117 protein-coding genes, 3 tRNA genes, 1 riboswitch and 2 other annotated features (1 of these 123 running past the window's edge) are annotated in these 115,343 nt (G+C 31.3%); of the genes, 94 read left to right on the forward strand and 26 right to left on the reverse strand.

The features are described 5' to 3' along the window. Nucleotides 1-40: 40 nt before the first annotated feature. From C7U55_RS04720 to C7U55_RS04730, 3 genes are all read left to right on the forward strand, one after another. Nucleotides 41-116 (forward strand) — tRNA-Lys (locus C7U55_RS04720). Nucleotides 117-129: 13 nt separating this feature from the next. Continuing rightward, nucleotides 130-218 (forward strand) — tRNA-Leu (locus tag C7U55_RS04725). A 6-nt stretch (nt 219-224) separates the two neighbouring features. Continuing rightward, nucleotides 225-298, forward strand: a tRNA-Gly gene (locus C7U55_RS04730). Nucleotides 299-333: 35 nt separating this feature from the next. Here the strand turns inward: C7U55_RS04730 and C7U55_RS04735 are convergent. The 4 genes from C7U55_RS04735 to C7U55_RS04750 all read right to left on the reverse strand — a co-directional run bounded on the left by C7U55_RS04735 (nt 334) and on the right by C7U55_RS04750 (nt 3,466). Next, a complete protein-coding gene (locus C7U55_RS04735; protein ID WP_106987568.1) occupies nt 334-1,122 on the reverse strand; it encodes a hypothetical protein in 789 nt (262 codons plus the stop codon). Next, nucleotides 1,107-1,745 carry a sporulation protein YunB gene (locus tag C7U55_RS04740; protein WP_106987569.1) on the reverse strand — a complete coding sequence of 213 codons (639 nt, stop codon included), beginning with the start codon at nt 1,743-1,745 and terminating at the stop codon, nt 1,107-1,109. Before C7U55_RS04740 ends, C7U55_RS04735 begins: the two co-directional genes overlap by 16 nt. A gap of 62 nt (nt 1,746-1,807) precedes the next feature. Further along, entirely contained in the window at nt 1,808-3,088 is a 1,281-nt protein-coding gene (locus C7U55_RS04745) for a glucose-6-phosphate isomerase (RefSeq protein WP_106987570.1), read from the reverse strand. After that, nucleotides 3,089-3,466, reverse strand: coding sequence for a S1 RNA-binding domain-containing protein (locus C7U55_RS04750; RefSeq protein ID WP_106987571.1), 378 nt, complete (start codon nt 3,464-3,466; stop codon nt 3,089-3,091). A gap of 132 nt (nt 3,467-3,598) precedes the next feature. Here C7U55_RS04750 and C7U55_RS04755 point away from each other — a divergent pair, with 132 nt between their 5' ends. The 4 genes from C7U55_RS04755 (at nt 3,599) to C7U55_RS13760 (ending at nt 7,168) form a co-directional block, all read left to right on the forward strand. Further along, entirely contained in the window at nt 3,599-3,838 is a 240-nt protein-coding gene (locus tag C7U55_RS04755; protein ID WP_106987572.1) for a NifU family protein, read from the forward strand. 229 nt (nt 3,839-4,067) lie between these two features. Beyond that, nucleotides 4,068-4,167, forward strand: a riboswitch (SAM riboswitch). 65 nt (nt 4,168-4,232) lie between these two features. After that, nucleotides 4,233-5,375 carry a methionine adenosyltransferase gene (metK, locus tag C7U55_RS04760; protein ID WP_106987573.1) on the forward strand — a complete coding sequence of 381 codons (1,143 nt, stop codon included), beginning with the start codon at nt 4,233-4,235 and terminating at the stop codon, nt 5,373-5,375. 123 nt (nt 5,376-5,498) lie between these two features. Then, on the forward strand, nt 5,499-6,029 hold the full coding sequence (hpf, locus tag C7U55_RS04765; RefSeq protein ID WP_106987574.1) for a ribosome hibernation-promoting factor, HPF/YfiA family: 531 nt from the start codon (nt 5,499-5,501) through the stop codon (nt 6,027-6,029). 158 nt (nt 6,030-6,187) lie between these two features. After that, the gene (locus C7U55_RS13760; protein ID WP_106987575.1) at nt 6,188-7,168 is read left to right on the forward strand and encodes a peptidoglycan recognition protein family protein; all 981 of its coding nucleotides are present in this window, start codon (nt 6,188-6,190) and stop codon (nt 7,166-7,168) included. Between the two features lie 472 nt (nt 7,169-7,640). On the opposite strand, the gene C7U55_RS04775 is transcribed toward C7U55_RS13760, so the two are convergent. Then, nucleotides 7,641-8,588, reverse strand: a complete 948-nt coding sequence (locus tag C7U55_RS04775; RefSeq protein ID WP_106987576.1) for a TIGR01212 family radical SAM protein — start codon at nt 8,586-8,588, stop codon at nt 7,641-7,643. A 38-nt stretch (nt 8,589-8,626) separates the two neighbouring features. Between C7U55_RS04775 and C7U55_RS04780 the strand changes: the two genes are divergently transcribed. From C7U55_RS04780 to C7U55_RS04845, 14 genes are all read left to right on the forward strand, one after another. Then, a complete protein-coding gene (locus C7U55_RS04780; RefSeq protein WP_106987577.1) occupies nt 8,627-10,378 on the forward strand; it encodes an ABC transporter ATP-binding protein/permease in 1,752 nt (583 codons plus the stop codon). A gap of 1 nt (nt 10,379) precedes the next feature. Next, on the forward strand, nt 10,380-12,203 hold the full coding sequence (locus tag C7U55_RS04785; protein ID WP_106987578.1) for an ATP-binding cassette domain-containing protein: 1,824 nt from the start codon (nt 10,380-10,382) through the stop codon (nt 12,201-12,203). 67 nt (nt 12,204-12,270) lie between these two features. Then, nucleotides 12,271-12,481, forward strand: a binding site (T-box leader). A 35-nt stretch (nt 12,482-12,516) separates the two neighbouring features. Then, nucleotides 12,517-14,913, forward strand: a complete 2,397-nt coding sequence (gene leuS, locus C7U55_RS04790) for a leucine--tRNA ligase (protein ID WP_106987579.1) — start codon at nt 12,517-12,519, stop codon at nt 14,911-14,913. A 292-nt stretch (nt 14,914-15,205) separates the two neighbouring features. Further along, nucleotides 15,206-15,706, forward strand: coding sequence for a hypothetical protein (locus C7U55_RS04795; RefSeq protein ID WP_162297408.1), 501 nt, complete (start codon nt 15,206-15,208; stop codon nt 15,704-15,706). 65 nt (nt 15,707-15,771) lie between these two features. Beyond that, nucleotides 15,772-16,584 carry a GNAT family N-acetyltransferase gene (locus C7U55_RS04800; RefSeq protein ID WP_204638400.1) on the forward strand — a complete coding sequence of 271 codons (813 nt, stop codon included), beginning with the start codon at nt 15,772-15,774 and terminating at the stop codon, nt 16,582-16,584. A 27-nt stretch (nt 16,585-16,611) separates the two neighbouring features. Further along, nucleotides 16,612-16,926 carry a TfoX/Sxy family protein gene (locus C7U55_RS04805; RefSeq protein ID WP_106987581.1) on the forward strand — a complete coding sequence of 105 codons (315 nt, stop codon included), beginning with the start codon at nt 16,612-16,614 and terminating at the stop codon, nt 16,924-16,926. A 382-nt stretch (nt 16,927-17,308) separates the two neighbouring features. Beyond that, nucleotides 17,309-18,496 carry a sensor domain-containing diguanylate cyclase gene (locus C7U55_RS04810; RefSeq protein ID WP_396129985.1) on the forward strand — a complete coding sequence of 396 codons (1,188 nt, stop codon included), beginning with the start codon at nt 17,309-17,311 and terminating at the stop codon, nt 18,494-18,496. Between the two features lie 95 nt (nt 18,497-18,591). Beyond that, nucleotides 18,592-19,479 (forward strand): DMT family transporter, encoded by an 888-nt coding sequence (locus C7U55_RS04815; RefSeq protein ID WP_106987583.1) that lies wholly within the window; start codon nt 18,592-18,594, stop codon nt 19,477-19,479. An 18-nt stretch (nt 19,480-19,497) separates the two neighbouring features. Further along, nucleotides 19,498-20,025, forward strand: coding sequence for a LysR family transcriptional regulator (locus tag C7U55_RS13660; RefSeq protein WP_106987584.1), 528 nt, complete (start codon nt 19,498-19,500; stop codon nt 20,023-20,025). After that, complete coding sequence (locus C7U55_RS04825) at nt 20,015-20,746, forward strand: MurR/RpiR family transcriptional regulator (RefSeq protein ID WP_106987585.1); 732 nt, start codon at nt 20,015-20,017, stop codon at nt 20,744-20,746. The genes C7U55_RS13660 and C7U55_RS04825 overlap by 11 nt, the downstream gene beginning before the upstream one ends. A gap of 77 nt (nt 20,747-20,823) precedes the next feature. Continuing rightward, nucleotides 20,824-22,251, forward strand: coding sequence for a 6-phospho-beta-glucosidase (locus C7U55_RS04830; protein ID WP_106987586.1), 1,428 nt, complete (start codon nt 20,824-20,826; stop codon nt 22,249-22,251). Between the two features lie 415 nt (nt 22,252-22,666). Next, nucleotides 22,667-22,852 (forward strand): hypothetical protein, encoded by a 186-nt coding sequence (locus C7U55_RS04835; RefSeq protein WP_146139607.1) that lies wholly within the window; start codon nt 22,667-22,669, stop codon nt 22,850-22,852. Next, entirely contained in the window at nt 22,853-22,984 is a 132-nt protein-coding gene (locus C7U55_RS04840; RefSeq protein WP_106987588.1) for an HAD hydrolase family protein, read from the forward strand. A gap of 82 nt (nt 22,985-23,066) precedes the next feature. Further along, complete coding sequence (locus tag C7U55_RS04845) at nt 23,067-23,819, forward strand: arginase family protein (protein WP_227213215.1); 753 nt, start codon at nt 23,067-23,069, stop codon at nt 23,817-23,819. A 27-nt stretch (nt 23,820-23,846) separates the two neighbouring features. On the opposite strand, the gene C7U55_RS04850 is transcribed toward C7U55_RS04845, so the two are convergent. After that, entirely contained in the window at nt 23,847-24,590 is a 744-nt protein-coding gene (locus C7U55_RS04850; protein ID WP_106987589.1) for a MurR/RpiR family transcriptional regulator, read from the reverse strand. Between the two features lie 141 nt (nt 24,591-24,731). On the opposite strand from C7U55_RS04850, the gene C7U55_RS04855 reads away from it, so the two are divergent. The 19 genes from C7U55_RS04855 (at nt 24,732) to C7U55_RS04945 (ending at nt 42,019) form a co-directional block, all read left to right on the forward strand. Beyond that, complete coding sequence (locus C7U55_RS04855) at nt 24,732-26,204, forward strand: glycoside hydrolase family 1 protein (RefSeq protein WP_193446927.1); 1,473 nt, start codon at nt 24,732-24,734, stop codon at nt 26,202-26,204. Between the two features lie 76 nt (nt 26,205-26,280). Continuing rightward, on the forward strand, nt 26,281-27,414 hold the full coding sequence (locus C7U55_RS04860; protein WP_106987591.1) for a cysteine desulfurase family protein: 1,134 nt from the start codon (nt 26,281-26,283) through the stop codon (nt 27,412-27,414). Further along, nucleotides 27,401-28,225: a tRNA lysidine(34) synthetase gene (locus tag C7U55_RS04865; RefSeq protein ID WP_106987592.1), complete on the forward strand. Its 825-nt coding sequence runs from the start codon at nt 27,401-27,403 to the stop codon at nt 28,223-28,225. The genes C7U55_RS04860 and C7U55_RS04865 overlap by 14 nt, the downstream gene beginning before the upstream one ends. Further along, nucleotides 28,215-28,889: an AzlC family ABC transporter permease gene (locus C7U55_RS04870; RefSeq protein WP_106987593.1), complete on the forward strand. Its 675-nt coding sequence runs from the start codon at nt 28,215-28,217 to the stop codon at nt 28,887-28,889. The genes C7U55_RS04865 and C7U55_RS04870 overlap by 11 nt, the downstream gene beginning before the upstream one ends. Beyond that, the gene (locus C7U55_RS04875) at nt 28,882-29,196 is read left to right on the forward strand and encodes a branched-chain amino acid transporter permease (RefSeq protein ID WP_106987594.1); all 315 of its coding nucleotides are present in this window, start codon (nt 28,882-28,884) and stop codon (nt 29,194-29,196) included. The genes C7U55_RS04870 and C7U55_RS04875 overlap by 8 nt, the downstream gene beginning before the upstream one ends. 93 nt (nt 29,197-29,289) lie before the next feature. Next, nucleotides 29,290-30,090, forward strand: coding sequence for an SDR family NAD(P)-dependent oxidoreductase (locus C7U55_RS04880; protein ID WP_106987595.1), 801 nt, complete (start codon nt 29,290-29,292; stop codon nt 30,088-30,090). Between the two features lie 74 nt (nt 30,091-30,164). After that, nucleotides 30,165-31,445, forward strand: a complete 1,281-nt coding sequence (locus tag C7U55_RS04885) for an amidohydrolase family protein (protein WP_106987596.1) — start codon at nt 30,165-30,167, stop codon at nt 31,443-31,445. A 10-nt stretch (nt 31,446-31,455) separates the two neighbouring features. Further along, nucleotides 31,456-31,938 carry an HAD hydrolase family protein gene (locus tag C7U55_RS13910; RefSeq protein WP_239985163.1) on the forward strand — a complete coding sequence of 161 codons (483 nt, stop codon included), beginning with the start codon at nt 31,456-31,458 and terminating at the stop codon, nt 31,936-31,938. After that, the gene (locus C7U55_RS13915; RefSeq protein ID WP_239985164.1) at nt 31,905-32,234 is read left to right on the forward strand and encodes an HAD hydrolase family protein; all 330 of its coding nucleotides are present in this window, start codon (nt 31,905-31,907) and stop codon (nt 32,232-32,234) included. Before C7U55_RS13910 ends, C7U55_RS13915 begins: the two co-directional genes overlap by 34 nt. A gap of 632 nt (nt 32,235-32,866) precedes the next feature. After that, nucleotides 32,867-33,472: a 30S ribosomal protein S4 gene (rpsD, locus tag C7U55_RS04900; protein ID WP_106987598.1), complete on the forward strand. Its 606-nt coding sequence runs from the start codon at nt 32,867-32,869 to the stop codon at nt 33,470-33,472. Between the two features lie 50 nt (nt 33,473-33,522). Then, the gene (locus C7U55_RS04905) at nt 33,523-33,873 is read left to right on the forward strand and encodes a DUF3783 domain-containing protein (protein ID WP_106987599.1); all 351 of its coding nucleotides are present in this window, start codon (nt 33,523-33,525) and stop codon (nt 33,871-33,873) included. Between the two features lie 61 nt (nt 33,874-33,934). Continuing rightward, entirely contained in the window at nt 33,935-34,645 is a 711-nt protein-coding gene (gene pyrF / locus C7U55_RS04910) for an orotidine-5'-phosphate decarboxylase (protein WP_106987600.1), read from the forward strand. Between the two features lie 2 nt (nt 34,646-34,647). Then, on the forward strand, nt 34,648-35,280 hold the full coding sequence (gene pyrE / locus C7U55_RS04915) for an orotate phosphoribosyltransferase (RefSeq protein WP_106987601.1): 633 nt from the start codon (nt 34,648-34,650) through the stop codon (nt 35,278-35,280). 114 nt (nt 35,281-35,394) lie between these two features. Next, nucleotides 35,395-36,213, forward strand: a complete 819-nt coding sequence (locus C7U55_RS04920; protein WP_106987602.1) for an ABC transporter permease — start codon at nt 35,395-35,397, stop codon at nt 36,211-36,213. Between the two features lie 9 nt (nt 36,214-36,222). Further along, nucleotides 36,223-37,050 carry an ABC transporter ATP-binding protein gene (locus C7U55_RS04925; RefSeq protein ID WP_048923098.1) on the forward strand — a complete coding sequence of 276 codons (828 nt, stop codon included), beginning with the start codon at nt 36,223-36,225 and terminating at the stop codon, nt 37,048-37,050. A gap of 10 nt (nt 37,051-37,060) precedes the next feature. Further along, the gene (tagD, locus tag C7U55_RS04930; RefSeq protein WP_048923097.1) at nt 37,061-37,453 is read left to right on the forward strand and encodes a glycerol-3-phosphate cytidylyltransferase; all 393 of its coding nucleotides are present in this window, start codon (nt 37,061-37,063) and stop codon (nt 37,451-37,453) included. A gap of 9 nt (nt 37,454-37,462) precedes the next feature. Then, on the forward strand, nt 37,463-39,694 hold the full coding sequence (locus tag C7U55_RS04935) for a bifunctional glycosyltransferase/CDP-glycerol:glycerophosphate glycerophosphotransferase (RefSeq protein ID WP_106987603.1): 2,232 nt from the start codon (nt 37,463-37,465) through the stop codon (nt 39,692-39,694). A 34-nt stretch (nt 39,695-39,728) separates the two neighbouring features. Next, nucleotides 39,729-40,907: a CDP-glycerol glycerophosphotransferase family protein gene (locus C7U55_RS04940; RefSeq protein WP_106987604.1), complete on the forward strand. Its 1,179-nt coding sequence runs from the start codon at nt 39,729-39,731 to the stop codon at nt 40,905-40,907. 8 nt (nt 40,908-40,915) lie between these two features. Beyond that, complete coding sequence (locus tag C7U55_RS04945) at nt 40,916-42,019, forward strand: CDP-glycerol glycerophosphotransferase family protein (protein WP_106987605.1); 1,104 nt, start codon at nt 40,916-40,918, stop codon at nt 42,017-42,019. Here C7U55_RS04945 and C7U55_RS04950 read toward each other — a convergent pair. Then, complete coding sequence (locus C7U55_RS04950) at nt 42,016-42,666, reverse strand: HAD family hydrolase (protein ID WP_106987606.1); 651 nt, start codon at nt 42,664-42,666, stop codon at nt 42,016-42,018. The genes C7U55_RS04945 and C7U55_RS04950 overlap by 4 nt on opposite strands. A gap of 109 nt (nt 42,667-42,775) precedes the next feature. On the opposite strand from C7U55_RS04950, the gene C7U55_RS04955 reads away from it, so the two are divergent. The 9 genes from C7U55_RS04955 to C7U55_RS04995 all read left to right on the forward strand — a co-directional run bounded on the left by C7U55_RS04955 (nt 42,776) and on the right by C7U55_RS04995 (nt 50,344). Further along, nucleotides 42,776-43,111, forward strand: coding sequence for a type II toxin-antitoxin system PemK/MazF family toxin (locus C7U55_RS04955; RefSeq protein ID WP_164488713.1), 336 nt, complete (start codon nt 42,776-42,778; stop codon nt 43,109-43,111). A gap of 52 nt (nt 43,112-43,163) precedes the next feature. Further along, a complete protein-coding gene (locus C7U55_RS04960; protein WP_162297410.1) occupies nt 43,164-44,054 on the forward strand; it encodes a DUF975 family protein in 891 nt (296 codons plus the stop codon). Nucleotides 44,055-44,056: 2 nt separating this feature from the next. Then, a complete protein-coding gene (locus tag C7U55_RS04965; RefSeq protein ID WP_106987608.1) occupies nt 44,057-44,788 on the forward strand; it encodes a CPBP family intramembrane glutamic endopeptidase in 732 nt (243 codons plus the stop codon). 86 nt (nt 44,789-44,874) lie between these two features. After that, entirely contained in the window at nt 44,875-46,359 is a 1,485-nt protein-coding gene (locus C7U55_RS04970; protein ID WP_106987609.1) for a family 1 glycosylhydrolase, read from the forward strand. Nucleotides 46,360-46,441: 82 nt separating this feature from the next. Then, on the forward strand, nt 46,442-46,951 hold the full coding sequence (locus C7U55_RS04975; RefSeq protein ID WP_106987610.1) for a nitroreductase family protein: 510 nt from the start codon (nt 46,442-46,444) through the stop codon (nt 46,949-46,951). 53 nt (nt 46,952-47,004) lie between these two features. Continuing rightward, nucleotides 47,005-47,478: an LURP-one-related/scramblase family protein gene (locus tag C7U55_RS04980; protein WP_106987611.1), complete on the forward strand. Its 474-nt coding sequence runs from the start codon at nt 47,005-47,007 to the stop codon at nt 47,476-47,478. 119 nt (nt 47,479-47,597) lie between these two features. Next, complete coding sequence (gene htpG / locus C7U55_RS04985) at nt 47,598-49,487, forward strand: molecular chaperone HtpG (protein ID WP_106987612.1); 1,890 nt, start codon at nt 47,598-47,600, stop codon at nt 49,485-49,487. Between the two features lie 54 nt (nt 49,488-49,541). After that, nucleotides 49,542-50,078, forward strand: coding sequence for a nitroreductase family protein (locus C7U55_RS04990; protein ID WP_106987613.1), 537 nt, complete (start codon nt 49,542-49,544; stop codon nt 50,076-50,078). Then, on the forward strand, nt 50,078-50,344 hold the full coding sequence (locus tag C7U55_RS04995) for a hypothetical protein (RefSeq protein ID WP_106987614.1): 267 nt from the start codon (nt 50,078-50,080) through the stop codon (nt 50,342-50,344). The genes C7U55_RS04990 and C7U55_RS04995 overlap by 1 nt, the downstream gene beginning before the upstream one ends. 26 nt (nt 50,345-50,370) lie before the next feature. On the opposite strand, the gene C7U55_RS05000 is transcribed toward C7U55_RS04995, so the two are convergent. The 3 genes from C7U55_RS05000 to C7U55_RS05010 all read right to left on the reverse strand — a co-directional run bounded on the left by C7U55_RS05000 (nt 50,371) and on the right by C7U55_RS05010 (nt 54,130). Continuing rightward, complete coding sequence (locus C7U55_RS05000; RefSeq protein ID WP_106987615.1) at nt 50,371-51,375, reverse strand: DUF2812 domain-containing protein; 1,005 nt, start codon at nt 51,373-51,375, stop codon at nt 50,371-50,373. 54 nt (nt 51,376-51,429) lie between these two features. After that, nucleotides 51,430-53,103 carry a Na/Pi cotransporter family protein gene (locus C7U55_RS05005; RefSeq protein ID WP_106987616.1) on the reverse strand — a complete coding sequence of 558 codons (1,674 nt, stop codon included), beginning with the start codon at nt 53,101-53,103 and terminating at the stop codon, nt 51,430-51,432. A 79-nt stretch (nt 53,104-53,182) separates the two neighbouring features. After that, entirely contained in the window at nt 53,183-54,130 is a 948-nt protein-coding gene (locus tag C7U55_RS05010) for a Na/Pi cotransporter family protein (protein ID WP_106987617.1), read from the reverse strand. 94 nt (nt 54,131-54,224) lie between these two features. Between C7U55_RS05010 and C7U55_RS05015 the strand changes: the two genes are divergently transcribed. The 7 genes from C7U55_RS05015 (at nt 54,225) to C7U55_RS05045 (ending at nt 60,621) form a co-directional block, all read left to right on the forward strand. Continuing rightward, nucleotides 54,225-55,961, forward strand: a complete 1,737-nt coding sequence (locus tag C7U55_RS05015; protein WP_106987618.1) for an ABC transporter ATP-binding protein — start codon at nt 54,225-54,227, stop codon at nt 55,959-55,961. A 1-nt stretch (nt 55,962) separates the two neighbouring features. After that, entirely contained in the window at nt 55,963-56,727 is a 765-nt protein-coding gene (locus C7U55_RS05020; RefSeq protein ID WP_106987619.1) for an HAD-IIB family hydrolase, read from the forward strand. A 33-nt stretch (nt 56,728-56,760) separates the two neighbouring features. Further along, on the forward strand, nt 56,761-57,015 hold the full coding sequence (locus C7U55_RS05025; RefSeq protein ID WP_106987620.1) for a hypothetical protein: 255 nt from the start codon (nt 56,761-56,763) through the stop codon (nt 57,013-57,015). A gap of 50 nt (nt 57,016-57,065) precedes the next feature. Continuing rightward, nucleotides 57,066-57,270: a binding site (T-box leader), on the forward strand. Between the two features lie 47 nt (nt 57,271-57,317). Continuing rightward, nucleotides 57,318-58,082, forward strand: coding sequence for a transporter substrate-binding domain-containing protein (locus C7U55_RS05030; RefSeq protein WP_106987710.1), 765 nt, complete (start codon nt 57,318-57,320; stop codon nt 58,080-58,082). A gap of 25 nt (nt 58,083-58,107) precedes the next feature. Then, a complete protein-coding gene (locus tag C7U55_RS05035) occupies nt 58,108-58,791 on the forward strand; it encodes an amino acid ABC transporter permease (protein ID WP_106987621.1) in 684 nt (227 codons plus the stop codon). Then, a complete protein-coding gene (locus C7U55_RS05040; RefSeq protein ID WP_106987622.1) occupies nt 58,784-59,509 on the forward strand; it encodes an amino acid ABC transporter ATP-binding protein in 726 nt (241 codons plus the stop codon). Before C7U55_RS05035 ends, C7U55_RS05040 begins: the two co-directional genes overlap by 8 nt. Further along, nucleotides 59,509-60,621: an aminotransferase class I/II-fold pyridoxal phosphate-dependent enzyme gene (locus C7U55_RS05045; RefSeq protein WP_106987623.1), complete on the forward strand. Its 1,113-nt coding sequence runs from the start codon at nt 59,509-59,511 to the stop codon at nt 60,619-60,621. Before C7U55_RS05040 ends, C7U55_RS05045 begins: the two co-directional genes overlap by 1 nt. Here the strand turns inward: C7U55_RS05045 and C7U55_RS05050 are convergent. Then, entirely contained in the window at nt 60,613-61,917 is a 1,305-nt protein-coding gene (locus C7U55_RS05050) for an oligosaccharide flippase family protein (RefSeq protein WP_106987624.1), read from the reverse strand. The genes C7U55_RS05045 and C7U55_RS05050 overlap by 9 nt on opposite strands. A gap of 60 nt (nt 61,918-61,977) precedes the next feature. Between C7U55_RS05050 and C7U55_RS05055 the strand changes: the two genes are divergently transcribed. The 4 genes from C7U55_RS05055 to C7U55_RS05070 are packed head-to-tail and all read left to right on the forward strand — an operon-like array spanning nt 61,978 to nt 66,774. Then, entirely contained in the window at nt 61,978-62,268 is a 291-nt protein-coding gene (locus tag C7U55_RS05055; protein WP_106987625.1) for a post-transcriptional regulator, read from the forward strand. Between the two features lie 34 nt (nt 62,269-62,302). Then, entirely contained in the window at nt 62,303-63,931 is a 1,629-nt protein-coding gene (gene recJ, locus C7U55_RS05060; RefSeq protein ID WP_106987626.1) for a single-stranded-DNA-specific exonuclease RecJ, read from the forward strand. 50 nt (nt 63,932-63,981) lie between these two features. After that, nucleotides 63,982-64,500 carry an adenine phosphoribosyltransferase gene (locus tag C7U55_RS05065; protein WP_106987627.1) on the forward strand — a complete coding sequence of 173 codons (519 nt, stop codon included), beginning with the start codon at nt 63,982-63,984 and terminating at the stop codon, nt 64,498-64,500. A gap of 45 nt (nt 64,501-64,545) precedes the next feature. Then, complete coding sequence (locus tag C7U55_RS05070; protein WP_106987628.1) at nt 64,546-66,774, forward strand: RelA/SpoT family protein; 2,229 nt, start codon at nt 64,546-64,548, stop codon at nt 66,772-66,774. 301 nt (nt 66,775-67,075) lie between these two features. Here the strand turns inward: C7U55_RS05070 and asnA are convergent, their stop codons facing one another. Beyond that, complete coding sequence (gene asnA / locus C7U55_RS05075) at nt 67,076-68,083, reverse strand: aspartate--ammonia ligase (protein ID WP_106987629.1); 1,008 nt, start codon at nt 68,081-68,083, stop codon at nt 67,076-67,078. A gap of 167 nt (nt 68,084-68,250) precedes the next feature. On the opposite strand from asnA, the gene proB reads away from it, so the two are divergent. The 6 genes from proB to C7U55_RS05115 all read left to right on the forward strand — a co-directional run bounded on the left by proB (nt 68,251) and on the right by C7U55_RS05115 (nt 73,922). Continuing rightward, complete coding sequence (proB, locus tag C7U55_RS05080) at nt 68,251-69,372, forward strand: glutamate 5-kinase (RefSeq protein ID WP_106987630.1); 1,122 nt, start codon at nt 68,251-68,253, stop codon at nt 69,370-69,372. A 5-nt stretch (nt 69,373-69,377) separates the two neighbouring features. Next, complete coding sequence (locus tag C7U55_RS05085) at nt 69,378-70,625, forward strand: glutamate-5-semialdehyde dehydrogenase (protein WP_106987631.1); 1,248 nt, start codon at nt 69,378-69,380, stop codon at nt 70,623-70,625. Nucleotides 70,626-70,779: 154 nt separating this feature from the next. Continuing rightward, nucleotides 70,780-70,959, forward strand: a complete 180-nt coding sequence (locus tag C7U55_RS05090) for a hypothetical protein (RefSeq protein ID WP_048923067.1) — start codon at nt 70,780-70,782, stop codon at nt 70,957-70,959. Nucleotides 70,960-71,543: 584 nt separating this feature from the next. Further along, entirely contained in the window at nt 71,544-72,374 is an 831-nt protein-coding gene (locus C7U55_RS05105) for a ParA family protein (protein WP_106987633.1), read from the forward strand. Next, nucleotides 72,325-73,155: a ParB N-terminal domain-containing protein gene (locus C7U55_RS05110; RefSeq protein ID WP_106987634.1), complete on the forward strand. Its 831-nt coding sequence runs from the start codon at nt 72,325-72,327 to the stop codon at nt 73,153-73,155. Before C7U55_RS05105 ends, C7U55_RS05110 begins: the two co-directional genes overlap by 50 nt. 146 nt (nt 73,156-73,301) lie before the next feature. Next, on the forward strand, nt 73,302-73,922 hold the full coding sequence (locus C7U55_RS05115; RefSeq protein WP_048923063.1) for a recombinase family protein: 621 nt from the start codon (nt 73,302-73,304) through the stop codon (nt 73,920-73,922). 92 nt (nt 73,923-74,014) lie between these two features. On the opposite strand, the gene C7U55_RS05120 is transcribed toward C7U55_RS05115, so the two are convergent. After that, nucleotides 74,015-75,277, reverse strand: a complete 1,263-nt coding sequence (locus C7U55_RS05120; RefSeq protein WP_162297411.1) for a DDE-type integrase/transposase/recombinase — start codon at nt 75,275-75,277, stop codon at nt 74,015-74,017. Between the two features lie 266 nt (nt 75,278-75,543). Between C7U55_RS05120 and C7U55_RS14105 the strand changes: the two genes are divergently transcribed. Next, complete coding sequence (locus C7U55_RS14105; protein WP_106987636.1) at nt 75,544-76,389, forward strand: DUF7601 domain-containing protein; 846 nt, start codon at nt 75,544-75,546, stop codon at nt 76,387-76,389. Nucleotides 76,390-76,465: 76 nt separating this feature from the next. Then, complete coding sequence (locus tag C7U55_RS05130) at nt 76,466-78,970, forward strand: DUF7601 domain-containing protein (RefSeq protein WP_106987637.1); 2,505 nt, start codon at nt 76,466-76,468, stop codon at nt 78,968-78,970. Nucleotides 78,971-79,302: 332 nt separating this feature from the next. On the opposite strand, the gene C7U55_RS05140 is transcribed toward C7U55_RS05130, so the two are convergent. Beyond that, nucleotides 79,303-79,827 carry an ImmA/IrrE family metallo-endopeptidase gene (locus C7U55_RS05140; protein WP_106987639.1) on the reverse strand — a complete coding sequence of 175 codons (525 nt, stop codon included), beginning with the start codon at nt 79,825-79,827 and terminating at the stop codon, nt 79,303-79,305. 67 nt (nt 79,828-79,894) lie between these two features. Beyond that, entirely contained in the window at nt 79,895-80,314 is a 420-nt protein-coding gene (locus tag C7U55_RS05145; protein WP_106987640.1) for a helix-turn-helix domain-containing protein, read from the reverse strand. 152 nt (nt 80,315-80,466) lie between these two features. On the opposite strand from C7U55_RS05145, the gene C7U55_RS13925 reads away from it, so the two are divergent. From C7U55_RS13925 to C7U55_RS05225, 17 genes are all read left to right on the forward strand, one after another. After that, on the forward strand, nt 80,467-80,880 hold the full coding sequence (locus C7U55_RS13925) for a DNA polymerase Y family protein (RefSeq protein WP_239985165.1): 414 nt from the start codon (nt 80,467-80,469) through the stop codon (nt 80,878-80,880). Further along, nucleotides 80,877-81,644, forward strand: coding sequence for a DNA polymerase Y family protein (locus C7U55_RS13930; RefSeq protein ID WP_239985166.1), 768 nt, complete (start codon nt 80,877-80,879; stop codon nt 81,642-81,644). The genes C7U55_RS13925 and C7U55_RS13930 overlap by 4 nt, the downstream gene beginning before the upstream one ends. Nucleotides 81,645-81,654: 10 nt before the next feature. After that, a complete protein-coding gene (locus tag C7U55_RS05155) occupies nt 81,655-81,987 on the forward strand; it encodes a hypothetical protein (protein WP_227213539.1) in 333 nt (110 codons plus the stop codon). A 2-nt stretch (nt 81,988-81,989) separates the two neighbouring features. Continuing rightward, nucleotides 81,990-82,253, forward strand: a complete 264-nt coding sequence (locus C7U55_RS05160) for a hypothetical protein (protein ID WP_106987641.1) — start codon at nt 81,990-81,992, stop codon at nt 82,251-82,253. Nucleotides 82,254-82,854: 601 nt separating this feature from the next. After that, the gene (locus C7U55_RS05165) at nt 82,855-83,433 is read left to right on the forward strand and encodes a hypothetical protein (RefSeq protein WP_106987642.1); all 579 of its coding nucleotides are present in this window, start codon (nt 82,855-82,857) and stop codon (nt 83,431-83,433) included. A gap of 68 nt (nt 83,434-83,501) precedes the next feature. After that, complete coding sequence (locus tag C7U55_RS05170) at nt 83,502-84,056, forward strand: type II toxin-antitoxin system PemK/MazF family toxin (RefSeq protein ID WP_106987643.1); 555 nt, start codon at nt 83,502-83,504, stop codon at nt 84,054-84,056. Then, on the forward strand, nt 84,056-84,274 hold the full coding sequence (locus C7U55_RS05175) for a hypothetical protein (protein ID WP_106987644.1): 219 nt from the start codon (nt 84,056-84,058) through the stop codon (nt 84,272-84,274). The genes C7U55_RS05170 and C7U55_RS05175 overlap by 1 nt, the downstream gene beginning before the upstream one ends. Before the next feature lie 48 nt (nt 84,275-84,322). Continuing rightward, complete coding sequence (locus C7U55_RS05180) at nt 84,323-84,955, forward strand: recombinase family protein (protein WP_162297412.1); 633 nt, start codon at nt 84,323-84,325, stop codon at nt 84,953-84,955. After that, complete coding sequence (locus tag C7U55_RS05185; protein WP_106987646.1) at nt 84,885-86,003, forward strand: DUF4368 domain-containing protein; 1,119 nt, start codon at nt 84,885-84,887, stop codon at nt 86,001-86,003. Before C7U55_RS05180 ends, C7U55_RS05185 begins: the two co-directional genes overlap by 71 nt. Before the next feature lie 212 nt (nt 86,004-86,215). Beyond that, complete coding sequence (locus C7U55_RS05190; RefSeq protein WP_106987647.1) at nt 86,216-86,905, forward strand: sensor domain-containing diguanylate cyclase; 690 nt, start codon at nt 86,216-86,218, stop codon at nt 86,903-86,905. 112 nt (nt 86,906-87,017) lie between these two features. Then, entirely contained in the window at nt 87,018-88,319 is a 1,302-nt protein-coding gene (locus tag C7U55_RS05195) for an amidohydrolase (RefSeq protein ID WP_106987648.1), read from the forward strand. Nucleotides 88,320-88,601: 282 nt separating this feature from the next. Further along, nucleotides 88,602-89,981: a Wadjet anti-phage system protein JetA family protein gene (locus C7U55_RS05200; RefSeq protein ID WP_106987649.1), complete on the forward strand. Its 1,380-nt coding sequence runs from the start codon at nt 88,602-88,604 to the stop codon at nt 89,979-89,981. Further along, nucleotides 89,974-90,612 carry a DUF4194 domain-containing protein gene (locus C7U55_RS05205; protein ID WP_106987650.1) on the forward strand — a complete coding sequence of 213 codons (639 nt, stop codon included), beginning with the start codon at nt 89,974-89,976 and terminating at the stop codon, nt 90,610-90,612. The genes C7U55_RS05200 and C7U55_RS05205 overlap by 8 nt, the downstream gene beginning before the upstream one ends. After that, entirely contained in the window at nt 90,581-93,823 is a 3,243-nt protein-coding gene (locus tag C7U55_RS05210) for an ATP-binding protein (RefSeq protein WP_106987651.1), read from the forward strand. The genes C7U55_RS05205 and C7U55_RS05210 overlap by 32 nt, the downstream gene beginning before the upstream one ends. Then, nucleotides 93,810-95,024 carry a Wadjet anti-phage system protein JetD domain-containing protein gene (locus C7U55_RS05215; RefSeq protein ID WP_162297413.1) on the forward strand — a complete coding sequence of 405 codons (1,215 nt, stop codon included), beginning with the start codon at nt 93,810-93,812 and terminating at the stop codon, nt 95,022-95,024. Before C7U55_RS05210 ends, C7U55_RS05215 begins: the two co-directional genes overlap by 14 nt. After that, nucleotides 94,996-95,139: a hypothetical protein gene (locus C7U55_RS05220; protein ID WP_455550092.1), complete on the forward strand. Its 144-nt coding sequence runs from the start codon at nt 94,996-94,998 to the stop codon at nt 95,137-95,139. Before C7U55_RS05215 ends, C7U55_RS05220 begins: the two co-directional genes overlap by 29 nt. 267 nt (nt 95,140-95,406) lie before the next feature. Further along, nucleotides 95,407-95,631, forward strand: coding sequence for a hypothetical protein (locus C7U55_RS05225; RefSeq protein WP_106987653.1), 225 nt, complete (start codon nt 95,407-95,409; stop codon nt 95,629-95,631). A 51-nt stretch (nt 95,632-95,682) separates the two neighbouring features. Here C7U55_RS05225 and C7U55_RS05230 read toward each other — a convergent pair whose 3' ends face one another. The 4 genes from C7U55_RS05230 to C7U55_RS05245 form a co-directional block, all read right to left on the reverse strand. Beyond that, a complete protein-coding gene (locus C7U55_RS05230) occupies nt 95,683-96,369 on the reverse strand; it encodes a DUF1566 domain-containing protein (RefSeq protein ID WP_146139608.1) in 687 nt (228 codons plus the stop codon). An 836-nt stretch (nt 96,370-97,205) separates the two neighbouring features. Beyond that, on the reverse strand, nt 97,206-98,120 hold the full coding sequence (locus C7U55_RS05235; protein ID WP_106987655.1) for a hypothetical protein: 915 nt from the start codon (nt 98,118-98,120) through the stop codon (nt 97,206-97,208). Next, a complete protein-coding gene (locus C7U55_RS05240; RefSeq protein ID WP_106987656.1) occupies nt 98,120-99,154 on the reverse strand; it encodes a hypothetical protein in 1,035 nt (344 codons plus the stop codon). The genes C7U55_RS05235 and C7U55_RS05240 overlap by 1 nt, the downstream gene beginning before the upstream one ends. A gap of 206 nt (nt 99,155-99,360) precedes the next feature. Continuing rightward, nucleotides 99,361-100,299, reverse strand: a complete 939-nt coding sequence (locus tag C7U55_RS05245; protein ID WP_106987657.1) for a hypothetical protein — start codon at nt 100,297-100,299, stop codon at nt 99,361-99,363. Nucleotides 100,300-100,661: 362 nt separating this feature from the next. Here C7U55_RS05245 and C7U55_RS05250 point away from each other — a divergent pair, with 362 nt between their 5' ends. Beyond that, the gene (locus C7U55_RS05250; protein WP_106987658.1) at nt 100,662-101,207 is read left to right on the forward strand and encodes a DUF4230 domain-containing protein; all 546 of its coding nucleotides are present in this window, start codon (nt 100,662-100,664) and stop codon (nt 101,205-101,207) included. Nucleotides 101,208-101,252: 45 nt separating this feature from the next. On the opposite strand, the gene C7U55_RS05255 is transcribed toward C7U55_RS05250, so the two are convergent. The 3 genes from C7U55_RS05255 to C7U55_RS05265 all read right to left on the reverse strand — a co-directional run bounded on the left by C7U55_RS05255 (nt 101,253) and on the right by C7U55_RS05265 (nt 103,824). Then, nucleotides 101,253-101,951, reverse strand: coding sequence for a hypothetical protein (locus C7U55_RS05255; protein ID WP_106987659.1), 699 nt, complete (start codon nt 101,949-101,951; stop codon nt 101,253-101,255). A gap of 156 nt (nt 101,952-102,107) precedes the next feature. Further along, entirely contained in the window at nt 102,108-103,043 is a 936-nt protein-coding gene (locus C7U55_RS05260; RefSeq protein ID WP_106987660.1) for a DUF4268 domain-containing protein, read from the reverse strand. A 226-nt stretch (nt 103,044-103,269) separates the two neighbouring features. Next, nucleotides 103,270-103,824, reverse strand: coding sequence for a hypothetical protein (locus tag C7U55_RS05265; protein ID WP_106987661.1), 555 nt, complete (start codon nt 103,822-103,824; stop codon nt 103,270-103,272). A gap of 240 nt (nt 103,825-104,064) precedes the next feature. On the opposite strand from C7U55_RS05265, the gene C7U55_RS13765 reads away from it, so the two are divergent. Genes C7U55_RS13765 through C7U55_RS05285 form a run of 5 tightly spaced genes read left to right on the forward strand, consistent with a single transcriptional unit; the run spans nt 104,065 to nt 110,448 of the window. Continuing rightward, nucleotides 104,065-104,409, forward strand: coding sequence for a hypothetical protein (locus C7U55_RS13765; protein WP_204638401.1), 345 nt, complete (start codon nt 104,065-104,067; stop codon nt 104,407-104,409). Between the two features lie 6 nt (nt 104,410-104,415). Further along, complete coding sequence (locus tag C7U55_RS05270) at nt 104,416-106,977, forward strand: type I restriction endonuclease subunit R (protein ID WP_204638402.1); 2,562 nt, start codon at nt 104,416-104,418, stop codon at nt 106,975-106,977. 3 nt (nt 106,978-106,980) lie between these two features. Further along, nucleotides 106,981-108,567, forward strand: a complete 1,587-nt coding sequence (locus tag C7U55_RS05275) for a type I restriction-modification system subunit M (RefSeq protein WP_106987662.1) — start codon at nt 106,981-106,983, stop codon at nt 108,565-108,567. A gap of 18 nt (nt 108,568-108,585) precedes the next feature. Next, nucleotides 108,586-109,209, forward strand: coding sequence for a hypothetical protein (locus tag C7U55_RS05280; RefSeq protein WP_106987663.1), 624 nt, complete (start codon nt 108,586-108,588; stop codon nt 109,207-109,209). 3 nt (nt 109,210-109,212) lie between these two features. Then, nucleotides 109,213-110,448: a restriction endonuclease subunit S gene (locus tag C7U55_RS05285; RefSeq protein WP_106987664.1), complete on the forward strand. Its 1,236-nt coding sequence runs from the start codon at nt 109,213-109,215 to the stop codon at nt 110,446-110,448. Nucleotides 110,449-110,529: 81 nt separating this feature from the next. On the opposite strand, the gene C7U55_RS05290 is transcribed toward C7U55_RS05285, so the two are convergent. Further along, complete coding sequence (locus tag C7U55_RS05290) at nt 110,530-111,222, reverse strand: hypothetical protein (protein ID WP_146139609.1); 693 nt, start codon at nt 111,220-111,222, stop codon at nt 110,530-110,532. 250 nt (nt 111,223-111,472) lie between these two features. Here C7U55_RS05290 and C7U55_RS05295 point away from each other — a divergent pair, with 250 nt between their 5' ends. Together C7U55_RS05295 and C7U55_RS05300 are read left to right on the forward strand one after the other, a co-directional pair. Further along, the gene (locus tag C7U55_RS05295) at nt 111,473-112,048 is read left to right on the forward strand and encodes a hypothetical protein (protein ID WP_106987666.1); all 576 of its coding nucleotides are present in this window, start codon (nt 111,473-111,475) and stop codon (nt 112,046-112,048) included. A gap of 132 nt (nt 112,049-112,180) precedes the next feature. Beyond that, nucleotides 112,181-113,008 (forward strand): hypothetical protein, encoded by an 828-nt coding sequence (locus tag C7U55_RS05300; RefSeq protein WP_106987667.1) that lies wholly within the window; start codon nt 112,181-112,183, stop codon nt 113,006-113,008. 82 nt (nt 113,009-113,090) lie between these two features. Here the strand turns inward: C7U55_RS05300 and C7U55_RS05305 are convergent, their stop codons facing one another. Together C7U55_RS05305 and C7U55_RS05310 are read right to left on the reverse strand one after the other, a co-directional pair. Continuing rightward, nucleotides 113,091-114,281, reverse strand: coding sequence for a HipA domain-containing protein (locus C7U55_RS05305; RefSeq protein ID WP_106987668.1), 1,191 nt, complete (start codon nt 114,279-114,281; stop codon nt 113,091-113,093). A gap of 384 nt (nt 114,282-114,665) precedes the next feature. Continuing rightward, nucleotides 114,666-114,851, reverse strand: coding sequence for a hypothetical protein (locus tag C7U55_RS05310; RefSeq protein ID WP_106987669.1), 186 nt, complete (start codon nt 114,849-114,851; stop codon nt 114,666-114,668). A gap of 164 nt (nt 114,852-115,015) precedes the next feature. On the opposite strand from C7U55_RS05310, the gene C7U55_RS05315 reads away from it, so the two are divergent. Further along, on the forward strand, nt 115,016-115,231 hold the full coding sequence (locus C7U55_RS05315; protein WP_106987670.1) for a hypothetical protein: 216 nt from the start codon (nt 115,016-115,018) through the stop codon (nt 115,229-115,231). A gap of 55 nt (nt 115,232-115,286) precedes the next feature. Here C7U55_RS05315 and C7U55_RS05320 read toward each other — a convergent pair whose 3' ends face one another. Continuing rightward, nucleotides 115,287-115,343, reverse strand: partial view of a hypothetical protein gene (locus C7U55_RS05320; RefSeq protein WP_106987671.1) — the 3' portion only. 522 nt of this gene lie beyond the right edge of the window; 57 of the gene's 579 nt are visible here — the last part of the coding sequence; its start codon lies off the right edge, out of view; it ends in the stop codon at nt 115,287-115,289.

Consider the following 115,343-nt stretch of genomic DNA (forward strand, 5'->3'; position numbering starts at 1 on the left):
GCGCTGGTTCGAATCCAGCTACCCCAGCCATAAAAGGTATGACCCGCTAGCTCAGTTGGTAGAGCATCTGACTTTTAATCAGAGGGTCAGGCGTTCGAGTCGCCTGCGGGTCACCATTTAACTGAATAAGCCCAGGTGGCGAAATTGGTAGACGCACAGGACTTAAAATCCTGCGGACCTTAAAATCCGTGCCGGTTCGACTCCGGCCCTGGGCACCATTCAATGCGGGTGTAGTTCAATGGTAGAACTTCAGCCTTCCAAGCTGACTACGTGGGTTCGATTCCCATCACCCGCTCCATGATGGAGCTGACACACTTACTTATTGAGTGTGTTTTATTTTATCCAGTTAAATAAAGGGATTTGAATATATTTTTGAAGGAGAAGGATGAGTGAGCTTAGTTTTTTATTATATTTCATTAATCTTTTTCTTTTTTGAATTAAATTATCTTTGTGGTAATAGAATAAACATGTTTTTGGGAAAATGGCATAACATAAAAGTAATTGTAATTCTTTTGAAGTGAGGTTGTTTTCATTAAAAATATGTTCTAATTGTTGAAGAGTAATAAAATCATTTAGATAAAGATTCAAGAGATCGTGTACAGTAAGATCTAAAATAATATTTTCTATCTTGTAGATATCTTCAAGGGATTGAATTGTTTGATGTTGCAAACTACAAGGTATTGTTGTAGAAGAAGAAAAATAATGATTTAAAAGTTCAATAGATAGCTGACAAAGGGTAAAAAGGGTATAATAGATGATTTGGTATTCTAAAGAATTTAAGGACGTATAGATTAGAATGGATTCGTAATATTGAATCCATTCTTTTTTTATAATGTTTATTGTTTTGGCTTCTAGAGGAATAAGAGAGATAGAAATGATTTTTTGGATATCGGTTGGAATGTTTAGTAATTGATAAAGAATAAACCCTTGAGATTGCTTTTGTTGGTAAATATTATCAATGATTTTAAAGGGATTGATTTGAAGTAAAGAAATGTATTTTTGAAAATAGAAGGGAAAGGGCTTATTTGTAAGATAATATTTATGAGAGTCATAAGTAAAAGTAAATTGGTCTTCTAAAGGAATATGATAATAATTTTGTAAGATATTTAATTTTGATACCATGAGGGCACCTCACCTTCAATTATTTCATAAACTAGAGGAATGGTATAATTTTCTTTAAAATGGTCATGATATAAAGGAACTAGAACTTGTAAAGTAATGGTTATATTTAAATCAATGGAGATTGCAAGATGATTAATGCCATAATTTTTTATCTTTTTATTAATATTTGACGATGTCAAAGAAAGTGTTTTATATTTAATAGAAAGACTTGGACCAACATTTTGTAAAAAAATATTATTAGTAAGAGAACCAAGAGGTACGCGAGCAATGATGCCTTGTTGTTTACTGATATGAAGAAGTTTTTTATTATAGGGAGAGGTGTCTTTCTTTTTATAGGTGCCATCTTCCAGCTTTAAAAGGGTTTCTTCAAGATTATTGATATAGTTTGTGGCGAGATCATTAATATAACTCATTTGAAAACTAATGGTATTATTTTCTTTTTTATAAAGCTTTTTCGTCTCTATTTTTTGAGTAAATGAAGTATGATTGATGAGTATTTGCATAAATTGATTGATTTCTTTGTGGGCGATATTTTCAATTTGAGGGGTGATACGAGATGAAAAAAAGTAAATTGTGAGAAAAAGTATAAGTATTATTATAAAAATATATTTTCCTCTTTTCATAATATCACCATTATAAATTATGTAAAAAAAAAGAAAGTAGAACAAATCTACTTTCTTCAATCTTAATAACCGGGTTTACCTAATAATTTGAACATGTTTTTCTTGTAAACTTCAACACCAGGTTGGTTGAATGGGTTTACTCCTAAGAAGTAAACTGACATAGCACATGACATTTCGAAGAAATAAACCATGTAACCAAATCCGTAAGCATCCATTTTATCTAATGAAATGATGATGTTTGGTACGTTACCAGTATTAACGTGAGCATCAATAGTACCTTCGCATGCTTTTTTGTTGACATAATCAACAGATTTACCAGCTAAGTAATTTAATCCATCTAAATCATCTGGATCACTTGGAATAATCATATCTTCTTGAGGATTTTTAACTTCGAAGATTGTTTCATATAAAACTTTAGAACCTTCTTGGATAAATTGTCCTAATGAATGTAAATCAGTTGAGAATACAGCGCTGTGAGGTAAAATACCTTTATTTTCTTTACCTTCAGATTCACCGTATAATTGTTTCCACCATTCAGCAACATTGTTTAATTGTAATTCATAAGTTACAAACATTTCTGCTGAATATCCAGCTTTATTTAATAATTGTCTTGCAACACCATAACGATAAGCATCGTTTGTTTCAATGTTTGAATCATTATATTTAACCATCGCATCTTTAGCACCTTTTAACATTTCATCAATGTCGATACCAGCCATAGCGATAGGAAATAAACCTACAGCAGTTAATACTGAATAACGTCCACCAATATCATCAGGGACAACGAATGTTACATAACCTTCATCAGTTGCTAATTTTTTAAGTGCACCTTTTTCTCTATCGGTAGTTGCTACGATTCTTTCACGAGCACCTTCTTTACCATATTTCTTTTCACACATTTCTTTGAAAATTCTAAAAGAAATAGAAGTTTCAGTAGTTGTTCCTGATTTAGAAATAACATTGATAGCGAAATCTTTACCTTCAATGTATTTAGCAACTTGATTAATATAAGTTGATGAGAAAGTATTACCAACATAGATGATTTCAACTTTGTCATCAGAATATAAACCGTTGATTGCTTCAATAGCAGCACGTGCTCCTAAATAAGATCCCCCGATACCGCATACTAATAATACGTCTACTTTTTCTCTTAATTTAGCAGCTGTTTCTTTCATTAATTGAACTTCTTCTTTGTCAAAATTTTCTGGTAATTCAACCCATCCAAGGAAATCGTTACCAGCACCTGTTTTGTTTTGAATCATATCATGAATTTCTGCTACTTTTTCTTTGTATGATCCTAAATCTTCAGCTAATTTTGCTTTTGATAAATCTAATGTGATCATTTAGTTTTCCTCCATTACACCTTGTTTTAACCATTCTTCCATTGCTTGAGCTAAAGGTGAAAAACCTTTAGGTGTTTCTACAATTGGTTTTCGCGGGTTTTTATAGACGAGTTTTTTGTCTTTCCTTCGAAAACGATTGTCAACAGCTTTCAAGCTTAATTTGGCGTGATTGCTAGAATGATCAAAATCAATGACTTTTACTTTAACAATATCATTAATATGAACATAACTGGCAATACTTTTAACAAATTTATCTGATATTTCTGAGATATGAATCAATCCTGTAGAACTATCAGGTAAAAGAGCAAAAGCACCGTAAGGTTGAATACCGGTTATTTTAACATCAATGATATCCCCTCGTTTGATAAGTTTTGTCACTTGATTTCACTCCTTGCGGCACTATTATAGCACAATTTAATCATATGTGTTGTATTTAATAAGGAAAAAATATAAAATATGGTGGGATTTATATGAAATAAGATCAAAGTTATAAAAAAGGAGTTTGCGAAAATGGAAAATATGGAAGAACAAATCAAAAATGTCATTCATAAATTAAGACCTTACCTTCAAAGAGATGGTGGAGATATTGAATACGTTGATTTTAAAGATGGAATCGTTTATGTAAGAATGCTTGGTGCTTGTGCAGGATGTACCATGATTGATGACACTTTAAAAGATGGTGTTGAACAAATTTTAATGGAAGAAGTTCCAGGTGTTTTAGAAGTACAAAATATTTCATCAGCATTATAGTACAAATTTCTTGCATTTATAGAGAGTTTGTAATATTATGTTTTAGTCGTTGGATTCATTATAAATTTCTTTTTACAAGTCACACTTATTTTAGGTGATGAAATTGGATGAAAAAAAGAAAAATCAAATCAAGATTGCTCATATTTTGAAAGATCTTGGTTTAGAAGATGAACTCATAGAAAAAATGACATCATTAAAAAAAGAAGAATATCAATAAAAATAAAAAGGACTCTTATTAAGAACCATGAGATGAAGATCGATGAAGTGGTGGCAACCCTATATGTTAGAAGGTGCCTTTACTGAGCAAGTTTATTCTTGAACAATAAGAGAAAGCTTCCTAACGGCTTTCTCTTTAGGAAGCTTTTTTATTTGATAAATGAAGGAGGAAGAAAAAATGAAAGAAAGAATTTTATTTACGTCAGAATCAGTATCAGAAGGACATCCTGATAAAGTTTGTGATCAAATCAGTGATGCAATTCTTGATGAATGTTTTAAACAAGATCCTAATTCACGTGTTGCTTGTGAATGTTTTGCAACAACAAATTTAGTCGTAATTGGTGGAGAAATTACTACAAATGCGAAAGTGGATTATGAAACTGTTGCAAGAAATGTTTTAAAAGAAATTGGTTATGATGATGAAGCTAAAGGTATGGATTATAAAACATGCAAAATCGAAGTTGTCATGGATAGTCAATCAAGTGATATTGCTCTTGGAACAAATGAAGAAGTTGGTGGTGCTGGAGATCAAGGAATTATGTTTGGTTATGCTACAAAAGAAACAGAAGGGTATATGCCTCTTGCTATTTCTATTGCTCATCATTTAGTTCGTTATGCTTCAACTTTAAGACATGAAGGAACTTTTAAATGGGCGAGACCTGATATGAAAGCACAAGTGACAATTGATTATACGGACGAAAAACCAGTGATTGATACAATTTTAATGTCTATTCAACATGACGATGATTTTAATGAAGAAGAATTTAAAAAATTCGTTAAAGAAAATATTATGGATGCCGTTGTAAAAAAATATGATATGAATACAGATTATCGTGTTTTAATCAATCCAACAGGACGTTTTGTTATTGGTGGTCCTCATGGAGATACTGGACTTACCGGAAGAAAAATTATTGTTGATACATATGGTGGATATGCACGTCATGGTGGGGGAGCTTTCTCTGGAAAAGATCCAACTAAAGTAGACCGTTCGGCTGCTTACATGGCACGTTATATTGCTAAAAACGTTGTTGCGGCTGATATGTGTGATGAACTTGAAATCCAATTATCTTATGCTATTGGTGTAAAAGAACCAACATCTATTTATATTGATACAAAAGGAACTGAAAAAGTACCTCATGATGTTATTCTTGAAGCAATCAAACAAGAATTTGATTTAACACCTGCAGGAATTATTCATACATTAAATTTAAGAACACCAATTTATAAAAAGACAGCTTCTTATGGGCATTTTGGTAGACCAGAAGCAAATTTACCTTGGGAACAGTTAGATAAGGTTGAAAATTTAAAAAAATATATGTAAAAAAGGCTCATGAATTGAGCTTTTTTTATTTTTAATATTTTTTCAAGAGATAAAAAGTTATATTAAAGTAGGAATTTAAGAAAGTTTATAGTATAATAAAGGTATCAAAAGGAGGAATTAATTATGAAAATTACATTAAGAGGAAAGAACATTGAAATCACAGAAGCAATTGAAGAAAAAGTTGGTGAAAAATTATCAAAATTAGATAAATACTTCATTGTCAGTGAAAATGTAGAAGCCAAAGTGCTTGTAAGAACTTATCCTTACGGACAAAAAATTGAAGTGACAATTCCTACTGAATATGTACTTTTAAGAGCTGAAGTTGTGGATCAAGATTTATACAATGCAATTGATTTAGTGATTGATAAACTAGAAGGTCAAATTAGAAAGTATAAAACAAGATTAAACAGAAAGTCAAAAGATAATAAACTTGCATTCAATTTAGCATCAATTGAACCACTAGATGACGAAGAAGAAGACGTATTGGTAAAAACAAAAACAATTACTCCAAAACCAATGGATATGGAAGAAGCAATTATGCAAATGGAATTAATTGGACATTCATTCTTCGTATATCGTGATACTGAAACAGATGCTATTAGTATTGTTTACCGTCGTAATGATGGCGATTATGGATTAATCGAAACTGAATAGTGCCATTTGGCTTAACAAAGAGGGTTTTGAGGATATGTTACTCCTATTTTACTCCCAAAAAATAATATTAAGAAAATCACTTATCTAAATGGGTAGGTGATTTTTATTTTAAAACAAAAAATATTTATGAGCATATACATAAAAAGGAGGTGCTTTTTATGGCATATGTAATCAAAAAACATCTCGCAAACCGTGCAAATTACGGTGGGAAAAGAGATACTTTGAAAATTAAATATTTAATTATTCATTATACAAGTAATGATGGTGATAGTGATGAGGCTAATGGGAGCTATTTTGCAAGAAGAATTGTTAAAGCATCAGCTCATTATTTCATAGATGATGATTCTGTGACATGCAGTGTTCCAGATGATTATGTTGCTTATAGTGTTGGAGGTAAGTGTCAATCAAATCATCATCCAATGTATCAAGTAATTACAAATACGAATTCTATTTCTATTGAAATGTGTGATACAAAAAAAGATGGGAAGGTAGAAATCACTAATCAAACTTTAGAAAATGTTTATGCTTTTTCACGATTATTAATGAAAAAATACAACATTAGTATTGATCGCGTTTATCGACACTTTGATGTTAATGGAAAATTATGTCCAAATTGTAATGGACTATTAGATGCTGCAATCTGGCAAAAATTTAAAAACAATATTGTTAATACTACAATGGAAAATCTAGAAAAATCTTCAACTATTCCTAAATCAGCAATAAATCCAAATAAAGATAGCGTAATTGCACGTGGACAACAACAATCAATAAATTTTACGAATCATTCTATTACTATTGATGGGATTTGTGGAAAGAATACTTTAAAAAATATGAGGCATTGTTTTCAAAAAGCGATAAATCTTGATTATGGAAAAAAATTATCCGTAGATGGTATTTTTGGTAAAAAGAGTAAAGCATCCTTGGGAAAACATTATGTAAAGAAAAATGACAAACAATATTTAGTAACGGCAGCAGAAATTGCTTTAATGTGTCGTGGTTATGAGGTTCATGGTGTTGAGTACCCTGGAATTTTTGGATCAGGTTTAGAAAAAGCTGTGAAACAATTTCAAAAAGATCGAGGATTGAAAGTGGATGGAATTGTAGGTAGAAAGACGATTTTAAAATTAATAGATGCTTAAAAAGAAGATTATGATTATTCAAGGAATTTTATATAGTGATAAAGCAAGTGGGTGGTATTATGAAACTTACAAATAATTTAGAGGATAAACCATTAAGGAGTTAGCTTTAAAATAGAATTAAAACAGGATATTATCCAATAGAGATGCTTCTTTCGCTTGAATTAAAATTATTGGAAGAATTTGATGTTTTGCGAATTACAGTAAAACAGTCAATGAATAAATTGATCTAATCAGGATATATTGTTAGAAAAAGGGTAAAAGAAATATTTGTTTTAAAGAAAAACGACAAGATTAAAACAGCTTTTCAATCTTCGTTCCATGGAATCTATGAAAAATAAAGAAATAATTAAGCTTATAAAGGCTTATGTAAAATAAAATCAATTTTTTAAGAAATTTGAAACAAATTTGAGACAAAAATACGCAAAAAGAGGTATATAATAGTAATAGAGGTTATATAAAAAATAGTCCATTTTTATTGGACTGTTTTTTTATAAAGATCTCCTTGATAAATATCACGTTCTTTCATTTGTTTATCAATATCATTTAAAATCGTAACTTTTTTAATTGACCACATTGGCGCAATTAAATCATCGATTTTACCATCACCTGTTAGTCTTTCAAGAACGATTTCAGGATTAATATAGCGAAGTTGTTCAACAACGATATCAATGTATTCTTGACGAGTAAGCATCTCAAATTCATGATTTTCATACATTTGTTGGAGCTTTGTGTTTTTCACTACAAAAAGCATATGAATTTTTAAAGCTTGAATATCGAGTTGACCAAGTGTTTTAGCTGTTTCAATCATCATTTCTTTTGTTTCGAAGGGAAGACCGTTGATGATATGGACACACACTTCTAAATTATATTGACGACATAGAGATAAACCATCAAGAAATTCTTGGTAGGTATGACCTCGATTAATCAGTTTACTTGTTTCATCGTGAATGGTTTGTAAGCCAAGTTCAATATAAACATCTTTTGTTTGATTAACTTCACTTAAGTAGCAAACGATTTCTTCATTTAGACAATCAGGACGTGTGGCAAGGGCAATTCCTTTAATATCTTCTTTTTCTAAAAAAGGTTGAATCATATTTTTGATTTTATCTAATGGTCCATAAGTGTTTGTATTTGCTTGAAAATAGGCAATATAAGCACATTCGGGCCATTTTCTTTTCATGATTTGTGAAATGGTTTGGAATTGTTTTTCTAAATGATCATGGACATTTCCAGCGTAATCACCAGATCCTGAGGAACTACAGAAAATGCAGCCACCATAGCCTTTTGAACCATCACGATTAGGACAGGTAAAGTCTGCGTTTAATGCAACTTTAGCAACTTTTTGATGGTATTTATTTTTTAAATAGTAGTTATAAGTATGATAACGTTTGTTATCTAAAGAGTATTTGAATTGATTCATTTTATCACCGAAGCAATTATAACATAAGGAGGAAGAAAATGGGATTAGAGTTAAAAAATGTTACAAAGAAATTTAAGACAATAGAAGGAGAAAATATTTTATTTGAAGATTTATCCATTACTTTTCCTAAACAAGGTCTTGTTGTTATTACAGGTGAAAGTGGGTGTGGGAAATCAACACTTTTACAATTGATTGCAGGAATAGATCAAGAATATGAAGGAGAAATTTTATTTAATCAAAAAAATATTAAAGAGATAAAGTATTATCGTCAACAAAATATAAGTTTTGTTTATCAAAATTATCAATTAATTGATTATTTGACAGTGAAAGAAAATTGTTTGTTTTATTGTCATTTAAAAGGAATCAAAGTAGACTTGGAAAAGTATCAATATTTAAGTGAGATTTTTGAATTACAAGGAATGGATAATCAAAAAATCAAAGACTTATCAGGTGGACAAAAACAACGCGTCGCTTTAATGAGGGCACTTCTATGTTCAAGCGCCCTTATTTTGTGTGATGAACCCACAGGAGCACTAGATAGTGATAATCGAAAGAAAGTTTATGAGATTCTAAAGAAGATCAGTCGAAAACATTTAGTCATTATCGTATCACATGATCAAGAGAGTCTTAAATATAGCTCGTATGTTCTTGATTTTAATTGTTTAAAACATCATTATCATTGGAATTATCAGCTTTACTTGCGTTATGAAACGAAAAAAAGAAAGTGCGGAAGTTTGTTGAAGGAAATGATAAAAATGATGATGAAGGATCAAAAAAAAGCAATGATGATGTTTGTTTCACAACTCTATATGATTTTAGCGATTACTTTGATTATAAGTGGTCTAAATGGTTTTCAAATTTATTATCAAAAACAGTATACAAAAACATTGAATAATAATTTAGTAATGATTCAAAAGAAAGATCAAAATCCTTTTAAAGAAAAAGAGATAAAACAATTAAAAGGAAACTATTTATATCGTTTGGATATGGGAAAGATTGAAGGACTAAAAAACTTTCAATCTTTTTCTATAAATAAAAAACTCAATCAAAATGAAGTGTATGTCAATAACACTTTTATAGAAAAATATAAGAAAACAAAAATTGCCTATATTCTTAATCAGCAAAGTTATGAATTAACTGTTAAAGGAGTTCTTCATGATACATATCAAGAACCTATTATTTATTATAGTTTTTCTTCTTTACCTGATGAACTAGCAATACAATGTGTTGATTTATCAACATGCTTGATTTATGTAAAAAACAAAGATTTTTTAGAAAATTACATAAGTCATTTACCAATGAAATATCAAGGAACGTGTCTTGTTTATGAGGAATATCGAAGCTATTTTGAATTGATTGATTTATTTACTAAAATCAGTTCTATTTTTATTCTTTTAAGCTTTTTAATTTCATTAGTATTAATGGGGTATCTTGTTTTATCCATGTTTTATGAAAATCAAAAAATTTATGCTTTGATGCTTGCAAATGGTTACCAAAATAAACATTTAAATTTGTTTATTTTAAAAAAAGTAACATTGACAATGATGACTATTGGCGTTTTTTCATGCTTTTTTTCTTTTTGCTTTTTACACACAATTAATTATTTTGATATTTCTAAAATAATATTTGGAATATCCAAACTATTTATTTTACCAAAAATAGGCAAGTATTCCTATTTTGTATATGTTTTCTATCTTTGCTGTTATGGTGTGCAAGGTATTTTGTTAAGTCTTTTTATGTTTATAAAAATGAAAAAAATAAAGATGTATGAATGTTTAAGGGAGGAATAGTATGCTAGAAATCAAGCATTTAACCAAAGCTTATGAACGCGTTATATTAAAAGATGTATGTTTGTCTTTTAAAGAAAAGGGACTTTATGTTATTACTGGGCAAAGTGGTTGTGGAAAGTCAACCCTTTTAAATATGATAGGGGGTCTAGATTCTAATTATCAAGGAATAATAGAGATGGATGGCAGGGACATTCAAACAATTCCTCGTTATATTCAAAAATATGTAGGATTTATTTTTCAACAGTTTCATTTGATTGAAGAGATGAGTGTTAAAGAAAATGAAACGTTAATATCTTATTTTAAAAGAATATTTTCAGCTAAAAAAGAGATTTTACTTTCACAATTAAAATTAAAAAATCTTCAATCTTATAAAACAAAATTACTTTCTGGTGGACAAAAACAACGTATTGCCATTTATCGAGGATTTATAGCTAATCACCCAGTTGTTTTATGTGATGAACCAACAGGGGCTTTAGATGTAAAAAATAGTGAAGAAGTGTTTAAGACTTTAAAAGAATTGGCAAAAGAAAAACTGGTGATCGTTATTAGTCATGATGAAAAACTTGCCTCTAAATATCACGATTACCTTTATGAAATCAAGAATCAACAGATTCATTTGGTTCATCAAAATAAAATAAAGGAAACAATCACAGCGAAAGAAAAAACAACAAAGAAATCTTTTTTTCAATTTTTATTAAAAGATTTTAAACTTTGCTGGAAAAGTCATTTTATTGTCATACAAGTTTTATTTATTGCACTTTTAAGTATTATGTTGACACTTTCTCTTACAAATTCAACAAATAAACAAATTCAAGCACAGCTTGAAAAGATCATTCCATCTACAACAATTATGTTGAAAAAGAAAAATAATGAGATGTTAACACAAAAGGATTTACAAAATATTCATCATAAAGAGATTACGTATCGTTTTTTACAAAATGATGATGTTGAATTTTTAGGCATTTCTCCATTAAAAAAATATCAAACGAATAAAACACTTTATATTTCTGATTATATTCAAAAACCAAAATATAAAATACAGGGGAAAGAGATTGGAAATGATCAAGAAATTATTCTTGCAAGATCAACTTATGAACAGCTGATTTATTTAACGAAACAAAAGAGTTTGATGAATCAAGAAGTTTATCTCTTTTTTGACTATCAAAATGAAGTAAAATCTTATCCTGTAAAAATAGTTGGAATTGAAGAAAAGGAGACTGTTATGGAAACTCTTTATTTAAAAGAGTTTGCGTTTAATCATTATTTACAAGAACTCTATCAGTTAGAACAAGGACATACAGCCTTTTTACAAGTAAAAAATAAAAAAGCAATGAAGATTTTAAAAGAGAAATATCCAATTTATCAATTTAAACTTGCAAATAGTTCGCTTTCTTCAACAATAGATAAAAAATTTAAACAGATAGAAATTATCTTTCTTGGTTTTAGTTCATTATCAATTATTACAGCTTGTTTTTTATTAGGTTTTGTTTTGTATTTAATGGTGATTAAAAGAAAAAAGTATTTTGCAATCTTACAAACCTTAGGTGCTTCACTTAAACAAGTATGTTTTATTGCTTTATTTCAAGGTTTGATTATTTCAGGTGTTGCTTTTTTCGAAGCGTTTCTTGTTTTAAATCAATTATTTGTTTTAGCAAACACTCTTATTAAAGAAAGTATCTCAAATTTGATGGATAATTTTTTTATAGTGTCCTATGAAATGATGGGTGTTATGTTTATTGTGGTACTTATTTTTACTCTACTTTGCAGTATGGTTCCGATTAAAAAAGTGAAGGAAATAGAGATTATAGAAGCTTTAAAAGGATAAGAAAAGTTTTAAAAGGATAAGAAAAGTTTTTTATTGCATATAAGTTACTATGTGGTATAATAAAAAGGCAAAATCAATGAATAGGAGTATTAGCAAATCCCCTATATTTAGAGAGTCAGTGGTTGGTGGAAACTGATTATAGCATTTGTGAACTCGCCTAGGAGATGTATTTTTGAATAAAGTAAAAAATATCGTAGAACTGCGTTAAAGTTTTGAGGTGCTAGAAGTGTTTATTTCTAGAACTAAGGTGGTATCGCGTTAAAATTGGCGTCCTTAGATAAGGACGCTTTTTTATATTTAAGGAGGAAAAATTATGCCGTTCGATCACACAAAAATAGAGCCAAAATGGCAAAAATATTGGGACGAAAACAAAACATTTAAAACAGATTGTTATGATGATTCAAAACCTAAATATTACTGTATGGATATGTTCCCATATCCATCTGGAAATGGTTTACATGTAGGACATCCTGAAGGATATACTGCAACAGATATCGTATCAAGAATGAAAAGAATGCAAGGATACAATGTATTACATCCAATGGGATTTGATTCATTTGGATTACCTGCTGAACAATTTGCGATTCAAACAGGTCATCATCCTGCAGAATTCACAAAGAAAAATATCGATGTTTTTAGAAAACAAATTAAATCATTAGGTTTTTCTTATGATTGGGATCGTGAAATTGCGACAAGTGATCCAGAATATTATAAATGGACACAATGGATTTTTACAAAATTATATGATCAAGGATTAGCATATATTGATGAAATTCCAGTTAACTGGTGTCCAGAATTAAAAGCTGTTCTTGCAAATGAAGAAGTTATTGATGGTAAGAGTGAACGTGGAGGATATCCTGTTATTCGTAAACCAATGCGTCAATGGGTTTTAAAAATCACTGAATATGCAGAAAGATTATTAGCTGATTTAGATGACTTAGATTGGCCAGAAGCTACAAAACAAATGCAACGTAACTGGATTGGTAAATCTATCGGGGCAAATGTTGATTTCAAAATTGATGGAACAAATAAAGTATTTACAGTTTTTACAACACGTTGTGATACATTATTTGGTGCAACATACTGTGTTATGGCACCAGAACATCCATATGTTGAAGAAATTACAACTGAAGCACAAAAAGCAGCTGTTGAAGCTTATAAAGAAAGCTGTGCAAGTAAATCTGACTTAGAAAGAACAGAACTTAATAAAGATAAAACAGGTATCTTCACTGGAGCTTATGCAATCAATCCTGTAAATGGTAAAAAAATTCCGATTTGGATTTCTGATTATGTACTTGCAAGTTATGGTACAGGAGCTATCATGGCTGTTCCAGCTCATGATGATCGTGACTATGAATTTGCTAAAAAATTCGGTATTGAAATCATTCCAGTATTAGAAGGTGGAAATATCGAAGAAGCTGCTTATACAGAAGATGGTGTTCATATCAATTCTGAATGGTTAAATGGTCTTGGGAAACAAGAAGCTATTGATAAAATGGTTGATTGGTTACAAGAACATCATTGTGGACAAAAGAAAGTATCTTATAAATTAAGAGATTGGTTATTTTCAAGACAACGCTATTGGGGTGAACCAATTCCTATCGTTCATATGGAAGATGGTACAATGCGTACAGTTCCTGTGGAAGAACTTCCATTAGAATTACCTGCAACTAAAAACTTCCAACCTCATGATAGTGGTGAATCACCACTTGCTAACTGTGAAGATTGGTTAGAAGTAGAAATCGATGGACAAAAAGGGCGTCGTGAAACAAATACAATGCCTCAATGGGCTGGATCATGTTGGTATTATATTCGTTATATTGATCCACATAATAGTGAACAAATTTGTGATCCAAAATTATTAGATAAATGGTTACCAGTTGATTTATATGTAGGTGGAGCAGAACATGCGGTATTACACTTATTATATTCTCGTTTCTGGCATAAAGTTCTTTATGATTGTGGTGTTGTTAAATGTAAAGAGCCATGGCAACGTTTAGTACATCAAGGTATGATTTTAGGAGACAACAACGAAAAAATGTCTAAATCTAGAGGTAACGTTGTTAATCCTGATGATATCGTAGCAAGTCATGGTGCTGATTCACTTCGTTTATATGAAATGTTTATGGGACCACTTGAAGCATCTCTTCCTTGGTCAACAAATGGATTAGATGGTTCTCGTAAATGGTTAGACCGTGTTTATCGTTTAATGATTGAAACAGGAAAATTATCTAATGAAAATGATCATAGTTTGGATCGTGTTTATCATCAAACTGTTAAAAAAGTAACTGATGATTTTGAAAAATTAGGTTTCAATACAGCTATTTCACAAATGATGATTTTCATTAATGAATGTTATAAAACAGAACATATCTATAAAGAATATGCTGAAAACTTTATTAAAATGCTTTCATGTATTGCACCTCATATTTGTGAAGAAATGTGGCAACAATTAGGACACAATGATTCAATTGCTTATGAACCATGGCCAACTTACGATGAAAAAATGTTAGTAAGTGATACTGTACAAATGGGTATTCAAGTTAATGGTAAATTAAGAGCTAAAATTGAAGTTGCTAAAGATGCAGATGATGAAGCTGTTAAAGAATTAGCATTCCAACAAGAAAACGTTAAAGCACATACTGACGGTAAAAATATCGTTAAAGTAATTGTGGTTAAAAATAAAATTGTAAACATTGTCGTTAAATAAAATATTACAAATGTTTAAGTAGAGATACGTCTCAAAAGCCTTGAAAAATCAAGCTTTTTGAAAAAAGTGTCTCTACTTTTTTATTTGCATATATTTTGATTAGTCTGCAAGAGTTCTTTTAATATTAACTAAACTAACGATAGGTAGTAATATAACTAACAAAAGGAAGTGAATGGATATGGAGAGGAAAGAAGAAATTATTCAAGCGACACTTATGTTAGCGTCTAAAAATGGAATAGACAATGTTTCAATGTCACAAATAGCGATGTAATTAGGAATAAGGAAACCATCATTGTATAATCATTTCCGTTCGAAGGATGAAATTGTAAAGGCAATGTATGATTATTTAAGAACACAAGCAAAAGAAAAACTAAAAATAACAGATCTTGATTATGGAAAACTTGTCAAAGATAAAAGTCTAGAAAAAGTTTTAAAATTAGCGGTTCATAATTATTGTAAGATGAGTACACAAAGTGATCTGTTTTCATTTTATAAAATCATTTATTCAACACGTTCTACAAATTGTATGGCTGCTCAAATTATGTGTGAGGAAACAGAAAAAATGCTTTTAGCAACTAAAAATCTTTTTTATGCATTACAAGTTCATCAAAAAATATTTGTAAAAGATATTGATCAGGCAGCTATCTCTTTTACAATGACAATACATTCTTTGATTGATTATCAATTAGATAGGAAAAGTGCAGGAAATAAATTTAATGAGGATATATTAGATAATTATATTTGTTGGTTTAGTACGGAATTTGGTGGTAAAGATGAAGAAAATATTGATTAATTATTTAGGACTTTTAGGAATTATATCTTTGATTTCTTACACTCTTGCTGTTGTTTTTTCACCATTTGGCTGAAAATAGAGCTTTAGCGTTATGGGCATTGCTTGCTTTAATTTTTATGATTTTAGAAGTTATTGGCACAAAGAATGTTCTGCGTTCTTTTTTTGGTATTCCGGAAAGATTTTCAGTCTTCGCAGTTACAGGATTTAATGCTGTCTTGGGAATTTATTTAATGGGTTTAAAGGAGAAAAAGATGCAAGCAAAAAATCTAATAATTTGTAAAGAAATTAGAGAATATTATCATGATGTTGAAAATTTAGTGAGAGATAGTTTTTGGAATGTATATCGTCCTGATTGTTATGAACATTATTTGCTTAATCAAATAAGAAATGATGAAGATTTTGTGAGTGATTTGGATTATGTGATGTTTTTAAATAATAAAATAATTGGACAAATTATTTTTATGAAGGCTTTAATTAAAATAGATGAGGGTAGAAATTTAGATGTTATGACCATAGGGCCTATTTCTATTGCAAATGATTTTAAAAGACAAGGATATGGAAAAATACTTATTGAATATGCACTTGAAAAAGCTAGAGAATTAGGATGTGGTGCTGTTTGTCTAGAAGGAAATATTGATTTTTATGGAAAAGTAGGTTTTGATTATGCTAAAAAATATGGCATACGCTATCATGGATTACCTGAAAATGAAGATAGTTCATTCTTTTTATGCAAAGAACTTATAAAAGGCTATCTAGATCACACTCGAGGTGAATATTTTACACCTCAAGGTTATTTTATTGACGAAACGAAAGTGGATGTCTTTGACCGACAATTTCCATCTAAGAAAAAATTAAAAATGCCAGGTCAAATATTTTAATGAATATTGGCAAAAAGGAAAAATAAAATGGTATCAAGTCAGAAATATTTAGATTATGTTTTAGAACAATTGAATGGTTTAGAAGAAATTACTTATCGAAAAATGATGGGTGAGTACATTCTTTACTATCAAGGAAAAATAGTAGGTGGTATTTATGATGATCGTTTACTTGTTAAACCTGTAGCATCAGCAATTACTTATATGAAAGAGCCTGTTTATGAATATCCATATACAGGTGCAAAGGAAATGCTTCTTGTAAAAGAAGTGGATGATTCTTCTTTTATAAAAGGATTATTTAAAGTGATGGTTGATGAACTTTCAATGACTAAAAAGAAAAAATAGAATATTTTGAGGAATTATGGATTTTGCTGTAATTCTTTTTTTATTTTTGTTAAAAAAAGGTGTAATTATGATAAAATATTTACAAGAGAAAGATGGGTGATTCCGTGAAAAGACAAGAAATCTATAAAACATCATTTAATCTTATTTAAAAGCAATGTTTGTATTTTTTGTTTTCTTTTTAATTTGTTCGTTTACGTTCTTCTTTTATATTAAAGAAGATATTGTAAATGAATCTGTTGATAAAGTTTTGATGAATACGGAAAAACAAACAGAAAGTTTAAAAGAATACATAAATATTTAATATCGTTATCTTGAAGGAATTGGAAATCATATTAGTAGACAAGATCTTTTCTGTGAAGATAATATTAATTTAATAAAATCAATTAAGAAATATACAAAACTTGAAAATGTTGGAATTATTAATTGTGATGGGGAAAGTCATTATGATAATGGCGCTGTTAAAAATGTTGCCCATCGTGAGTATTTTCAAGAAGCACTTAAGGGGAAAAGGGTTTTGAGTGATCCACTTGAAAGTGCTATTGCTGGGGAAACAAGGGTTATTTTGGCGGTTCCTATTTATAATCAACAAAAAGAGATTATTGGGGTTTTAGGTGGTAGTTATGATATCGGTAATTTGAATAAAATTGTTTTTAAAAATATCTATGGTGGAAAAGGTTCAACGTTTATTGTTTCTAAAGATGGACGATTGATTACTTATGATACTGCTTTCAAGAATAAAAAAATTTTACAAGCAGAAAGTATTTATAGCTATTTTGCAGGTTATGATGTTTTGTCGACGGATAAACTTCAAAGTTTAAGAGAAAAATTTACTAAACAAAAAAAAGGCTATATAACATTGAATTATCAAAATAAAAAATCATATATGGCATATTATCCACTAAAAATCAATGATTGGATCATGTGTTATAGCATTGATGCTGATGTTGCTCAAGAATCTTATACAGTTATTATTAGCTTAGGGTATCTACTCTTTACATTATTTGTTTTAGGTTTACTGGTACTTCTTTATACAATTTTTAACATCAACAAAAAACATCAAAAGAATCTATTAGAATATGTTAGAAAAGATGCGCTTACAGGAATTAAAAATAAAGAAACTTTAAAAACGGAAATTACAAATTATCTTGCAAAGGATAAATCTCAACATACCGGGGCTTTATTTATGATTGATGTTGATAACTTTAAAATGGTCAATGATCTTAATGGTCATGTTATAGGTGATGAAGTATTAAAAGCTTTTGGTACTCTTTTGAAAGAATCGTTTGCCGTAGATGATATTGTTGGTCGTGCTGGTGGTGATGAATTTATTGTTTTTGTTAAAGAAATTGAAGATGAAATACAAGCTCAAAAGAAAGCAAATGAAGTATGTCAAAAGATAAGAGAAATTTACATTGAAGACTTTAAAGGAAGTATTTCATGTAGTATTGGTATTGCCTTTTATCCAAAACATGGAATAACATTTAAAACTTTATATAATTTAGCGGATCAAGCTCTTTATCAGACAAAAAATCAAGGTCGTAATGGGTATACTTGTTATATAGAAAAATAATTAATTATAGATAAAAACTATTGAAACAATAATTTTTATCTATTTTTATTTATGTAAATAGGATTGTATAATTTCTAGGCAAGGAGAGAAGGAAAATGAATAAATCTTATTTATATTTAATGACTACGTTTATGTTATGGGGAAGTTTATATGTTGTTAGTCAATTTGTTTTAGGAAAGATTCCTACATTTACAGTTGCAATGTTTCGTTATTTGATTGCATTTATTGCGTTAAGCTTTATATCTTTAAAAAGTAAGAAAGAAAAGATTGAAAAAAGTGATTATAAATATTTCTTTATTATGGGATTTATTGGTTATTTTATTTCTGTGGATTGCCAATTATTAGGAACAAAGATTTCTGGTGGTTCAATGGTTTCTTTGATTAATTCTCTTAATCCAATTATTATCAGTGTAATGGCAATGATTATTTTAAATGAAAAACTAGAAATTAATAAAATTATTGGAATTATTCTTTCACTATTTGGTGTTTATATGATTGTTGGAACAGGAGCCAATATTGAATTTATTGGTGTTCTTATTTCTTTCATTGCTGTTATTGGTTGGGCTTTTATGTCTGTTATTTCAAGAAAGATTTCTAATAAATACAGTGCGCTTACTCTTACAAAGGTTTCAATGCTTATTGCGACAGTATGTAATATACCTGTTTCTTTTTTAGAAATTCAAATAACACATCCACTCATTCAAATTGATATAGGAGCCATTTTAGGAATTTTATATATGGGAATAGTTTGTACAGCCTTTACAAATATTTTATGGAATAAAAGTTTATCAATGCTTCCTGCTAATACATGTAGTGCTTTTTATCCTATTCAAACACTAACATCTTCTTTTTTGGGGGTGCTTGTTTTTCATGAGATTTTGACAACATCCTTTGTTTTAGGATCAACATTTATCATTGTTGGTGTGTTGATTAGTTTACTATTTCAAAAACGCACTCGAAAAGAGGAAGAAGTCCTAGTATAATAATACTAGGTGATGACAATGAATTTATATCAATTGCGTTATTTTGTAACGCTTGCTAAAGAGGAACATTATACAAAAGCCACTGCAAAATCACATATTACACAACCGAGTTTGACTCATGCAATTCATCTAATGGAAGATGAAATAGGATTAAGTTTATTTGAACGGAAGGGAAGAAATGTTATTCTTACAAAATATGGACATCTTTTTCTAAAAGAAATAGAAAATCTTCCTTTCATTACTTTTACTAAAAGTAGTGGAATTCGTTCTATGATCGATCATATTTTAGAAAAGAAAAATATTCATCCATGTATATCTATGGAAATAGAAGAAGATGAAGTGGTAGGTGGTTTTGTAGGACATGATTTAGGAATTGCTATTGTTCCTGACATGGCTGTTTATGATTTGTTACCAATTAAAAAAATAAAAATCAAAGACTTAGAAGATCAACAAACTTTTTATATGGCTTATTTAAAAGATAACGAAAAATCAAAAGCATTTAAACAATTTATTGACTATGTAGTAGGTGAAAAAAATGATTGGTGATCGTATTAATGATATTTTAAATAGCCAAGTAGAGTCTTCAAGTTTATCAGCTTTATGTCTTTTTTTAAAAGACAATATTAAAATGATTCCACAATTAACGATTCAAGACATCGCCAAGGCTTGTCATATTTCAAAAGGGCAAGTATCTAAATGTATCAAGATGTTAGATTATAAAAATTATGAGGAGTTTCGTTTTGCCTGTTTACAACAAATTGATTCTCTTACACGACATAAACAATTTTTCGATGATACGCAATCAGAAAAAGAAAATATAAACGCATTTACAAAGTATTTAGTTCAAGAAATAAATTATGTAAGCCAACATCTTTCGATGGATGAACTTATGAAAATGATTAGGAAAATTCAAAATGCACATCATGTCTACCTTTATGCAAGAGGAGATGCGAGAAGTTATTGTTATCAACTTTTAAGAGAATTGAATATTAAACATATATCTTGTACTTTATGTGATGGTAATTTTAAAAAGGATTATGTTTATCAAAAAGATGATTTATTATTGATTATCAGTACAAATGGAAACCTCTTTACTTTTGATCAACGAATTGTTAAAAGATTAAAAGAAGCTAAAATATTTAAGTTTCTTATTACCTGTCAAGAAATAAATGATTTTGATCAAACGTTTAGAATACAAACACATAATGCTTTATATAACGAATACAGCATGCGTCATGTTTTGGATTTAGTATTGTTATTGCTTTAGTTTCCTTTTTGGAAACTTTTTTAATTTATCTTGCAAAAATGTTTAAGATGTTTTTGTAAGATAAAGGAGGAATGACAATGGGATTTAGAAAAGATTTTTTATGGGGTGGCGCTACTGCTGCGAATCAATGCGAAGGTGGTGTTAACCAAGGGAAGAGAGGTCTTGCTAATGTCGATTTAATGCCGTTAGGAAAAGATCGTTATCTAGTTGGGACAGGAAAGAAGAAAATGTATGATTTTGATCAAGAACATTTTTATCCTGCCTTAACAGCAATAGATTTTTATCATCATTATCAAAGTGATATTGCTTTATTTGCGCAAATGGGTTTTAAGACATTTCGTCTTTCGATTGCTTGGACACGCATTTTTCCACAAGGTGATGAAAGTGAGCCAAACGAAGAAGGGCTTCAATTTTATGAAAATATTTTTAAAGAATGCCATAAATATGGTATTGAACCTCTTGTAACTATAAATCATTTTGATTGTCCAATGCATTTAGTAAAGACAATAGGGGGATGGCGCAGTCGAAAAATGATTCATTATTTTTATAAACTTTGTAAGGTATTATTTACACGTTATAAAGGCCTTGTTAAATACTGGATTACATTCAATGAAATCAATATGATTTTACATTTTCCTTTTGTAGCGGCTGGACTTTGTTTTGAAAAAGGTGAAAATGAAATACAAGCAATGATTACATGTGTTCATCATCAACTTGTCGCAAGTGCAATGGTTACGAAACTTGCCCATGAAGTAGATGAAAAGAATCAGATAGGTTGTATGTTGGCGGCGGGCTCTTATTATCCGGAAACTTGTAAACCTGAAGATTATTGGCAAGCGATTTGTGATAATAGAGAGGTCTATATGTTTGCTGATGTACAAGCTCGAGGTTATTATCCATCTTATGCATTAAAATGGATTAAAAAAAGAAAGGCCAACATTCCCTTTGAAAAAGGTGATCAAGAAATACTTATGAAAAATACAGTAGATTTTGTAAGTTTTTCTTATTATTCTTCAAGGGTAAGTAGCAGTGATTTAAGTAAAGGAAAACAAAGTGAAAGTAATATCTTTGCTTCAGCAAAAAATCCATATCTAAAAGAAAGTGATTGGGGTTGGGCTATTGATCCATTAGGTTTTAGAAGTACAATCAATGAACTTTATGATCGTTATCAAAAACCACTTTTTGTTGTAGAAAATGGTTTGGGAGCAAGTGATGTTGTAGAAGAAGATGGAACGATTCATGATGAATACCGTATTGATTATTTAAGACAACATATTCAAGCAATGAAAGATGCCGTAGAAGAAGATGGTGTTGATTTAATAGGGTATACAACATGGGGTTGTATTGATTTGATTTCTAATGGGACAGGAGAAGTACAAAAGCGTTATGGTTTTATTTATGTAGATCGTGATAATCTAGGAAAAGGAACTTATCAAAGAAAGAAAAAAGATTCATTTGAATGGTATAAAAAAGTTATAGAAAGTAATGGGGAAAATCTTGATTAAAGTTGCTATTTATTGTTAGATTGAAAGCTTCTTTTCTAAATAGAAAAGAGGCTTTCTTATGGCTTTAAAATGATAATCTCCAAAAGTGGAGGAAGCAATATGGAAACATTATTCAATTCTAATAAAAAAACATCAAAGAAAACACAAGAAGCAATTGCTTAAGCAATTAGTAAAGATAAAATTGTTATTTTAAATACAGGAAAAAATCAAACAGAACTTGAAGAGTTTTATGATATTCTACCAAGAGTATGTTATTTAAATTGTATTTTTGGAGCACTTGTTTAAGATTTAAAAGAAAGCATTGTATCAAAAAAAGTTTGATGAGGATACTTTAAAAAACTATTAGAAATTGCGGTAAAGGAAGATGATTTTATTCATTTTCTAACAGAAAAATCTTTTGTTCAAAAAGGAAAAGTTGAAAGAATATCACATAGAAAGCTACCAAGAAATGTATAAACGTGTGACAATTCAAAAAGAAAATCTTGTAGAGTTTTATTTCAACAATCCTTTTCCGGTTTATAAATTAAATCTTTATCATCAAAGTTCAAAGTCAAGGCAAAGAACCTATAATCGTATTCAAGAAACTTATTTAGATGTTTAAATGGCACTTACTGAAGAAACATCTTTAGAAATCATTTGTAAAAATATTAATAAAGGAAATGGTTTAAAACATTTATGCCAAGTTTTAAATTTACCAACTGAACAAATAACTGTGGTTAGAATGGATGTGTAGAAGTAATTAAAAATTATTTATTAAAAGAGTTACGAGAGTTACTTTTTTTGTGCTAGGATAATAAACGAAGGAAGTGTTTTAGGTGTTTAAAAAACAAAAGAAAATGACAGTAATGGATTTTACAGGAATCTATGAAAATGAAAATTTTTATAAACATAAAAATATTGAATGGCTTGATTTTCGTGAATTGCAAGGAGTTTATGGCTATTGCAGTCAACAAGCAAGAAAAAGTATTGAAGATAAAATAAAGGATTTATCACCGGAAGGCATTCATTTTATAGATTCAGGAAATTTTCATTATGTGAGTGAATTTTGGATAGAGAAAATTAAACAGAGTTTTATTTTAGTTGTTTTTGATCATCATAGTGATATGGTACAACCTTTATTTGATAATATTTTAAGTTGTGGTTCCTGGATTTTAAACAGTATTGAAAATAATGTGTATTTAAAGAAAATTATTCTTATAGGAATCGATGAAAAACAGGTTTCTTTAATTCCTAAACATCAAGATAAAGTTTTATACCTTAAAAATGATGATTTAGAAAATTTGGAAGTTTGGAAAAAAATCGATGATTTGTTACACCGTTATCCTTTATATATTTCAATTGATAAAGATGTTTTATCGAAACGTGTGGTGCAAACAGATTGGGATCAAGGTTCAATGCAACTTATTGAATTTAAAATATTACTTGCTTATTTATTTAAAAACAGTCATACCATTGGTGTTGATATTTGTGGAGAATGTGCTAATGAAGTTGGGCTTCTAAATGAAATTAAAGAAGATGATGTCTTTAATAAAAAAATTCTTTCATTTTTAAAAGAAGAAGAAAACTAAAATAGGACCAAGATTTTTGTCTTGGTCCTATTTTAAAGTATTGTGTAACATATTTAAAAGTAATTCTACAAAAATAACCACGATTGATTGTAAATCAACGATTGATTGTTTAGATAATGTATAGCCTGGTAAAATAAGAGTATTTTCAATAGATAATTTAGGTTTCGAATTTAAAGTAATTAAATACGTATTTTCTGAAGCATTTGAAAGATCAAAAAAACGAGAAACATTATTTTGATTTCCTTCGATAGAAAAATAAATCAATAAATCATCTTCATGAATCGTATTATAAAGATGACTGGCTTGCATATAATCATAGGCAAAATAAGTATTAATACCTAAATCTTGTAATCCTAAAACTAAATGCTTTGCTGGTAAAGAGGAATAATGAACACCGATGATGTAGATGGTTTTGGTGTTTTTTATTTGTTCAATAAGTTGATTGAGTTTGTTTTGATCGATGTTATTAAATTGACGAATAACTGATAAATATTGAGAAATTTGTTGATTGAATAAATTTTCAGGATTCACTTCAATATGTTCTTGATGAAGATAATGTACCATATCAAAACGAAAATCTTTATAACCTTTATATCCTAAAACTCGGCAAAATCTTAAAATACCAGAAGTTGAAACTTGGCATAGTTCAGCAATTTTTGTAATTGTTGCTGTTTCAACGGCAGAAGGATTTTGAATAATGTAGTCATAGACTTTACGTTCTGTTTTCGAAAAATCATTTTTATGTAAGTGTATCGTATCCATTAAATTCATAGTATCACCTCATGTTTATTTTATCTAATTGTGATAAAATTGTCAAAATAATATGTAACTATTGACAAAGTAATGGAAGAAGAATAATATAAAATTGTAAAAATTATCAAAATAAAGTGTAAAAAGTAACAGGAGGCTATTATGAAACAATTACCAAAAGGATTTTTATGGGGAGGAGCAACAGCTGACTTTCAATATGAAGGAGGATTCAATGAAGGAGGACGTGGACTTTTATCTCATGATTTTGAAACCGATGGTTCTCAAGAAAATCCAAGACATCATACTTTCCAAATGCCAGATGGAACAATCTTAAAACCACGAAGTTCATTTTTCTATGCAGATCCAGTACCTAGTGAAGCTAAACCAGTTTTTTTAGATGATCAATATTATCCAAGTCATCAAGCAGTTGACTTCTATCATCATTACAAAGAAGATATTGCTTTAATGGCTGGAATGGGCTTTAATGTTTTTCGGTTTAGTATTTGTTGGAGCCGTATTTATCCATTAGGGGATGAAGAAACGCCAAATGAAGAAGGGTTAAAATTTTATGATGAAGTTATTTCAGAACTTGAAAAATATCATATGGAACCACTTATTACCATTTGTCATGATGAAATGCCAATGCATCTTGCTTTAAAATACGGTGGGTGGTCAAACCGATATGTTATTGATTGTTATGTAAAATATTGTAAGACATTATTTGAAAGATTTGGAACACGTTGTAAGTACTGGTTAACATTTAATGAAATCAATGCAGTTAGAGGATTTGGTCCATGTGGAACAAGAGAAAGTGATGGAAAAGTAAGATATCAAGCAGACCATCATATGTTTGTTGCCAGTGCTAAAGCTGTTATTTTAGGACATCAAATGATGCCAGAAAGTATGTTTGGAACAATGTATGCGATGAGTGAACTTTATCCAGCAACATGTAAACCAGAAGACATATTTAAACGCCTTCAAGCAAGAAGAGAAAACTGGTATTTTATTGATACAATGGCAAGAGGATATTATCATCCTTATGCTAAAAGTGTGTGGCAACATCATGGATTTGATTCATTAGAAATTACAGAAGAAGATAAAGAAATCTTAAAAGAAGGACAATTAGACTTCGTATCATTTTCTTATTATCGTTCTAATACAGTAAAAAAAGATGATCTTTGGTTTAATGTTGGCGGTTCTTCGAATCCTTATTTAGAAAATACACCTTGGGGATGGCCTGTTGATCCACTTGGACTAAGACATTGTATGAATGAAATTTATGATCGTATCCAAAAACCAATTTTTATTGTTGAAAATGGTATGGGTGCCATTGATGAAGCAGATGAAAATGGTTATGTAGAAGATGATTATCGTATTGAATATCTTCAAAAACATTTATCTGCAATGGCTGATGCCATTAATATTGACGGTGTCGATTGTTTAGGCTATACAATGTGGGGACCTATCGATCTTGTCTCTTTATCAACGGGAGAAATGAAAAAACGTTATGGATTTATCTATGTTGATATGGATGATAAAGGAAATGGGACTTTAAAACGTACGAAGAAAAAATCTTATGATTGGATGAAACATATCATTGAAACAAATGGAAAAGCACTTGATGAAAAGCTCTAGCATTCGCTAGAGTTCTTTTCATTCTTGACACTTCTTTATAATTCCTATAATATTAGTAGGAAAACGGAGGCGTCTTATGATTTATTTAGACTATGCAGCTAATACACCAATAGAAAAAGAAGTCCTTGACACTTATTATCAAGCAACAATGCACTATTTTGCTAATCCTAATGCAAATCATTCTTTAGGGTTACAAGCAAAAGATATTATTGATCAAATAACAAAGAAAATTGCTGAACAACTACATGTTTTACCTGAAGAAATTATTTATACATCAGGGGCCAGTGAAGCAAATAATCTTGCTATCAAAGGGGTTTTAGAAAGGTATAAACATCGTGGAAAACATATTTTAATATCTCCATTAGAACATAATTCAATTTTATCAAGTCTTACAAAAATGCAAGAACTTGGTTTTGTTGTTGAAATGCTTCCATTAAAGAAAAATGGACAAGTTGATGTAGCTCAAATAAAGTCATTGCTTAAAGAAGATACCATTCTTGTAAGTGTTTGTAGTGTTGATAGTGAATTGGGGATTAGACAACCAATTGAAGAAATTGGAAAAGTTTTAAAAGATTATAAATATTGTTTCTTTCATAGTGATGCTTCTCAAGCTATTGGGAAAGTAGCAATTGATTATCAAAATGTCGATTTAGTAACCGTGGCACCACATAAGTTTTATGGAATGTTAGGTACTGGAATTTTAATTAAAAAGAAAAATGTGGGGTTAAAAACACAAATTGATGGAGGAAAATCAACAACTGTTTTTAGAAGTGGAACTCCTGAATTAGCGCATATTGTTTCTATTGAAAAAGCTTTAGAAATCGCATTTTCAAAACAACAAGAAAGAATAGAATATGTTAAGAAATTAAATTATAAAATTGTTGATGAACTCAAAGAATATCCACAGGTATTATTGAATCATACAGAATGTTCTTTACCTCATGTAATCAATATTTCTTTAAAAGGAATTAAAGCCACAAAGTTTGCAGAACTTTTAGATCATCAAGGAGTTTATGTTTCGACGAAAACATCATGTTGTCCGGCAGAAACACCTTCTAAAATGATTTATGCACTCTTTCATGATCGTGGACGTGCTTTATCTTCTTTTAGAATAAGTCTTTCTCATTTAACAACAGAAAAAGAAATTGATGAATTTTTAGCTATTTTTTCTCAATGTTATAAGGAGTGTTTTGGAAATGGAAAAATATAGAGAAATAGAAAGAAGTATCATAAAAACTTATCGTAAAGAAATTTGGTCTAAATTTATTAAAGCTATTAAAAACTATCAACTTATTCAAGAAAATGATAAAATCATGGTTTGTATCAGTGGGGGTAAAGATTCTTTTTTGATGGCTAAATGTATTCAAGAATTACAAAGACATGGACGTGTTCCTTTTGAAGCATATTATGTTGTCATGGATCCGGGATATAACAGTTATAATCGAGATTTTATTGAAGATAATGCGGATTTATTGAATGTACCTATTGAAATCTTTGAAAGTGATATTTTCGATGTGGTTTCAACAGTTGATAAAAGTCCATGTTACTTATGTGCGAAGATGAGAAGAGGGTATCTTTATAGTAAGGCTCAAGAATTAGGATGCAATAAAATCGCTTTAGGGCACCACTTTGATGATGTAATTGAAACGACGCTACTTTCTATGTTTTATGGTTCAGAAATCAAAACAATGATGCCTAAATTACATAGTGAAAACTTTGAAGGATTAGAGCTTATTCGACCATTATATTTAGTGAAAGAAGAAAGTATTATTTCTTGGCGTAAACATAATGATTTAACATTTATTAATTGTGCCTGTCGTTTTATTGAAGGATGTTCTTTAATTAATGATGGAACAAGTAAGAGAAAAGAAATGAAAGAATTAATTAAAACAATGAAACAAGTAAACTCAAATGTTGATCAAAATATTTTCAAAGCTTTAGATAATGTTAATTTAGATTGTATTTTAGGAACAAAAAAGGATAAAGTTTATCAGAATTTTTTAGAAGAATATGAAAAATAAAGAAATTATAAAGAAAGCATTTAAGCAATCAATTCCTATTATGTGTAGTTATTTGTTTGTTTCAATAGCTTATGGCATAATGATGAATGAAGCGGGATTTGCTTGGTATGTCGCATTACTTGTAAGCTTTTTGATTTATACAGGAGCTTTTCAGTTTCTTTTAATTACTTTACTAAGTGTTGGTGCTTCTTTGCTTACAATTGGTGTTACGGCTCTTTTGATGAATAGTCGACAACTTTTTTATAGTTTATCTTTTATAGATATTTTTAATAAAATGAAACAAAAGTGGTATATGATTTTTACCATGACTGATGAAACCTATGCGGTTAACTGTAATTTAGAAAAACAAAATAAAGAAGAAGTTATGTTTTATGTCGCATTTTTTTCAAGAAGTTATTGGCTTATTGGAACTGTTTTAGGAGCTGTACTTGGCAATTTGATTCCTTTTGATTTAACAGGAATTGATTTTTGTATGACAGCATTGTTTATTATTATTTTTATGGATCAATTAGAAAAAAATAAAGATCATTTTCCAGCTATTGTAGGGGTAATTACTGCTATTATTTGTTTGGTTGTGTTTGGCACTCAAAACTTTATGTTACCGTCATTGATTATTTCTTCGATGGTTTTACTTGTAAAACAAGGAGGAACAGGATATGAATAAATATATTTTAGGAGCTATCGTTCTTTCGGCGATGATTACCTTTTTATTAAGAGCTTTACCTTTTCTCTTATTTAAAGAAAAGGAATTGCCTGAGTGGTTAAAAAAAATAGAAAAAAAATTACCAATGACTATTATGGCAGTTCTTATTGTTTATTGTCTAAAGGATTTAAGAACACAAATGACAACACTCTTTTTCCCTTGTTTTTTAGCATGTTTAACTGTTGTGTTTACTTATAAATGGAAGAAAAATACTTTTTTAAGTATTATTTTATCAACTGTTGTTTATATGATTTTTATACGTCTATAGTTTGTTAAAAATATCACAAGCTATAGATTTTTTATTTTAACAGTGCTATAATTACATTAACGCTTAAAAATTGTATTTAAGGAGGAAATATAAATGGGATTTTTGACAGGTAAAACAGCAATTATTACAGGAGCAGGACGTGCTGTCTTAGAAGATGGAAGCTGTGGTTCTATTGGTTATGGAATTGCAACTGCTTATGCTAAAGAAGGAGCTAATCTTGTTATTACAGGACGTAATGTTAAAAAATTAGAAGCTGCTAAAGAGGAATTAGAAAGATTATATGGTATCAAAGTTTTAATAGTTCAAGCAGATGTCAATGCTGGTGCTGATAATGAAGCCGTTGTTAACAACGTTGTTAAACAAGCTATGGACACTTATGGAAGAATCGATGTTTTAATCAACAATGCTCAAGCATCTGCATCAGGGGTAACATTGGCGGATCATACAACAGAACAATTTGATCTAGCAATGTATTCAGGCCTTTATGCTGCTTTCTATTATATGAAAGCATGCTATCCATATTTAAAAGAAACAAAAGGATCGGTTGTCAACTTTGCTTCAGGTGCAGGGTTATTTGGAAACTATGGACAATGTTCCTATGCTGCAGCAAAAGAAGGAATCCGTGGATTAACACGTGTAGCTGCTAATGAATGGGCAAAAGATGGAATCAATGTTAATGTGGTATGTCCTTTAGCTTGGACAGCACAATTAGAACAATTTGAAAAAGCATATCCAGAAGCTTTCAAAGCAAATGTTAAAACACCACCAATGGGACATTTTGGAAATAACGAATTAGAAATTGGGCGTGTCTGTGTACAACTTGCAAATCCTGATTTCAAATATATGACAGGAGAAACACTTACATTAGAAGGTGGACTTGGTTTAAGACCTTAATAATCAATCACTCTTAGGAGTGATTTTTTTTATGTATTCTTTTATAATGAGTATATAGGAAAGAAGGGATATTTATGAAGTATGCATTGATCAATGGAAAGGTTTTAAATGGTCACAAAGATATGGAAGTGGAGACAGGTAAAACCATTTTTATTGAAAATGAAAAAATTGTCGCTATTGAACCTTATCGTAATTTAGATAAATCTTATCAAATTATTGATTTACAAGGAAAATATATTTTACCAGGATTAATCAATATGCATGTTCATCTTGCCGGAAATGGAAAACCACAAAAGAAACAAAAGGATAATGAAAAGACAGTTAAAATGTTGTTGTCTAATCCATTATCACAAAGAATTACGTACAAAGTAGTTTCTAATTTTGCAAAAATTGAATTAATGAGTGGAGTTACAACGATACGTACAGTTGGTGGTATTGCGCATTATGATTCAAAATTAAGAGATGAAATTTTAAAAGGAAAAGTTATTGGTCCAAGAATTGTTGCCAGTAATGAAGGAATCTCGGTTTCTCATGGACATATGGCAGGCTCTGTCGCAATTGCTGCCCATAATAATGAAGAAGCCTTAGCTTTAGTAGATAAAGCGAAAAGTCAAAATGTTGATCTCATTAAACTTATGATTACAGGTGGAGTTTTAGACGCGAAAGAAAAGGGTGTTCCCGGTGAACTAAAAATGCCTCCTGAAATGGTAAAAGCTGTTTGTGATAAGGCACACCAACTTGGTTATAAAGTAGCAGCACATGTTGAATCATCTGAAGGAGTACGTGTAGCTTTAGAAAATGGGGTTGATTCGATTGAACATGGGGCTAAATTGGATGATGAAATGATTGCTTTATTTAAAGAAAAGAAAGCCTTTTTATGTACAACGATTTCACCAGCGCTTCCTTTTGCTTTATTTGATCCAAGTATTTCTAATGCTTCAGAAATAGAAAAATATAATGGTGAATTGGTTTTCAATGGTATTATTGATTGTGCAAAGCAAGCGTTAGAAAATGATATACCCGTTGTTTTAGGAAATGATGTAGGATGTCCATGGGTCAGTCAATATGATTTTTGGCGAGAACTTTATTATTTCCATAAATATATTGGCGTATCTAATTGTTTTGCTTTATATACAGCAACTTCACTTGCTTCTAAATATGTCGGTCTTGAAGATGTTACAGGAACAATTGATATTGGTAAAGAAGCGGATATGATTGTTGTAAGTGAAAATCCTTTAGATGATTTAAAAGCCTTAAGACATGTAGAAAAAGTCTTTACACGAGGTAAATTGATTGATCATCCAAAGGTAAAAATCAATAAAATTGTAGAGACAGAATTAGATAAGTATTTGTAAGGAGTTAACTATGAACAAAAAATTTTTCTTTTTTGACATTGATGGAACATTAGCGGTAGGAACACCAGGAAGACAATATATTCCTAAATCCACAAAAAAAGCAATTCGCGTGTTAAAAGAACAAGGACACTTTGTAGCTATTGCCACAGGAAGAAGTTATGCAATGGCAGTCGATCACATGAGAGACCTTGGCTTTGAAAATATGGTCAGTGATGGTGGAAATGGAATTACCATCAACAATGAACTTATTACAATTAAACCATTAGATTATCAAAAATGTTTAGACTTAATAGATGAATGTAAAGAAAAAGGATTTATTTGGGCTATTTCACCAGATAATAAAACAAGAAGATTAGCTCCGGATCAACGCTTTTATGATTTTACACACGATGTTTATATGAATACCGAAGTTGTAGATGGATTAGATCCTAGAAATTTGATCAAATCTTTAAAGTTTATGTGGCATGTTTTGCGCCAGAGGAACAAAAATTAGAAACGTTAAAAGAATTACCTTGGTGTCGTTTCCACAAAGAATATTTATTTGTAGAACCTGGTGATAAATCGGTAGGTATTAAAATGATGGTTGATCATTTTAAGGGTAATTATAAAGATGTTGTTGTTTTTGGTGATGAAAAAAATGATTTAAGTATGTTTAGAGACGAATGGACAAGTATCGCTATGGGAAATGCAATTGATGAATTAAAAGAAAAAGCAACTTATGTGACGACACCATGTGACCAAGATGGTATTTACAATGCATGTGTTCATTTTGGTTGGATTCAAGAATAATTTCATTTTTTCTAAAAAAGTTGAAAAACTTCAAGACTTTGTCACGCATTTATTTATGTCACTTTTGAAAAGTTAGAAAAAGATATTTAATTTAAATAGAAACTTTGATATGTGGGTGAATAATAAGACTTTTCATACTGTTGGTTATAAATATCATAAACAATATCTTCAATATCCTGCAACTTTTTGTAATGTATCAAAATCTTATGATAAAGGAAATTGCGTAGCAAGATATCATTTTTTACAATGTCCTAGTGCTGAGTTTACGAAGAAATATAAGCTCATGCATATACTTCCACTTTAGGGAATTAATCAACTTTATTGAATCTTGTTGTGCGATGGTTGGTTTATTTGGTGATGATCTTAATGATTATATGGCAAAATGTGGTGCTAAATAACAATCCCAAAATAACGATTTTATCGATGGAAATAATGTTTGACATTGGCATAAATATATAGTATGATGACAAAGCAGTAAATAAATAGCAGCACATAGAGGATTAAAAAATGCGTTAATATCAAATGATTGCAAAGTACCTGGCTGCAATGGGAAATGCTTAATATTAACACTTATTAATTGATCTATGCAATGTTATTGCTTTATGCAAATAAAACAATACGGAGGAAAATTTATGGCACGTTATACAGGACCACAATGGAAAATCTCTCGTCGTTTAGGATTCTCAATCTTAGAAAACGGGAAAGAATTAAACAGAAGAGCTTATGCTCCAGGTCAACATGGACAAAAAAGAAAAAAACAAACTGAATATGGATTACAATTAGCAGAAAAACAAAAAGTAAGACATATGTATGGAGTTAATGAAAAACAATTCCACAACACATTTAATCAAGCAGGTAAAATGGAAGGTATCCATGGTTATAACTTCTTATGCTTATTAGAAAGAAGATTAGACAATGTTGTTTATAGATTAGGTTTTGCTTCTACAAGAAGACAAGCTAGACAATTAGTAAACCATGGTCATTTCTTAGTAAATGGTGTTAAAACTGATATCCCATCATATAGAGTAAATATTGGTGATGTTATCGAAGTAAGAGAAAAATCATTAAATTTAGCAGTTATTAAAGAAGCTTTAGAAAACAAAGTTGTAACTCCAGCTTTCGTTGAAGTTGATACTAATAAATTAACTGGTAAATTAACTCGTTTACCTGAAAGATCTGAATTAAACTCAGAAATCAATGAATCATTAATCGTTGAATATTACAACAGACTTGGTTAATAAGAAAAACAGCTTTTATAGCTGTTTTTTTTGTATATAAAGGAGAATTTATGAATACAAAGATCATTGTTTATAATAAGGAATACATTCACAATTATGATGCTTTAAAACAATTATGTTTGATGATGAATATTGAGATTATTTTAATAAATAACCAGATGACACAAAATAAAATAAAAGATCTTTTGAATAATAAAATAAAGAAATCAAAAAAGAAAAAATTAGAATATTCAGTTATTATCTTTTCAAATGTTCCTTCTTTACAAATGGATCAAATATTGACGTTGTTAAAAGAAAATACAACACTTTGTTTAAAAGCAATTGTTACAGCAACAAATTATAATTGGACATTTGAAAATATTTATTTACATTTATTAGAAGAATATCAAAAAAATAAATAAATCGTATAGAATAGAGGTAGTAATTTTGGTATAATAGATAAAGAATAATAAGGAGGTTTCTATGAACGAAAGTAGAATTTGTATTGCTCTTGACTTTAAGACAAAAAGCGATGTTGAAAACTTCTTAAAACAATTTGAGGGAGAGAGTCTTTATGTAAAAGTAGGGATGGAATTGTTTTATGGAGAAGGTATTGAAATCATTAAAATGATTAAAGAAATGGGACATAAAATCTTTTTAGATTTAAAACTTCATGATATTCCAAATACTGTAAAAAGTGCCATGAGACAACTTGCTAAGTTAGATGTTGATATGGTCAATGTCCATGCTTCAGGCGGTATTGAAATGATGAAAGCTGCTATTGAAGGATTAGAAGAAGGTAAAACAACTGGTAAAAGACCATTATGTATTGCAGTAACATGTTTAACATCTTTAGATCAAGATGTTTTAGATAATCAATTACTTATTCATGAGCCATTAGAAAATGTTGTATTAAAATGGGCTGAAAACGCAAAAACTGCAGGATTAGATGGAGTTGTATGTTCTCCATTAGAATCAAAAATCATTCATGATCATTTAGGAATGGAATTTTTAACTGTTACACCAGGAATCCGTCTTGCAAGTGATAATGTCAATGACCAAAAGCGTGTAACAACACCAGCAATGGCAAAGGAACTTACTTCAAGTTATATTGTTGTTGGTAGAACAATTACAGGAAGTCAAGATCCTATGGCTACTTATAAAAAAGTATATCAAGATTTTCAAGGAGAATAGAAATGAAAAAAATTATTGCTAAAGATTTATTAGATATTAAAGCTGTCTTTTTAAGACCAAATGAACCATTTACTTGGGCAAGTGGTATTAAATCACCAATTTATTGTGATAACCGTTTAACATTATCTTATCCAAAAGTAAGAAAAGATGTTGAACAAGGACTTGCACAACTTGTAAAAGATAATTTCCCAGATGCAGAATGTTTAATGGGAACTGCTACTGCAGGAATTGCTCATGCAGCCCTAGCAGCTGATATTTTAGATTTACCAATGGGTTATGTCCGTGGTGGAGCTAAATCTCATGGACGTAATAATCGTATTGAAGGTGTTGTTAAAGAAGGAATGAAAGTTGTTGTTGTTGAAGATTTAATTTCAACAGGAGGTTCTTCTTTAGAGTGTGTTGAAGCTTTAAGAGAAGCAGGATGTGAAGTTTTAGGATTAGTTGCAATATTTACATATGGTTTAGATAAAGCAATTGTTAATTTTGAAAATGCACATTGCCCATTTGTAACTTTATCAAACTATGATACATTAATTGAAGTAGCAAAAGAACATGATTATATCAAACATGAAGATATGGAAAAATTAAAAGCTTGGAAAGTTGATCCAAGTGATGAATCATGGATGAATAAATAAGAAATCAAGGGGAATGATGGTAAAATAAGCCATTGTTCCTTTTTTTTGTTTTTATTTGCAAAAAATAGTGGTATGATGTAAAAGGAATTATAGGTTTACTTTTTGGAGGTAATTATGTTTAAAAGTATTCGATATGTATTAAAAGAAAACTTTATAAATTTATATCGTATATATTGTATTTCAAAATATGAACTGCTTTCGGATATACGTGATTCAAGATTAGGTGTTTTTTGGAATTTTGCCAATCCAGCAATTCAAATTATGACATATTATTTTGTATTTGGTTTAATCATGAATAGAAAGGCAGTAGGGAAAATTCCTTTTATTCAATGGATGTTATGTGGGATGGTCGTTTGGTTTTTTATTAGTCCATGTATTACTAATGGTGCCAATGCAATTTACGCAAAACGAAATGTCATTACAAAAATGAAATTCCCAGTTTCGGTTTTGCCGGCAACTGTTGTTGGCAAAGAATTATTTAATCATTTTTGTTTGATGGCCATTCTTGTTGCTTTTTTACTTACACAAGGAATTATGCCATCACTTTATTGGTTTGAACTCATTTATTATTTGTTTGCGGCGATTTGTCTTACAATATCGCTTGCAATGATTACATCTGTTTTAAATATGCTTGCTCGTGATACAAGAAAGCTTATTTTAGCGTGTATGCGTCTTTTACTTTATTTAACACCGATCTTGTGGCCTATTTCACGTTTACATAAATATGGGTGGCAAATGACAGTAAGATATATTATGAAAGCTAATCCAATTTATTATATTGTTTGTGGTTATAGAGATTGTTTCTTATATCATCATGGAATCTTATTTTATTGGAAACAAATGCTTTTCTTTTGGGTGTTTGTTATTGTGGTTTTTACAATTGGTAGTATGATGATGTATAAATTTAAACATAAATTTATTGATATGATTTAGGTGGTAATAATGGAAGATTATGCAATTAAATTTGAACATGTTTCAAAAATATATAAATTAAAAAAGAAAAATGATGGAAAATCAAAAAGTTCTGTCACACAAAGATTCTATGCTTTAAATGATATTACATTTACAATTCCTAAAGGGGAAGTTGTAGGAATCTTAGGAACAAATGGTTCTGGTAAATCAACACTTTCTCTTATTTTAGCAGGTATTTCACAAATTGATGAAGGAACAATGGATATCAATGGAGAACAAGCCTTAATTGCCATTAATACAGGACTTGATATGCAACTTACTGGACTTGAAAATATCAATGTTAAAGGGGCTTTATTAGGTCTTTCAAGAAAAAGAATTCAAGAAATAACAGAAGGAGTTATTGAATTTGCGGAAATTGGTGATTTCTTATATCAACCAGTTAAGAAATATTCAAGTGGGATGAAATCAAGACTCGGTTTTTCAATTTCTCTTTATTTAAATCCTGATATCATTATTGTCGATGAAGCTTTATCTGTTGGAGATAAGGGATTTGCTCAAAAATGTTTGGATAAGATGAATGAACTTAAAGATCAAGGAAAAACAATTATTTTCATTTCGCACTCTTTACCACAAGTAAGAGGTTTCTGTCAAAAGGCAATGTGGATTGAAGGTGGACGTTTAAAAGAATACGGCGATGTTGAAGAAGTTTGTGATGAATATGCTGAATATGTTGATTTTTATAATAGTTTAAAGAAAAAAGAAAAGAAAAAATTAAATGACGAAAAATTCGCAAGTCGTATAGTTCAAAATCCAAAAGTTAGTTTTTGGGAAAAAATGCTTGATAAGTTAAAACGATAGGAGATAAACAATGAAAAAGGTAATTACATATGGAACATTTGATTTGTTTCATGTAGGTCATTTAAATATTTTAAAAAGAGCAAAAGCTCTAGGCGATTATTTAATTGTTGCGGTAAGTAGTGATGCTTTTAATGCACAAAAAGGGAAAAAAGCATATCATAGTGATCAAGATCGTATGGAAATTTTAAAAGCAATCAAATATGTCGATGAAGTTATTTTAGAAGAATCATGGGATCAAAAAATTAAAGATGTTCAAGAACATGACGTGGATATTTTTGTTATGGGTGATGATTGGAAAGGTCAATTTGATTTCTTAAAAGATTATTGTGAAGTGGTTTATTTACCTCGTACAGAAGGAATTTCAACAACAAAAATTAAAGAGGATTTAAAAGATAAGCTATAGGAGGGTATTATGAAAGTTAGTATCATTGTGCCATATGAAGGATATTATAATTATTTACAAGACTGTTTAGAAAGTATTCAGGATCAAAAAAATGTTGAACTTGAAACATTGCTTGTAGGAAATCAAGAAACTGATGATTTTAAAAAGCTTGTAGAAATGTATAAAGATACAATTTCTCTACAAGTCATCAATTGTCCTATTGAAGAAGGCGTTGCTAAAAAAAGAAATCTAGGTTTAGATAAAGCAACAGGGGATTATATTTATTTTTTAGATAGTGATGATTATATCATGCCAAATACGCTTTCATCCTTACTAGAAAAAGCCTTGAAAGAAGATTTGGATTTAACAGTTGGTAAAAGATGGGTTACATGGTTTAAAAAACAAGTTTTTGAAACCATGGGTCCTGAAAAAAATGAAGAATTAAATTTAAAAGATAAAGATGATGACCGAAATCACAAGTTTTTAGAAAAAGATTATACGGATATTGAAAATCCTAATGAACAAAGAAGAATTGATTTATTGATTCGTGCTAAAAAAGGAATTCGTAATATTACAGTATTAAATATTTTAATTAAAAGAAATGTTATTGAAGAGCATCATTTACGCTTTAACGAAGATTTTATCTATTACAGTGATTTACCTTTTGTTGAAGGTTTAGTGATGTATGGAAATAAGATTGCTTTTGATGAAGAAACACTTTACGCTAAAAGAAAACACAACGATCCAATCAATACTCCAGCTTTATCGCAAATTAAAGATGAAACAAAATTTGATGAATTTATTAATGTTTATAAATATGCTATTTCTTTAGTCGATAAAGAAAGTAGAATACGTTATTATTTAGATTCAAAAATGATTAAATATTATAGTAATTATTTTGCTAAAAAAATAAGACGTTCTAAAAATGATTTTTGGCGTGATGAAAGATTTAACCAAATGGCTTTATTAATGAAAGATGTACGTGATGATTTATTAAAAAATATGTCACGTTATCAACAAAAACTGGTGAAACTTTCAAGAAATCATGACTTGTCTGGAACACAAAAAGTGATTGCTAAACATCTTGCTAAGTCAAAACTTAAAAAGATGTTAAAAAATAAAAATGAAGTTAATAAATATCTTTACAGACATAGATATCTTGAAGAACCAATTGAAGAAAATTGGGTTATGTTTGAAACATTTATGGGAAAAAGCTATGCGGATTCACCAAAATATATTTATGAATATCTTGCTAAAAATTATCCTGGTAAATATAAATTTATTTGGGTATTAAATGATCCTAAAGAAAAGCTTCCTTATGAAGGAATTATTGTTAAAAGATTTACTAAAAAGTATGCTTATTACTTAGCTAAATCAAAGTATTTCGTTTTCAATATTCGTCAACCTTTATGGTTTAGGAAACGAGAAGGACAAGTCTTCTTAGAAACATGGCATGGAACACCGCTTAAACGTCTTGCTTTTGACCAAGAAGAAGTAACAGCCGCTTCACCAACTTATAAAGCTCAATTCTATCGACAAAAACAAGAATGGGATTATTTAATTGCAGCAAATAAGTTTTCAAGTGATATTTTTAAAAGTTGTTTTATGTATACAAATGGAACAATGCTTGAAATAGGGTATCCAAGAAATGACTTGTTGTATGCACCAAATAAAGATGAAATTGCATTAGAATTGAAAAAGAAATTACACATTCCTTTAGATAAAAAAACAATTCTTTATGCGCCAACATGGCGAGATGATGAATATTATGGTAAAGGGAAATATAAATTTAAATTAAAATTAGACTTAGAAATGATGAAAAAAGAGCTTGGTAACGAGTACGTGATCTTGCTTAGAACACATCATTATATTGCAGATTCATTAGATGTTACAGGTGTTGAAGATTTTGCTATCAATTTATCTAAATATGACGATATTACAGAAATTTATTTAATTTCAGATATTTGTATTACAGATTATTCAAGTGTTTTCTTTGACTTTGCAAACTTAAAACGTCCAATGCTTTTCTATACATATGATATAGATAAATATCGTGATGTTTTAAGAGGGTTCTATATTGATATGGAAAAAGAGCTTCCTGGACCACTAGTTTATTCAACAAAAGAAGTCATTGAACAAATTAAAAACATTGATGAAATGACACAAAAATATGCACAAAGATATGAAGAATTCTATCAAAGATTCTGTTCGATTGATGATGGTCAAGCATCAAAAAGAGCATGCGAAGCAGTTTTTAAATAAGGGGAATTTCCCCTTATTTTTATAAGGAGGTACTATGCTTAGATTCATAAAAAATATTTTAGGAAAGATGATTAAATTTATTTATCGTCTAACGTATAAAATCATACCAACACATAAAAAAACAGTTTTATTTATTGCTTTTCATGGAAGGGGGTATACAGATAATCCAAGAGCCATCTATGAATATATGATTCAACAAGATGAATTTAAAGATTATCGTTTTATCTGGGCAATTAAACATCATAAAAAGAAGAATATTTCCATTGAAAAAGGAAAAATCATAGAATATTTTTCTATTCCTTACTTCTTTTATTTAGCAAGAAGTCAATACTGGATTGTTAATTGTAAATTACCAATGTATGTTTTAAAAAAAGAAAATCAAATTTATTTACAAACTTGGCATGGAACACCTTTAAAGAAACTTGCTTTTGATATTGAAGTTCCAGAAGGAACAACTTTTTATCGAAGTGGGATGAATGAAGAAATGATGCATGAAACATACGCACAAGATGTAAAAAAATATAATTATATGATTTCACCAAGTGCCTTTACAACTGAAGTTTTTCAAAGTGCTTTCCGCATTAACAGAGAGCGTCTTATCGAAACAGGTTATCCACGTAATGATTTTCTAACAAATTATACAAAAGAAGATGTTTTGAAAATTAAAAATAAATATCATATTCCTTTAGATAAAAAAGTATTATTATATGCGCCAACATGGCGAGATAACTCTTATGTAACAAAAGGATATACTTTCAAGTTGGAAGTTGATTTTGGAAAATGGCAAGAAGCATTAGGTGATGAATATGTTGTCGTTTTTAAACCTCATTATTTAATTGTCAATGATTTTGATATAGATCAATACCAAGGGTTTGTCTACTTTATAGAAGCAAATGAAGATATCTCTAATTTATATATTATCTCTGATGCTTTAGTAACAGACTACTCAAGTGTTTTCTTTGATTATGCGATTTTAAAAAGGCCTATTTATTTCTATATGTATGACTTAGTTCATTATCGCGATGAACTTAGAGGTTTTTATTTAGATATTTATCATGATTTACCAGGTGATATTATTGAAGATGAAAATCAATTATTAGTAGAAATAAAAAAAGGTTACGATTTTAAACGTTTAGAAACTTTTAATGAAAAATTTAATAATCATGAAGATGGAAAGGCAACAAAGAGAGTTGTTGATTGTGTGTTTAAGTAGGTGATCAAATGAAATTACAAAAATTGATTTTAAATATTATTCTTGGATTTTTAAATATTTTTGTGAAAATGCTTATAATTAAAGAAAATCAAGTTGCATTTATCTCTTTAGAGTCACGTTATTTAGATTCAGATATGAAGCTTATTTATAATGAACTTGAAAAAAAGAAAGAAGTTGTTTTAAAAAAAGTTGTGATTGAATATGATCAACAAGGAATAAAACAAAACTTTTTATATATGTTAAATTGTATAAAACAATTATTTATTATTAATACCTCACATGTCGTTATTATTCGTGATAATAATTATGTAGTTTCAAACTTTAAAAGAAAAGGGGTTAAAGTTATTCAAGTTTGGCATGCGTGTGGGGCTATTAAGAAATTTGGGAATGCTTTACCGAGAAAGTACCCAATTAAAAATTACGATTATATTATTGCTAATAGTCCTTATTGGAAAAAGCCTTACAGTGAAGCTTTTGCAGTTAAGGAAGAAAGTGTTGTTATTACAGGAATGCCTCGGGTTGATTGTTTGTTTGATCAAAATTATTTGAATCAAGCAAAAGAAAAATTATTAAAAAAATATCCTCAATTAGTTGGAAAAAAAATCATTCTTTATGCACCAACTTTTAGAGGAAATATTTACAAAGGATTTTCAATGCTTCCTTTTGATGGAATAAAACTCATTGAATCCTTTGATGAAAATACGTATTTACTTTATAAAATGCATCCTTTATTAAAAGAAATCAATTTACCGCAACATCCACGTATTTTGGATGTTTGTAAGGAAGATACGCATGAACTCTTTGCTTTATCTGATTCATTGATTTCGGATTACTCATCAATTGTATTTGATTATTCTTTATTAAATAAACCACTTTATTTCTATACGCCAGATTTAAATGAATATTTAAATAATGTGGGATGTTATGTTGATAAAGGAGAATTACCTGTAGATGTATCTTTAACAATGGATGAACTTATTAAAACAATGCAAGTACCTTATAAAGGAAAGCTTGATGTATTCAAAAATAAATTCTTTACTTATCAAGATGGAAAGAATACAAACCGTGTAGTTGATCTTATTTTAGAAATACTTAAAAAACCTCTATATTAGAGGCTTTTTAAGTATTCAGTAACATCATTTAAATCTTTTAAGATTTTAAATGTTTTCTCTTCATATTGTTTTTCTGGATATTTCATATCTGGGATACAAATAACTTTAATGCCGGCATCATAGCTTGCTTGAATACCAGCTTCACTATCTTCTAAGACAATAGCCTCATCAACATTGACACCAAGTTTTTGACAAGATTTTAAGAAAACTTCAGGATTTGGTTTTCCTTTTGTAACTTCATCTCCACAAATAGAATCATCAAAATAATCTGTAATTTGTGCTTGAGATAAGATTGTATCAACACGATCTCTATTACTTGATGTTGCTACAATTGTTTTATAATTGTTTTCTTTTAAATATTCAAGTAGTGATTTAAGACCTGTTTTGATAGGAACTCCTTCTGTTTCAAAACGTTTTGCCATTAAAGCATGAACATCTTTAATCACATCTTCAATTGGAAAATCATTGCCATAAACATCGTAAAATCTTTGGTAAATTCCTTTTAGTGGTTTTCCTAAAAGAGTTTTATAAAATTCTTCATCCATGGTGAGATTCATACCTTTTAAGATTTCTTGATAACATTCAAAAGTAACACGTTCGCTATCAATCATTAAACCATCCATATCAAATATTATTGCTTTTATCATCTATTAACACTCCTTTTTTACTTTTCAAGTATAGCACAAAATAAAATGACAAAAAAGAAAATATCATATTTTGAAAAACGAAACGTAAAATAATTTAGGAGGTTATTTTATGATTAATAGGGGAGATATATATTATGCTGATCTTTCTCCTGTTGTAGGAAGTGAACAAGGAGGAATAAGACCTGTTCTTGTTTTACAAAATAATAAAGGAAATCGCTTTTCAACAACTGTTATTATTGCACCAATTTCGTCAAAACTCACCAAAAATCCTATTCCCACGCATGTCATTATTCGTTGTGATTCTTTAGAAAAGAAATCTGTTATTTTACTTGAACAAATAAGGACGATTGACAAAGTTCGATTTCAAGAAAAATTAGGCAGTTTGAATGATTATTTTATGAAAAAAGTCAATGACGCTATAAAAACGAGTTTAGACTTAAAATAGTTTTCTTTAATCCTATTATTTGGTATAATTCCTAATAAGGATGGTGAGAAAAATGAATATTTATGACATTAAAAGAAAAGCAAATGAATTGCTTGTAAATCATGATAAATTATTTAAAGTTCTTTTATATATTGGAATTATTCAGGCAATCTTTTCAGCAGTGTCTACACTTTTTGATGGAGTAGTTGGGGGAATAGTTTCTTTAATTATTACTATTTTGACGCTTACATTAAGCCATGGGGCAATTGTAGCGTCCTTAAAAACAGTCAATAACATGGAAGAGAGTATTGATGAAAAAGAAGATGCGCTTGTAGGTTTAAAAAAAATTGGACATTTATTTCCAACATATTTTTTATATGATTTTATTATAGGAATCATCTGTTTTGTTGTTGGAATTATTGGCTTTTTAATTATTATGTCTGTTTCTTCTGTTTCAATTGAACAATTTTTACAATTGTTTACAATTACTATAAATGGGATTACAGTTTCACAAGCACAAATAGTTAATACGGCAGATGCATTTTCAAATGTTTTTTCAATTTTAATGCTTGTTATTTGTTTAATTATTTTTATTTCAGTCTATTTTTCATTAAGATTTGGTTTATTTAACTATATTTTACAAAAATATGATATGACAGGAATGGCTGCTTTAAAAGAATCAAGTCGTTTAATGAAAGGAAATAAATGGACATTATTTAAATTAGAATTGTCTTTTTTAGGTTGGATGATTTTATCAGCAATCATTGCAGGTGTTTTTACTATGTTAGTAGAAATAATAATTCCTATATCTTTTTTAGCATCACTTATTGAATCAATCCTTACAGTATTTGTATCGGTTTATTTATATGAAATGAAATTAAATGTGTGTGTTGCTGTTTTCTATGAAGAATTAGATTATGAAGACAAGTACGGAAACATGCAAGCACAAGATGAAGGGATGTAACAATGACAAATCGTCTTGCGGGAAGAATTAATGGAAAACAAAAGGCTATTGGTTTTATTCTTTTGTTTCCAATGTATTTATTTATTGTACCTCGCTTTGTTAATTTTGTTATTTATTTGTTGTTGAAATATACATCAATTACACATGATTTAATAACGTTAGGTATTTATTTAAATCTTGTATGTTCTTTAATAAGTTTTGCTTTTGCAGTTGTCTTATTAAAAGATTTTTTAATTGAAAATATAAAAAAATTTAAAGAAGAACTTTCTACAAATATTTTATATTCAGCAACCATAGGCATTGGAATGATTTATGTAGTTTCTATTATTTCAAATACAATTATTAATTTGATTTTAGGGGGATCATCGAATGATTCTGCTAATCAACTCTTATTTGAATCTTATTTAAATAAAGATTTGATCTTTATGTTTATTCAATCAGTTATATTGGCCCCAGTTTTAGAAGAACTTTTATTTAGAGGGTTAATTTTTAGAAGTTTACGTTCTATTAATAGAAATCTGGCTTTCTTTGCAAGTGCCTTCCTCTTTGGCTTTTTACACATTTATTCTGCTTTATTTGCAGGAGATTTAACACAACTGGTTTATCTACTTTCTTATGGAGGAATGGGATTTGTATTTACTTATACTTATGAAAAAAGAAAAACAATTTGTGTACCAATGCTTATTCATATGATCAATAATTTAGTTGCTGTACTTGTTTTAGTCCTAGCTTAAGCTGGGACTTTTTCGTTTTTTGAAAATAAGAAGTATTTGTTTGAGGAGGTGATTATAATAATATTAGATACAAGGAGGTATTATAAATGGGATTTAAAGAAGGATTTTTTTGGGGAGGAGCAACAGCTGCAAACCAATATGAAGGTGGATGGAATGAAGGTGGACGTGGTCCAGCCTTAACAGACTTTACAACAGGTGGAAGTGTTAAAGAGCCAAGAAAAGTAACTTGGATCGATAAAGATGGAAATGCACATGCAACACCACAAGTTCATTTTGATGATGCTTTACCAGAAGGTGGAGATCATTATGCTTGTTTAGATGGATACTTATATCCAAATCATGAAGGTACTGATTTCTATCATCATTATAAAGAAGATATTAAATTATTTGCGGATATGGGATTCAAGATGTTTAGAATGTCTATTTCTTGGTCAAGAATCTATCCTCGTGGAGATGAAGAAACACCTAATCAAGAAGGTATTGAATTTTATAGAGATGTTTTCAAAGAATTAAGAAAATATAATATTGAACCATTAGTTACAATCCATCACTTTGATACACCAATTTATTTAGTAGAAAAATATGGAGATTGGCAAAATCGTAAATACATTGATTTCTTTGTAAAATACTGTAAAACAGTCTTTACTGAATACAAAGGACTTGTTAAATATTGGCTAACATTTAATGAAATCAATAATACTTTAAATGTTATTAATATGTTTGGTGATGGGACAACTGATGAAGATTACAAAAAACGTTTAACACATTTACATTATCAATTTGTGGCAAGTGCAAAAGCCGTTAAATTAGGGCATGAAATTGATTCTGAAAATAAAATTGGATGTATGCTTGCAGGAGCAATCACATATCCACATACATGTGATCCAAAAGATATATTATTAAATCAACAAACAATGGAAGAAAACTTCTGGTATTGTGGAGATGTCCAATGCTTTGGTGCTTATCCTCCATTTGCAAAAAGAATCTGGAGAGAACGTAATATTACAGATTTAGATATTACAGAAGAAGATTTAAAAGTTTTAAAAGAAGGAACAGTTGATATGTTTACATATAGCTACTATATGACAAACAATGTCACAACACATGAAACAGAAGATACTGTTCAAGGAAACTTTGCAGCAGGTATCCGTAACCCATATTTAACTTATTCTGATTGGGGATGGGCTCTAGATCCTTTAGGATTACAATATTCTCTAGAAATGATTTACGATCGCTATAGAATTCCTTTAATGGTTGTAGAAAATGGATTAGGAGCTTATGATACGGTAAAAGAAGATGGATTAATCCATGATGATTATCGTATCGACTATTATAGACCACACATTAAAGCAATGTCAGCTGCATGTGATAATGGCGTTGATTTAATTGCTTATACAACTTGGGGATGTATTGATTTAGTTTCTGCAGGAACTGGAGAAATGAGAAAACGTTATGGATTCATTTATGTAGATAAACATGATGATGGCACAGGAGATTTATCAAGAAGACCAAAAGATTCATTCTATTGGTATAAAAAAGTCATCGAAAGTAACGGAATGAACTTAGATTAATATTAAAAGAAGATATGTCATTGATATATCTTCTTTTCTTTAAAATTTGTATTATAATAAATTTATAAATGGAGGTATCAAAATGGAATTTACAGAAGTTATTGAAAATAGATATTCATGTAAAGATTATACAGATAAACAAGTAGAAAAAGAAAAATTGACAAAAATTTTAGAAGCAGGACGTTTTGCCCCAACTGCAAAAAACCTTCAAGAACAAAAAATTTACGTTGTTCAATCAAAAGAATACTTAGCTAAAATTGATGCTTGTACACCTTGTCGTTATCATGCGCCAACTGTTCTTGTGGTTACTTATGATAAAAATAATGTATTTACTTATCCAGGAGAAAAAAGAGATTCAGGTGTTGAAGATGCGACAATCGTTGCGACACACCTTTTACTAGCGGCTTATAATGAAGAAATTGATAGTTGCTGGATTAATTTTTTTGATCCACAAAAAATAGCTCAGGAACTCAATTTACCCGAAAATGAAGAAGTTGTTATGATGCTTGATTTAGGTTATGGAAAACAAAGAGAACCACTTCCTAATCATCATTTAAGAAAAGAACTTGATGAAACAGTAAAATATTTATAAAATCTGTGCATTTTACAGACCTTTTCTGTACAATAGTGTAAAGAGGTGAAATTATGAAACTATTATTTAGACAACGTATTTTCTCATGGTTAGATAGTTATGATATTTTTGATGAAAATGGAGAAACTGTTTATACGGTCAAAGGACAACTCAGTTTTGGACATAAACTTTTTATTTATGATCGTTACAATGAACATGTAGGAACGATTAAAGAAGAAATTCTTACTTTTTTACCTCGTTTTTCTTTATATGAAAAAGATCAATACATTGGAAAGATTACGAAAGAATTTACTTTATTTAAACCAAGTTTTATTTTAGATTATAAAGATTGGCAAATAGAAGGGAATTTTTGGGAATGGGATTATCAAATTGTTGACTATTCAGGAAATATTATTGGTTTAATTAATAAAGAAATATTTCATATGAGTGATACATATTCTTTAACGATAGAACATGAAGAAGATGCTTTTTATGTTTTAATGATTGTACTTGCAATAGACGCACAAAAATGTAGCCGAAATAAATGATTGCTAGTCAATCATTTTATTTTATAAAAAAATTAGCACTTATAGGTTGACTGTGCTAAAAGAAAGTAATATACTATCTTTAGCATTTAAATAACAGGAGTGCTAAAGGAGGATATATTATGGCAGAAAAAAAACAATTTAAAGCAGAATCGAAAAGATTATTAGACTTAATGATTAATTCTATATATACACATAAGGAAATCTTTTTAAGAGAGTTGATTTCTAATGCAAGTGATGCAACAGATAAACTTTATTATAAAGCATTAACTGAAAATATTTCAGATATTAATAAAAGTGATCTTACAATTGATTTAGCTTTTGATAAAGAAGGCAGAACACTTACAGTTACAGATCATGGTATTGGAATGAATAAAGAAGAGTTAGAAGAACATTTAGGTACAATCGCTAATAGTGGTTCTTTCAAATTCAAAAATGAAAATGAAAGTGATGATATCGATATTATTGGTCAATTTGGTGTTGGTTTCTATTCAGCATTTATGGTAGCTAAAAAAGTTGAAGTTTCATCAAGAGCTTATGGTAGTGATCAAGGTTACACTTGGGTATCTGAAGCAAGTGATGGTTATGAAATCTTTGAAACAGACAACTTACCAATAGGAACAACAATTAAACTTTATTTAAAAGATAATACAGAAGAAGAAAATTATGATGAATATTTAGATCAATATCATATTGAATCTCTTGTTAAAAAATATTCTGATTATGTACATTATCCAATTAAAATGGATGTTACAACATCTAAGAAAAAAGAAGATAGTGATGAATATGAAGATGTTGTTGAAAATAAAACATTAAATTCGATGATTCCTTTATGGAAAAGAAATAAAAAAGATATTAAAGATGAAGAATATAATGAATTCTATAAAGATAAATTCAATGATTTTTCTGATCCGATGAAAGTTATTCATACATCAGTAGAAGGAAATGTTTCTTATGATGCTTTGTTATTTATTCCAAGTCAGCCACCAATGAATTTTTATTCAAATGATTATGAAAAAGGTTTACAACTTTATAGCCGTGGTGTCTTTATCATGGATAAAGCAAGTGATTTAATTCCAGAACACTTTAGATTTGTCAAAGGGTTAGTTGATTCACAAGATTTATCATTAAATATTTCAAGAGAAATGTTACAACATGATCGTCAATTAAAAGTTATTGCAGATCGTATTGAAAAGAAAATCCAAAGCGAACTAAAAAATATGTTGAAAAAAGATCGTGAAACATATGAAAAATTCTTTAAAAACTTTGGTTTACAATTAAAATTTGGTATTTATCAAAGCTATGGAATGTTAAAAGATAAATTACAAGATTTACTTTTATTCTACTCTGGTAAAGAAGAAAAAATGATTACTTTAAAAGAATATGTTGAAAACATGAAAGAAGAACAAACTGAAATCTATTTTGCTAGTGGTGAAACAAAAGAAAAGATTTCTCATTTACCACAAGTAGAAGCTGTTAGAGATCGTGACTTTGATGTTTTATACATGATGGATAATGTTGATGAATTTATGATTCAAATGATGAGAGATTATGATTCTAAAGCTTTCAAAAATGTTGCTCAAGGTGATTTAAACTTAGACAGTGAAGAAGAAAAGAAAGAATTAGAAAAGATCAATGAAGATAATAAATCATTATTAGAATCATTAAAAGAAGCATTAAAAGATAAAGTTGTGGACGTTAAAGTATCAAACAGATTAAAATCTCATCCAGTATGTTTAGTATCGGATCAAGGTGTATCTTTTGAAATGGAAAAAGTATTAAATGCAATGCCTGATGGTCAAGATGTTAAAGCAGGTAGAATTCTTGAAATTAATCCAAATCACGACATTTTTAAAGCAATTCAAAATGTTTATCAAAATAATGCAGATAAGATCAAGGATTATGCTTCATTATTATTTGATCAAGCCTTATTGATTGAAGGCTTATCTATAGAAGATCCAGTTGCTTTTTCAAATAAAATTTGTGAGTTAATGATTGAATTAAATAAGTAAGGCTATCAATTGATAGCCTTTTCTTTTATAATAAGCAATAGGGGAGTGAAAATTATGGAATTACAAAATGTTTTACAACAAAGAAGAAGTATTCGAAAATATAAACAACAACCTGTAGAAAAAGAAAAAATTGGAGAAATGATACAAGCTGCTGTTTTTGCTGAAAGTTGGAAAAATAGTCAAACGCCACGATATCATGTTATTCAATCAAAAGAAATGTTAGAACAATTTAAGAAAAAATGTTTGCCTGAATTTAATCAAAAAAATGTAGCGGATGCACCTATTTTAATTGTGACAACATTTGTTAAAGACCGTGCTGGTTTTTTAAGAAATGGAAGTCCTGATAATGAATTACAAAATGGATGGGGAATTTATGATTGTGGACTAGCTAACCAAAATTTAATTCTCAAAGCAACAGAACTTGGTTTAGGAACACTTGTTATGGGAATCAGAGATGAAAGAACAATCCGTGAGTTTTTAGAAATACCTGCACAAGAAACAATTGTTTCTGTAATAGGTGTGGGTTATCCAGATATTGAACCAAGTATGCCAAAAAGAAAAACAATAGAAGAAGTGAGTACATTTTATTAATGAAGAAATTACTGTATAAGATTTGTAAACCCCACCACAAATATAAAATCAATCTTGCTGATATTTTATTGCTTATTGAACCTGTAGTTATGAATACGTCTTATTTTATGATTGGAAGAGTTTTCTTGCTTATAGCATTAGTTCTTAACTATTTAGCCCATTATTTTTGTCATGATGATTATAATGCGTTTGAAAGGCATGTACTTATTTCAACAATGGTCATTATTGCCTTACTTCTTATCTATCTTACTATTACAGGAAAATAAAAAAATCCACTTTGAGGTGGATTTTTTTATTTGTAAAATTGAATAATATTTTGATAATAGTTTTTTAAACTAAAATTTGCGGATACAAAATAGAAATGATTTCCATTTTTATAAAGTAAAGTATCATAAGAGGTATCCAGTTTAAAGAGATACGTATTCTTATCTATTTTAATAACAGGTACATCAGCATAGGTATCTAAATAACGCTTGAAAAATGTATTTGTTTTTTCATTGGATTTAAAATGATAATCTTTACTATACATGAGATCACCTTGTTTATTTTTTTCAAAATAAGAAGATGCTTCCACAAGAAAACTCTTTGTTTGTTTATATTGAGGGTATTCTTTTTTGTTTGTTTCTTTATCAAAAACTTCTAGAGTAAGAATATTTTTATTTAACGGCGTGTTCTTTCTTTCGATAATATCTAAAACACAGCCAAATAGAGCTGCAAGACATATTAAGATACTCATAATATAGAAAAGCTTTTTTATGAGCTTACTAAAATTCTTTTGACAGGCAAGAACAATTTTATAAAGAGAACGAACAAGTATTGTCGCAAATAGAAAAAGAGGTAAGTAATGAATTAAAATACTTCCATTTGTAAGAAATTCTTGGATTTGATTTTTTTGTAAAACAAGCTGTGCAACAAAAAAGGCAAAGAAAATCCATAAAACAAAATAAGTAGTGGCACTAATTTTGCGTGTACTTAAATATTCATCAATCGCTTTTTGTCTTTCTTTTGGCAAAGTACGGTTATTTTCAGTTGTAAAAATAATAAATTTTCCCAGTTTTCCATAATAATCAAACATATTTCTTTCATAATCATTAATAAAATCATGTAAAGCTTTTCTTTTAGGGGTTGTTGCTTTTTTTATAAATAAATCGACATGATAATGATAATGTTTATCATTTTTTTTAAAACGACTGATTTTACCTAAAGAGGTAGGATTATAGCCTTGTTTAGATAATTCATTTAAAGTGTTTTCTAATTGTTTATATTCAGTTATATCATAATCTAATAATTTGTACATATATGACTCCTTTGACTGTTACATCATAACAAAAATAGTCATGGATTTCCATGACTATTGATTAAATGCAGAATCAACTTCATAATCTGGTTTGAAGTTTTCTTCTTCTAACATATAAGATTCAGCAATGTTTTGACAATGATCACCAATACGCTCAAGGTTAGATAAGATATCAACGTATGTAGAATTAACAATAACTGATTTTTCTGTTTTGTTTGTAACACGTTGAATATGTCTTTGTTTTGCTTTTTTATTATAATAATCTAAGTTACTTTCACGATCATCAACATAAATAATATCATCTAAATCATGTTTATCAAAAGCAACCATAGCATGATTCAACATTTCAATATCCATATTAATCATCGCAATAATATCATCTTTAGCTTCTGATGAAAAATCATCTTTTTCATCATAAACCGCTTCAAAGAATTGAGTTAAGTTAATACATAAATCACCAACTCGTTCTAGATCTTTAATTGATTTCATATCGGCAAAGTATTCTTTAGAATCATGATCATTTAATTGTTCATGAGAAATAAGTAATAAATATTCAGAAATCTTTTTATCTAATAAGTTGATTGCATTTTCTAATTCTTCGACTGTTTCTTTAGCAGTAGAACTTTTAGAAATAAAGTATTCTCTAACGTTTTCACAAGCTTCAACAGTAATAGATCCCATTTCTAAAATCTTATTTTTAGCAATTGCTAAAGCATGAGAAGGGAACAATTGAACCACATGAGGATCTAATTCTGATAAATCCATTTGTAATTCTTTTGAATGATTTGGAATGATTTTTTTAATAATAACAACAATCTTATTAATAAATGGAAAGAACAAGATGGTTGTTACAATGTTGAAGATACCATGAGCTACTGCAAGTTGTAATTCAGGAGACATGGTACTTACTGAATTAATATATTGAATCAACATTGTAAATGGTGATAAAACAATCATAAATAAAATCGAACCAATAACGTTAAATAAAACGTGGAAGAAAGCGGCTCTTTTAGCTGGAATAGATCCACCAATAGAGGCTAGAACTGCTGTGATCGTCGTTCCAATATTTGATCCAAATAAAAATGGTAAAGCAATATTTAAGCCAATAGCACCAGCACCGTACATTTGTTGAACAATTGCAATCGTTGCAGCTGATGATTGAATAGCACATGTAAGAATTGTTCCACCAAGTAAACCAAGCCAAGGGCTTTTCATTAAAAATTCTGTAATTTGTGTAAATTCTGGAACTTCAGAAATCATTGATAAATTGTTACCCATTAAGTCTAATCCATAGAATAAACAACCAAATCCAAAGATGATTTGTGATAAATATTTTGATTTTTTATTTTTAGAAAACATAGAAACAAAGGCACCAATAATAATAAAATAGACGGCATATTTAGAAATTTTTAAACCAACTAAAACAGAAGTAATAACTGTTCCAATGTTGGCACCCATGATAATTCCAACTGCTTGATTTAAATTCATTAAACCAGAACGAATCAACCCAATTGTAAGGGCTGTTGTTCCAGAACTTGATTGAATTAAACACGTTACCAAGGCCCCAATTAAAATTCCTTTTACAGGACTCGAGGTGTATTTATCAATAATGTCCTTTAATTTATCTCCAGCATAGCTTTTTAAACCATCACCCATATAATCGATACCAAATAAGAATAAACCAAGCCCTGCTAGAATTAAAGGCCAGTTGATATCCGCTAATGTCATAAAATCACACTCCTATACATTCCATTTTAAAGGAATGTTAAATTTGTGTAAAGATTATGTTAAGTTTCTTTACAAAAGCTTAACAATTCTTTTTAAAACAACTTTCAATAAATGAAATCATATATTTATAAAAGGGATAAACAAGGAATGTGGAGACAATATTGAAGAAGCCATGAATAAAAGCAAGTTGTAAGCGAGGTGGGACAGGAACGTAAAAACGAAGTATTAAGAAAAGATGATAAAAAGGAGTCAGGAAAATCATAAAAAAAGCTGTTCCAATAACGTTAAATAGGAAATGAAAAAGAGCAGCTTTTTTTGCGGAAGAATTAGCTTTAAGGGCAGAGAGAAAAGCGGTAATGGTTGTACCGATATTGCAACCAAAAATATACGGAATAGAAACATAAAGGGAAATGGCTTTTAAATGATACATTTGTTGGACAATAGCAATCATGGCACTCGATGACTGAATAAGGGCAGTTGTGATGGTTCCACCAAGCATGGCAAGAATAGGGTGGTTGGTAAAAAGGGTAACCAATTGAATAAATTCAGGAAGTTCGCTAACGGCTTCAAGATGTAAGGACATCAATTCTAGTCCATAGAATAAACAACCAAGCCCAAAAAGAATTTGTGCGAGGCCCTTTATTTTAGGATGATTAGAAAATAATAAACAAAAAGCACCAATAATTAAAAAGAAAGAAGCATATTGAAAAAGATCAAAACCCACAATAAAAGCGGTTATTGTTGTGCCAATATTGGCTCCCATAATAATGCCAATACTTTGCGAAAAGGTCATGAGGTTTGCATTGATTAAACTCACTGTTAAAGCAGTAGTGGCAGAACTTGATTGAATGATACAAGTAATAAAACAGCCAATTAAAATAGCTTTAAAAGTAGAAGAGGTACATTTAGAAAGAAGGTTTTTTAAACGGGTAGGAGAAAGTTCTTGTAAAGAAAGAGATAAGTAGTCAATACCAAATAAAAAAAGTGCAAGACCGATTAAAATAGAAGTCCAAGAAACGTGGTTCATGAAAAAGCCTCCTTTTTCATATTTTAAAAATAATCATTTTTAACTAGAAAAAATAATGTTTCTTTGTAAAAATATATGAAGGAGGTGTTTTAATATGAAAGGAAGATGGAAGAAATTTTTATCTTATTATAAAAACTATAAGGTTTTGTTTTTTAAAGATATGTTTTGTGCGATGATTTCAGCAGCCATTACGCTCGTTTATCCCATGCTAACACGCTATATTACAGGGACGATTTTAAATCAACCAAAGATTGATTATTCTAAGATCTATTTATTAGGACTTTTTATGCTTTGTTTGATTGTTGTTGAATATTTTTGTAATTACTTTATTGGTTATTTAGGACATGTCATGGGTGTTTATATGGAAAGAGATTTACGTAATGAATTATTCAGTCATTATCAAAAACTTTCTTTTCGTTTTTATGATGAACAAAATACAGGACAATTGATGTCACGACTTACTAATGATTTATTTTCTTTAACCGAACTTTATCATCATGGGCCAGAAGATATCGTCATTTCTATTATTAAGTTTATTGGTGCTTTTATTTTACTTTCCTATATTAATGTCAAATTAACTTTGATTTTATTTGCGATTTTACCATTTATGTTTTTATTTGCTTGGTACTATAATAAAAAGATGAAAACAGCGTTTAAAAGAAATAAAGAAAGAATTGGAGATATCAATGAACGCATTGAAGATAATTTGTCAGGAATCCGTGTTGTTAAAAGCTTTGCCAATGAAAATCAAGAGTTAGAGCGTTTTGATGCACAAAATGGACATTATGTAAGTGCTAAGAAAAATAGTTATTATTATATGGGAAGATATAATGCAGGACTTACTTCTTTTACGAGTTTAATTACGGTTTCTGTTATCTTTTTTGGAACTTTATTTATTTCTTATGGAAGTATAGATGTGGCAGATTTGATTGCTTTTTTACTTTATGTCACGAACTTGATAGATCCTGTTAAAAAACTTTTAAACTTTACGGAACAATTTCAAGAAGGTGTCACAGGTTTTGAACGTTTTATGGAAATATTGGAAATTGAACCAGATATTCAAGATACCCCAGATGCACTTGCCTTACAACATATTGAAGGAAATGTCACGTTTGATCATGTTTCATTCCGTTATAATGAACAAACACCTTATGTTTTAAATAATATCAATTTAGATGTAAAACCAGGAGAGTATATTGCTTTTGTTGGTTCATCAGGAGTTGGTAAAACAACGATTTGTTCTTTGATTCCTCGTTTTTATGAAGCAACCAAAGGAAATGTTTTGATTGATGGAATTAATGTTAAAGAAATAAAACAACAATCTTTAAGAGAAAATATTGGCATTGTTCAACAAGATGTTTATTTATTTACTGGAACGATTATGGATAATATTCGTTATGGAAATTTAGAAGCGAGTGATGAAGAAGTCATTGAGGCCGCTAAAAAAGCTAATGCTCATGATTTTATTATGGAATTAGAGGAAGGGTACGATACGGATTGTGGCCAACGGGGTGTTAAATTATCTGGAGGACAGAAACAACGTATTTCGATTGCACGTGTCTTTTTGAAGAATCCACCGATTCTTGTTTTTGATGAAGCAACAAGTGCATTAGACAATGAAAGTGAAAGCATTGTGCAAGAATCTTTAGAAAAACTTGCCAAAGATCGTACAACTTTTGTTATTGCTCATCGGTTATCTACGATTAAAAATGCTAAACATATTTGCGTTCTAACAGAAAATGGGATAGAAGAACAAGGCAGTCATGAAGAGTTAATGAAGTTAAAAGGAAATTATGCAAGATTGTATAATATGCAATTTAAAGGAGAATAGCATGGAAAGAAAATACATATTTTTTGATATTGATGGCACCCTTACAGATGCTAATCCAGGAGGAAAGATTTTAGAAAGTACCTATCGTACACTTGATCAATTAAAAGCCAACGGGCATTTTGTTGCTATTGCCACAGGAAGAGCACAGTATATGGCTATGGATGCAGCTAAGGAAGCACATATTGATTGTTTAGTAACAGATGGTGGAAATGGTATTACTTTGCATAATGAACTTCAATATATTAAACCGATTGATTTTGTTCAAGCTAATCATGTGATTGATCAATGTATTGAACGTCGTTTACCATTTGCGGTTGCTTTAGGAAATGAAGCTGTTTTGTATACGAATCAAAGTGACCAAAAAAATCAAAAACTTCCGGTAAAATTAGTTGTTGATGAAAGTATAGATTTTCACCAAGTAAAGCAAATTTATAAGGTTTTTATTGAATGTAATGAACAAGAAGAAAAGTTATTAGATTTAGGAACTTTAGATTATATGCGTTATTTTAAAGGACAAGTTATTGTGGAACCGGCGGAGAAATATCAAGGTATTTTAGAAATGGTTCATTTATTAAAAGGCGATGAAAAAGATATTGTCGTTTTTGGTGATGGTTTAAATGATATTTCAATGATTCAAAAAGCGCCCTTAGGTATTGCTATGGGTAATGCGATTGATGAAGTTAAAGAAGTTGCTGATTTTGTAACTAAAAGAAATGATGATGATGGTATTGAATATGCTTGTCGTCATTTTGGCTGGATTGATTAAACAAAATAAGCTATACTATTGATGGGTGAGATTATGGAACTAGTTAAAGATTTTTTTATCATTGTTGGTATTTTTGTATGTATGTCTTTAGGTATTTACTTTTTACTTCATAGTGATGATGCTAAAAAGAAAACAAGACAAACAATTCAAGATACAAGAGAGAGTATTCAAGAAATCAATCAACAACTTGATGATGTTTTAGAACAATTACAAGAAATGAATACCCCTTTAGAAAAAGCAATGAAGATTGTGCGTTCTTTCAATGAAAAAGTTTTATCAAAAAAATAATCGAGGAATGTTGACAAAGCTTAAATATTATCTATAATACAGGTATATAAATAAACTCAATGAAAAAGAGAGTAGTTTTATTGGATATGTTAGAGAGCCTATGTTGGTGGAAATTAGGTATTGAAAATAAAATGAAGCGCACTTTGGAGAGGGTTATCTGAATACATAGGATAACAAGCTAACCAGCTTTAACGGTGAGGTGGATATGTTTATCATATCAACAAGAGTGGTACCGCGGAATCTTTCGTCTCTTAGCAATCGCTAGGAGACGTTTTTTATTGAGTAGAAAAGGGGAAAAGATTATGAAAAAAGTATTAAAATTAATGTTAGCACTTGTGATGACTTGTGCTATTGCTGGATGTTCATCAAGCAGCAAAAGTGATGCCGATGTGACAATTACAATCGGTACATCACCTGATTATGCACCTTATGAATCATTAAATAAAAAAGGTGAAATTGTTGGTTTTGACGTTGATATGGCAAAATTATTTGAAGGTTATTTATCTGATATGGAAGGTAAAACTTATTCATTAGAATTTAAACAAATGGATTTTGATAACATCGTTACTCAAATTCAAGGGGATCAAATTGATTTAGGTATTTCTGGTTTTACTTATAGTGAAGATAGAGTTGTTGAATGGTCTGATCCATATTTAGGAACTCAACAAGTTGCTGTTGTACCAAAAGGTTCTTCAATTACTTCAAATGATCAATTAGTTGGTAAAAAATTAGTTGCTCAAACTGGAGCTACTGGTGAACAAGCTGCTAAAGAAGTTGAAAATGCTGAAGTTGTTTCAATGAAAAACGTTCAAGATATTTTCAATGGTTTAGCAAGTAATCAATATGATGCAGCAATCGTTGACTTAGGTGTTGCTAAACAATATGTATCTAGTGGAAACTTTACACAATTAGATGGTTCATTAATGGATGAAAAGAACTATGTTATCGCTAAAAAAGGTAATACAAAAACAATTAAATTAATCAACAAATGTATTAAGAAATTCTTAGCTTCAAAAGATTACGATAAATTATGTAAAAAATATGATTTATCACCATTAGAAAAATAAAAAAATATAGAAAAGGGGTATAGAAATGTTTGTAGCTTTTTCAAAAGTGTTTACTCCTGAAAACTTACTTTACTTTGCTAAGGGTGCAGTAGTATCACTTTTACTTGCTGCTGTATCCCTTTTATTTGGTATTGTTTTTGGGATTTTAGGATCTTCAGCAAAAAGATCTAAATATAAAATTTTTAGAATTATTGGAAATATGTATGTTGAAGTTATTCGTGGAACACCAATGTTACTTCAAATCTTGATTTTATTCTCAGTTATTCCATCTATTTATACAGCATTCACAGGAAATGTTTTAAGAATTAATGTCTTTTTAATTGGGGCTATTGCCATGTCTATAAACAGTGGGGCTTATTCAACTGAACTTATTCGTAGTGGAATCAACGGAGTTGATAAAGGACAATGGGAAGCTTGTGAAACTTTAGGACTTTCTTATAAACAAACAATGAGACTTGTTATTTTACCACAAGCTTTCAAAAGAATTATTCCACCAATGATCAGTGAATTTATTACATTAATTAAAGATTCATCGTTAATTAGTTGTATTGGTGCCGTTGAATTATTAAAATCAGCTCAAGTAGTTGGAGCTCAATATTATGATGTTATGTCACCTTATTGTATTGTTGCAGTTTATTATTTAATTATGACAATTAGTATTTCTTATTTAGGTAGATATGTAGAAAAGAGGTTAGCTGAAAGTGATTAAAGTTGAACATATATCAAAACAATTTAAAAAAGTAAAAGCAGTTGACGATGTTTCTCTTGAAGTTAAAAAAGGAGAAATTGTGTGTTTGATTGGACCTTCTGGTTCAGGTAAGAGTACTGTTTTAAGATGTATTCATGGTTTAGAAGTACCTGAAACAGGATATGTATACCTTAATGGAGAAGCTTTAGATCCAAAGAAATCTAATTATCAAGAATTAAGAAATAAAATGGGATTCGTTTTCCAACATTTTAATTTATTTCCACATATGACAGTCTTAGAAAACTTAACACTTTCACTTACAAAAGTACGTCATATGGATGAAGAAAAAGCAAATGAAATTGCTTGTAACTATCTTACAAGAGTTGGTTTATTAGATAAAAAAGATGAATATCCAAATAAACTTTCAGGAGGGCAAAAACAAAGGGTAGCCATTGCTAGAAGTTTATGTACAAATCCTGAAATCATGCTTTTTGATGAACCAACAAGTGCTTTAGATCCAGAAATGGTTATTGAAGTATTAGAAGTTATGCAACAACTTGCTAAAGAAGGAATGACAATGATTGTTGTTACTCATGAAATGGGCTTTGCAAAAACTGTTGCTGATCGCGTTATTTTCTTAGAAAATGGAAAAATTGTGGAAGAAAACGATGCAAAAGCTTTCTATGAAAATCCTAAAACTGAACGTGCTCAAGATTTCTTAAAGAAGGTTATGCACTAATGAAACTACAACGTTTTGAAGTAGAGTCTTATATGACTTTACATGAAAATAACTGTCGTTATAATTTGGCAGATACATGCGCTAAACCTCTAACTTTAAAAGAATTATTAGCGTTTGAAAAAAAAGATTCATTAGGAGATTTAATGAATCTTTCTTTAGATTATGGTGCAATTGAAGGTTCTCATGCTTTAAAAAAAGGTATTTTGGATTTGTATCAAAGTGGCGATGATGAAGAAATTGCTATCTGTCATGGTGGTGTCAATGCTAATGAACTTGTTTTAATGACATTACTTTCTGCAAATGATCATATTTTATCTTTTTTACCAACATACCAACAACTCTATAGTTTTCCTGAATCTTTAGGAGTAGAAGTTGATTTTATTCATTTAAAAGAAGAAAATGATTGGAAAATCGATTTTGAAGAATTAGAAAAAAATATTAAAGAAAATACAAAAATGATTTGTTTGAATTTACCAAACAATCCTACAGGAACAACTTTAAATCATGAAGAAATGCAACAACTTATTCAAATATGTAAAAAACATGATCTCTATGTTCTTGTTGATGAAATCTATAGAGGACTTTACCAAGAAGAATCTATGAGTGATCTTTACGAAAAAGGAATTGTAACTTCAGGACTTTCTAAAGTTTTATCAACTGCAGGACTTCGTATTGGTTGGATTAAAACAAAAGATAAAGAACTGATTCGTTTAATCAATGAAAGACGTGATTATTCAATTATTAGCAGTGGGCCAATCAATGATTATTTAGGGGCACTTACTTTAAAATACAGTAAAGAAATTTTAACTAGGAATCGTGAAATTTTAGAAGAAAATAAAAATTATTTAAAAAAATGGTTAAAAGGTCATCCACATCTTTCTTGCGTTATACCAGAATATGGAACAGTTTGTTTTCTAAAATATGATTATCAAATAGATTCAAATACTTTTTGTGAAACATTACAAGAAGAAACAGGTGTTTTCTTTGTTCCGGGATGTTGTTTTGACGTGGAAAATCATTTACGTTTTGGACTTGCCAATGCTCCACAACTTGTCAAAGAAGGTTTGGAAGTATTTTCAAATTGGTTAAAAAAATTAGACACTTCAAGATAAAGAAGTGTCTTTTATTATAATTTTAAAACAATATATTGCACTTAATGTTAAAGTGGTAATTAACCCTGTAAATAAGCTAATTAAAATTGCATTAACATAAAGATAATGAGATAAGGTATAGGTTAAAATAATTTCTAAAGTACATTCAATTATAGAAATAATAAACATCACTTTATTTTTATTTTTAGCTTGTAGAATAGTTGAAAGGGGCGTTTGTAAATAAAAGAGCAAAAAAGGAAAAGCCATGTATTTTAATTGTTGATAACCGCTCGTGGTATTGTAAAGAACCATAAGAGATTGTTTTGGAAAAAAATAGAAAATTAAAGTAAAAGGAAGACCAATAAGAAGACAAATAAGTAAGGCATAGAGTAAATGCAAAAAAGCAGTGCTTTTATGATAATAAAGATCATCAGTGGCAATAGGTAAATAAAGACGATAGATAATCGTACAAAAAAATGTGGGTGTGACAAGCAAGGAAACAACATAGCCAGAAAGGATAGCGTATTGATCCTGAATGTAATTTTGAGTTAAACCTAGTTGAGTTAAAACATGGATTAAAAGAATGGGTTCTAAAAAATTCATAAAACAATGGTAAAGTCGTGATCCTGTTAAAGGCAAAGAAATGTTTAAAAGATCTTTCATGATTAAATTTTGCTTGTTGATATTTTTTAAAGGAGCAAAAGAATACTTTTTACGACTTAGAAGAAGTAAATAGATAATGGACATTAATTCACCAAAACTCATTGATAAATAAGCGATTGTTACCAAAAAAGGTAAGGAGGAACTTAAAGGATTCTTTAAAAACAAGTACGTAAATAATAAACGTGAAGTTTCTTCAACGATTTGACTTTTAGCGATAACATAAACATGTCCTTTTGCTAAATAATAGTTTTTAATAATACCACTGATGGCAATTAATGGTATAAAAATTAAAAAGGATAAAATTGGATAAAGAGTATATTCATTTTTAAGTAAAGAATGAGCAATGAAGGGACTTACAATAAAGAGAGTGCCACAAATAACAATGACTGAAAAAAATGATAAAAGTATGGCTGTAATAATAACTTTATAGTTTTTATAATTTGGATGTAATATAAGACGAAAAACAGCAGAAGGAATGCCGACTTGCCCAAGTGTCAAACACAAAGAAAGTGTTGGCATAATGACAAGATAAAGAGACATAGCTTCTAGAGGAAGAAGCCTAGAAAGTAACATTCTGTTTAAAATGCTAAATATTTTAGAAATGGCAGAACTCGCAGAAAGAATAATAAATGAATTGATAAGTTTTCTTTTCATAAAAGACTTCCTTTATGTCGAATTTTCATCTATAATAGATGAAGTGGGAGTTGATTTGTGATGAACGAAAAACTGGATTATAAATTCGGTAAGTATGATTTAAATTTTTTAATTAAATTAAAAGCGCATGATTTTCGTAAGCAAAATATAGATAATATATCAGAAAAACAAATAAGAGATTATTTGTTTAATATTAAATGGAAATCTCAAAAGAGTCTACCAATGTGTGATGTTATTGATGATGTAATGAATTTACAATTTTCTGAGATTTTTGATTATTTAAGTGTACAAGCAGTTAAAGAAGCAAACACACTCGATTTAAAAGCATTTCAAGAATTCATTTCAAAATAGTTGGTAACAACTATTTTTTATTTAAGGAGATTTTATGAACTGGGATATAAAAGAAGTACATAACTATAATGAATATATGCAAAAGTATTCAATTCATTCTTTACTCGCAAAGATTTTTGCTCAAAGAGAATATAATGAACAAGATGTTCAAGGACATACCTCAAAAAGATTAATATATCATGATTTTTCATTGTTTTTAGATGCAGACTTAGTTTTAGATCGAATTCAAGAAGCTTTGGAAAATGATGAAAAAATATGCATTTACGGAGATTATGATTGCGATGGAATTTTATCGACAACGATTCTTGTTCAAACCTTTTTAGAATTAGGTAAGAAAGTAGGTTATCATATTCCTAATCGTTTTGAAGATGGTTATGGGTTAAATAAAGAAAGAGTCCGACAAATGTATGAAAAAGGGTATACATTATTAATTACGGTGGATAATGGAATTAAAGCGTATGAAGCCATTGATTTAGCTAATGAACTTGGCATTGATGTCATTGTTATTGACCATCATGATTATGACGAACTTCCTGATGCCTGTGCTATCATTCACACAAAAATGTCAGCTGATTATCCATTTAAAGAAATATGTGGAGGTTTCTTAGCATATAAATTGGCGAGCAGTTTACTTGGAAAACATGATAAATATTTATTTTCTTTGGCAGCTATTACGACAATTTCAGATATGATGCCTTTAGTTGATGAAAATAAATCCCTTGTTTCACGTGGTCTTCAATTTATGAATGAAGAAAAATATTTTCAATTAGAATTGTTGATGGGAGAAAATCAAAAATATAATACAACAACTTTAGGATTTAATATTGCTCCTAAAATCAATTCATTTGGAAGATTACCAGAACTTGTTAATCCAAATCATTTAGTTAAATATTTTTTAAAGGATGTTGATCAAAAATTTGCGATTCAAATTTCTCAATATGCTAAAAAAATCAATAGTAAAAGACAATCTCTTACAAATGAACAATACAAAAATATTTTAGAAAATAGCCCAAAAGATGAATTTTTATACAGCTATAATCAAGAAGTTCATGAAGGAATCGTTGGTTTGATTGCTGGTAAGTATACTCATGAATTTCAACAACCAAGTTTTGTGATGACATATGATGAAAAAAATGAAGTCTATCGAGGAAGTGCTAGAAGTGTTGAAAGTATTCCTTTAAATCAAATCTTTGATGATTTAAAAGAGCATTTTGTACAATACGGTGGTCATGCTTTAGCGGGTGGTTTTCAAGTAGCTAAAGATGAAGTTTTAACTTTAAAAGAAGCATTACATACGTATTTAATATCACATGCTTTTTCTGATGAAAAACACTTAGAAGGAATTGAGATTGATTTAAATGAATTGACTTTACCAGCAGTAAGAGAATTAGAATTATTAGAACCCTATGGACAATGTAATGAGGAAATGAAATTTATTTTAAAAGACATTACCAATTTTACCAGTCGTGTTTTATCTGATGGTAAGCATTTACGTTTTGATATTCCTTTAAATAAAGGAAATTTACAAGCATTATATTTTAATTGTTCAAAAGAAATTGAACAATTACAACAAAAAAAGACAATTTCTTTAATTGGAACATTGAAAATCAATAAATATTTAAATACAGAATCAATAAATATGATTATTGAAGATATGAAATAGTTTCATTGATTCTAAAACTTTGATATAATAGAAATAGGAGGCGTACATAAATGGACTTTAAAAAATATATTGCTGACATCAAAGATTTCCCAGAAGAAGGAATTATCTTTAGAGATGTTACACCTTTATTAAAAGACAATGAAGCTTATAAAGAAACAATTGATACTTTTGCAAAATGGGCTGAAGGATTGGAAGTCAACGTTGATGTTGTTGCTGGTCCAGAAGCCAGAGGTTTCTTATTTGGATGTCCTGTTGCTTATAAAATCAATGCAGGATTTGTCCCTGTAAGAAAGCCAGGAAAATTACCAAGAGAAACTGTTTCAGCAAGTTATGCTTTAGAATATGGAACAAATGAAGTACATATTCACGCGGATAGTATTAAACCAGGTGAAAATGTTATTATCGTGGATGATTTACTTGCTACAGGTGGGACAGTAGAAGCAACAATTCAACTTGTTGAAAAACTTGGTGGTAAAGTTGTAGGAATTGCTTTTTTAATTGAACTTGAAGCTTTAAAAGGAAGAGAAAGATTAAAAGACTACAACGTTTATTCAATGTTAACTTATTAAATAAAAGAGAGGAAACTCTCTTTTATCATATGAGGGGGTTATAATATGAAAGAATTTAAAAAAGCCGGAGATAAAGTCACAATTGAAGATGTTTATGAATCATGTAGACACTATATTACTAATGAAGATGATATGAAACTTATAAAAAAAGCATATGATTATATCATGGTTAAACATGAAGGGCAAAAGCGTAAAAGTGGGGAACCTTATACCATTCATTTGATTTGGGTTGCTTATATTTTATCTACTTTACAAACGGGTCCACTTACAATTACAGCGGGTCTTTTACATGATGTCATGGAAGATTGCGATGTGTCACGCGAAGAAATGGTCCAAGAATTTGGTGAAGAAGTGACAACTCTTGTTGAAGGAGTTACTAAGATTTCTAAGATGCCATTTAAAGATGAAGCGGATGTTTATGCGGAAAATCACCGTAAAATCTATATTGCCATGGCAAAAGATATTCGTGTTATTTTGATTAAATTTGCTGATCGTTTACACAATATGCGTACATTACAATTCATGCCCCCAGAAAAACAAAAACGTATTTCTCGTGAAACATTAGAAGTCTATACACCAATTGCGCATCGTTTAGGGTTAAGTGATATTAAAACAGAATTGGAAGATCTTTCATTATCTTATTTGGATCCCATTGCTTATCATGATATTGCTCGACTTCTTCAAACAAAACAAGATGAACGTAAAGAATCTGTGGCGAAAATGATGGAAGAAGTTGAAAATCTATTAAAAGAAAATCATTATCAATATCGTATTTTAGGTCGAGCAAAATCTATTTATAGTATCTATAAAAAAATGTTTAAAAAACACAAACGTTTTGATGAACTTTATGATCTTTATGCACTTCGTATTATTTTACAAGATAAATTAGATTGTTATAGTGTTTTAGGTTTGATTCATGATCATTATCGACCAATTCCAGGACGTTTTAAAGATTATATTGCTATGCCAAAACCAAATATGTATCAATCACTCCATACTTCTGTTATTGGTGAAGATGGAAATACTTTTGAAATCCAAATTCGTACAGAAGAAATGGATGAACTTGCTGAACTTGGTGTTGCAGCTCATTGGCGTTATAAAGAAGGAAAAGGTTACTCAGCAAAGGATGAACAAAAAGAAATTGGCGAAAAACTTCAATGGTTGAGAGAATTTATTTCTTTATCAGATGATATTAAAGACGGCGATGCCAAAGAATATTATGATTCAATATCTCGTGATATTTTTGAAGCAAATGTTTATGTTTTAACACCACAAGGAAAAATCGTTGAACTTCCTAATGGTTCAACACCGGTCGATTTTGCTTACCGCATTCATACAGAAGTAGGGCACCATACAGTTGGTGCGATTGTTAATAATGTTATGGTACCTATTGATACAAAATTAAATACAGGGGATGTTTGTGAAATCAAAACCAACAAACAATCTGCTGGACCAAGTGAAGATTGGTTAAAATTTGTAAGAACAGCAGGGGCTCGTAATAAAATTCGTACTTTCCTTGCTAAAAAAGAAGCTGAGACAAAGAAAGATACAATTGAAGATGGTAAAAAAATCTTAAAAGATGAAATCAAAAAACGTGGCCTTGATGAAAAGAAATTTTTGGATCCAGAAACTTATAAAACGTATTTAGGGGCTTTCGGGGCAAGAAATTTAGATGATATCCTTTATTTCATTGGAAAGAAAACTCTTTCAGTAGCGACACTTTTAGAAAAAGTAAATCCTAAAAAAGCAGGATTCTTTGATAATTTATCTAAAATCTTACAAAGAAATAATGAACAAAGAGAAAAATTGGAAAAAACAACATCAAATAACGGTGTTGTCGTTAAAGGTGTTTCAGGATTAAAAATTCAATTATCTAAATGCTGTAATCCAATTCCAGGAGATAAAATTACTGGTTATGTTTCACAAGGACAAGGAATCAAAGTCCATCGTGTAGATTGTCCAAATATTAAACAAAAGGAAATTCAAAATCGTTTAATTGATGTTTATTGGGATTTTGCATCACTTTCTAATTTGAAATTTGATGCTGACTTACAAATTGATGGTTTAGATCGTACAAATTTATTAAATGATATTATTACGGTTTTAGGGCAAATGAAAATCAATATTTTGAATATTCATGCCGATGCTTCTGATGATGGAAAAGCCTTGATTAAATTAAAAATAGGAGTAGATGATGCCGAACATTTAAATCGTGCAATTGCTAATTTAGAACGTATTCAAGGAATCTATGAAATTAAAAGAGTTATTCATTAGAATTATAGTTTCAAACTATAATTCTTTTTTTTGAAGAAAAACTATAAAAGACGAAAAAATTTAAGAGTCCGTAATACAATAAACAAGTTGTTGATGGTTTTAAAGAAGAAACAAAGAGAATATTTTCTAAAGGAAATGGTAGAAATTTAAAAAATATTTCTTTTGGTTTATTGATGACATTATTACTAAGATAGTTATTTGCTTTATTTGTTTTAGGGGTGCTTATTTTTGTAGAAACCATTTATTATTTATCAATAATCTATTTATACATAAAAAAAATCTATCGCTTAGATAGATTTTTTTATAATAAATGAATATTATTGTTTTCACATTCATCAATCATTTCTTGTGGCCAAATACTTGCTTGAACTTCACCGATATGAGCACGGTTTAAAAGTAACATACAAAGTCTTGATTGACCAATACCGCCACCGATTGTGTAAGGTAATTCTTTATTGATGATAGCTCGATGATATGGAAGATTTAAACGATCTTCACAGTTTTCTTTTTTGAGTTGTTCTACTAAAGAATCTTCATCCACACGGATACCCATTGATGAGATTTCTAAGGCACATTGTAATGGTTCGTACCAGAATAACAAGTCACCATTTAGTTTCCAATCATCATAGTCTGGTGCACGTCCATCATGTTTTTGCCCGCTTTGTAAAACATTACCGATTTGCATAACAAAGACACACCCGAATTCTTTACAAATTTTATTTTCTCTTTCTTTAGCTGTTAAATCAGGATATTGATTTTCTAATTCTTGTGCAGTAATGAAATGGACACGATCTGGTAAACGATTAACAACATGAGGGTATTTATACCAAACTTCATGTTCCATATGTTTAATGACTTTAAAAATCTTTTTAACATGATTTTTTAATGTTGTAATATTGCGATCTTCTTTTTCGATGACACGTTCCCAATCCCATTGATCAACATAGTAAGAATGTAGGTTATCAACTTCTTCATCTTTTCTAATAGCGTTCATATTTGTATAAAGTCCTTCACGAACACCGAAACCATATTTTTTAAGTGCCATTCTTTTCCATTTAGCAAGAGAATGAACGACTTCGATATCATCATTTTCAAAACAATTAATTTGAAAAGAAACAGGTTTTTCAACACCGTTTAAGTTGTCATTTAAACCACTGCTTTTTTTTACAAAAAGAGGTGCTGAAATTCTTTCTAACATTAAAGCTCTTCCAAATTCTTTTTGAAATGTATCTCTTATGTATTTAATTGCTTCTTGTGTTTGTCTTAAAGATAACACAGGATCATAGTTTTCTGGAATAATGAGATTCATTTTAATTTTCCCCCTTAATAATATGTTCTATTTTATCATTTATCTAGATATATGAAAGATAATAATAAAAAATTATAATAGATATAAAAGTGTTTCAAATGTATTCACTTGTTGTCAATTTTCTTTCTTTTCTGTATAATAAGAAAAAATGAAAAGTAGGTGTAAACATGAGAAATTTAGAACATGTCAAACATGTTATTATAAAAATTGGTTCGACTTCTTTGTGTAATGAAGATGGACAGTTGGACAAAGAAAGAATTTTAAAACTCATCCAACAAATAGCCGTTTTAAAACGAAAAGGGTTAAAAGTAACACTTGTTTCATCAGGGGCGATTTCTTCAGGAATGGGTGTTTTAAATTTAAGTGAAAAACCCAATGAAATTTCTAAAAAACAGGCACTTGCGGCTATTGGACAAGCACATTTAATGCAAATTTATGAAGATTTATTTTCATTGTTCCATTTAAAATGTGCACAGATTTTATTAAATCATGATGATTTTGATCATCGTAAACGTTTGATGAATTTGAGTTATGCTTTATCTTCCATTTTAGATTATGATGTGATTCCGATTATTAATGAAAATGATACATTGGCAGTAGACGAAATTAAAGTGGGGGATAATGATACGTTATCAGCATTACTTTTACCAATTGTAGATGCTCAATTACTTGTTTTAGTTTCAGATATTGATGGGCTTTATGATGATAATCCTCATACGAATCCAATGGCAAAATTATTAAGTGATATTGAACTTGTGGATGATGAAATTATGAATTATGCTAAGGATTCAAGTAGTCAATTTGGTACAGGTGGTATGGTAACAAAACTTCGTGCCGCTAAAATCGTCAATGATTATGGTGGAGATATGGCTATTGTAAATGGGAATAATGAAACAGCTCTTATTGATTTGTTAGAAGGTAAACAAATTGGTACGTATTTTAGTGGAAAAGCAGGGCGTACTTTAAGTGCTAGAGATCATTGGATCATGTATCGAAGCTCTCCTAAAGGAAAAGTTATTGTTGATGATGGAGCCTGCGAAGCTTTAAAAACACATACAAGTTTACTTCCTAAAGGGATTAAAGAAGTAGAGGGTTCTTTTATGCAAGGAAGTGTAATAGATGTTCTTTCTTTTAAAGGACAATTGATTGCTAGAGGAATTACTAATTATTCAAGTGATGAGTTAAAATTGATTAAAGATCATCATAGTAATGAAATAGAAAGTATTTTACATTATAAAGATTATGATGAAGTGATTCATGCAGATAATCTTGTCATTAATAAGGGGTGAAAATCATGATTAAAGAACAACTTAAAGAAGCAAAAAAAGCCTGTCGTTCTATGCAAAATATAAAACCAGAAATAAAAAATAAAGCTTTAAGAAGTATTTCAGAGGCTTTAATTCAAAAAAGTGAACTGATTATAGAAGAAAATCAAAAGGACATTGTTGAAGCTGAAAATAATGGGATTAAAGAATCAATGATTGATCGTTTGTTGTTGAATAAAGAACGTATAGAAGCGATGGCACAAGATATTTTAAAAGTGATTGATTTACAAGATCCTATTGGAACTCTTGTAAGAGAAATTAAAAGACCAAACGGTTTAGTAATTCAACAAATCAGAATTCCTTTAGGTGTGATTGGAGTTATTTATGAATCAAGACCTAATGTCACCGTAGATATTGCCAGTTTATGTATTAAAACCAATAATGTTTGTGTTTTAAAAGGCGGTAAAGAAGCTATTCATTCAAATCGTATCTTGGTTCAAATTATTAACGAAGCCATTAAAGATCTTTTACCAACACATGCTGTTACGCTTATTGAAACAAAACATCGAGAAGAAACGTTTGATTTAATTCAAGCACATGACTATGTAGATGTCATTATTCCACGAGGAAGTGCGGGACTTATTCAATATGTTGTAAAAAATGCGACTGTTCCAGTAATTGAAACAGGAGCAGGAATTTGTCATCTTTACGTTGATCAAGAAGCCAATCTTGATATGGCTTTAGAAATTGCGAAAAATGCAAAAATTCAAAGACCATCGGTATGCAATGCAATCGAAACGATTCTTGTTCATCAAAAAGTAGCTCAAGAATTTTTACCAAAGCTTCAAGAAACCTTTAAAAATGTACAAATTTATGGTGATAAAAAAACAAGAAGAATCATTGATTGTTTAGAAGCTACTGAAAAAAATTATGCTACGGAATATGATGATTATATTTGCAATGTTAAAGTTGTAGAAGATATGGAAGAGGCTATTGAACATATTTATACTTATTCAACAAAGCATTCAGAATCCATTGTTACCGAAAATAAAGAAACAGCAAAATATTTTATGGAATCTTTAGATTCAGCTTGCGTTTATCATAACGCATCTACACGTTTTAGTGATGGGGGAGAATTTGGTTTTGGTGCAGAAGTGGGTATTTCAACGCAAAAACTTCATGCCAGAGGACCACTTGGTCTGCAAGAAATTACTTCTACAAAATATATGATTTATGGAAAAGGACAAGTAAGGTGCCACAGCCCGGTAAGGCGATAATTTCAAAACACTGAAAAATGGCATTTGCAAAGGCGAGCAATAAGGCTCCGACTCAAAAGGTCGGAGCCTTATTGTTATCTATACATAATATAATCGCATCTTTGAATTTCTGCACCTGTATAAGTATAATGAAAGTATCAGGAGGTGTCAGACAATGAAGGAACACAAATATCATATCTACCTGACCAATCAGGAGCGGTCAGAGATTATAGAGTCCCTAATTGATTTCAAAAACCTCTGTATGCAGCAAGGAAAATATACCGATGCCGTTGATGAGGTGTTGGTAAAGGTAATCCGTGCAAAAAAGAAGAAACTCAAAGTTGTCTACATCTAAACATAGCTTGGGCTGCTTATTCCCCGCTTGGGGATGAGCAGCCCTTTTCCTATTATATATATCCTTAAACCCTGTGCCGCTTTTCCGCTTTCGGAAAGGTGGCTTTTTTGTTTCAGAGGGTCACGAAAAAATTTTTTCAACTTTTTTGAAAAACACCCTGCCAAAACCCACCCCTTATTCAGAGTATGTGAAGGGGTTAATTCCTGACTCCGTACAGGAGCCGCTTCGTGATCCTTGAAAACTGAATATACAGGCACTTGGGACATTATTTCTGATGATAGCCCGAAGATAGGTACGCCGTGACTTCTCCTTTTCGGAGTATGAGCGAGAACCCCTGATCTGAAATTCGGTTTGCCACCGGAACGGCGATGACAGTCAGAATGATAATGATACTTCTCTACGGAGCTGGCGGAGTACCCGGCAGAGGTGAGATTCCTATGAACACGGTGCAGCACACCGTGACTCAAGTGTTTCCCGTAAGGCGAAAGCCACCGCAGGGGGCGTTGAGAACAAATACTGCGGACATATACATAGCTGTTTTCAAAAGCAGTTATGAAATCCACAAAGAAGGAGGAAAAAGCTAAATGCCAAACTGTAAAACCATAGCGATATGCAACCAAAAAGGCGGCGTGGGGAAAACCACCACGGCAGTAAACCTCGGCGTAGGATTGGCTATGCAAGGCAAAAAGGTGCTTCTCGTGGACGCTGACCCGCAGGGTGACCTTACTACCTGCCTCGGTTGGCAGGACACGGACAGCTTGCCGCAGACCCTTTCCAATAAGCTATCAGCGGTAATGCGGGAAGAACAGCAAGTCCCGTTCTCCGGCATTCTCAGCCACGAAGAAAAGGTTGACCTTGTTCCGTCAAACCTTGACCTTTCAGCGTTGGAGATGAGCCTTGTGACTGCAATGAGCAGAGAGCGCGTGATGAAAAACTATCTCAGCCAAGTGAAGGACAGATACGACTATGTACTGATAGATTGTATGCCGTCCCTCGGTATGATAACGCTCAATGCTCTGACTGCGGCAGACAGTGTGATTATTCCCGTGCAGGCACAGTATCTCCCCGCAAAAGGTATGACGCAGCTTTTATCGACGATTGCCAAGGTGAAGAAGCACACCAATCGGAACCTGACAATCGACGGTATCCTGCTCACGCTTGTAGACGGCAGAACCAATCTCGCCAAAAGTACGGTAGAAGCGCAGCGAGAGAACTTCGGTTGTCGGATCAGGATATACTGGACGACCATTCCCATTGCCGTAAAAGCCGCCGAGGTTTCATCCAAAGGCAAAAGCATATACGCCTATGAGCCGAGCAGCACCGTGTCTAAGGCTTACACGGATTTTACGAAGGAGGTGTTAGCCGATGGCAGGCAGAAAGAGCGACTTCACGCTTCCCACAAACACGCTCGATGATTTGTTCTCTACGCAAGAGGAGCGGGATGATGCTAAGCTCAGTAAAATCCGAGATATTCCCCTTGAGCTGATCGACGATTTTCCCGACCACCCATTTAAGGTACGGGACGACGAGGATATGATACAGCTTGTGGAGAGTGTCAAGGAGCGGGGAGTTATTACTCCGGCTACCGTGCGTCAGAAAGAGGACGGCAGATATGAGCTGATTTCCGGTCACAGGCGAAAACGGGCTTGCGAACTTGCCGGATTTGAAGCAGAACAACGGGAATACCTTGCTGAGTTGCTTAAAGACGAGAACAACTATATTTGGGCGGCGGTGCTTTACGGTATCCGATACAGTGACGATCAGATTGTCACCGTCGCTCTTTCTCAGGTGGGCAATGTAGGTCGCGAACCGTACTGGTCTTGGTACGGCTTCGGAAGCCGTGTGGAATGGTGTGCTTGTTTTGTAAGCTGGTGCGCCGATCAGTGCGGCTATATTGACACCGGGGTTGTACCCAAATATGCAGGCTGCGTGAACGGCGTCCAGTGGTTCAAAGACCGTGGACAGTGGATCGACGGTTCTGCCGATCCTGTCCCCGGAATGATTATTTTCTTTGATTGGGATAACAAGGGTTCGTCGGGTCCGCAGGACGGACAATCCGACCACACTGGCATTGTCCAAAAGGTTGAGAACGGTATCGTCTATACCGTTGAGGGCAACTCCAGCGATAGTTGCCGAATAAACCAGTACAGCGTAGGTCACTATGAAATTCTCGGATACGGAGTTCCGAACTATTGATGGAAAATTATGAAAAACCACCGGCTTCTTCACGCAGGAAGTCGGTGGTTTTCTTCTTCGGTTGAGTTTGTACAAAATGAAACACAGCAAAAGGCGGGACACACAGATTTGATAAAATACTATCTATGCTTGGAGGTGAAGCGAAAATGAAAGAATACGGTTATGTCAGGGTATCTTCCTTGGATCAGAACGAAGAACGGCAGATGGTAGAAATGCGACAGCTTGGAATTGCTGAGGAAAACATCTATAAGGATAAGCAGTCAGGCAAGGACTTCAACCGTCCAATGTATCAGAAGCTGCTTCGTAAACTTAAAAAGGGGGATGTCCTGTATATTATGAGCATTGACCGGCTTGGCAGAAACTATGAAGAAATCCAAAGCCAGTGGAGATTCCTGACACGGGAAAAGGAAGTTGATGTTTCTGTGATCGATATGCCGCTTTTGGACACAAGGCGTGGCAAAGACCTGATGGGTACTTTCCTTGCAGATATTGTGCTGCAAGTGCTGTCCTTTGTGGCACAGAATGAACGGGAAAATATCCGAAAGCGTCAGGCACAGGGCATTGCCGCCGCAAAAGCCAACGGAATGAAGTTCGGAAGACCTGTCAAAAAGGCTCCGCCCAATTTTCTGGAGATCGTGGAGAAATGGGAAAGTGGTATTATCAAATCCTATGAAGCCGCCGAGATGTGCGGAATGTGTGAATCAACCTTTTACCATCGACTGCGGGAATACAGAGCAACATTGAACAGCGAAAAAAAATCACTGTAAAAAAGTACACCTAAATACAAAAGCCATAAAAGTGGCTGCGGGAGAATGTTAACGTTCAGCAAAAATGTCACCAAAAATGAAGAAGGGTTCTATTAGTGTGAACCCTTTGTTTTTTTGTCCATTTCTTGAATGAGATTATTTAAATCTTTATGATCATTTATTAGTACCTGTTTGTTTTTATGTTTTGTACCTATCAATGTACAGTCATAAATAATCCCAATATATTTCATTCTTATTTTATTTTCTAGCACAAAATATAAAATTGTAACTTCTGTTGAAGTTCTTATTTTTACTACTTCTCCATTTTTATCATATGGGACATAATAATATCCGTTATAGGAAAACATATTGCCTTCTACTATTTTTCTGGTATTTGAAACAGTGAACACTAGATTCAAATCGTAATTTTCTGTTAGCTCTACAAATTCATAAACAGGATCAATTGGAAGATGTGCAAATTTTTCATTCAGATATTTTATGTAAAAGTCATTGAACCATATATTTAATTGATCGTAGTCTTTTATTTTGAACCTTATAATGTCATTGGGCAATCTTCTTTGAGCTGTACCATTGTACCGTTCTATCAATCCTTTGGCTTGAGATGTATTAGCGAAAATCATTTCAATGCCAAGTTTATCCATCATAACACCAAATGATGTTATATTACCTTCAGGACTTTTAAAGATGGTATGTTTATCTGAATAAATAGCTAAGGGAATTCCTTTTTTCTTGATAAGAAGTTCCATCATCTTACAATATCCATACATGCATTCGTTTTTGGTAAACCAGCCAGCAAAGATATCATTGGTTGCATCGTCAACGGCCATATGAAAAGTAAAGCGTTGACCGTTGCCAAACCAGTCAAAGGGAGTTCCGTCGATTTGAACAAGCATACCAGCTCTAGGACTTTTTTCTCTCAGTAAATGTAAAGGAGAGTCTCTTTTATGACTCCTATGTTTAACGGGAGAAGTCCATTTATATTCTTTATAGAGTCTTTGAAAGAATGAAATGCTTCTAGGTTTAAGATTATATTTGGATAAATCTTCTTTTCTAGAAGGGTTAAAAATAATATCTTCAAGATAAATATCTCTAAATTGTGCTATAGTGATATTGGGGTATAGCTTTTTGAAATTGACAATAAAATCAATTTCATCATTTGAAGCACGATTGTGGGCTGCCAAACCTTTATTACCGTGTTTCAAAGTAGAATCTATACCTTTTTCATTTAAAGATTTAGATAGGCGAATAAGCTGTCTTTTAGAATAATTCGTAAGAACAGCTAAATGATCATAAGAAATTTTCAAATCACCATTCAATTTTTTGGACAATAGATCAGCAACTTCTTTTCTGTCCAATATAAAAACCTCCTTCATATGACATGATAATGGAGAAGGGTAGAAAAGAAAAATCATGGTGACATTTTCGCTGAATTTTATGGTGACAAAATCGCTGGGTCTTAACAAGTGGCTGCGGGAGAATTGACTGTAAGAAAAAGGTATGATATAGTATAAAAAAGCTGAAAACATTGGGCTTTGTGGCTTGCTTTTCATCATTGAGGGCGCAAAAAAATCACTGTAAAAAGGTGTACTTTTTTAGAAAGTAGCAGGTGGGGGTAAGCAATTTGCTTGGCGAGATATACCGTGTCACCATGATCGGGCATCGAATCGTTGGGGACTTCGATATAGAAGAAAAGCTATACGATTTATTCAAGAATATGCTCCGCACAAAGAAGTATGTGGAGTTCTATTTAGGTAGAAACGGAGACTTTGACATACTGGCAGCAAGCGTTATTAAACGACTCCAGAAGAATTATCGTAACGATAACAGTGCTTTGATCCTCGTCCTTCCGTATCCAGTGAAGGATTACGAATATTACGAGAAATACTACGACGAGATGGCAGTGCTTCTTTTGGCATCTATTTCAGAAACAATTGCCTATATACAGGTCCACAGCCATATCAGCAACTCTTTTACCGTGGCAAAGTTATCCATTGAACTCAACGAAACATTTGACGGAAAGGATAAAACAAATGTAACTGTTGAGAACACCGAGATTAATGGTGTGTTTGGCGAGATGACTTTTGTCGGTGGGGTTGCAACCTTTGTTCTGAAGCACGGCGAGAGCAAGACTGCCACGGGCTTGCCCTCGGGGATTACTTACTCAGTAACTGAGGCAGAAGCAAATCGGGACGGCTACACCACGGTGGCTTCTAAAGCAAGTGGCAGCATCATAAAAAATGATACAGTAACAGTAGCCTTTACCAATACCAAGAACAGCAATATTTCGGAGGGATCGGATCATCCGAATGTGCCGAGTAAGCCCAGCACGCCGACAAATTCGCCCGAAACTGGTGACACTTTGAACCTGCGGCTATGGACTTCTGTAATGGGGGTTTCTTTGGCCGGGCTGATTATCTCTCTGGTAGTTGTGAAAAAGAACAGCTATCGTGGCAAACGGATGAAATAATCCAAAGGAGGCTGGGAGATTCCCAGCCATGCTTTGATATGGTTCACTATAATTGCAAGTAAAAGGAGGATTTGATGTGAGAACGAAAGTAATGTCATGGTTGTTAGCGCTGTGTCTAATGGTTGGATTGTTGCCGGCAACGACATTAGCTGCTGCGGCTCCCGGAACAAGCAGCGGTACAGTTATCTATGTATCCGAAAGCGGCGATGATTCAGCCGCCGGCGATGAGAACGCACCTCTTAAAACAATTGGTGCGGCATTTACGAAGGCAGCTGACGGAGATACGATCTGCCTGCTTTCTGATATTCAATTAGCTGGAAAGCTGGTTCTGACCGGTGATAAATCAGTAACGCTGGCAGACAAAGCCGGTGAAACTGCAAAGAAGATTACCTGTCAAAAAGCATCTTCTAGTGACGATTATATGATTGAGGTTGGTGTTGAATACGGCACAGCTACAGCGACGAACCTCACGCTTGAAAATGTGACGATTGATGCTGAGGGACAGGATATTCGCTGCATCCGTGTTTGCCCTGAAAGCCAACTTATATTAGAAAACGGTGCAACGGTCTGCAACGGACGTGCAGTCCATAGTGATGGTTCAACAGGAACAAATGACTGGGGCGGCGGTATCGTAGTTGATAGCAATGCAAAGCTGATTATGAATGATGGCTCTGCCGTAACCGGCTGCTCTGCTGAGCAGGGCGGCGGCATCTATCTCAGCGGTGAGATGGAGCTGAACGGCGGTACGATCAGCGGAAATACCGCAGTTGGTGATTATTACCGTCCTGGCATTACACAAAGTGCCCATGGCGGTGCAATTCTGATTCGTGCAAATCGTGCTGACTATGATGAGAGTTATGCAGTTCCGGCTAAATTGACTATGACCGGCGGAAACATTCAAAACAATAAAGCGGCAAGTGACCTAAGCGCTTTTGGCGGTGCGGTTGCTATTCTTGGCACACCCAAAAACACTGTAGATTTGACCAACGAATTCATTATGACCGGCGGTACGATTTCCGGCAATACAGCCGGATACGGCGGTGCAATCTCTGTTTATGCGGCTGATAGATATTGGAACGGCAACGCAAGCGTCAAGATTTCCGGTAATGCGGAGATTACTCAAAATACAGGCCGCAATGGCGGTGGCGCGATTGCTCTGTGGACCAGTAAAGCCGATAATTACACCAGCACCGTAGAAATGAGCGGCGGTACGATTTCGGAAAATGAGACATTCTCTAAGGGCGGCGGTGTTTTCCTGTACGGCAAGGGAGACTCGTTCTACATGACCGACGGCATAATTTCCGATAACGAAGCTAAACAAGGTGGCGGCATTTCCATCAGTGATACAGATGCGGCTGCTTATCTGCTGGGCGGTACCATTCAGGATAATAAGGCAATTGATGGATACCCCCACGTTGATGATGCTTCGGAGCGCAGCTATTACGGAAACGCAGTTTACCAGGATGGCAGCCTCTATCTTGACGGCACAAAAGCCAACATCAGCGGCGATATTCGTATCGGCTGCCGCTTTGATACAAGCGGAGGAATTTCCACAAACCGTTTCGTTGCCTTGGTCGGCGCATCGGATACGATGAACGATTACGAATTGACTTCTTTTGAAAGTGAATCACTGGATGGCAGAGTGGTTGTTGCCCCCAGTGCGATTACTTATGGAACAGAAGCCTATAGCGTAGCAGATGCCGAGCCGTATCTGGCGCATTTTACACACAACCATAAGGAAATTATTACAGATACTGATTATACGGCAGAAACGGGAGCTTCTTCTCAGGCTAAGAGCCTTGTTCTGTATGGAGCAATCCAAAAGTATTCTGTTACCTACACAGACGGTATCGGTGGAGCCAGCTTTGCGGATGAGGTAACCAGCGACCTGCGCCGTGGAACTCCCACCCCTGCATTTACCGGCGGAACACCGACCCACAGCGGCTATACCTTTACTGGCTGGTCTCCGGCAGTGGCCGCAACGGTGACAGCCAATGCGGTCTACACCGCCCAGTGGGTGCCTATTGGCGGCGGTGGTGAAGACCCATACGGCAACCTGACCGTTTCCAAAACCGTAACCGGAAAAGCCGGCGATACCGAACAGAAATTCACTTTTACGGTTAAGCTGGACCGTGCTATCAGTGGAGCATACGGTGATATGACATTTAATAATGGTACCGCTGTGGTGACGCTCAAGCATGGTGAAAGCAGCACAGCCACCAAGCTGCCTGCGGATATCCACTACACGGTCACCGAAAGCGATAACGATGGTTATACGGTAACGGCAAATGGAGCTACCGGTGTAATCAGCGACGGTAAAACCGCTGTGGCAGCCTTTATCAACACCAAGGATAGCGATGCACCGGACCAGCCGAGCAATCCGGATAGCCCTGTCACACCGAATCAGCCGGGCAGCCCAGATGTGCCGAATGACTCCGGTACACCGGACGATGTGCCCAAGATGGGAGATACCATGAACTTGGGATTGTGGATTTCCCTGATGGAACTTTCTCTGGCAGGATTGTTTATATCCCTGGTAGTTGTGAAAAAGAGAACCCGTCGAAACCGTCATTCTAACTAAAAATTAACTCCAATGCTGGCAAGTCAACTGACTGCCAGCATTGCTTCTTTTTTCGGTGGCCGTCATACGAGTCAAAGGTAACCGTCGTAAGCATAAAACCTATCTGCATATAAAAGACCGCCATCTCGGTGAGCAACGGCTCTTTGAGATGGCGGTCTTCTATTTTTGTGGCATATAGCATTCTTCCGGGGTATTGCGGGAAGCAGCTTTTCAGCCCATTCTTTGTCAGTTTCGTAACCACCAAGCCTCTCCGCACATAGACAGGCATGACCCAATAGTGGTGGGAAGTTTCGCAACATTGCAGAGCCATTATCTCGAAGGGCGTCATCAAATTATTTGTCATATCTTAGAAAATCGTTACAGTGCTCCTGCTGGCGCAAACGGTAGCCTTGAGAGATCAGCGTATCGGCTTTTAGAGCGACAAGGTTAATATCTGAGTTCAATGTCCGTGCGATCTGTTGCGTGTCGTATCCTCTTTCCGCAAGTTCAAGGAAGTCCTCATCTGATAGGGAAATCTGTGCGGCAAAGAGATTGGCTTCGTACTCCATACGGTTGTCCCTCATATTGAAGATCTCAAACTCTTTGAAGCCCCCGACTTTCGTGGCTTCCTCCCGATGTAAAGCATCGTGCCCTAATTCGTGAAGTAGCACGATGTTCTCCATAACTGGATGCAGATCATTTTTGATATAGATGAAGCGATTACGCATCAAGACTTTATATGCTCCACGCTGTTCATTGAACGGATAATACATTACCTCGATTCCTAATTCCCTTGCTATTCTGAGAGGATCACGGGTTCCGCATTGAGCAACAATGGAGTTTGCTTTTTGTACGATTTCCGAAGTGCTTACATACATCTGCTTCACCCCTTTTCAGTTTATTCCTGTTTCCATTCTAACACACAATGTGTCCCATAAACGGGACTCAATCCTGCTTGCCCTTAGAACGGTACTTCTTTGGGGTGTACTTTTTGTTTTTCTCTTTCGCAAGCCAATAGGCATCCATAATGGCTTGCATCATAACATCCATATCATCCTGTGCCAACTCACCGCCGGTAAACAAACTGGTTACTTCATCTGTGAGCTGTTGCGCTTGTTTGGCACCTCGTGCGCCGTACTGCTCCGCAGCCTGAGCAACGAGCATACCATCCGTACCGAGAAGCTGATCCACAGAAATATTAAGTGCCGTTGCCAGCTTCTCCGCTGCATCCAAGCGAGGACGGGAGGTTCCGCATTCGTATCTCTGTATGGTACGGGGGGGGAAAACGCCGGAAACCTTTGCAAGCTGCTCCTGCGTCATATCATTTTTTTCTCTCAGCCCTTTTAATCTGTCGCTGAACTTCATTATCAATTCCCTCCATAAGATTTCTATTTTTAGCAACACGACATTTTGGTTTGTCAAGAGGTTTCGCAGAATTTTCAAGGATTAAGGTGATTTAGTTGAGCAGATCAATACTGCATTGCGATATGAACAACTTTTATGCGTCGGTTGAATGTATGCTCGACCCGGTTTTGAAGAAGTATCCTGTCGCTGTCTGCGGCTCGGTGGAAGAAAGGCACGGTATAGTCCTCGCCAAAAACTACGCCGCAAAAGCCTTTGGTATAAAAACCGGCGATGCTGTATGGCAAGCGAAGCAGAAGTGCAGAAACCTTGTTGTAGTGCCTCCGCACTTTGAGGAGTACATCAAATACTCTAAACTTGCAAGAAATGTCTACCAGCGCTACACAGATCAAGTTGAGCCGTATGGAATGGATGAGTGCTGGCTTGACATCAGCGGAACAGACTACACCTTTGGTCCCCCTGAAAAGGTGGCAAATGACATAAGAGAAACGATCAAGTTTGAGCTGGGGTTGACCATCTCAGTCGGCGTGTCTTTCAATAAGATATTTGCAAGCTCGGTTCGGATATGAAAAAGCCGGACGCTGTGGCAGTCATTCCGAAGGATAGCTTTCAGGAAAAAATATGGGGACTCCCCGCAGCGGACTTGCTCGGTGTGGGACGGGCAACGCAGCGTGTATTAGATAGCTATTGCATTAGAACCATTGGCGATTTAGCTAAGACCGATCCTGACTTTCTAAACCGACGGCTCGGTAAAAACGGAATTGCCCTTTGGCAGTATGCAAATGGTAATGACCGATCTCGTGTTATGAACGCCGACTTTGTTTCTCCGGTTAAGAGCGTGGGACACGGAATTACTACCATCGAAGATTTGGAGAACGACGAGCAGGTGTGGCCCGTCTTTCTCGAATTGACGCAGGACATCGGACATAAACTCCGTGTCCACAAAAAGTGTGCGGATGGAGTCGCCATTCACATACGGGACAACACACTTTTTTCAAAGCAATGGCAAGCGGCATTGGATATGCCTACACAATCCCCAATGCTGATCGCAAAAGCGGCTTTTGCCCTCTTTGAAAAAAGATACGACTGGAGGAACCCGATTCGCTCAGTCACGATTCAGGCAATCAACTTGGTGCCACAGGACACGCCCCGACAAGTCGATTTGTTTATGAACATCGAAAAGATTGAGAAAGCAGAAAGGCTCGACCAGTGCATTGAAACCATTCGCCAGCGGTTCGGCAAGAACAGCATCCGCAACGGCATCCTTTTTCAAAATCTCCGGATGCCGAGTGAAAAGCCTAAGATTACTATGCCGACCGGGGTGCTTTGTTAAGGAGGTCAGTATGATTAGTACAAGCAGTAACAAGATTGATGAAATTGTTGTGCCTGATGAGATCGAAACCTATGTTTCGATGCCGTCTTGTTTGTTGCAGGGGTGCAGCAATGATCTGATTATTTTCCGTGCAGATGGAGGGAACCATTTCACCCACTACGGTATTTATGAGGGAATGTTTCTTATCTTTGATGTCAGCAAGGACTTCAAGGACGGACGCCTTTCCTGCTATCTGAACAATTCCGGCGATGATCGTCCTAAGTTCAAAGTTTCTGACAAGCCATTGGATGGCTATCGCCATTTTGGTAGGCTGGTTGCCAGTATGAAGAATTATGAGGTGTAAGGATGGAAGAAGAACGGCGCAAGGTATATGTGGAAGTCGATGTTACCAATAAGACGGATGGAACGGCTCGACCCCGAAAAATCAAATTTGAAGATGGTGAGGTCTACGAGATCGACCGTGTAAGGCACTGCTGTCGTGCGGCATCGACCAAGGTCGGTGGAACAGGGCTTCGTTATACGGTAATGATATGCGGCACGGAAACCTTCCTTTTCGATGAAGAAAATGGAAAGTGGTTTGTAGAAGGCAAGAAAAGAGCAGTTCTCTAAGGATGCCACCATTCATCAGCCCTGAAAGCGTCAAGGAACTTAATGAGGTGATGTGCGTGACAAAAGATAATTGGACACCTATACCGATGTATTGCTCTAACTGCGGTGCATTGCTTTACGGATATAGAAATGATGAGGGGAAAATCAAGTATGAGTGTAAAAGGTGCGGAACCGTAGCGGTTCGAGTCCAGAAAGGACGCTGACACGACAAGATTGACCTTTATGCCCCGGAAGGGCAAATCCGATATTATTGATCGGCTAAAAACTGAATACAGCAAAACGACGGAATGGTTGAGGTGAAACAGACTGCGTAATTCCATCTCCAGGTCACTTGCTTTGAACACTTCGGTTGGTTAAACCAAACTTGCTATGCAGATATGAGAGGCCACCGACAAGACAGTAAGCCATAGGCTTACCCTGTCTTGCCGGTGGCTTCTTTTTTTCGGCAAGAACAACCGACCAAGGGCTTCCGGCAGAGAAATCTCTGAAAGGAAGCCTTTTTCTATGCTGAACAAGTGGCTCTGCTATATCGCTGAATATCCGTGATCTCCGAATTTTGAATCAGAACACCAAATTCAAAATTCAAAGGAGATTACGCAAAATGACGAATAACACAATCAACATCGAAGCACTGGCAGAAGAATTTAAGGTTGAGTGTAAGGTTATCAAGCTAGGCTATGAGTATCCCGGCTACACAGGCACAGAAAAGTATGCCATTGTCACCGATCTCAGCTACGCTCAGATTATGGAACGGTATGCGCCTGTTGCAGAGCACTATTGTCCGTTTCTGCTCCTCAGCAAAGCTGCCGGAGAGGTCATCGCAGACTATAAGCGCAACGAGGACAAATTCTCTAAGCGGATGCAGAAAGATGATTGCTACGGCTTTGAGGATGGCATGACCGAGCGCTACAACATTGAATGCTGTGTCCCCGATTTTGCAGAAGCCTTGTTTCAGGAGCGCTTTCCGCAGCGGCTTGTGGAAAAAGCGTTTGCACTGCTTACTCCCATCCAACAAAGCCGTGTGAACCAGCACATTTTCGGAAAAAAGTCTTTTGCCAAAATTGCCGCTTCGGAGGGTAAAGCAAAGAACACAATTCAGGAGTCATACGATGCCGCAATTAAAAAGATGAAAAAATTTTTGAAAAACACCCTGCCAAAAGACCTCCCTTATTCAGAGTAAGTGAAGGGGTTATTTCTGATCTGGTCAGGAACGCCTTTCAAAAATAAAAGTATGAGGGGTTATACATTATGGAAAACAAGAACATAAGCAGCAAGGTTCGGCGTGGAGAAATCTATCTTTACAATTTCGGCAATAACGGTGGATCAATCCAAAGCGGTGTGCGTCCTGCTTTGGTCGTACAGTGTGATGAGGGCAATGCGGCAAGCAACACAACGATAATTGCCGCAATGACCTCCATTATCAAAAAGCAGTATTTACCGTCCCACATCATTTTAGACGATCGATTCGGATTGAAAGATCCGTCTATGGTGATGCTCGAACAACTGAAAACCGTCAATCAATCCGACCTCATTGAATATATCGGCAAAATCGATGACGAGCATTATATGAAAAAGATCAATATCGGTATCAAAAAAGCAATGGGACTTTGGGCAGATAAGCCTTATCGCAGACCCACAGATATTCGCTGCCTTTGCGTGAAATGCTTGGAGGACTATAAGAACAATACAAACTTCATTGTGAAGCGCCTTGATCCGTTTGCGAGAGTCAAGGAAAAATGCGATAAGTGTCAGAATCTCGGCTATGATTACCTTTTCATCGAAAGAAGCAAGGAGGGGCGTTAATGGAGAATACTTCGCAGAAGCGCAACCCAGCCATTGAATTTTCCTCTGACTTCAGCGACAACGATTTCAAAATGAAAATCGGTGGAACGGTGTATGAAGTTTCTACCCACTTTGATCCTGAAGGCAGTAGGTGTGTATTGCAGCAATTCCGTGACCTGATACTTTCAGAGGATTTGCTGGAAAATCGCATAATTGCAGAAAACGCCAAGGCGCGGTAAGATAATTGTGCCTTTGCAATGCCCGGTTGTCGGAAAGGAGATATGACAATGGCAACAGCAAACTATATTAAAGGGCAAAACGAAGCCAAAATTACGGCTCTTTACTGCCGCCTTTCGCAAGATGACGGGCGTGAAGGCGAGAGCAACTCTATATCGAACCAAAAGGAGATTTTACTTGCATACGCTCAGCGGAATAATTTTCCGAATCCGCAGTTTTTCACGGATGATGGATTTTCAGGTACAACCTTCGACCGACCGAGTTTTATTCAAATGGAAAACTTGGTGGAGCAGGGCGTGGTAGACACCATCATTGTAAAGGATTTGAGCCGCTTTGGCAGAAACTATCTCGATGTGGGTAACTACCTTGAAATCAAATACCCAACGCTGGGGGTAAGGTTCATCGCCATTCAGGAAAATGTCGATACCCTGAAAGAAACAGGTACAGAGATGATGCCGTTCAACAACATTTTCAATGAGTGGTATGCAGCTCAAACAAGTAAGAAAATCCGTGCGGTGTGGAAGAACAAGGCGGCAAACGGCAAGCGTGTTAGTTCCTCCGTCCCATTTGGATATGTCAGAAACCCACAGGACAAAGAGGACTGGCTGGTAGATGAACCGGCTGCGGAAGTTGTACGAAAAATCTATGCTCTGTGCACCTTCGCAAATTGCACGGCAACTTGAACAGGAAAAGGTGCTTATTCCCACCGCCTATTATGCTTCACTCGGCAGAAAGACACGGAAACAGTACACAGACCCATACGCTTGGGATCAGAAAACGGTCGCCTGCATTCTCGTCAATCAGCAATATACAGGCTGTACGGTAAATTTTATGACCACCACAGTCAGCTACAAGGTACACAAGACCGTGTATAAGCCAAAGGACGAGTGGCAGATCATCCCGAACACTCAGCCTGCTATCATTGACGAGGATACTTGGAAAAGGGTGCAGGAACTTCGAGAGCATCGTATCCGTCCGACAGCAACGGGCAGGACAAGTCTGTTCTCCGGCAAAGTGTTCTGCGCTGATTGCGGCTCAAAACTCAACTTCTGTGCTGCCAAGAGTTTGAACGCCAATCAGGAGCATTACCGTTGCGCCAATTACAAAAGTGGCAGAGGAAGTTGTCAGATACATTTTATCCGTAATGTTGTGCTTGAAAAAATCGTACTTGAAGCAATCAACAGTTTAGCGGACTTCGTAAGGTGCTATGAGCCGGTATTTCTGTATCTAATGGCACAAAAGGACATTTTATCTAAACGGACAGAAACCTCTAAACTTAGAACTGCCATTGAAAACGAAAAACGGCGTATTCAAGACCTTGACAAACTGATAGAGCGTATCTATGAAGATCAAGTCCTCGGTAACATCTCTGCCGAACGCTATGCAAGAATGTCGGTCAATTACGAGAACGAGCAATGCCACCTTATCAATAAGGTGGCAGAGGACGAAAAGAAACTCGCCTGTATTGAACAGACGAGCCTTGACTTGAAAACCTTATTGAAGGTTCTGCGAAACAGTACATCCTTTGAAGAATTGACACCAACCCTTGTGAACTCTCTAATTCGCAGGATTGAGGTTCATAACAACGACAAATCAAGCGGTCATTGCTATGTGAAGGTAGACATCTACTTCACGGCTATCGGACTGATTGACATTCCCACAGAGGACGAAATCAAAAGCCTTATGGCTAAAATCAAAGCAAATCCACAGGAATGCAGGCTTACAGCCTGAAAAGAGAAAACGGTGTAACCCCGATTGTGGGGTTACACCGTATCCCTGCCAAAAAACATCCTTATGGGGCTTTGGCTGGAGTTAAGGCTCCTTCTTTTTTTATAAAAAATTATTTAGGCTAAATAAATTTGCTAAACAAATACTAAACAAATTCATTTTGAAAGGCTTTATATTATGCTCTATCAAAGATAAAATAGTAATGGCGATAAAAAATGAAACTTGTAGAGTTATATACAGAATTATCAATAGATCCTTTTAAATTAATTGAATCAATTGTTCATGCCGAAGGATCCGCTGTTATTTTGTTTAAAAATAGAAAAAGTGAAATACTTTATGTCAATGAACAGTTCTACCATAAGCATCCACAATTCAAGGATTATAAGGGATCTGTTTTAGGGAAAATGGACTTTGATTTATTTCCAGATTCGCATGAACATGCCAAACAAGCTTTTAATGATGAACAAAAGGTCATGGAAACAGGAAAAGCAATCAATGTTGTTGAAACAGAAGGTAAAACAGAAAAAGGGCACACAATTATTGCACATACAAGAAAATATCCTGTGCATAATAAAGCTGGCGAAGTTATTGGAGTTTTTGTGATTACAGAAGATATGACAAGTGATGTTGTTGCTTTAAGAGAAAACCAAGAAAAAGCAAAAATACTTACAAAATTAAATGTTGAACTTTCACAAGAAAATGCGACGCATGCTTTAAGTCAACTCTATAATCGAAGATTTATTCATGCGGAATTAGATACTCTTCATAAAGAATATATCAAGAATAATACACCATTTTCTATTTTACTTTTAGACTTGGATAATTTTAAAAGTGTAAATGATAATTATGGACATCAAATTGGTGATGAAGAAAGTGTACAAGATTTGATGAACAAATGTGATTAAAGAATGTATATTTCTAAAAGGGATGAAAAAGGTCGAATTACTTATTAAGGATGATACAAAAACTATCATCCTTTTTCTATTTGTACTATAATAAATTCAAGGAAGTGATAGAATGTATAAACAAATTAAAGATCTTGCTTTTAAATATCATCAAGATACGATTAAACAACGTCGGGATTTTCATCATTATGCAGAAAGAGGTTGGCTTGAAATAAGAACAGCTTGTCAAATTGCAACAACTTTAGAAGAACTTGGTTATGGGGTTTTAGTAGGAAAAGAGATCATGGATAAAGATGCGCGTATGGGTTTACCACCAGAAACGATTTTTAATCTTAATTATTTACGTGCAAAAAAAGAAGGAGCAAATCCAAAATATTTAGAAAAAGTTAAAAATGGTATGACAGCAGTTGCAGGTGTTTTAAAAAAGGGAGATGGACCAGTTGTCGCCATTCGTTTTGATATTGATGCTTTAGGCCTTGTTGAAGATTCAACAGATGGTCATTACCCTTTACAAGAAGGATTTTCTTCATGCCATTTAGGTGCAATGCATGCTTGTGGTCATGATGGACATGCATCCATTGGACTTACAACAGCACGTATTTTAATGGAATTAAGTGAACATTTACATGGAACGTTAAAAATTATATTTCAACCGGCAGAAGAAGGCGTACGTGGCGCAAAATCTATTTGTGAAAGTGGTTTTCTAGATGATGTTGATTATATTTATGCAGCTCATATTATGCCACGAGATGACGATTATGATCTCTATTTTGGAATGAATGAATCGTTTGCAACAACGAAACTTGATGTCATTTATCATGGTGTTTCAACGCATGCTGCTGAATCACCACAATTTGGTAAAAATGCACTTTTATCAGCTGCAAATTGTATTATTAATTTACATTCTATTCCTCGAAACAGTGATGGACAAACACGTGTCAATGTGGGAACAGTTCATGCGGGAACAGGAAGAAACGTTGTTCCAGATACAGCTAAATTAGAAATTGAAGTTCGTGGAGTTACAAGTGAGCTTAATCGATATATGGAAATTTATGCAAGAGATATTATTAATGCTTGTGCTTTGATGCATGATACGGTTGTAGAAATCAAACAAATGGGAAAAGCATTTGCTTTAAATTGTGATGAAGATTTTATGAATCAAATTCGAACACTTTGTCAAAAAGAAATGCCTGATTTAAAATTACCACCAGAAAATTTAAGCCCATTAGGAGGAAGTGATGATTTTTCTTATATGATGGAATATGTTCAAGTTCACGGTGGAAAAGCAACCTATATGAAATTATTGACAGATATTACCGCTTCACCTCATAATACTTCATTTGATTTCAATGAGGAAGTTCTTAATAAAGGACCAAGAATTATGGCGGCTATTGCTTATTCATTGTTAAAATAAACGAGATTATATGTTAGAATTTGAATACGATGTACAATTATTAATTGAAGAATAAAATATAATGAAAATCAAATCAGTGCTTTCTTAAAGAACACTTTAAAGGGGATTGTTTACTTGCAGTAGAGGATTAAAAGGATAAAATCTATTTTATAATGGATTAAAAAATGTTATAATTGCATGGCTGTTTATAAAATACATAGGTATTTATAAAACGAAATTAAAGAAGAAAGAAATTGATAGAAATATCAAAAACACTTTCTTTTTTTATTGAGAGGAGGAACTATGGTTAATATATTTGATACATTACCCGCAAAGTTTTTTAATATTTTTAATACGTCTGATCGAATTGTTATTAGTGAATGTATTGATGTTCTTTATGAGTATATTAAAGATGACGCTTCTTTTGCTTCACTGAAAGAAAATCTTATTTATGAACTTACAAAATATTTTACCAACCATTTAATTGAACTAGAAGATGTTCAAATTCAATCCCCACGTGAAAGAGCCTTTTATGTTTATCGTCGCTTAAAAGAATGTGGCTGGATTAGTGAGGAAGTGGGAGAAAATTATCAAGTTTATACTAGTTTTGAAGACTATGCGATTAGTATTATTGAAACTTTAATGAATCTGGATGAAGATCGTGATATTGAATATTCAAGTATGGTTTATAGTATTTACTCGCAGTTTAAAAACTTTGATGTTGAAAATGGACATAAAATCATTGATGCTCAATATAGCATGACAAAAAGTTTAATGACAAAATTAAAGAATCTTAATACAAATATTAAGCGTTATATCAAGCGCTTGGTAAAAGATAATATGAAGAATGATTTAAATCAAATTTTAGATTCTTTATTAAGTGATTATCAGATGAAGATCGTTGATCGAGCATTTTATAATTTGACGACAAAAGATCACCCTTTAAAATATCGAAATAGTATTATTTCACAAATTCAAAAAATAGTAGATGATCCACAAACAACAGAAATAATCATTGGTAATATAATGCTTTCTAAAGATATTTCTTATCAAGAAGCTAGCAATTTGTTTTATAAACAAACTTCGTATATTGTTGATGCTTTTGAAAGTATTCTTGATTTAATTAATGAAATCAATAGAAAGAATGAAAAGTTTGTTGCTTCAGCAACAAATCGTATTATGTTTTTAATGAATGCTAAAGAAGATATTGGTGGCAAAATAAATGATATTCTTAAAGAAGGACAACATTATATAGAAGCTTTTGAAAATGTGACGACACTTTCTGTTAATAAATATTTAGATCAAAATTCTCTTTACTTGCCAAGAACCATCAAAAAAGTAAAGAATGTCGATTTAATCATTGATGAACCTTTAGATGAAAATGCACGTTTAGAGGCCATTGAAAAATTAAAACGCAATGAAAAATATACGAAGACAGCAATAGAAAAAGTCGTTTTAGAAGAATTAAGTGAAAAAGTCGTTTTAGAAGAATTAAGTGAAAAAGAATCTCTTTTAGGTTCCACTTATTTTGAAAACCAAAAAGATTTATCGATGTTTATTTTAACATGGCTTTATGGCTTTAGCCAAAATGCCTGTTATCAAATTGAACCTCAAAATCAAATCATTACAAAAGAACATTATCAATTTAGAGAATTTATGATAAGGAGAATTGAAGATGAATAAAAATGAACTAATGAAAAATATGTCCCAAGCATATTTATTGTTGTCTGAAAAAAAGAAAGAAGAATTTTCACGTATTTTAAATCGTTTATTAGCGGTAAATTATTTATGTGGAGGGCGTAAAAGAGATCGAGAAGATTATTATTTTATAAGTGAAAATGAACAATTATTTAAAGATTTTTTGATGATGCTAGATTATGATTTTCATTTATATAAAGCAGATCGTGTCATCTTTATTCATAATATTAATAATTACAATCATTTAAATCTTAATCAAATGCAAACGATTGTTTTATTGTTGCTTAGAAAACTTTATTTTCAAAAATCACAAGAACTTCAAGATACGGAATTTATTCATATTACTTTAGGAGAACTTCATGGAGAAATAGAAGCCACAGGAATTTATAATGAACGTTTAAAGAAAACTGAATTAAAAACGATTTATCAATTTTTATCACGTTACAATATTTGTGAACGGGTTGGCGATTTGAATGAAGATGATTCTCGTCTTATTATTTATCCAACAATCAATTATATTTTGCCTGTTCAAAAGATAGAGGAAATAAATCAACGTATCCAACAATTTAAGAAAGGAGACCAACATGAAAACATTAACGAAAGTGAAACTGATTAATTGGCATACTTTTTCAAATACTGAATTTGAAATTTATAAGAATGCTTTGATTACAGGAGAAAATGGTACAGGAAAATCAACAATTCTTGATGCTATTCAATATGTACTTACAGTTGGGAAGTGTAAATTCAATAAAGCCGCAAGTGATATAGGAAATCGTACGCTTGAATCGTATATTCGTTGTAAAACCGGAATTGAAGGACATGAATATGTAAGAAATGGGGATGTAACAACTTATATAGTTTTAGAATTTTTTGATGAAAAAACAAAAGATTATCAAATTATTGGAACAGTTATTGATTTACCATCTGGTGGACGTCTTAATCGTGAATTTTTTCAAATTCTCGACTCACAAATAAATGATGTTACTTTTATTGAAGAAAGAAAAGTTTTAACAAAGAAGGAATTTAAAAATAAACTTAATACCAATAATCAACAAGGATTCTTTAAAGATACCATTAAAGAAGGAGAAAGACTTTTTGGAAATGCTTTAGGGGTAAAACCAAAATATTTTGATTTAGTAACAAGGGCACTTGCTTTTAAAGCAATTGATAATGTTTATCAATTCATTGTTGATTTTTTACTTAAAGAAGATTTTGTAGATATTCAAAATCTAAGAGATAGTATTAAACATTATAAAGTCCTTGAAGAAAAACTAAAAGTGTCTAAAAAAGAGTGTGATACTTTAGAAGAAGTTATTCAATTCTATAATCTGTATTTAGGGAATGCTTTTCAAATTGATATTCTTGATTGTACGAAAGAAAAACTTTATGAAAGAGAATTACGTTCTTTAATTGAAAATAGTCAAAAAAGATATCAAACAATTGAAGACCAATTAAATTTTATTCAACAAAAACTCAATCAACTTCATCAAGATGAAGAAAGTTACCAAGAAAAATATCATCAACTCGATCAATCATTAAGGGAAAATGATACCTATAATTTAAAAAATGATTTAAAGAAAGAATGTGAGCGTCTAAAAAAAGAAAAAGAGGATAAACATAAAGGATACATCGAATTATTAGATGAGCTTCAACAAGAAGCCAAGCTTTTAAAAGAATTACGTATACAAAAAGCTTTTATTAAAGTCCTTGAAAATGAAGAATATCACACAGAAACGCTTTCTGCACATTTACGAAAAGTCGAACAAGAAATTATAGAAAAAACAAATAAGACAGAATATCAACGCTCTTCTTTACAATTAGAAATCACTAAAAATGTTGAACAATATAACCAATATCAAGAGGAATATACATCTTTAAAAGAAAACCAACTTTATTATCGTAAAGAAATTCAAGAGTTAATTTGTTTATTAAATGAACAACTTACAAAACATTTTGGTAAAAGCATTGAAGTAAAACCTTTATGTGAATATATAGAAGTTAAAGATGAAAAATGGCGTAATGCTTTAGAAGGGTATTTAAATAGCCAAAGATTTGATTTGATTGTTGAGCCAGAATATTTTGAATACGCTCTTCTTGTTTATGAAGAGTATAAAAATAAAAGAGGAATCTATGGTGTAGGGATTGTTGATGTTGCTAAACTTGCTAAATATGGAAATGTTGCTTTAAAGGAAACTTTGGCAGATCAATTAGAATGTAAAAATACATATGCAAGATGGTATGTTAACATGTTACTTTCAAAAGTTCACTGCGTAGATGATGTTACACAATTAAGGAATTATCCAACAGCGATTACACCAACATGCATGCTTTACAAAAACTATACAGCAAGAGCACTTAATCCCCGTATTTATAATAAACCTTATATTGGTTTAGGGGCTATCAAGATTCAATTAAAAACAATTGAACAACAATTAGAAACATTACAACAAGAAATCAAACAACAAAAAGTAGAACTTGAAGCATTAAAAAATACACAATCTTTATTAAAAAAATCAAATGCTGATAAAATACTTTATCGTATTGATCTTCTTGATAAATATCATAGTCTTGAAAAAGAATACCAGGAAGTCAACGAGCGTTATCAAAAATTAGAACTTGATGATTCCATTATTTCTTTACAAGAAGAATGTGAAGCAGTAAAGAAACAACTTGATCAAACAAAAAAAGAAAAAGAAAATGCGTTAATGAAAAAAGGAAGTCTAGAAAATAATCTTGAAACGTTTAAAGAACAGCTTGAACAAACTCAAGAAAGTTATGATGTTTTGCATGAAAAAATCATTCAATTTGAAATGGATCATTTAGAACTTTCACAAAAAGCTGATCAAAAAGTTATTGTCTATTTAAAACGTTTTGTAAAAGATTTTAAAGCGATGAAAAATGAAATTGATTATCAAAAGTCAGTTTCTCAAGATAAAGTTCGTCAAGTAGAATCTCAAATTGAAATGAAAATGAAAGACTATAATAATGAATATAATATAGGCTTTGAAAATTCTTTAAAAGATATCGAAAGTTATAAGCAAAGATTTCATCAATTGAAAGATATGGATATTGTTTCTAAAGAAGAAAAAACAAGGCAAGCAAAATTAAAATGCGAAGAATCATTTAAAACCTCTTTTATTTCAGGATTAAATGAAAAGATTGAAAATGCGAAAAAAGATATTTATGAATTAAATAAAGGGTTAGCACAAAGAGATTTCAATGGGGAAACTTATGAATTCTGTGTTTCACCAACTTCAAGAGATGATTTTAAAGAATACTATAAAATTATCCAATCAGGTAAAGAATATATGGCAAATAATCTTTTATCGGAAACATTGAATGAAAGTCAAAGAAGAATTATGGATGAGTTGTTTATTAAACTTTCATCAGTAGAAAATGATCAAGAAACAGAAAAGATGTTACTTGAATATACAGATTATCGTAATTATTTAGATTATGATATTAAAATAAAATATAATAGTGGGGATTTTGCTTATTTTTCAAAAGTCAATAAAGAAAAATCAGGTGGAGAAACACAAACACCATTCTATGTAATTATGGCAGCAAGTTTTGAACAAGTTGTACGTAATCGAAATCAAAATGAAGGTTTTGGTTGTGTTGTTATTTTTGATGAAGCTTTTAATAACATGGATGAACAAAGAATTCAAGAAATGATCAAGTTCTATAATGAACGTGAAATCCAAACGTTTATTGCAGTACCACCTTCAAGAGCAAGTACAATTATTCCTTATGTTAATACAAGATTACTTGTTATTAAACAAAATCAACATTCCTTTGTCGAAGGGTTTAGAGATGAAGAATTATAGAGAAGATATTTTAAATAACTTTATTGAACGTTATGAAAAGAGTAGTTATTACAAAGGAAAATCTTTAAAACCACAAAAAATTTCTATTGTTTTACATGAACGTTATCCTCAATATGGACAGAGTCGATATCCAGAAGTTCTTGAAAAGATTGAAGATGTTGTTCTTCAATTAGAAAAAGAAGATCTTATTCAATTTGCAAAGGGAAGCATAGAAGGAAACAGAAAACTTATTTTTGTTCCAACAGAAGAACGTGTTTCAAAGATTTATCAAGAATTAGATAGAACACCGCTTAAAGAAAAAAGAAATCAGTATTTAAATTGTTTAAAAATGTATGAGTTAGATTCTTTTTTTAATGATTTTCAAATAGCAATGGAAGAAAAAGTTTTCAACTATGAAATTGTGTCACCTTATTTAAAAGTCTATGATCAAGAAGATTTAAAGAATGTTATGAAAATACTGCAGGGAATGAAAAATCAAAAAGAAGAAATTTCTTTTAGAAAGTTTTCTGAAAAAGTATTGGGTGATACCAAGAAGTTAGAAAAATATAAAAATAAAATTTATCATATTATTAAAGATTTTTATGATGATTCTATTGAAAATATAGATGATGCTTTTGAACTGTTTTATATACGTAAAAATCCAGCCTATGTTTATTTAAAAGGAAGTGCGATTTTACAAATCAATGAACAAATTATTGATTTAAATGAAATGAATCATTATTTTGTTTTACCAAGTAGTTGTATTAAAGATTTAAAAATAAAACGAATGGATGCAAGACAGGTAATGACGGTTGAAAATTTAACATCATTTCATGATATATCTTTAAAAGACGCTTTCTTTATTTTTACAAATGGTTTTCATAATCATGTTATAGAAGCATTTTTAGAGTGTGTTTATGATTTTTTAGGAGAAAGAGTTGCTTATCTTCATTTTGGCGATATTGATGCAGGGGGTTTCCATATTTATGAATCTTTAATAAAGAAAACGCAAATTCCTTTTCAAACATATAAAATGAACGTTAATATGTTGAAAAAGTATGAAGCTTATACAAAACCTTTAACTGACAATGATCGTAAGAGATTACTTTCATTTAAGGATAGACATCAAGAAGTTATTGATTATATGTTAAAACATAATGTTAAATTAGAACAAGAAATCATAGGAGAAGAAGATGAAAGAAAAAACACTTACGCGCATTAGAAAATTTACAGAGGATCATAATTGGGATCAATTTCATTCGCCTGCAAATCTTGCAAAATCTATTTCTATTGAAGCAAGCGAACTTTTAGAATGTTTTCAATGGGACGGGGAATAAATCTTTACCTTCTAAAAGTGTCTAAAATCCTTAAAACCTATATGTAGAGCCAAGTTAGGGAGATTTTTCTCTCTTTTTTTGTGTTCTTTTGTACTTTGACACTTTTTTGTCAGTTATTTTTTTTCGATTCTTGAAAGTAAAGAATTGAATTAGACACTTATTTTTAATAAAAGATTACAATTATTTTTATATAATGAAAAATTATTATTAACTAATATTTGAGATGATAAAATATGAGTATATAAAAAAAGGAAGGGGATTTAAAAAATGGTAAAATTAATAGATATCTTAAAAATCATTAATAGAAATAATTCAATAATAATTAAAGATAATGGTAATGTGGTTTTTAAAGGCATGGCTAAAGATTCTGTAGAGGGACTTAATAATATGTATAACAAATCTTATGGAGCGTGGATTGATAGATTATACATTAAATCATTTAAAGAATTAAATACTGATAACATAACAGAAATTGAAATTATTATAAAATAAAAAAACTTAAGCTACTCTTTTAGTTAAGAATAATTTAAGTTTTTTATTATGTTAGAAAGTCGTAGCGAGGCGCACGTAATTAATGCCATTTACGTGGTCATTGCTTACATATCCATTGTACAAATCTATGTTATATGCAACATTTGGATTATACTGAGACGACGACCAGTACCAACCAGACAACCCCTTACTTGAATAATTAGATTTAGCAATACCTAATTGACCAGCAAAAGCTGCCCATTCTTGTCTTGAAGGCACGAACCAGCCATTGTTAGCTTGAGTTTTTATTTGTCCCCAAATATCTTTGTGGTCAGCACATGTATTTTGTTCTCCGTAAGCTTTTGAGTCCCATTTGCTAATCATAGTAGTTGTATTGTCTTTGCCTTTGCCAAATTCTTGGCTTGTTGTAGTTGTGTAATCATTCATGTTACCTTTTGCAGCGTTATACCAATCATAAGTTCCAGATAAGTTGTTTAATGACATGATGTAGAATCTATCTTCACCTGTTCCGATAGGTGTAAGTACTTCAGCAGTTCCACCTAATTTATTAGTATAGCTTTCTTGGCTAATATAGTAACTCTTTGATGAAGAAATAGTTGGAATTGTGTAGGTTCCCATTCCACTTGGACCATATTTGCCACTACCACCAATTATTAAATCAGCGAAAATAATTCCATCAATAGTTCCATCGCCATCAATATCTGCATATTTACCAATTTGTGATTCGGTCTTTGACACAAGAGGTTCTCCATTTGGACCAGAAGTGGGGTTGCTATTATCACCATCGCTAGTCCCACTTAAAACATTATCAAAACTATCTTTAAACTTATCAATAGCACTGGAATATGCATTACCAACAATACTTGCAACCCCAGAACCATTAACTTTACCTGTGCCTTCATCCAATCCTTTAACGCTACCAACAATTAAAAGTAATATGGCAATAACAATTAGAATAATTGCTACGCCACTGTGTTCTTCGAAAAATTTTTTCATATATTAAAATATAAAATTCCTTTCTTAAGATTCTACTCATAAAAAATAATCCACTATACCTGCATGATACAAAAATCTTCGGGGGGGGGATAGAATATATAGCAATTTTAGTAAAGGTAGGGCGTAAAAGATAAGGTTTAAAAAAAATAATTTTGAGATTTCTATTTATTTTGTATATACTAAATATGTAAGAGAACTCATCAGATAGATGATTGCCCTGATAGTTAATTTACATATTTTTTAAAAAGTAATCAACCATTTCGGACTCGGGTGATTACTTTTTTCGTTTCAACATAAAAAAGTTGATTATTAAAATAATTATTTGTAAAATACATATAAGTATATTGTTGGATGATAAATCCACAATATAACTGAACTAACTAATTAGTTCTAGGGTGTGGTAGATAGCTATAATTAAAGTGATTCTACTGACCTACTCCTGGAGATACCATAAGAACCTAATGGGAATGGTCAAACCACGGGAAGGCGATTGGACCCCTAGCCTGGCACGGGCTAAGAAAATAACGTGATATTTTTGACTCCCTTGAGGAAGTCCCAATCAAATATTAGGAGCTTATTTAGCTCCTTTTTATTTTATTTGCAAAATAATTATTCAAAATAACATTTAATAATTTATACGCTTCTATGTCAGTATATTTTAAAGTATTAAAAGTATTTTCTATTTCATCGTCAAATGTTTTAGGGCGTTCAAATAGGTCTTTGATAAAATCATCGCTGATGCAATCAATATCAAAACAACTTCTTATAGCAGTGCGAAATAATAAATTGTAAAGATACATAAATTCAAAACGTTTATCATCAATATATAAATTATTAATAACATCATTAATCATTTTTCTTTCATAAGCCATAACACAAAAGACAAAATGTTTTTTTAGCGATTCTGATATTTTTATCGATTCATCTATAGAATGCTCAATTTTTTTAGAAAAAGAATTTGAATTCTCATTTTTATTATCATTTTTAAAACTAGTATTTTTATGAATAACAAGATGTCTGTGATTATTATCATCAAATTCAATATTTCCGTACTTTCCATTATCATTATTAACTCGACAGTTAATTCCGTAATTTTTAAATATCTCATCGTGAGTAAAATTCACCATATTGATATAGACCTGCAATAAATCATCATTTTTGGAATCTTTTTTTAACGAATTTATTTTAGCAGTTTTATCAATGGCATCAACATATTGAAAGGGTATTTCAGGGAAGCTGTAGATTTTGTATTTCTTTTTTATTTCATTCTTTTTGACTTTTTCGGAGTTATTTTCAAAACTGTCAAAACAGTTAAGATTGTTAGAAGAGTTTCTAAGAGTATAAGTGAAGTCAAATCTAGTAGTGTCCATAATCATTGTTTTGCCAAAGAAACTCATCTGTCGTCTAATAAATTTTATTTTAATAGGGTTATTGTTGGTATCAGAACAATTATTTTCATCAATTGTAATATTTGTTATGTTTTCTTTATTCATTATAAATTCCTCCATATTTTTTCAAATCTGTTATCCAATCTTTGTACTAATCTTGAAGAAGTATAATCTATAAAATCACTATTTATTTTCTGTTTCTTAATAGATTCAACAAAGGTAGCCATTTCATAAGAAATATGAGACAGAACAAAAAATAGGGCAGCATGATTATCCAAAAAGAAAGAAAATAGGAGATTTTTTATTTTCTTATTTTTATCTTTGTTTTTATCATTGTTTGATATTTCAACAGTATTATTTGAGCATTTTGAATCTTTTGAACTTTTTGAACTCTTTAAATTATCTTCATTGCTTTTTAATATTTTTTCTAAAGAGGGATGTTTGCTAAAATCTATGTCTTTTTTGATACAGTTATAAATTTCTTGTATATTTGAATATTCAACGATACCTTTGAGTCTTGCTATTGTACTTAATGATATTGAAAAATCCACTAGATAAACTAGACCAGCATTTTCATATTTTGAAGTATATTTGAGGTTATTAAAATTTGTATGATTAGAAGTAGTTTCAAATGTATCTTCATCACTTCTTAAAGATTTTACTACACCAATCATGCCCGATATATTTTCATAATGATAATCGAAAATATCGCAAAATAGATATAAGTAATAAACAAACTTTTGGATATCTATATCATCAAATGATGTTTCTTCAAGTAGATAGTTTAAAACATCTTCACTCTTACAGTCTTCATACATGATATGTAGCTTGTTCAATTTGGTTTGATATTTTGCAAATATATCAATGCCTTCATTTACTGCAATACTTAATGTATAAAAATCAATAGGAGTTACCTCATTAAATGCTGGAAAAGCAATACAGTTGTCCTTACGATAATTTTTTAATTTAAAAGAACGATATTCATCTTTTATTTTATTTGTCCCATAAGAAAGATGAGCAGGGGAATCATCTGAAACTGATGAACCATATAGTTCTTTTATTGGTTCAAGTTCATGATTAAAGAAATGAATAGTGCTTGGATTCTTGATTATTTTCTGTTTATTTACTATTTTTATCATTTTTTAAAAATCTCCTTTCATTGTCATTATAGACTACGAAAGTCCAAATCCTAACAAATAATGGGTGTAAATAGATATTTTTTTAATATTTTTTCGAAAAAGATATTTTAACATTAGGAAATATCTAAAAGAAAGTTGTGAAAAACAAAAAAGACCCAAAGTATCTCAAATTTCAGGAGTAATGTGAGACCTTTTAAAATTTATTGTTAGAATGTTGTTGCGAGTCTTGTATATATAGAAAAGGATGGATTGCCAGAATAATAAACATTATTACCTTCAAATTTCATATATGCTATAGCATAACTATATGTAACAGAAGATGTAAAAATCCAATGCTCAATTCCTTTACTTACATAATTCTCTTTTGTGATATGCAATTGTTTATAAAATACAGCCCATTCTTCTGAAGAGGGTATAAACCATCCTTTTTTTATATCATTATGGATAAAGTTAAAGGCATCATTAATATCTTGTAACCCATAATTTTCATTTAACCATTTATTATATAATGCTAAAGTATTTTCTTTTCCACTTCCAAAGTCGTATTTTGTAATTTTCAAATAATCTGATGACGGTACATTATTTTCATTAATGGAATTATATAAAGTTGTTCTCTTACCATTATTTATACTTTTTAATGACATGATATAAAACCTATTACTTTCGTTTGAAAGAGGTACGATTACTTCTTGTGTTCCATTCATTTTATCTGTATATGTTCCTTTTTGATAATATGTTTTTAGTCCGGTATTCTTTTTTGGAATATAATAATTTAATGTTTCAAGCCCACTTTGATAATATCTTTCTATTTCATAAGTTCCACTTCCACCTACAGCTAAGTCAGCAAAAATGATACCATCAACTGTGCCATCACCATCGATATCTGCATATTTACCAACTTGAGATTCTGTCGTAGAAACCAATGGTTCTCCATTTGGACCACATTCACCGTTTAAATATCTTAAATGATTATTATTTTTCTCAATACTGTTAGAAAATATATTACCAATTGTTGCTATCAGGCCCGAACCCTTTACCTTGCCATTATCATCAATACTTTTGATACCACCAACTAATAAAAGAAGGGCAATAATTACAAAGACAACAATTACCCATCCACCATATTCATTAAATATTTTTCTCATATAATTATCGAATTCCTCCTTGATACATAATTATAAAAATAACGTATCAAAATTGTCGGGGGGGGGTACTCCATATAAGAATTATTGATTATTTTGATTTTTAGTCTTTAAAAAATACATGACAAATATCGACATTCTTTATTGATATAACCACGCGAAATATACTATCATTATTATAGAAAGTAATATGAATAAAAAAGAAAGGGAATATGAAAATGAAATTATTTAAAAAGATTAAGAAGTATTACAAAATTATACTACCTACTGTAGTTATTACTTTAATTGTAGCTACAGCAGGATATTTGGCATTGGGAAAATTAACATAAGAAAAAGCACCTAATGGTGTATTTGTAAGCAATTATATAAAAGGCGTTACTCAACTATCAGTTGTGGAACATCAATATACTGTGATTGATGAATTTAACAATTCTAACGAAGTTGATTTATTTATTACAAAAGTGAATGTGCCATTTACAAAGAAACACTTCATTGGAACATTTACAGGTACCATAAATTATGGATTTGATTTGGAAGAAATGCCGAAAGCAAAAATCAATGACATTACAAAGACAATAACTTTAAACATACCAGAGATATATAGACTAAGTCATACTATAGATGATAAATCATTAAAATATTTTGATGAAGAAACAAATATATTTAATCCAATTAGCATAAAAGATGGTGACAAGTTTAGAGCAGACCACAAAAAAGATGCTGAACAACAAGATATAGAAGATGGCGTATTAGATTATGTACATACTAAAGCACAAGAAAAAATGGAAATGATTGTTCATGCAAAATTCGATACTTATAAAGATTATAAAGTAAAATGTAATTTTACAAAACAAGATACCATCAAAGATAAACCAAAAACAAACTTTGCTGGGAAAACAGTTAAAGAATAGAAAAAATAGCAGATAATTTCGTCTGCTATTTTTTTTATGATTATGTTATTCAACGTATGGTGTCGCTTTTGAACCTTCTTCAAGCTTGACATTTCGATATTCTATTTCAACACCTTTAAAACCAGTTGCTGGAATTTTATTTGCCCCACCAGAAGTTATATCTAATACATACCAGGTGTGTGAAGTATCTGTATATTTAAAAGTTCCATGTAACTGCATCCATTTACCGTTGTTATTTGGAGGAATATTGATAACAACATAATCAGCTTTAGAATAAAATTCATCCAGTGCTATATGAGGGTCTCTAAAACTAAGTTCAAGAAGTACGCCACTTTTTGTTAAATTTTTTGTTCTAATTTCTGCTGACAACGTATAGTTTTTACCCACTTCTAATATTCCGCTAATAGCAGAATAGTAGGGTCTAATTGATGCATAATTTCCAAAACGTTCATTATTAAGAACGGTTATTTTATTTTTGGAGTCATATTTACTGTTGTTTGGGAAGTCCGAACCACCCAAAGAGACTTTGCTAGAGTTTTTTATTAGATTCTCATTTGGAGCAAGTTGTCCCTGGTAAGTATCAATCGTATCGGTTAAATTATCTCCTGCAATTTTCAACAATCCTTTTCCAACAACCGTACCATTTTCGTTTATATCACCAATGCACCCAATAATACATAATAACAATGAAATAATAATACATACAATTACTCCAGTTGTATGTTCTTCAAAACAACGTTTCATATTATGTAAAATTCCTCCAATCTTTAAAGCTTTTATGCGCCAGTTACTTATTGTTAAGATAGCAAAATTGTCGGGGGGGGGTACATTATATAAGAAATAAAAAACACCTTTATCTTAAATATAAAAGTGTTTTGCATGAAATGATTGTAAATTTTTTTATATGTATTTCTTAAATACTTTCTTGATTTTTAACATTGCATTCATAGTCCATTCAAATTGATTATTCCATTGAGTTTTATCTTTAAAATCCACATTACATTTTGTAATAATACGACTTGATTTCTTTTCAGGTAATTCTTTCCATTCAAAATTTAATTCACATTCTTTTTCAATCGATTCTTTGTTTGCAAATAAAGAACGAAATAATTCTTTATCTTTATTAATACTAAACTCTACAGTAATTTCGTTTCTGCTATGTAATTGACCAACTGAAATCCAATATTTAGATGAGCCAATTGAATAATTCATCCAATGGTCAAATGAAGGAGACCTACGAGAAAAATTTCTTGAGAATTCTTTATTTTGAAATGCATAATTTTGGAAAGCAACCCAATAATCGTATCTTTGTTGTTGAGTTTCATTGATGTTATTTTTCTTTTTGATTTCTTTTGTCCAATCATTAGGCTTTTCAACAACTTCAAATTTAACAGCAGGGTCAGAGTTTCCAATACGATATAGTTTGATTTCGCAAAGGAAGAATCCAATTTCATCATCTGTATGATTATTCAACCATTCAATTGCAGCTTTATGTTCTTCACGTGCGTGTTTAACAAGCCAAATTATTATATTTGCTGATTTTCCAGATGCATATGTAATAAGTTTTCCAAGATGGTCATGGTTGGTATCTTCTAATTGATTTTCAATGATTATTTTCTTATCTGTTCCAACTTCAGAAGCAAGAACATCCAAGCTGAAATCACCAACAGATGATTCTGTTTCATTTATTGAAATATCAATTCCAATAGCATCAGAAAGTATTTCTATATTTTCTTCTTTTGCAAGCCATGGCGTGAAGTCCTGAGCTTCATGTGGCCATACAGTACGAAGGTCTTCGATTTCTTCTAATTTACTTAACTTACTTAAAACTGACATATTTTCATTCCTCAAACTTTCTTGTTTAAACTATGTATATTTTATCATATTTAAATACTACAAAATATAATTTTGCTATTTTTTATATCTCAATCTTCTTTGTTCAAACCATCCGATATTTTTTTAAATATTACTTGATTTATTTTTGATATTGCTAAAAATACTTTGTATATATCTAAAATTTACATTAATTTTATTGCTTTTACGCTAAATATAAAAAAAGAACCTACGATGGTTCTTTCTCATCAAGTATTCCATTATCTAAGTCTTCTAGAAATGTTGAAACTTCGTCAAATCCTTCTCGTACCATTAAGTTTTCTTCAACTCTGTTGCTTAAACAAGGTTTGTCCAAATCGATTAAAGTATTAGCAGTTACTGGAATTTCATAAATTTTCCTATTATAAAATAGCTGAGGCTCTCTATCCACAAAAAAATTGACGGTTGTTTTTTCTTCTTTACGATATCTTCTTAGTACTGTTCTTGATTCATCTTTTTTCGGCATTTTGTAAAAATCATCTTCAACTTCACAGACAAATGTCTTGAATCCATTTTCATCTAGAATAGGTGCTTCAACAAAAAGGGCGTTTAGACATCCGTATATGATAGCTTCATTGTAGCTTTTATATTTTTGTAACATTGCTTCATATTTGTTTGGTTCATATAGTTCAAAATAATCATCATCTTCATACTCTTCATCTTCCTCATAGAAGTATTCGTCATCTTCGTCGTACAATTCTTCTTCATTATCCATAACATCTGTCAGCTCAAATATTTTATTCATATGTAATTGCTCCTTTAGATTTTTTTGTTAAATTAATTATATGATATTTTTTAATTTGAATGCCACTAATTAAGAGACATAATTGCAATTATTTAATAAAAACAAGGATAACAAAAAGTAAAAATGATGAGAAAAGAATCTTGAAAAAAGGTTCTTTTTCTTTTGTGCAAATATAGAAGTTGCATATAAAAAAATGATATAATAAATGCATATTGAGCTTAATTAGAGAGGAATGATATTATGGCACGTACTTCTGAATATGAAATAGAAAATATATTTATAGACCGATTAGAAGGAATAGGGTATGAATATATAGACATAAATACATATGATGATGTTCTTTCAAATTTTAGAAATCAACTTGCTAGACTTAATGAAAAAAAGCTTAAAGAAAAAGGGCATGATGCATCATTTTCAGATAATGAATTTAATAGAATTATGATTCACATTGATAATAAGTCAGTTTATGAGTCTGCAAAAATATTACGAGATAAATATGTATTGCAATTAGATAACGGAGAAACTGTTTATATTGATTTCTTTTCACCAAATATTGACCAAAATAAATATCAAGTAGCTCATTAAATTACAATGGATAAAGACCATAAAGATGATGTTGTCTATAAAAATCGTTATGATGTAACAATATTAATCAATGGGATTCCTTTGGTACAAATCGAGTTGAAACGCCCAGGTGTGGAAATAAATGAAGCAATAAATCAAATCAATAGATACAGAAAATTTAGTTTCAAAGGTATTTTTAGATTCATTCAATTATTTGTTGTAAGTAACTCAGTTCAAACAAAGTATTTCTGTAACGAAAATGAAATGGTGGATGGACAATATAATCCAATTTTAAAATCATTAGTTTTCTTTTGGACTGATGAAAATAATAAACGTATCAATGACTTAAATTCTTTTACAGGAGATTTTCTAAGAAAATCTGTTATTACTGAAATTATTGATAAATACATGGTTATCAAAACTAGCGAACCAATTTTGATGGTAATGAGGCCATACCAAATTTTCGCTGTTAAAGCTGCTAAAAAAAGAGTACTGGAATCAAATCAAAATGGTTATGTATTTGCATGCACAGGTTCTGGTAAAACATTAACGTCTTTTAAACTAGCACAGATTTTAAGAGATGAACCTTCAGTTGATTTAGTTGTGTTTTTGATTGACCGCAAGGATTTGGATGACCAAACAGTTGATGAATATAATTCATTTGAAAAGGATTGTGTAGATAACACTGATAATACATACGTTTTAATCAAAATGTTAGAATCTTCTGAAAAGAAAATGATTGTTACTACAATTCAAAAAATGTCTATGGCAATAAAAAATCCTAAATATTCAAATGTGATGGTCACATATAAGGATAAAAAAGTAATTTTTATCATTGATGAATGCCATCGTTCTCAATTTGGAAAGATGCACGGGCAAATTCAAAAACATTTTGAAAGAGCAAATTACATAGGATTTACAGGAACACCAATATTTGAGAAAAATAAAGGCGCTGATGGGAGAACAACGGCGGATATTTTTAATGCTGGTAAAAAACTAGATGCATGTTTGCATAAATATATGATAAAAGATGCTATTGCTGACGGTAATGTACTTCGTTTTTCTGTTGAATATCAACGTACAATATTTGCAAAAAATTTGTCAATTAAAGGCATTGACTCAAAACAATTAGATGACCCTGAATATTGTAAGAGACATAATATAAGTATTGAAGAATTATATCATGATGAAGAACGTATTGAAGAAGTAGCAAAACATATAATAGAGCACCATGAACAACATGTGCATCCTCAAGGAAAAGATGTATATACTTCTCTTTTTGCTGTTGATTCAATTGAAACGTTACGTACTTATTATGACCAATTCAAAAAGTTAAATGAAGAAGCACCTGAAGAAAAGAAATTGAAGGTTGCTGCTATCTTTTCGTTTCAAGCAAATGAAGACATGGATGAAAAAGGTGACGAACATTCTAGAGAATTTTTAGATAGATGTATAGATGATTATAATAAATTATATAAAACGTCATTCAGTATTGAAACATTTGATGCTTATCGAAAAGACATCGCAAAAAGATTAAAACAAAAGGATTTACCACAGGTAGATATTTTATTAGTCGTTAATATGTTTTTAACAGGGTTCGATGCAAAACCATTAAATACATTATATTTAGATAAAAATTTAGTATGGCATACTTTAGTTCAAGCCTACAGTCGTACAAATCGTGTAGATAAAGTAACAAAACAATTTGGTCAAATTGTTACTTATAGAAACATAAAAAAATGGCAAGATGAAGCATTGACTTTATTTTCAGGCGATGGTAATCCAAATGAATATTTGTTAGAAAATTATGAATATTATTTAAACAAATGGATGGAACAAGTAGAAATTTTACGTAAAGGGACACCTACAGTTGATGATGCTGGCCGTTTGCAATCTGAAGATGATATTAGAAAATTTATTATTGCATTCCGTTCTTTATCAAAAACGCTTGCAACATTAAAGACTTTTTCTAAATTTGAATGGGCTGACTTAGCTGTTGCGCTAGATGAAAATGAATATGATGGATATAAAAGTTGGTATTTGTATTATAGAGATGAATCTGTTAGACCTGGTCCAAAAATTCCTGTTCCAGTTGATGTTGATTTTGATATAGAACTTGTTAGAACTGACCGAATTAATGTTGTATATATTTTAAATTTATTAAAAAATGCTAAAAAGCAACCGAAAACGGATGATGAAATACAACAGGATATCGATTTGATTTTAAGAGAAATCGAACGTTCTGATAATGAATCATTAAGACTTAAAAAAGATATTTTGAAACAATTTATCTTAACTAGATTCTATGACTTACCTGAAAACGCTGATGTTATGGAAGCATTTTCTCAATTTGAAAAAGAACAAATGATAGCAGATATTGAAGAATTTGCATTTGATAATGGTATTGATAAAACTGTAGTTTCTGAATTATTCTCATCTTATGTATTCAGTAGAAATATATCTGATGATGATATTAGAAAAAAACTTTCAAGTTATAAATTAGGTTTATTGAAAATGACTAAAATGACAAAAGATATTAAACAATTTATTGTAGATACTTATAGAAAATATAAGGCAGAAGGAGAGTAAAGAATGGATATTACAAATGAAACGAATAAATATCAAGCCCAGGCGAATGAGCTATCTCAAAAATTATGGGCGATAGCAAATGATTTGAGAGGACAAATGGATTCTTCTGAATTTAAAAATTATATTCTTGGTGTTATATTTTATAGATATCTTTCTGAACGAACAGAAACATATATGAAAGAAATTCTAGAAAATGATGGATTAACATATGGAGAAGCCTTCGAAAGTAATGAATTCCGTCCTGTAGTAGAAGAATGGTCTTTATCTAAATTAGGATATGTTATAAAACCAGAAAATCTATTTCGTAATTTAATTCGCAAGATAAATAAATTTGAAAATGATGATGACAAATTTAGTGTCGAAGATTTCGAAAAAGCAATTAGTGATTTAACCGGTTCAACAATGGGTCATGAATCAAATAAAGCTTTTGACGGGTTGTTCAGTGATATGCGTTTGCAAGATACTCGATTAGGAGAAACTGTATCTGATAGAACAGAAATGATATCACGCGTTATGAATCGTGTTGCTGATATTGATTTTGATTTACAGGATTCTCAATTTGATGTTCTTGGTACAGCATATATGATTTTAATTGGTTTATTTGCATCTGATGCAGGAAAAAAAGGAGGAGAATTCTTTACTCCTGCTGGACCTTCAAAATTATGTGCAATGTTAGCAGCATCGGGATTAGACGAAGCAAAAACAGTTGGTGATTGTACTTGTGGTTCTGCATCAATGTTATTAGAAGTACAAAAGCATCTTTCTACACATAAGGTAGGGCACTTTTACGGACAAGAATTAAATGCAACAACTTACAACTTGAGTCGTATGAACATGATTATGCATGGTATAGATTGGCAAAATTTTGACATTTACAAAGGTGACACATTAAAAGATGATAGATATGGTGATAAATTAAAGCTTACTATTCAAGTTTGTAATCCACCATACAGTTTAAAATGGAGTGCTGATAAGAAATTTTTGGATGACCCACGTTATAGTGGGCCGGGTAAATTAGCTCCAAAAGGGCAAGCTGACCTTGCATTTGTAGAACACATGATTTATCACATGGATGATTCGGACGGGCGTATAGCTGTATTATTGCCACATGGTGTGTTGTTTCGTGGTGGAGCAGAAGATGCAATTAGAAAATATATTATCAAAGAATTAAATCGTTTGGATGCCGTTATTGGATTACCAGCTAATTTATTCCATGGTACAGGAATTCCTGTTTGTATATTGGTATTAAAGAGCAAAAGAAATGGAAATTCTGGAAATGTTTTATTTATTGATGCATCAAAAGAATTTAAACCTGGTAAGAATCAAAACATTCTAGAACAAAAACATATTGATAAAATAGTAGAAGCATATGAAAAACGAGTAGATATAGATAAATTTGCTCATGTAGCGGATATGAACGAAATTATTGAAAATGGTTATAATTTAAATATCCCAAGATATGTCGATACATTTGAAGAAGAAGAACCTGTTGATTTGAATGCTGTGAGAAATAGAATTAAAGAGCTTGATAATGAAACACAAGAGGCAATTTCTAAAGTAGAAAAATTTTTGAAAGAACTTGGATTATAAAAGGAGTGATGCTTGATAATGGAAGAAGGATTATTATTATTTGATAGCAACATTGAGCACCCTTTAAATCAATTATCTTTAGAAAATCAAAAATATATAATTAGTATTACTATGCATCAATTTAGAGAATTTCCATTGTGCGGTGGCGGATATGATGAAGAAGAACTTAGATTTTATGATGGAGTATTAGGAGGCCTTATACGTACTCGTGACAGAATAATTGAAAATAATTATATTAATTTGATACCTGGCTATTTGGACTTTTGTTCAAAATGGGAATATCACGGTGATATTTACCGTGTAATAGATAAAGCCTATGTGTGTCCGAAAAATAGAGAGCCATATATGCGAATGCCATCTATCAGATGGCATGGCATGGTTGCATCTTGGAGTAGTTCGTATGATTTTACAAAGGGATTCAATAAAATTGGAACAAATACAAAATATACAATTATCCATGCAAATACTGGAGACAGTGCAGGGATTGACGTAAATAAATTTAGTCAATACTTAGGGAGCTATAATCAATATACAGCTTGTGAAAATGAGATTATTTTTCCAATGAAAAAAGGTTTTGTAGTAAAAGTGTATAAGAATATTACACCTACTGAATTTAAAAGCTTGATGGAAAGAGGTAAATGAAAAATGCGAGAGCCTAAATTGCGATTTAAAACTAGTGATGGAAAGCAGTTCCCAAATTGGGAAGAAAAAACATTTAATGATGTTGCAGATTATAAAAAAGGACCGTTTGGTAGTGCATTAAAGAAAGAAATTTTTGTTTCAAAGTCAAATGATACAGTGAAAGTTTATGAACAACAGAACGCAATTTCTAAAGATTGGAAACTCGAAAGGTATTTTGTAACTAATGAATATTTTCAATCAAAGATGAAGTCATTTGCTGTATCTGGTGGTGATATTATTGTTTCATGTGCCGGGACTATTGGTGAAATGTATGAATTACCAGATGATGCAGAGGAAGGAATTATAAATCAAGCGCTTATGAGAATACGCATTAAAAAATCAGTAATTAATAGTATGATTTTTAGATGTGTATTTGACAAAATGATTTCTACGGAAGGGGTTAAAATTAGCAATGGTTCAGCATTGAAAAATATTCCACCGTTTGCAGACATGAAAAAACAATCTGTATTTATTCCATCATTTCCAGAACAGCAGAAAATTTCTGAGTTCTTATCAACAATTAATACAGTAATTGAAAAACAAAAGGAAACTGTATTTGCATGGGAGGAACGTAAAAAAGGTGTAATGCAGAAGCTGTTCAGCCAGGAAGTAAGATTCAAAGCAGTCGATGGAAGTGATTTTTCAGAGTGGGAAGAAAAGAAGATTGATGATTTGTTTTACAAAGTAAATGAACGTAACAATGGTCAGTTCGGTAAAGATAAATGGATTTCTGTTGCAAAGATGTATTATCAAGATGAAGATAAAGTTACATCTAATAATATTGATACTCGTACATATGTTATGAGGATTGGCGATATGTCATTTGAAGGTCATCCCAATAAAGAATTTAAGTACGGAAGATTTGTTGTAAATGATATTGGAGATGGAATCATTTCAGAATTATTTCCAATTTATCGACACAAAGAAAATTATATTTTAAAATACTGGAAGTATGCAATTCAAGTTGATTCTATTATGCAGAAAATCTATAGAAAATCAATTACCTCATCTGGGGCATCATCTAATAAATTAGATGATGATGATTTTAAAAGGCAAAGCATTTTAGTTCCTTGTCTTGCAGAACAGCAGAAAATTGCGGATTGTCTTTCATCATTGGATGAAGTAATCGAGAAGCAGAAAGCAACATTAGCTGCATGGAAAGAACTGAAAAAAGGTCTGTTACAGCAGATGTTTGTTTAATAAATATAACTACATACATAATAAAAAAACTAACCTCATAAAATGGTTAGTTTTTCTATGCTTATTTTTCACTTAAAAATATTATATTGATTCAATATCATCAATGGCATTGTAATCAATAATTACTTCTTTTTCGCCCATTTCATCAAAATAGGCAAAGATATTATCTTTCGAAATCTCTGATTTCCAGACTTCTCCAGCTTCATCAAATCTATGTGCAAACCATTCAGCTTTATCTTGTGAAAGTGTCCAGGATAAGGCTTTTTTATTATCCTTGTTCTTATCCGTTACACCACGATAAATTGTTACAACGTTAGGTAAAAATTCAAAAACTTTAAAGTCATCCTCATTCATCAAATATTCTTTATTTGCTTTTTTGAAATAGCTGAGTAACTCTTTATTAGAAACATTGATATTATTGTTTGCATTTTCGTCGTTTAACCATGAGAAATTAAGCATTTCAGCAAAATCTTTTTCATCCAAATATTCTTTAACATATTTGAAATATGTCATCCTATAAGGAGCACGCATCATATAAAAAATATCAGATATACAATTACATCCATTTATAATTTTTTCTTCATAGAAGGCCATTACTTTTTTCATATTTTCTTCACTTTCAAAAATATTTACGATTTCTCTTTTTACAGAGCAAAAAGGAGAATCAAAGAAAGGATGAGAGACAATAATAGAAATTTCTGTTGGCTCAGCATCCAAATGGAGAAAGTCGATTGCTATTTCTTTACATCTTTGTAGGTCTGTTTTCATTTTCATCACCTTTATGATTATATCAAAATTTTAATAATAGCAAAATAAGGAATATTTGACGATTAGTGATGTAACAAATATTGTTTTTATTGCTTAAAAGATGCAACCACTTACCAAACGACACTTTATCTAGCCAAACAACAAAATTCGACATGATTTGTATGCTATAATAGTTCTTGAAAGAAGAATATTTTTAATAATTTAAAAATTTAAAAACGTTAAAAAATGTCAAAAAAATACGGAGGAAGATATAAAATTGGAAGAAAAACAAGTAATGCAGGTTGTCCTGAATAAGAAAAAATATAATCTTGCGTATGTAAATGATGAAGCTTTTGCTTATCTATCGAATGTTGAGATATATAAGCTTTTATGCAATGCAACATATTATGAGCTAACACATGAACAAAATACTTATCGTAACAGTGAAGTGTTAGAATACAAGGGTTGGCTTTTGGTTTGGGGATTTCTAGGAGAAATTATCCAGTACATAACAAAAAGAAGTTCAGAAAAAGATGCCTTAAAATGCTTTAATTTTGCTAATCATTTAAAAATCAAAATTGAAGAGAGATTTAATTTTAATCATTTATATGGAAAAATTTTAAGAGAAATTGATAGCATGGGGCAGTTTGAATCTTTTTACCCAAGGTTTAAAGAAATTGAAAATGAAATGAAAGAAGAAAACTCAGATTATTTCAAATATTGGTGCATAATGACTAATCAAATGTGCTATGAAAAATTGCAAAATGAAGAGTTTGATTCACAATTTGCTGATTTTGTTGATAGTCTAGATAGTTGGGATAAAAGAGAAAATTATGTATTTAAACAAGTTTAATGTTTTGAAAAAAAGAAATATAAATTGGAGCGTCTATTTTGAATGCTCCTTTTTGTTTTTTATAAAAAATGTTGTGGATATAGTCAATCATAATTATAATGAAATTAATATTTTAAAGGAGGTCTTGCTATAATGAATATATTAGATTTACAAAATAAAAGATTTATGAATGAACGTAATTTCTATTTTTCGCTTGCGTTATCTGAAATGTTTTATTATAAGCTAAACAGCATTTTGATTTGGAAAGATGAGAGATATTTCTTCTGTATAAATGATAATGAGCAATTCATTAATGAATATGGCGTTTTTAATACGTTGATTGAACTATTAAAGGCATCGTTGGAAGATAACGATTTTGAAAAGCTTAAAAGTATAATCCCTTTAGAAAATACTAAAATAAAACAAGAAGAATCATTCAGATATTACAGATTAATCAAAGAGGTATTTAATGAAAATAAGCGAACTATCTCTTTTGAAACATATAATGATTTTGAATTTTTGAAATTGAATACTTGTAAAATTGAAATCTTAAATAACATGGATAAATATACGTCTGATAATAATATCAAATATTTCTCAAGAGATTTGAAAATAACAGATGATAAAGCCTTTGATAATAATGATACTGTAAGATTGTTATATATGAGCAAGGATAAAGTAATGACAGTAATCGATGTAAATGATAAAGAAGAAAAAATAAAGATAAAGAATTTTACAGATAAAATTTTCTTTCGTGCTTTTGGCATTAATGAAAACCCTAGTTGGAATAATTATCAAGAATTTTTGGAAGACAGATGTGTTCCAAGAACAAGATACAATATTGATGAAATTTTGAAAGATATGGGAATGACAGAATATAATTCGTTTGAATTCATCAAAAGAACGCAAGGGCGTATGGCCGATGACAAAGAATGGATTCTTTTGGGAGATACTTCATATATTTTAGAAAAGGACGAATAAAGAGCATATAAAAAAGGACATAGCATTTAAAACAAGATGAATGTTATGTCCTTTTGTGTTTTTTTGTATTAAATTGTTTAGATTATTTAAGAATATTGATTAGTTCATCAGCGCGTTCTCTAACAAAATCTTCAATTAATTTCAGTCTGCTTTCTGAAAGGTTATATTTAAGATGCCGAACAAATTTAAAGTTTTTTAGTTTTTCCAAGTCAGCAATCATATTTTTGGTGCATATCGCTTTTACAAGGTCATTAAATGAAATCCCATAATAGGAAGTACAATTATTTTTTGCATACTTTTTTAAAGAAGAAAGGTCTTTCATTTCAAAATCATCAGCATATGAAAATAAGCTAGCACCATTATCAAAAATAGGGCATAATCCTATGATTTCCATAGTATGATTATTTACTAATAATCCAAAATTACCAAAGTGTCTATCTTTGTTATAAATTAGTGCATCAAAGAGTATCATTCTTTGAAAATCAAGATATACATTTGATAAAATATCATTTTCAATTGATATTTTTTTCAAAAATTCATTTATATTTCCAATATTTCCACTTGGAACATAATAAGCAATAGGTATATATCCAGCGTCTTTTGATGTAAATATTTTACAAGTTGAAGCGAGAATACCATTCCATTCTTTTAAGTCGTATTCTACGTGCCTATAGCCTAATCTTTTAGCAATTTGACTTGCATAATATTCTGAATAGGGCTCAAGATTTTTATCTTGTTTTGGATTAATACCGCCTTTGAAAAGTACTATATCATTTTTTGCTTTTTTCCATCCTTTTGGAAGTAATCCAGCAGTTGTGAATTCAGGCGAAGGGGACTTAAGTGATAATAAATCAAATTCCGCATTTAATCCTGAAAAAGCAGCAAATGAAATTTCATTTGAAAAAGAATTGTCATATAAATTCACATCATCATATTTATCATCTTTATCTTTTTTGCAAATCCAATAGGCATCATTTAATGAAAGTCCTTTTGAAATATCTAATAATGATTGAATATTATTTATATTTAATTCCATATTTTTCATTAATTCTTTCATATTTCTTCTTTTTCTTGGAGCACTTCTCCTTTTTAACCAGATTGCTAATCCGTCATCTGACAGCATTAAAGAAACAGGAAATAATTTTTTATGATTGTTGTGTATTTTGATTATATGAACAGTATTTAAAGACAAGATGTCTTTATTGAATTTGAATTCGATTAATGGTATATCAAAAATTTTTAAAACATAAATATTATTTTTTTCTGTTTTCATTATTTCATAGACCCACCTTGATAAGGATATTTTAAAGCATAATACATTTTCGATTTATATATCTTTTGATTTTTTTCTAAAATTCGCTAACGTCATCGGTATAAATATGTTTTGTCATATTATATAATACTCTTGTATTTAATAATACCGGTTCAAAACAAGACCGCGAGTTGTATATGTCTTAACTGATGTATATAAAACCTACATTGTAGGTACTGCTCGAAACGTTTTGAGCAACGTAGAAGCTATAACAGACTGCTCGTTTTATTCGTTCTGTTTTTTTTAACAAATACAGAAAAGAAAGAAAACTATATTTTTTATAATATAATGCATTTTCAATCTTTGAATAACAAGACCATAAGTGATGCTCTACGGATTCAAAACCTACCGCGTGTTCGCGTGCAGTTGTTTAGAAAAGTCATTATAAGAATTATCAACGATTAATAAATAATCAGGATGAAGAGCATTAATTAAAGAAATATTTTTAATCATTAATGGTTCTGTTTGACTGTTTAAACTTAAATCAATTTCTTCAAATTCAAGCAATTGACCTCTTTTATAATTAACCATTTTTTCTACCCTCCTAATCAATTTAAATATAGATATATTTTAACACATTAAATAAAAAAGACCATTTTGTTCCGAAATAAAATTTTAAAGAGATTGTATGATATCTTAATAGTGTATTACGAAAAGCATTAATACTTAAATTAAGGCGGTTTTAGGAGGTATATATGAACGAAAATGAGTTATTGGAATGTTTATCTATTGAATTGGAATCAATTGCTGAGACATTGATTTTGGTTCGAAAAGATGAAAAGTGCGACGAACATATCAAAAAGGTGTTGAATAACCAAATCGGTATGCTTGTCTTTTGTCAAAAAGAAATACATGAAATAACAAAGTTGATTAAATTAAATAAAGCAATGAAAAAAGAACTTTCTAATTAAGAAGATATTTCTTTAAAATATTAGAAGTTCTTTCTTTTTTTGTATTATTCCTTTTTCATTTTCTTTTATAAGAATTTATATTTTTCTTCAAATTGGAACGATTGATATCATT

Source organism: Faecalibacillus faecis (assembly GCF_003024675.1).
Taxonomy (GTDB): Bacteria; Bacillota_I; Bacilli_A; order Erysipelotrichales; family Coprobacillaceae; genus Faecalibacillus; species Faecalibacillus faecis.

Excerpts from the sequence above, each read along its gene's own strand:
- C7U55_RS04855 (WP_193446927.1), top strand. The coding sequence starts at position 24,732 with ATGAAACAATTACCAAAAGGATTTTTATGGGGAGGAGCAACAGCTGAC.
- C7U55_RS05020 (WP_106987619.1), top strand. The coding sequence starts at position 55,963 with ATGGAAAGAAAATACATATTTTTTGATATTGATGGCACCCTTACAGAT.
- C7U55_RS05010 (WP_106987617.1), bottom strand. The coding sequence starts at position 54,130 with ATGAACCACGTTTCTTGGACTTCTATTTTAATCGGTCTTGCACTTTTT.
- C7U55_RS13660 (WP_106987584.1), top strand. The coding sequence starts at position 19,498 with ATGAATTTATATCAATTGCGTTATTTTGTAACGCTTGCTAAAGAGGAA.
- C7U55_RS05145 (WP_106987640.1), bottom strand. The coding sequence starts at position 80,314 with ATGAAGTTCAGCGACAGATTAAAAGGGCTGAGAGAAAAAAATGATATG.
- C7U55_RS05045 (WP_106987623.1), top strand. The coding sequence starts at position 59,509 with ATGAAACTACAACGTTTTGAAGTAGAGTCTTATATGACTTTACATGAA.
- C7U55_RS05055 (WP_106987625.1), top strand. The coding sequence starts at position 61,978 with ATGAACGAAAAACTGGATTATAAATTCGGTAAGTATGATTTAAATTTT.
- C7U55_RS05015 (WP_106987618.1), top strand. The coding sequence starts at position 54,225 with ATGAAAGGAAGATGGAAGAAATTTTTATCTTATTATAAAAACTATAAG.
- C7U55_RS05285 (WP_106987664.1), top strand. The coding sequence starts at position 109,213 with ATGCGAGAGCCTAAATTGCGATTTAAAACTAGTGATGGAAAGCAGTTC.
- pyrF (WP_106987600.1), top strand. The coding sequence starts at position 33,935 with ATGAACGAAAGTAGAATTTGTATTGCTCTTGACTTTAAGACAAAAAGC.
- C7U55_RS05140 (WP_106987639.1), bottom strand. The coding sequence starts at position 79,827 with ATGTATGTAAGCACTTCGGAAATCGTACAAAAAGCAAACTCCATTGTT.
- C7U55_RS05070 (WP_106987628.1), top strand. The coding sequence starts at position 64,546 with ATGAAAGAATTTAAAAAAGCCGGAGATAAAGTCACAATTGAAGATGTT.
- C7U55_RS04995 (WP_106987614.1), top strand. The coding sequence starts at position 50,078 with ATGAAGAAATTACTGTATAAGATTTGTAAACCCCACCACAAATATAAA.
- C7U55_RS05185 (WP_106987646.1), top strand. The coding sequence starts at position 84,885 with ATGAACCGGCTGCGGAAGTTGTACGAAAAATCTATGCTCTGTGCACCT.
- C7U55_RS04965 (WP_106987608.1), top strand. The coding sequence starts at position 44,057 with ATGACAAATCGTCTTGCGGGAAGAATTAATGGAAAACAAAAGGCTATT.
- C7U55_RS05215 (WP_162297413.1), top strand. The coding sequence starts at position 93,810 with ATGAAGAATTATAGAGAAGATATTTTAAATAACTTTATTGAACGTTAT.
- C7U55_RS04830 (WP_106987586.1), top strand. The coding sequence starts at position 20,824 with ATGGGATTTAGAAAAGATTTTTTATGGGGTGGCGCTACTGCTGCGAAT.
- C7U55_RS13930 (WP_239985166.1), top strand. The coding sequence starts at position 80,877 with ATGAAAAAGCCGGACGCTGTGGCAGTCATTCCGAAGGATAGCTTTCAG.
- C7U55_RS05050 (WP_106987624.1), bottom strand. The coding sequence starts at position 61,917 with ATGAAAAGAAAACTTATCAATTCATTTATTATTCTTTCTGCGAGTTCT.
- C7U55_RS13760 (WP_106987575.1), top strand. The coding sequence starts at position 6,188 with ATGGCATATGTAATCAAAAAACATCTCGCAAACCGTGCAAATTACGGT.
- C7U55_RS05255 (WP_106987659.1), bottom strand. The coding sequence starts at position 101,951 with ATGAAACGTTGTTTTGAAGAACATACAACTGGAGTAATTGTATGTATT.
- C7U55_RS04785 (WP_106987578.1), top strand. The coding sequence starts at position 10,380 with ATGCTAGAAATCAAGCATTTAACCAAAGCTTATGAACGCGTTATATTA.
- metK (WP_106987573.1), top strand. The coding sequence starts at position 4,233 with ATGAAAGAAAGAATTTTATTTACGTCAGAATCAGTATCAGAAGGACAT.
- C7U55_RS04935 (WP_106987603.1), top strand. The coding sequence starts at position 37,463 with ATGAAAGTTAGTATCATTGTGCCATATGAAGGATATTATAATTATTTA.
- C7U55_RS05195 (WP_106987648.1), top strand. The coding sequence starts at position 87,018 with ATGTATAAACAAATTAAAGATCTTGCTTTTAAATATCATCAAGATACG.
- C7U55_RS04805 (WP_106987581.1), top strand. The coding sequence starts at position 16,612 with ATGGTATCAAGTCAGAAATATTTAGATTATGTTTTAGAACAATTGAAT.
- C7U55_RS04920 (WP_106987602.1), top strand. The coding sequence starts at position 35,395 with ATGTTTAAAAGTATTCGATATGTATTAAAAGAAAACTTTATAAATTTA.
- rpsD (WP_106987598.1), top strand. The coding sequence starts at position 32,867 with ATGGCACGTTATACAGGACCACAATGGAAAATCTCTCGTCGTTTAGGA.
- C7U55_RS05290 (WP_146139609.1), bottom strand. The coding sequence starts at position 111,222 with ATGAAAATGAAAACAGACCTACAAAGATGTAAAGAAATAGCAATCGAC.
- C7U55_RS05210 (WP_106987651.1), top strand. The coding sequence starts at position 90,581 with ATGAAAACATTAACGAAAGTGAAACTGATTAATTGGCATACTTTTTCA.
- C7U55_RS04955 (WP_164488713.1), top strand. The coding sequence starts at position 42,776 with ATGATTAATAGGGGAGATATATATTATGCTGATCTTTCTCCTGTTGTA.
- C7U55_RS05205 (WP_106987650.1), top strand. The coding sequence starts at position 89,974 with ATGAATAAAAATGAACTAATGAAAAATATGTCCCAAGCATATTTATTG.
- C7U55_RS13765 (WP_204638401.1), top strand. The coding sequence starts at position 104,065 with ATGGCACGTACTTCTGAATATGAAATAGAAAATATATTTATAGACCGA.
- C7U55_RS05310 (WP_106987669.1), bottom strand. The coding sequence starts at position 114,851 with ATGGTTAATTATAAAAGAGGTCAATTGCTTGAATTTGAAGAAATTGAT.
- C7U55_RS13925 (WP_239985165.1), top strand. The coding sequence starts at position 80,467 with ATGCTCGACCCGGTTTTGAAGAAGTATCCTGTCGCTGTCTGCGGCTCG.
- htpG (WP_106987612.1), top strand. The coding sequence starts at position 47,598 with ATGGCAGAAAAAAAACAATTTAAAGCAGAATCGAAAAGATTATTAGAC.
- C7U55_RS04865 (WP_106987592.1), top strand. The coding sequence starts at position 27,401 with ATGGAAAAATATAGAGAAATAGAAAGAAGTATCATAAAAACTTATCGT.
- C7U55_RS05115 (WP_048923063.1), top strand. The coding sequence starts at position 73,302 with ATGAAAGAATACGGTTATGTCAGGGTATCTTCCTTGGATCAGAACGAA.
- C7U55_RS05235 (WP_106987655.1), bottom strand. The coding sequence starts at position 98,120 with ATGAATAAAGAAAACATAACAAATATTACAATTGATGAAAATAATTGT.
- proB (WP_106987630.1), top strand. The coding sequence starts at position 68,251 with ATGAGAAATTTAGAACATGTCAAACATGTTATTATAAAAATTGGTTCG.
- C7U55_RS05300 (WP_106987667.1), top strand. The coding sequence starts at position 112,181 with ATGAATATATTAGATTTACAAAATAAAAGATTTATGAATGAACGTAAT.
- asnA (WP_106987629.1), bottom strand. The coding sequence starts at position 68,083 with ATGAATCTCATTATTCCAGAAAACTATGATCCTGTGTTATCTTTAAGA.
- C7U55_RS05270 (WP_204638402.1), top strand. The coding sequence starts at position 104,416 with ATGGATAAAGACCATAAAGATGATGTTGTCTATAAAAATCGTTATGAT.
- C7U55_RS04950 (WP_106987606.1), bottom strand. The coding sequence starts at position 42,666 with ATGATAAAAGCAATAATATTTGATATGGATGGTTTAATGATTGATAGC.
- C7U55_RS04735 (WP_106987568.1), bottom strand. The coding sequence starts at position 1,122 with ATGGTATCAAAATTAAATATCTTACAAAATTATTATCATATTCCTTTA.
- C7U55_RS04970 (WP_106987609.1), top strand. The coding sequence starts at position 44,875 with ATGGGATTTAAAGAAGGATTTTTTTGGGGAGGAGCAACAGCTGCAAAC.
- leuS (WP_106987579.1), top strand. The coding sequence starts at position 12,517 with ATGCCGTTCGATCACACAAAAATAGAGCCAAAATGGCAAAAATATTGG.
- recJ (WP_106987626.1), top strand. The coding sequence starts at position 62,303 with ATGAACTGGGATATAAAAGAAGTACATAACTATAATGAATATATGCAA.
- C7U55_RS05240 (WP_106987656.1), bottom strand. The coding sequence starts at position 99,154 with ATGATAAAAATAGTAAATAAACAGAAAATAATCAAGAATCCAAGCACT.
- C7U55_RS05170 (WP_106987643.1), top strand. The coding sequence starts at position 83,502 with ATGGAAAACAAGAACATAAGCAGCAAGGTTCGGCGTGGAGAAATCTAT.
- C7U55_RS04925 (WP_048923098.1), top strand. The coding sequence starts at position 36,223 with ATGGAAGATTATGCAATTAAATTTGAACATGTTTCAAAAATATATAAA.
- C7U55_RS13910 (WP_239985163.1), top strand. The coding sequence starts at position 31,456 with ATGAACAAAAAATTTTTCTTTTTTGACATTGATGGAACATTAGCGGTA.
- C7U55_RS05200 (WP_106987649.1), top strand. The coding sequence starts at position 88,602 with ATGGTTAATATATTTGATACATTACCCGCAAAGTTTTTTAATATTTTT.
- C7U55_RS04945 (WP_106987605.1), top strand. The coding sequence starts at position 40,916 with ATGAAATTACAAAAATTGATTTTAAATATTATTCTTGGATTTTTAAAT.
- C7U55_RS05245 (WP_106987657.1), bottom strand. The coding sequence starts at position 100,299 with ATGAGAAAAATATTTAATGAATATGGTGGATGGGTAATTGTTGTCTTT.
- C7U55_RS05025 (WP_106987620.1), top strand. The coding sequence starts at position 56,761 with ATGGAACTAGTTAAAGATTTTTTTATCATTGTTGGTATTTTTGTATGT.
- C7U55_RS04780 (WP_106987577.1), top strand. The coding sequence starts at position 8,627 with ATGGGATTAGAGTTAAAAAATGTTACAAAGAAATTTAAGACAATAGAA.
- C7U55_RS04745 (WP_106987570.1), bottom strand. The coding sequence starts at position 3,088 with ATGATCACATTAGATTTATCAAAAGCAAAATTAGCTGAAGATTTAGGA.
- C7U55_RS05005 (WP_106987616.1), bottom strand. The coding sequence starts at position 53,103 with ATGACATTAGCGGATATCAACTGGCCTTTAATTCTAGCAGGGCTTGGT.
- C7U55_RS05275 (WP_106987662.1), top strand. The coding sequence starts at position 106,981 with ATGGATATTACAAATGAAACGAATAAATATCAAGCCCAGGCGAATGAG.
- C7U55_RS05280 (WP_106987663.1), top strand. The coding sequence starts at position 108,586 with ATGGAAGAAGGATTATTATTATTTGATAGCAACATTGAGCACCCTTTA.
- C7U55_RS05220 (WP_455550092.1), top strand. The coding sequence starts at position 94,996 with ATGAAAGAAAAAACACTTACGCGCATTAGAAAATTTACAGAGGATCAT.
- C7U55_RS05000 (WP_106987615.1), bottom strand. The coding sequence starts at position 51,375 with ATGTACAAATTATTAGATTATGATATAACTGAATATAAACAATTAGAA.
- C7U55_RS04825 (WP_106987585.1), top strand. The coding sequence starts at position 20,015 with ATGATTGGTGATCGTATTAATGATATTTTAAATAGCCAAGTAGAGTCT.
- hpf (WP_106987574.1), top strand. The coding sequence starts at position 5,499 with ATGAAAATTACATTAAGAGGAAAGAACATTGAAATCACAGAAGCAATT.
- C7U55_RS04880 (WP_106987595.1), top strand. The coding sequence starts at position 29,290 with ATGGGATTTTTGACAGGTAAAACAGCAATTATTACAGGAGCAGGACGT.
- C7U55_RS04905 (WP_106987599.1), top strand. The coding sequence starts at position 33,523 with ATGAATACAAAGATCATTGTTTATAATAAGGAATACATTCACAATTAT.
- C7U55_RS04740 (WP_106987569.1), bottom strand. The coding sequence starts at position 1,745 with ATGAAAAGAGGAAAATATATTTTTATAATAATACTTATACTTTTTCTC.
- C7U55_RS04850 (WP_106987589.1), bottom strand. The coding sequence starts at position 24,590 with ATGAATTTAATGGATACGATACACTTACATAAAAATGATTTTTCGAAA.
- tagD (WP_048923097.1), top strand. The coding sequence starts at position 37,061 with ATGAAAAAGGTAATTACATATGGAACATTTGATTTGTTTCATGTAGGT.
- C7U55_RS05225 (WP_106987653.1), top strand. The coding sequence starts at position 95,407 with ATGGTAAAATTAATAGATATCTTAAAAATCATTAATAGAAATAATTCA.
- C7U55_RS04940 (WP_106987604.1), top strand. The coding sequence starts at position 39,729 with ATGCTTAGATTCATAAAAAATATTTTAGGAAAGATGATTAAATTTATT.
- C7U55_RS04860 (WP_106987591.1), top strand. The coding sequence starts at position 26,281 with ATGATTTATTTAGACTATGCAGCTAATACACCAATAGAAAAAGAAGTC.
- C7U55_RS05110 (WP_106987634.1), top strand. The coding sequence starts at position 72,325 with ATGGCAGGCAGAAAGAGCGACTTCACGCTTCCCACAAACACGCTCGAT.
- C7U55_RS04755 (WP_106987572.1), top strand. The coding sequence starts at position 3,599 with ATGGAAAATATGGAAGAACAAATCAAAAATGTCATTCATAAATTAAGA.
- C7U55_RS05265 (WP_106987661.1), bottom strand. The coding sequence starts at position 103,824 with ATGAATAAAATATTTGAGCTGACAGATGTTATGGATAATGAAGAAGAA.
- C7U55_RS04870 (WP_106987593.1), top strand. The coding sequence starts at position 28,215 with ATGAAAAATAAAGAAATTATAAAGAAAGCATTTAAGCAATCAATTCCT.
- C7U55_RS05260 (WP_106987660.1), bottom strand. The coding sequence starts at position 103,043 with ATGTCAGTTTTAAGTAAGTTAAGTAAATTAGAAGAAATCGAAGACCTT.
- C7U55_RS05085 (WP_106987631.1), top strand. The coding sequence starts at position 69,378 with ATGATTAAAGAACAACTTAAAGAAGCAAAAAAAGCCTGTCGTTCTATG.
- C7U55_RS05165 (WP_106987642.1), top strand. The coding sequence starts at position 82,855 with ATGACGAATAACACAATCAACATCGAAGCACTGGCAGAAGAATTTAAG.
- C7U55_RS05315 (WP_106987670.1), top strand. The coding sequence starts at position 115,016 with ATGAACGAAAATGAGTTATTGGAATGTTTATCTATTGAATTGGAATCA.
- C7U55_RS05305 (WP_106987668.1), bottom strand. The coding sequence starts at position 114,281 with ATGAAAACAGAAAAAAATAATATTTATGTTTTAAAAATTTTTGATATA.
- C7U55_RS05035 (WP_106987621.1), top strand. The coding sequence starts at position 58,108 with ATGTTTGTAGCTTTTTCAAAAGTGTTTACTCCTGAAAACTTACTTTAC.
- pyrE (WP_106987601.1), top strand. The coding sequence starts at position 34,648 with ATGAAAAAAATTATTGCTAAAGATTTATTAGATATTAAAGCTGTCTTT.
- C7U55_RS04775 (WP_106987576.1), bottom strand. The coding sequence starts at position 8,588 with ATGAATCAATTCAAATACTCTTTAGATAACAAACGTTATCATACTTAT.
- C7U55_RS04885 (WP_106987596.1), top strand. The coding sequence starts at position 30,165 with ATGAAGTATGCATTGATCAATGGAAAGGTTTTAAATGGTCACAAAGAT.
- C7U55_RS05090 (WP_048923067.1), top strand. The coding sequence starts at position 70,780 with ATGAAGGAACACAAATATCATATCTACCTGACCAATCAGGAGCGGTCA.
- C7U55_RS05030 (WP_106987710.1), top strand. The coding sequence starts at position 57,318 with ATGAAAAAAGTATTAAAATTAATGTTAGCACTTGTGATGACTTGTGCT.
- C7U55_RS04980 (WP_106987611.1), top strand. The coding sequence starts at position 47,005 with ATGAAACTATTATTTAGACAACGTATTTTCTCATGGTTAGATAGTTAT.
- C7U55_RS04960 (WP_162297410.1), top strand. The coding sequence starts at position 43,164 with ATGAATATTTATGACATTAAAAGAAAAGCAAATGAATTGCTTGTAAAT.
- C7U55_RS05175 (WP_106987644.1), top strand. The coding sequence starts at position 84,056 with ATGGAGAATACTTCGCAGAAGCGCAACCCAGCCATTGAATTTTCCTCT.
- C7U55_RS04875 (WP_106987594.1), top strand. The coding sequence starts at position 28,882 with ATGAATAAATATATTTTAGGAGCTATCGTTCTTTCGGCGATGATTACC.
- C7U55_RS05155 (WP_227213539.1), top strand. The coding sequence starts at position 81,655 with ATGATTAGTACAAGCAGTAACAAGATTGATGAAATTGTTGTGCCTGAT.
- C7U55_RS04975 (WP_106987610.1), top strand. The coding sequence starts at position 46,442 with ATGGAATTTACAGAAGTTATTGAAAATAGATATTCATGTAAAGATTAT.
- C7U55_RS04990 (WP_106987613.1), top strand. The coding sequence starts at position 49,542 with ATGGAATTACAAAATGTTTTACAACAAAGAAGAAGTATTCGAAAATAT.
- C7U55_RS04815 (WP_106987583.1), top strand. The coding sequence starts at position 18,592 with ATGAATAAATCTTATTTATATTTAATGACTACGTTTATGTTATGGGGA.
- C7U55_RS05180 (WP_162297412.1), top strand. The coding sequence starts at position 84,323 with ATGGCAACAGCAAACTATATTAAAGGGCAAAACGAAGCCAAAATTACG.
- C7U55_RS05065 (WP_106987627.1), top strand. The coding sequence starts at position 63,982 with ATGGACTTTAAAAAATATATTGCTGACATCAAAGATTTCCCAGAAGAA.
- C7U55_RS04840 (WP_106987588.1), top strand. The coding sequence starts at position 22,853 with ATGGCACTTACTGAAGAAACATCTTTAGAAATCATTTGTAAAAATATT.
- C7U55_RS05190 (WP_106987647.1), top strand. The coding sequence starts at position 86,216 with ATGAAACTTGTAGAGTTATATACAGAATTATCAATAGATCCTTTTAAA.
- C7U55_RS05105 (WP_106987633.1), top strand. The coding sequence starts at position 71,544 with ATGCCAAACTGTAAAACCATAGCGATATGCAACCAAAAAGGCGGCGTG.
- C7U55_RS05160 (WP_106987641.1), top strand. The coding sequence starts at position 81,990 with ATGGAAGAAGAACGGCGCAAGGTATATGTGGAAGTCGATGTTACCAAT.